Origin of the sequence: Nocardia sp. NBC_01327, from assembly GCF_035958815.1 — a bacterium.
Classification (GTDB): domain Bacteria; phylum Actinomycetota; class Actinomycetes; order Mycobacteriales; family Mycobacteriaceae; genus Nocardia.
Genome location: NZ_CP108383.1, coordinates 2,189,503 through 2,304,845 on the forward strand (window position 1 = coordinate 2,189,503; position 115,343 = coordinate 2,304,845).

The following is a 115,343-nucleotide window of genomic DNA, read 5'->3' on the forward strand; positions in this document are numbered from 1 at the left end:
GCAGCACCGGCAACCAAGTCATTCGGAAAGTCTTCGGTTGCCGTACGCTCCATCGCGTTGTTCATGTTGAACACTTTACGTCAAAGTGTTCAAAGAGGTCAATGCCCAATCCTCGAACGGATTCGTATTCTCGGCTACGGCAACATATTTCGAACAGCGCCCAGTTCTCGGCCGAATCCGGGTGGAACGACCAGGTCGTCCGGAGTCAGCTCGTGCACACTGCTCCGGCCCAGACCGCGCAACGCGGAATCGATTCCGCTGCTGAGAATGTCGAGCACATTCTCGACACCCGGCTGACCCGCGCTCGCCAGACCCCAGAGATACGCCCGCCCGATCATGACCGCGCGGGCGCCGAGCGCGAGCGCCTTCACCACATCGCCGCCGCGCCGGATACCGCCGTCGAGTACCACTTCGATCTGGTCGCCGACTGCCGCCGCGACGGCGGGGAGCGCTCGAATCGAGGCGGGCGTGGTGTCGAGGTTATTGCCGCCATGATTGGACACCGAGATCGCGGCGGCACCCGTATCGACCGCGCGTTGGGCGTCGTCGACTCGCATGACGCCCTTGAGAAGTACCGGGCCCGACCACTGTTCGACCAGCCAGCGAATATCCTCCCAGGTGGGCGGGGTGGTCTGCATCCATTCCCCGTAGGCCTCGAAGAAGGTCGGCGAGGGTTGGCCGGGGATGCCCATATTGGGGACCGTGAGGTCGGGGATGCGACCGGACTTCACGAAGGTCGACAGCCAGCGGGGATGGGTGAGCGCCTGCGGACCGTAGTGGATGAGCGCCTTGAGATCGACTCGTTCCGGGATCGCCGGGCTACCCCAATCGCGGCCGTGACTGAACGACCAGTCCAGTGTGACAATCAGGCCGACAACCCCGGCGGCCTTCGCGCGTTCCATGCGCTGCAGCAGCTGATCCTTGTCGCCGGACCAGTAGATCTGCAGCAGTGTGCGCGGATTCGCGGCGGTGACCTCCTCCACGGACTTGCCCGCGAAGGAACTCAGTCCCACCAGGGTGCCGCGGGCGGCCGCCGCGCGTGCGACGGCCACCTCGCCGTCGGGGTGAATCGCCTGCGCTCCGACCGGAGAGATGATGACCGGCAACGAGATCTGCTGTCCGAGCACGGTGGTGGACAGATCGCGATGTTCGGTCTGCCCGACCAGATGCGGTGCGAAACCCAGCTCGCCGAACGCCGCGATATTGTCCCGCAGGGTGATTCCGGATTCCGAGCCGGCTATCAGTGCGCCGTACACCGATTTCGGCAGGCGGCGTTCGGCGCGGCGTTGCGCCTCGGCCACTGTCTCGAACCAGAGGTTGGCCATTACTTGGATCCCTTCATTGTCGATTGTGCGGCCGATCGTGCTGTCGCAGCGCCGATTCGGCGGGGCGGTCGAGCGAGGATCGGCCGGATCGGCACGGTGGTGCGGTATCGGAGGCAACCCGCCCAGACGCCCGCGCCGTAGGCGGCGTGGTCGGCGAGCTGCCCGAGTGTGAAGCGAATCGGGTCCAGTCTCGGTCGACGCTGGAAATACGTGGTCAAGGGGGTGCCCAGCAGCAGCGAGGCGATGGCCGCACGGGCCAGTCGGCGTGGTGCCGGTCTGCCCGGACTGCGGAGCAGCAGTGCGCCGAGAACCGGTCCGCTGAACTGAATCATGAAGCGCCCCAGGCCTAGCCAAGTCTGTTGCAGGCCGGTGCCGGTGGTCGCGAGCGTGCCTGTGGTGGGCAGTCCGGCTCGGCGCAGTGCGCTTCGGGTGGCCCACAGCGACAGTCCGAAAGCCGCGGCGGTCGGCGCCGGTCGCCCGGTGACTGCGGCGAGCACGGTGGCGGTATGCCACGGGTGCACGACGAGTGGAGCCATGGCGTTCGGATGTCGTTGCGCCAGTGGCGCTGCCGAGGTTCCGTAGCGGAATCGCCTGGCCAGCAATTCCGGCCAGTGCTGCGGCTCCCGGTGGTGCACCTGGACGGCCGGGACGTAGCGGATGCGCAACCCCGCCTCGTGCAGCCGCCAGATCAGGTCGACGTCTTCGCCGTAGCGCAGGCGCTCGTCGAATAGGCCGATGTCGCGCAATGCTTCTCGGCGCACAATTAGCGCGGCACTGGGTACGTAGGAGATTCGGGAACCCGGTAGCACGCGGCCCTCGGCCGCACCCATATCCAAGCTGCCCGAGACCTCGCCGTAGCGCCCGGCCGACGTTGTCGCGTCCAGGGCGAGGACGCGCGGAGCGACGGCCGCTACCAGCGGGTCGGCGAAATGCGGGGCGAGTTTCTCGATCCAGCCTGTGGTGGCGATGCAGTCACTGTCGAGAAAGGCGACCAACTCTGTGCTGATCGAGTGCAGGCCGGTGTTGCGGGCTGCGGCGGGGCCGCCGCAGCGCGGGCGGTGCACCACCGTGGACGAACGTGCGGTGGCGATGTCCGCCAGTGCATTTCGGTCCTGCGAGCCGTCGTCCACCACCACGGTGGGATACGCCCCGTCGAGTGACGCCAGGCATTGCCGGAGCATCTCAGCCCGATCCTTGACCGGGATGACAACGGTCACGGAGTAGGCGGTGTCCGGTACCGGAGGTCGTGGATGTGCCAGGCCTACATCGGTGAGACGGCGTGCCAGGGCCGCTCCGGCGGCGGAACGCACAGGGCCGCTGCACAATTCGGACCACGCAGTGCGTCCGCGCGGTGACAGCCGCAGCACCTTTACCGGCGATCCGCCACGCAGGGTATCGGTGTCGACCTGCACGGTGTCGGCATCGATCGCAAGGTGAAAGCCCTGCGGCAGTCCGGTATTCACAGCGCCAGCCCGCCGTCGACGGGCAATACCGCGCCCGTGATGCCACTGGCGGCAGGGGAGGCGAGGAAGGCCAGCGCGGCCGCGATCTCCCGCGGATCGAGCAGTCGCCCGATCGGCTGCTGTGCGGCGAAGGCGGCAGGGCCGGACAGGTCGTAGAGCCGTGCGCTCTCGGCCAGAATCGGAGTATCGGTCGATCCCGGACTGACGGCATTGGCGGTGATGCCGGTGCCGCCCAGCTCGACGGCCAGCGCCCGAATCAGCCCGGCCACACCCGCTTTGGCGGCGCAGTAGGCCGCCAGCATCGGCAGCCCGCTGGTCGCGGCCGCGGAGGCGACGGCCAGAAAACGCCCCGAGCGCGGTTCCGGCTGCCGCAGCAGCGCCGGAATCACAGCCCGCGCAAGAGATATCACCCCACCGAGATTGACATCGAGCACAGCCTTCTCCTGCGCCTCCGGCATCTCCCACAGCGGAACACCACCGGCGATCACACCGGCGCAGGCAACCCCGGCGTCCATCCGCCCCCAACGCCGCTGCGCCTCGTCCACGGCCGCCTGCAGGGCATCACAATCCCGAACATCCGCGCGGTAGTGGTGAATCCGCCCCGAATCCCCGGCGAGCACACGCCCCTGCGCGACCACGTCATCGAGATCGGCCTCCGTAGCCATCGGATACGGCAGCGCCGAATCGTCCGCCACGCAGTCAACCGCCAGCACCGACCACCCAGCCGTGATCAGCGCCATTGTCGTAGCCGCCCCGATCCCGCGCGCCGCACCGGTCACCACCGCCACCCGCCCGCTCACGGCCACGCCGATTCACTGGACGCCGCAGCCACGCCCGCAACAGCCACGCTCGCAACAGCCGCGCTCGCAACAGTCACGTTCGCGGGAGCCACGCCCGCAACAGTCACGCTCGTGGGAGCCATACCCGCAACAGCCACGTTCGCGGGAGCCACGCCCGCAACAGTCACGTTCGCGGGAGCCATACCCGCAACAGTCACGTTCGCGGGAGCCATACCCGCAACAGCCACGCTCACGGCGGCCATACCCGCCGTAGCTCCCCGTCGAGTTATGGACCCTCTGACTCGAGCGTGGTGGTGGGTCGTCGGGCGCTGCGCCAGAGCGGGCTTCGGAAGGCCCGCAGCGGTCGGGGCGCAGCGTGTGCCGGGCTCGGTACGGCTGCTCGCGAGGTAGTCGGCCATACCGCGCGCGCTGGCCGTGACTGTTCGCGTCATCACGGCATTGCCGGTTCGAGCCAGGCGCTGACGCTGTCGAGCAGTGCGGCGGTGAGGGTTTCGAGTAGGCGGCGGCCGGCCTCGGCTTCGGCGGCGGTCGGGTCGCCGAGAATGCCGGTCTCGGTGACGGCGCGCACGCCACCGGAACGCAGCAGAGGCATGATCTCGGGGAGCGGGCGTGGATCGCCGAGTACGGCGCGATCCATGTGCACGAGTTCGGGTTTCAGCGTCAGCATCAACGATGTCTCCTGGTGCCCGGCGTGCGGATCGCCTGCCCACCGCGGGCAGAACAGCTGGACGTCTCGCGATTCGGAGCGCAGCAGCCGGACCGCACGAGTGAGCGGTTCGTTGTTACCGCCGTGCGCGGAGACCAGCAGGACCCGGTCGAACGTGTCGCAGGCCGAGCGGCACAACTCCACGATGAGCAGTTCCAGGGCGGTCTGCCCGATCGAGAGGGTGCCGGGGAATCCGGCGTGCTCGCCCGCGGAGCCGTAGGGGAGTGCCGGTGCCGCCAGGACGTCGTCGCGGGCGGCGCCGAGCCGTTCGCACAGGGCCGAGGCGATATCGGTGTCGGTGGACATCGGCAGGTGCGGGCCGTGCTGTTCCGTCGATCCGATCGGAATCGCCAGCACCGAAGTGGTTGCGCGCACGCCGATTTCGGGTGAGGTCAGCTCGGCGAGCCGAGTCATCAGCGGCCGATCGGGGCGGCGGGAGTGAAGCCTGCCAGTGGGTTCTCATCGCAGGCGCGATCGGGGACGACGCGGTCCGGCGGCCCCCAGCCGAGCTGCACCGGAACGCTTTTGCGGGTGCGATGCGAGTGATCCAGCGACGGCTTCGGCCGATCGGGGATGGTCGGCATGGACAGTGCGGTGGCGCCGAAACCCTTGACGCACTCCGGATCCGGTCCGTCGAGGGGCAGTCCGGTGAAGAACTTCGCGGCCATGCAGCCGCCCCGGCACGCATCGAAAGCCGAGCACGAGGTGCAGGCCCCGCCCGTCTGCGGCCCGCGCAGTTCGGTGAACAGATCCGAACTCTGCCAGACCTTTTCGAAGCCGCCGGCATCGAGAACATTGCCCGCCAGGAAGTTCTCGTGGATGGCGAACGGGCAGGCGTAGACATCGCCGACCGGATCGATCAGGCAGACCACCCGGCCCGCGCCGCACAGGTTCAGACCCGGCAGCGCCTCGCCGTACCCGGCCAGGTGGAAGAACGAATCGCCGGTCAGCACCTGTTCCCCGTGTGCGAGCAGCCAATCGTAGAGTTCGCGCTGCTGTCCGGCAGTCGGATGCAGCTCATCCCACACATCGGCGCCACGACCGGAGGGGCGCAGCCGGGTAATGCGCAATTGGGCGTGGAATCGATCGGCGATGGCCTTGAACGCATCGAGTTGACCGATGTTCTGCCTGGTCATCACGACCGAGATCTTGAAGTCGCGGAATCCGGCATCGGCCAGATTCCGCATGGCGCGCAGGGCGGTGGCATACGAACCCGGCCCGCGCACCGCGTCATTGATCTCGGCGGTCGCACCGTCGAGGGAGATCTGCACATCGACGTAATCGCTGCCCGCGAGGCGCTGCGCCACCTCCGGCGTGATCTTGATGCCATTGGTGGAGAACTTGACTCCGACATGGTGTTCCGTGGCGTAGTCCACCAGTTCCCAGAAGTCGGGCCGCACCGTGGGTTCGCCGCCGCCGATATTGACGTAGAAGACCTGCATTCGTTCCAGCTCGTCGATGACGGCCTTGCACTGCGCGGTGCTCAGCTCGCGCGGATCGCGCCGCCCCGAACTCGACAGGCAGTGCACGCAGGACAGATTGCAGGCGTAGGTCAGCTCCCAGGTCAGGCAGATGGGAGCCGTGAGGCCGAATTGGAATTGATCGACGAGCGATCCGGCGGGGTCCGCAGCCAAGGTCATCGCGGTCGGCCTTTCATCATCGTGGGCAGATCATCGTCGAATCGGCCAGCGTGGCAAGCGCAGTGGCGTAGCTGCGCAACTGCTGCTCGGAAACCCCGGCGGCCAGGCAGGCCGCGCGGGCGCTGGGCTCGGTATCGAGGCGGTCGACGACGCGCAGCAGGGTGGGGCTCTTCAGGAACGACAGTCGCCGGGTGCCGAAGTGATAGAGCAGCGCCCCGAACTGCTCCGGCCGGATCGACACTTTGGGGTGCAGTCCCCAGGGGGTGTCCAGGTCGAAGCCCGGGGCCTCAGTAGACACCGCACATGCCATCGATCGAAACCTCTTCCACCAGAACCTCTTCGGCGATGACGTCGGTGGCCGACTGTTCGAGGGAAGCGTGGGTGGATTCGTCGTTCATGCGAACTCCTTCGAGTGCGATGCCAATTTCGTCACTGTGTGACAGATATGGTTTCGGACATTAACGGCACCGTGTGACAGAATCAAGACCCCGGCCGAAAATGAGGACATTGGTGACTCCCGACGAGCAAGACCGCGCACCCGCGCGCCGCGGCCGACCGCTGGGAACGAGTCCGCGCGCGGTGGAGCTGATCGCGATCCGCCTGTTCACCGAACAGGGCTTCGAGGAGACGACGGTCGAGCAGATCGCCGCCGAGGCGGGAATCAGTCGCCGGACGTTCTTCCGCTACTTCGAGTCCAAATCGGCCGTGCTCTGGTACCAGTTCGACGGCGAGGTCGAGCGCCTGCGGCTGGCCTTCAGTCAGGTGCCCGATGAGGTCGAACTCATGGACGCCATTCGCCAGGTGGTGGTGGCCGCCAATGTGTATCTCGCTCAGGACGCGCCCGAATTGCGCGCCCGCATGAATCTGCTCGGCACCGCGCCCGGCGCGCAGGCCAGCGCCGGGCCCCACTACGACGCGTGGGAGCGGGCCGTCAGCGAATTCGCCGGCCGCCGCATGGGGCAACCCGCGGACGGGCTGTACCCGCTCGCGATCGGGCGGGCCACCCTCGCCGTCTGCCGCGCGGCCTTCGATCGCTGGGTGATCAGTGCGGACAGCGATCTCACCGTGTACCTGGATCTCGCACTGCGAGCCTTGAGCGCCGGGTTCGCTCCGGCGGCCGCCGAGGCCGGGGCCCGGCGGTAATCGCTGAGTGCGCTGACCCCGCGCGCGGCCGGTATCTTCATCCGAAGCGCGGTCACGCCCGTCATTCCGGACGGCGAGCGCACCACGGAGGGGCAGCTGTTCATGAAGTTCGGAAAACTACCGGCGCGGCCCGATGCCGTGCAGCTGAAGCTGTCGACGTATCTCGATTCCAGTGTGCTGCCGGATATTCCGGCCGAGTTCGGCCATGAGCAGGTCATCCCCGCCTACGGGATGCTCGGCAACGACACCGTCGGCGACTGCGTGCTGGCGGGTGCGGCCCACGAGACCATGGTCTGGGCGGGGGAGGCGGGTCATACCGTCCAATTCGATACCGCCGCAGTGGAATCCGACTACTCGGCAATCACCGGTTACGATCCGAAGCGGCCGGAGACCGATGTCGGCACCGATGTGCAGGCCGCCGCGTCCTACCGCCGTCGCATCGGCATCATCGACTCCGCCGGTCAGCGCCATCGGGTGGGTGCGTATGTGGCTCTCACCCCCGGCGACCCCGCTCAACTCGCCGCTGCCGCATATATTTTCGGCGCCGCGGGCATGGGTTTCCAATTCCCCGCGTATGCCATGCAGGAATTCAGCGATCAGAAACCCTGGGATGTTCAGCCGGGCACGCCCGAAATCTCCGGCGGACACTACGTCCCGGTTGTCGCGCGCCGCAGCGGCCTCTTTTCCGTCATCACCTGGGGGCGGGTCCAGGAAATGACGCCCGAGTTCTACACCCGCTACTGCGATGAAGCGCTCGTCTACCTCTCCACCGAACTTCTCACCGCGGGCCGCAGCCCTGAGGGTTTCGACCTCGCCGCGCTCCAGGCCGATCTGAAGGCTCTCACCAGCAATTGATATTCCGGCGCGCCTCCCCGGGCTCGGCTCGACGCCGACCTGGGAGACGCGTGGCGGTGCGTCACAATCGTTGACTGCCAGCCGAGTTGGCGTGTGCACACGCTCGGCGGGGTCACCGCTGGTGTGCAGGAACTGTGCAACACTCAGCCATGTGCTTCTCGATGACAGCTGACCTGGTCGCCGGTACCGCGTTGCTGCCGGTCGCCGCACTGTCGCTGCGAGAGGTGAAACACTGGCGCGAGTTGCCGTTCGCATTGCTGCCGGCGATATTCGCGCTGCACCAGTACATCGAATCCATTGTCTGGGCGGGACTGAACGGCAATGTTTCGGCCGGGCTCGCGCACGTAGCGGTATTCGCCTATCTCTTGATTGCGCTACCGCTGCTACCGACGCTCTTTCCGCTCTCGATATTGCTGCTCGAACCGCGCGGCGCGCGCCTTCGAGTGGCGCCCTTTGTGGTGCTCGGTGCGGTTGTCTCGACCTATTTCGCGATAGTCCTCGTCACCGATCCGGTGGGCGTGACTTCACATCCGTATTGCCTGGCCTATCAAACCGGTGCGCAGAATATGCCTGTATGGGCCGTCCTCTATGTCGTGGCCGTCATCGGACCGGCACTCATGTCGGGATACCCGTCGATCGTCGCGTTCGGGGTTCTCAACCTGATCGGCCTGGTGGTGGCGGCCGCGCTGTATGTCCAGGCGTTCGCATCACTGTGGTGCGTCTACGCGGCCGTCATGTCGGTACTGGTGCTTGTGCACATGGTGCGCCGTCGCCGACTTCCCGATCCGCATCGCTACCACGGTCAGCCGCTGGTTCCCTTGCCGAACCCCTGAGGCCGACCAGCTCCCAGGCCGTCACGCAGGAGATCGAACGCATGGTTGGCGGCTCGGACCGCTTCGGGGTAGCGGTCTGCGGCGGATTCGCCCTTGACGAGGCATCGGTGATTCAGCAAGGCGAGTTCGCGCTGCACCACGATCACCTGGGCGGCGATGAGGCGTGCGGTGAGCGGATCGAAATCCTTCTCGCGCAATGCATCGGCCAGCGCATCCACCCCGCGTGAGGTGTAGCGCTGCAGCCTTGCCGCGAGAGTTTCGGTGCCGCTGATCAATTGGAGGAAGGCCATGATCTCGGGGTCGTCGTTCAGGCCGGAGTTCGGATCGCGCCGCCGCAGTGCGTCCAGTTGCGCTTCCCGCAGTGCGTCGAGGGGCTGATCGGCCGGCCGTGCGCGGACCGTCCTGGCCGCCTCCTGCTCGTGGTCGGCGAACCGTTGCAGGACAAGGTCTTCCTTGGTGGGGAAGTACGCGAAGAGGGTGCGCCGGGAGACTTCCGCCTCGCGCGCGATATCGGTGATGGAGACCTGGTCGAACCCTGATTCGAGGAACATGCGGATCGCCGTGGCCGCGATCGTCTCGCGCAGGCGCGCCTTCTTGCGTTCCCGCAATCCCATCGGTTCGGTCATGCGAGGACTCTAGCGCATTAGTAGATCGAGTGTATTCTTGCATCGAGTCTACTTTGGAGGATGACGTGCAGACCGAAGTGATTGTGGTGGGAGCCGGTCCGACTGGGCTGATGCTGGCCAATGAACTCACCCTGGCCGGAGTGCCGGTCGTGGTGCTCGAGAAGCAGCTCACGCGCAGCGCGCAGTCCCGGGCGGGCGGGCTGCAACCGCGCACCGCCGAGGTTCTCGACCTGCGCGGATTCTTGGATCCGCTCCTCGACCGCGCACTGCACCGGGGTGAGTTCGGTGGCCATTTCGCAGGTCTCCCAGTCGAATTGGACTGCCGGTCGTGGCAGACCCGGCATCCGTATCCGGTGTCCCTTCCGCAGGCCCGGCTGGAGGCGTTTCTCGAACAGCGCCTCCTCGACCTAGGTGTGCCGGTGCTGCGCGGATATGAGGTGTCGGCAATCGAACAGGACGCCGAGGGTGTCACCGTCGGAGATGTGCGCGGCAGCTATCTCGTCGCCTGCGACGGCGGGCACAGCGCGGTTCGCAAACTGCTGGGCGTCCCGTTCCCCGGTACCGCGGGCACGATGTCCTCGGTGGTCGCCGATCTCACCCTCGCGTCCCGATCCGATGCGGTCAGCGATTCGTCCGAACACTTCAGCCGGTACATCAAGCGCGCTGCCGGATTCCTCGGTGTCCTGCATCCCATCGAGGGTGATCAGTACCGGTTGATATTCGGCAAGCTCGGCAGCGCGGCGCCCGATCGCGAAACACCTGTCACCGCAGCGGAAGTCGACGAAGCGCTGCGGGCGGTATACGGGCCCGAGACGCGGTTGGGTGAGTTGCGCGAGGCATCCCGGTTCAGCGACGCCACCCGGCAGGTCGAGCGCTATCGGGAGGGGAGGGTGCTCTTCGCCGGGGACGCGGCGCATATCCACCTGCCGATCGGCGGCCAGGGTGTGAACCTCGGCATTCAGGACGCCGTCAATCTGGGCTGGAAACTCGCTGCGACAGTGCGGGGTTGGGCGCCCGGCGGATTGCTCGACAGCTATCACACCGAGCGCCACCCCGTCGCCGCACGGGTGCTGCGCACCACCCGCGCACAGGGCGTGATCATGAACCCGGGCCAGGACGAGAACCTCGCCGCGGTCCGTGACCTGTTCACCGATCTGCTCCGGCAGCCCGAATCCAATCACTACATCTCAGGCCTGATGTCGGGCCTCGACACCCAGTACCCCGGAATCGGCCCGCGCATGATCGACCTGGATCTGACCACTCCGGACGGCCCGACGCGAGTGAGCCGCCTGCTGAACTCCGGTCGCGGCCTGCTGCTTTCGCTCGACGACACCCCGAGGTCGATCGACCGCTGGGCCGACCGGGTCGATCACGTCACCGCCAAGGCCGATACGGAATTCGATACCGTCCTGATCCGGCCCGACGGCTACATTGCCTGGTCTGCCGCCGACGATCAACCACTCGAAACCGCTCTCACCCGCTGGTTCGGCTGAGGCTCGGCTACTGGCCGGCGGGGTGCGGGCCGGGGTTCTCGGGGTGGATCTGCTCGATCCGGTCGCGGGCGACGTACATTAACCAGTAGTGCTCGGCGAGGTCGTCGGGATCGACGACGGGGAACCCCGATTCCGTTGTGATCGAGTTCGATTCGGCGATCTCGCTGCGAGCGATGTAGGCGGCGATGGCCAGGGTGCCCGCATAGATGCCGGCCTCGGCCAGCTCGCCGTGCAGCGAGAACACGTAGTTGCGTGCGGCCGCCATGACCGGGCCGAGTCCGCTGAGATTCGGCAGCGGCTGCACGGCCGTGTGACCGTTGGTCAGCAGGAAGGCCCCGTCCCCGCGTTCGATCCATTCGGGCAGCACCGCGCGGACCACTTCGATCGGGGTGAGCAAGAGCAGCGGAACGAGGCCCGCGATGATCGTGGCGTCGAGTTCGGCTGCGGGAGTGAAGGTCTGGTCGAGGCCGATGGGGCCGTACTCGACGACGTCGATCCGGCCGAAGTGCCGGCGGATGTCCGTGATCAGGGCGGGCGCCTGTGCGGGGTCGGACAGGTCGGCGGCGAAGGCGACCGCCTCGATGCCGTCCTCGGCCAGTTCTCCGGCGAGGGCTTCGAGGCGGTCTTTGCGCCGCGCTACCAGGGCGACTCGGAAACCTTCTTTTCCGAAGCGCCGGGCGACCGATGCGCCGAGTCCGGTGCCTGCTCCGAAGACCGCGATCACTTTCGACATGAGATACCCCATTTCCTACTTTTTGTGCGGGGCATCAGAATGGGCCAGGATGGAGGTCCGTACAAAAGGCACATTGATGTCTGTGCCGGAGGGGAATGTGCGTAATGAAGGTCAAGCCCGTATCGGAGTCGGCAGCCGTCATCGGACCGTGTGCCGGTCTCTCCGCCGAACGGCTGGTTTCCATCCGCCAGGTTCTCGACCGCGTCGGCGACAAGTGGAGCCTGCTGGTGATCGCCGTGCTGGAGGAAGGCCCGCTGCGCTACACCGATCTGCACCGCGCGGTAACCGGTATCTCCCAGCGCATGCTGACTCTCACTCTGCGCCAGCTCACCCATGACGGGTTGATGACCAGGGTCTCCTACCCGGAGGTGCCGCCGCGTGTGGAGTACGAACTCACTCCACTGGGTCGGGGACTGCTCGACATCGTCACCGCGCTGATCGAATGGACCTCCGACCACCACGACGAAATCCATCGCAACCGCACTCGCGTCACCGAAAGATCCACGACGTCAACCGGATCGGACTGATCCCCGCACTTGCGCGAGCAGCCGGCCTGCTCTGGAATATGCACAACGCCGAGCGGGAGCGGAAGTCGAATGCGCCGGGGATTCGATGCCCTAGGAATTGGGGGCGCGAATCCCCACAATTCTGAAATGATATCCTTTATCTTGCGAGGGCTGTCGGGTGAAGGCTCGATCGCGGGTCCTCGAAAGGGTTTTATCTGATGCGCTCTCTCCACTTCGCTGCCGCAATGGTCTTCGGGTCGGTGGTGATGCTGGGCGGCCTCACGGCGCCGGTCGCTGGTGCGGAAAACGCACCGGGGCAATCGGATTCCGGTAAGTCATTGGTCGTCATGGGGGATTCGAACACCGCCAATGCCACCTTGGCCACCATGCAGGCCCAGCCGGCCGGTGTGGCCTGCCCCCACCTGGCCACCTCCTGGCCGACTCAGCTTGCGCAGCGAATGGGACTGTCGCAGAACAACGATGTCGAGGATGTGTCCTGTGTCGGCGCGTACCTGTACCGCCACGGCGACGATCCCTACTGGACGGCCCTGACCGAAGCGCGGCAGGCTGCCGCGGATGGGGCATTCGGAACCCGGACCCGAACCGTGCTGCTCCAATTCGGTTTGAACGACGTCTGGGGCGCAGGCCACGCGGCACAGTCGGCCCTGGTCCCGTGCCTGCTGAACGTCCTGCACGGCTGCAGCACCGCCGACGCCGCCTCCGACGACTTCCCCCCAACCCTGCTGACCGGCCAGGACTACGCCGACCACCTCCGCGACATCATCACCTACATCCGCTACTACGCCCCGAACGCCCGAATCGTCCTCGTCGGATACCAGGAACTGCACACCCCCGGCGACCAGTCGATCTGCATGGGCGTCCTGGGCGTCCCCTTCGGCATCCCCCACGCCGGCGCCGTCACCGACGTCTTCGACAGCGTCCAGCAGGCCCCCCGCACAGCCGCCGCCCTACTCGGCGTCGACTACTTCGACGCCGCCGCAGTCACCGCCGGCCACGGCCTCTGCTCCCCCGACCCCTGGCTGAACGGAATCCTCACCCCCGGCTCGGACTTCTTTGGCCAACCCGGCCACCCAACCCTGCAGGGCGACACCGCCGTTTCCCAAGCCCTGCAACAGTTCCTGACCGGCCACGCCAACGGCTGACTACCGTCTTCGGCCTAATCGGCTGTACTGCAAGGAAATCGACTGCGGGGGGCATCGCGCGATGTGATGCTCCCCGCCGCGTGATCAGCTGGGCGAGACTGCTGTCAGCTGGTGATGCGGGAGATGGCTTCCGCTGGTACGCCCCAGGTGGACAATAGGTTTCGGGTTTGTTCGGGGTCTTTCGATAGGCCGGTGGGGGTGGTGGTTGGGGAGCGGGTGAAGCGGGGGGCGGGGGCGGGCTGGCGGAGGCCGTCTATTTCTATGAAGGCGTTGCGGGCCTGGTTGTGGGGGTGTTCGTGGGCTTCCCAGGGGCTCAGGACGGGGCTTACGCAGGCGTCGGAGTCGGCGAAGAGCAGGGACCATTCGTCGCGGGGGCGTTCTTTGAATTTCGCGCCGAGGATCTCTTTGAGGCGGGGCCAGCCGGTGGGGTCGAGCTGGGACGGGAGTTCCGGATCGTCGATGTCGAGAATCGTGAGAAGTTGTGCGTAGAACTGTGGTTCGACGCAGCCGACGGCTACATGCTTGCCGTCGGCGCATTCGTACGTGTCGTAGAAGGCCGCGCCGCTGTCGAGCGGATTCTCACCGCGCGGCGCGTTCCAGAGGCCCACATTGTGCATACCGTGCATGAAGGCGGTGAGCAGTGCGGAGCCGTCGACCATTGCCGCGTCCACCACCTCGCCCTTGCCGGACTGGGCCCGCTCGTACAGTGCGGAGATCACTCCGAGCGCCAAAAGCATTCCGCCACCGGCGAAGTCGCCGAGAATATTGCCCGGGGGCACGGGCCGTTCCCCGGCGCGGCCGACCAGATCGAGCGCTCCGGAGATGGCGATGTAGTTGATGTCGTGCCCGGCGCGCGGCGCCAGTGGGCCGTCCTGTCCCCAGCCGGTCATGCGGCCGTAGATCAGCCGGGGGTTGCGCGCGGCCAGATCCTCCGGCCCGATACCGAGGCGTTCGGCAACGCCGGGCCGGTAACCCTCGACGAACACATCGGCCTGTTCGATTAGGGCATACAGGGTTTCGCGATCCACCGGGTCTTTGACGTTCAAGGCGATGGTGTGCTTACCGCGGTCCAGCGGACCGTCCGGCGGGGTGAGGCCGGGGGCGGGCGCTCCGCCGCGATCGACGCGCAGTACCTCCGCGCCCAGATCAGCGAGGATCATGCAGCCGAACGGCGCGGGCGCGAGCCCGGCCATCTCGACGACCTTGACTCCCCGAAGTGGTCCCGTCACGAGTGAACTCCTCTGTTCTTGTCGGCTCTGCTGTGACGGTAGGTCGGCCGTGCGTCCGCGCCAATGACCCGGCTGCTCGCGGAATTGACCGATCCGCTCAGTCGGCCGCCGCCCGGCCCGGCTGATAGGACCCGGGCGGGCTGCCGGTCCAGCGCCGGAAGGCCCGGGAGAAGGCGCTGGGCTCGGAGAATCCGAGCCGGCGGGAGAGGGCGGCCACGGTTTCGTCACCACGCACCAGCCCGGCGATGGCCGCATCGCGCAGGATTTCTTCGCGGATCTCGCGCGGGGTGGTGTGCTCCTCCTGCAGCCTGCGGCGCAGCGTCTGCGGGCTCATGAGCAGCTCCCGGGCGATATCGTCCACGCCGGGCCACTCACCGGTGAGACCGCGTTCGAGAATCCGCCGCACCTGCGCGGCGAGCGAGACCGAATAGCTGCGGGTGCCCAGCACACCCGCGGGGGCATCGCGCAGGAAGTCGATCAGATCGTCCTCGGTGCGCACGATCGGAGCGTCCAGCTGGGCGAGGTCGAAGATCAGCGTCGGCCTGGCAGCCGAAAAGGTCACGGGCACACCGAATACCACGTCGTAGTCATCGATCTCCGGATTGCGCGGATACGACAGCTCCACCCGCCGCAGTCGGATCCGGCCGCCGATCATCCAGCCGAGGAACCGCTGGGTGATGGCCAGCATGGTGTCGATGAGTATGCCGATCGGATGTGCGATGCCGGAGATGTCGAAGGCCAGTCGCGCTTCGTCCGCGTCCGTGGTGAGGACGATCCCCGGGAACCCCGGCAGCGACCGCTCGAAGCTCTCGAACCGGCGGATGCTCGCACCGAGGGTCGGTGCGCTGATCAATCCGAAGCACACCAGCCGGAAGGTGCCGCGCGGCACCGGTTGCAGCCCGAGACCGAGCAGTTCGTCATCGGTGGCCACCCACAGTCGCCGCACCAGTTCGGCGCCCTGATTCCAGGTGACGCGGGAGCGTTCCTCCGTCAGCAGTATCGGCGGAATGCCCGCCTCGGCGAGAAAGGCGTTCACATCCCACCCGCGGCGCACCGCGAGATCGACCATGGCGCGTACCCGGGCGATCGGCAGGGTGTTGTCGGCATCGGGGGGCACGGGCCGACCGTACCAACCGAATCGGAAGCCGAAGGCGAACGGTGAGCGGTTCGGTCAAGCCGCAGAGAGGTTCGGTCACTGCGAGAGCCGGTGCGCGCTCCTTACCGTCGAATCAGTCAATGCCGACAATGCGCACAGGAGACACAGCCGTGGCCGACAACGAGGGTTTCCACCTCGACCACCTCGACATCTGGGGCGAGGAACAGCAGTTCAAGGTTGATGCCGAGCGGACCATCGCGTACGCGGAGGCGACCAACGACCCCATCCGGCAGCATCTGGACGGCACCTATGCGCCGCCGGTGTTCGCGGTGGTGCCCGCGATGGTCATGATGGCAGACGCCACCATGTCGGTGGTTCCGGATGAGCTGATGATGCGAATTCTGCACGGAGAGCACGACTTCCGGCTGCATCGGCCGATCGAACCGGGAGAGACGCTGTCGGTGCGCGCCAAGCCGATCGGGATCGAGGGCAAGTCCTCCGGGGTCGTGGTGACCACGCTCATGCAGACCCGCGGCGATCGCGGGGATCTGGTCAACGAGCAGTACTTCGTCGGGTTCTTCCGGGGCGGGCAGTTCGAGGGGTCTGCCGGCGCCACCAGTCCCGAGCACGCCTTCGACGAGTCGCTGCGCGCCCGCGAACCCGACTTCACCGCGGTGCAGCGCTTCGACGCGGATCAGACATTCCGCTACTCCGAGCCTGCCGGTGATCCGATGCCGATCCATCTCGATGACGAGTTCGCGCGGGCAATGGGCTTGCCGGGCATCATTATTCACGGTCTGTGCACCATCGCGTTCACCTCGCACGCGCTGCTGACCGAGATCAGCCCGGAGGATCCGGCGCGGCTCAAGCGGCTGGCGGTCCGGCTCACCAAGCCGGGCCTGCCGCAGGAAACCATCACCAGCAGTGTCTGGAACAGAGGCGTGATCGGCGACCGCGAGGTCTACGCCTATGAGACCGCCGGCGATGAGAAGCCCGGCAAATTCCTCATCACCGACGGCCTGGCCGAGTTCGCCACCGCCTGAGCCGCAATAACTTTCAGGAGCACTCTCATGTCGAACAGGGTTTTCGTCGTCGGCGTCGGTATGACGAAATTCGAGAAGCCGGGCCGCCGGGAAGGCTGGGACTACCCGGCCATGGCCGAGGAGTCCGGCAGCAAGGCGCTTGCGGACGCCGGTATCGAATACGGCGCGGTCCAGGAGGCGGTGGCCGCCTACTGCTACGGCGACTCGACCAGTGGCCAGCGCGCGATCTACGAGCTCGGCATCACCGGCATTCCGATCGTGAATGTCAATAACAACTGCTCCACCGGCTCGACCGCGCTGTATCTCGCGGCCCGCGCCATTGCGGGCGGCTTCGCGGACTGCTCGCTGGCCGTCGGTTTCGAGAAGATGCAGACCGGGTCGCTGGAGTCGCAGTGGACCGATCGGGAACAGCCGCTCATGAACCACATTCAGGCGCTGGCCGAGTTGCAGGAATTCGCAATGCCGGTGGCGCCGTGGATGTTCGGTGCGGCGGGCGTCGAGCATATGGAGAACTACGGCTCCACCCCCGAGCACTACGCCAGGATCGCCGAGAAGAACCACCGGCATTCGGCGAACAATCCGTACGCGCAGTTCCAGAACATCTACAGCCTGGACGAGATCCAGCAGGCGAAAATGGTGTACGAGCCCCTGGGGCTGACCCGGCTCATGTGCTCGCCCACCTCCGACGGTTCCGCCGCGGCCGTGCTGGCCAGTGAGCGCTTCGTGCAGGAGCACGGGCTCGGCGACCGCGCCGTGGAGATCGTCGGCCAGGCCGTGGTGACCGATCTGCCCTCGACCTTCGCCGCCAAGACCGCGCGCGCTCTGGTCGGCGTCGATATGACGGCGGCCGCCGCGCGAAAGGTGTACGAGCAGGCCGGAATCGGGCCCGAGGACATCGACGTCATCGAACTGCACGACTGCTTCGCGCCGAACGAGCTGCTCACCTACGAGGCGCTGGGGCTCGCGGCCGAAGGCGAGGGTCACAAGCTCATCGACAACGGCGACACCACCTACGGCGGCCGCTGGGTAGTCAACCCCTCCGGCGGTCTCATCTCCAAGGGCCATCCGCTCGGCGCGACCGGCCTCGCACAGTGCGCCGAGATGACCTGGCAGCTACGCGGTGAAGCCGATCAGCGCCAGGTGGCCTCGGCCGCCGCGAAATCCGGTGTGGCGCTGGCGCACAACATCGGCCTGGGCGGCGCGTCGTTCGTGACCGCGTACCGCTCCGCGAACCGCTGACACCACCTCCACCACAACCCCACCCGCACAGAAGGATCGGCGATCATGGCAAAGGCCAACGTATCCAAGGAATTTCCCGTCTCGCAGGACAAGCTGTGGGCGGTGCTCTCCGACCCGCGCCGCTTCGAGGAGTGGATGACCGTCCACACCAAGTGGAAGTCCGAGCCGCCGGCGCAGCTCTCGCAGGGCGCCACCATGGCCGAGGTGCTGACCATCATGGGCATGGCGAACACCATCGATTTCACTGTCGAGACCTACGAAGCGCCGAACACCACCAAGTTCTCCGGCACCGGCATGGCAGGGGCGAAGATCAGCTTCACGCTGTCGGTCGAGGCGAACGGCGATGACGCGTCCGTGGCCACCATCGACGCCGAGTTCATCAGCCAGATGATGGTGGGCGCCATTGGCGGCGCCATCGAGCGCGCCTCCACGAAGGAGCTCAACGCCTCGCTGGACAAGCTCGCCGCACTCGTCGGCTGAGCTCACTCTTCCCGGACACGAAGGAACATCATGGGTTCAATGGAGAACCGCGTCGCCGTGGTCACCGGCGCCGGACGCGGCATCGGCCGTGAGCACGCACTGCTGCTGGCTCGCGAAGGCGCGAGCGTTGTCGTCAATGATCTCGGCGGCAGTAATGAGGGCAACGGCGCGGATGCCGGCCCGGCCCAGGAGGTGGCGAACGAAATCGTCGCCGCCGGTGGCAGGGCGGTCACCAACACCGACAATATCGCCACCTGGGCGGGCGCGAAGGGCCTTGTCGACCAGGCGATCTCGGAGTTCGGCGGGCTCGACATCGTGGTGAACAACGCGGGCATCCTGCGCGACGGGTTCATTGCGAGTATGGATGAGGCGCAATGGGATTCGGTTATCGCCGTACATCTCAAGGGTCATTTCTCGGTACTGCACCACGCTGCCGCCTACTGGAAGGATCAGACCAAGGCGGGCAAGCCGGTCAATGCCGCTGTGGTCAATACCGCCTCCGCATCGGGCACCTTCATGCCGAATCCGGGTCAGGCCAACTATGGTTCGGCCAAAGCGGGCATCGCCGCGCTCACCGAGGTCGCGGCGCTCGAGCTGGAACGCTACGGCGTTCGAGTGAATGCCATTGCGCCCGTAGCACGTACCCGCCTGACCCTGGCGACCCCGGGCATGGGGGCGATCTTCGCCGAAGAGGTTCCCGAGGGTGAGTTCGACGCCTTCAGCCCGGCCAATATCGCTCCGGTCGTGGTCTACCTGGCGAGCCCGGACTGCCCGCTCACCGGCAAGGTGCTGGCGGTGCAGGGCGGTGCGGTATCGCTGTTGCAGGGCTGGAACACCAGGGAGACGGTCGAGACCGACGGCCCCTGGCTGCTGGACAAGCTGCCCGGACAGCTGGACCACTGGGCCAAGGCGTAGCAATGGTCGGCGAACGGCGTGCGGAATACGCGGGATACCGCACGCGAGAGCTGTACGTCGAGGGCGCGGGCCCGAAACTGGTGCTGGTGCACGGTTTCGGTCATCCCGCACCCTGCTGGGGGCCGGTCCTGAAGCGATGCGAGGAGGCAGGTCAACCGGCCCTCGCGGTCGATCTGCCGGGCCTCGGTGCCGCGGACCCGCTCACCGGCGGGCCGCAACTGCCGCAGTTGGTGCGCTTCCTGGAATCGGTGGTTCGTATCCACGGTGCGGTCGAACCTGTGGTGCTGGTGGGCAATTCGCTCGGCGCGGCGACCTGTGTGCGGCTGCTCGACACCACCGCCGGACTGCCGGTCGGCGGACTGCTGGCGCTCGACACGGCCACCGATCAGTGGACACCACTGGTGAAGGCGGTGCTCGCCGGTCAGGGCAGGCCATTCGTCGCGCTGGCCGGTCTACCGGGACTCCTGCGTGGTCGCACTGCGGCCCGAATGGCGGCCAAACTCCTCTACGGTCGCGCTCAGGCGGCCGATCCGGAGATCGTGAGTGCGCTGCTCGAACAGTTCGATGCTCCGGGCCGCCGTCGCGAATTGGCTTCGGCGGGAATGCGTTACGCCTCCGAGGTGGCGTCGGTGGCCGGGGTGCGCAATATCCGGTGCCCCACGATCGTGGTGCACGGCCGTCGCGATCGCCTGGTCACCGTCGACGGAAGTCGCAACCTGGCAGCGGCGGTGCCGGGCAGTCAGCTGGTGGTGCTCGAGGGCATCGGTCACTGCCCACATCTCGACGCACCCGATCGAGTGACCGAGCTGGCACTGCGGCTGGCCCACGGAATAGCCGGCGGCCGAACTGAAACAGGCTGAACAACAGCACAATCGAGTGGCATCGGTCTCGGCGTCACCGCTAGCGAGAGTTGGGCAAATGACGGACAATGCGGCCGCGGTGCGCGGCAAGATCATCGTGATCACCGGTGCGGCGCGGGGCATCGGACTGGCGACCGCGACCGCACTGCACGGTCTCGGCGCGCGCGTCGCCATCGGCGATATCGACGAGCCCGCGGTCCAGGCGGCGGGAAAGTCGCTCGGTCTCGAGGTGGCCGTGAAACTCGATGTGACCGAACCGAATTCCTTCGCGGCCTTCCTGGATGAGGTGGAGGCGCGGCTCGGGCCGATCGACGTCCTGGTGAACAATGCCGGGATCATGCCGGTCGGCCGGATCTCCGACGAGCCGGACGCGGTGACGCGGCGCATTCTCGACATCAATGCCTACGGGGTCATTCTCGGTACGAAACTCGCTGTGCAGCACATGCTTCCGCGAGGTCGCGGTCACATCATCAATGTCTCGTCGCTGGCGGGGGAGACCTACACGCCGGGCCTGGCCACCTACTGCGCCAGTAAGTACGCGGTGGTGGGCTTCACCGAAGCCGTGCGGGTCGAACATCGCACCAGCGGCCTCGACTTCTCGCTCATGATGCCGTCGTTCGTGAATACCGAGCTGACGGCGGGCACCAAGGGCATCAAGGGATTTCACAATGTCGAGCCGGAGGATATCGCCGCGGGCATCCTCTCCCTGATCGCCCGTCCGCGGCCCAAACTGCGGGTCGGCCGGGTCGTCGGGACCCTCGTCGCGGCGCAGAAGTTCATGCCGCGGCAGGTCAGCGAAACCCTGACGCGGATGCTGGGCGGTGAGCACGTTTTCACCGACGACGTCGACCCCGCCGAGCGCCGCGCCTACGAGGACCGTGCGCGCGGGCTCGCGGAGTGAATCACCGTATACAAGAACACCATTCGAGGACGAGGACGCTCGGAATGACGAATCGCTCCACAGTCGGCCGGCCCGCCACCATGTGCGCCGCATTCCAGGAGACGGTGCGCCGCTATCCGGATGAGATCGCGTTGCGCACCAGTGGTGACGCGGTCACCCTCACCTGGCGGCAGTACGCCGATCGGGTGCGGGCCATTGCCGCGGGCCTGGCCGGACTGGGTGTGGGCTCCGGCGACACGGTGGCGATCATGCTCACCAATCGGCCCGAATTCCACCTGTGCGACACCGCGATTCTGCATATCGGGGCGACGCCGTTCTCGACGTACAACACCAATCCGGCCGAAGCCATCGCCTACCAGTTCGAGAACGCGGGCAACCGGGTGATCATCTGCGAACGCCAGTTCCTGCCCACGGTGCTGGCGGCCCGGAAGCTGGGCGGCAGGGTCGAGCACGTGGTGTGTGTCGACGATCCGGGGGAACAGGAATCGGGGGGCGCCGCGGTGGGCGTCCTCGGGTTGGATCAGGTGGTGGCGGCCCCGGCCGGGGACTTCGACTTCGATGCGGCCTGGCGCACGGTCGGCGCGGACGATCTGCTCACCATCGTCTATACCTCCGGCACCACCGGCCCGCCTAAGGGCGTCGAGCTGACCCATCGCAACTTCATCGAAAATGCGCGTGTGGCAGCTGAATTCGATGGTCTGAGCCCGACCGACCGGATCATCTCGTATCTGCCCGACGCGCACGCGGCCAATCGCTGGCTCGCCCACTACAGCAGCATGCTGTTCGGTGTACAGATCACCACGGTCTCCGATATGAAGGTGATCCTGACCGCGCTGACCGAGGTCCGGCCCACCGTGTTCCTGGGCGTGCCCCGGGTGTGGGTGAAGCTGAAGGCCGCGCTCGAATCGGCCATCGAGGACGATCCCAGTCCGGTGCGAAAGCACCTGGCGCGCTGGGCGATCGGCGTCGGCCGCGCGCGGGCGCGCGCGGCATCGGCCGGTCGGCCGCTCGGCGCATTGGACGCGGTGCGGTACGCGCTGGCGGACCGGCTGGTGCTCTCGCGGGTGCGCACCAGGCTGGGCCTGGATCGTCTGCGGATGGGCGTCACCGGCGCCGCCCCGATCCCCGCCGAGGTGCACGAGTTCGTGCTGGGACTCGGCCTGCTGCTCTGCGAGGGGTGGGGCATGAGCGAATGCACTGCCGCGATATCGCTCAACCGGCCGGAGCGAATCAAACTGGGCACGGTCGGCACTCCCGTGCCCGGTGCCGAAGTGCGTATTGCCGCCGATGGCGAACTGCTGGTACGCGGACCCATGGTCATGCGCGGGTATCGCAACGATCCTGAGAAGACCGCGGAGACAGTCGATTCCGATGGCTGGCTGCACACCGGAGATATTGGTGAGATCGACGACGAGGGATATATCAAGATCGTCGACCGCAAGAAGGAACTCATTATCAACGCGGCCGGAAAGAACATGTCACCGGCCAATATCGAGAACGCCCTGACCGCCCACGGTCCACTGATCGGCACCGCCGTCGCAATCGGCGAACAACGCCCCTACAACGTCGCACTGATCTGTCTCGACCCCGAAGCCGCCGCCGCCTTCGCCGCCAAACACAGCCTCCCCGACACCTCGCTCGCCACGCTGTCCACCCACCCCCGTGTGCGCGAGGCCCTGCAGTCGGGCATCGACGCCGCCAACGCGAAACTTTCCAGGGTCGAACAAATTAAGAAATTCGCTGTCCTGCAAGAGATCTGGGAACCAGGAAGCCAACACCTCACCCCGACGAACAAACTCAAACGCAAACCCATCGCCACCGACTATGCGTCGCTCATCGACGACCTGTACCGATAGCGGATTTTCCGTGGTGGCGATGGGGTCTGTGTGCGGGTCTGGGACACTGGTCGAGCGACTGCACCGCTGACTGCTCCACTTCTCGTAGGCAATCGACCGCCGATCGTTGACCACGGAGGGAAGCCGCGATGTCCTTGTCAACCAGCCCGAACCCCGCTGTTCGCATGCCCCGTGCCATCGCCGACGACTACATTCGCGCGTTGGCCACGATGGACGCCTACCTTGCGGTGCGCACGGGGCTCGACACCGCTGACGGCAAGCTTCCGGACCTGTCGCCGGACGGCCTGGCCGCTGTCGCGGACCTGGCGCGGCGAACACTCGCCGATCTGGATGCCGCCGAGAAATCCGGGCAGGTCACCGACGCGGGGGAGCAGCGCTGCGGGAAGCTGCTCCGGGAGCGTCTGACCATCGAGGTGACATTGCGCGACGCCGGTGAGGACCGGCGATCGGTACTGCCGTTCAATGTCCTCACTTTGACCGCGCCCTCGGCATCACCGCTGATGGGTTTGCGCGATATTTTCACGTTGATGCCGACCGGTACCCCCGAGCAATGGGAGGTCATCGGGCGGCGGATGGCGAACATCCCGACCGCGCTGCAGCAGTACCGATCGACATTGGCCGACGCGATGGACCGCGACCTACTGTGCGGCCCGAGGCAGGTGGCCGAGGTGCTCGATGCGCTGGGGCAGATGGTCGCCGGTGGCGGAGGCTGGTTCGGCGAATTCGCCTCCGGCGCACCGGAATCGGTGCGATCGGAAGTCGGTGCGGCAGCGAAGGCTGCGAGTGCCGCGATGGCCGAGATGAAGGACTGGCTGGACCGGAGCTATGTGCCCGCCGCAGCTGGGCAGCCGGACACGGTGGGGCCGGAGAGGTACGCGCACTGGGTCCGGTACTGGTGCGGCACCGACCTGGACCTCGCCGAAGCCTACGGTTGGGCGTGGGAGCAGTTCACCGCGGTCGAGGCCCAGATGCGGCAGGTCGCCGACACGGTGCGACCAGGTTCGACACCCTTGCAGGCCATGGCATGGCTGGACGAGCACGGTGAGGCCTACGACGGCACCGCCGCGATTCGCGGCTACCTGCAGCAGCAGATCGATCGGGCGATCACCGACATGCAGGGCAAGTACTTCGACCTCGCCGCACCGCTGTTGAAGGTCGAGGCGATGATCGCCCCCGCCGGCGCCTCGGCCGCCGCCCCCTACTACAGCCCACCCGCTGTCGACTTCTCCCGCCCGGGCCGGACCTGGCTGCCGACCGGCGGCAAGACCCGGTTCCCGATCTGGCGTCTGGTCGACCTGTGGTACCACGAAAGCGTCCCGGGTCATCACATTCAGCTGGGCCAGTGGACCTACCTGGCAAAGGAATTGACGATCTATCAGAGCACCATGGGTTTCGTTGCCGCCAATGCCGAGGGCTGGGCGATGTACGCGGAGCAGTTCATGGACGAACTGGGCTACTACGACAAGGATCCGGCCGTGCGCCTGGGCTATCTCAACGCACAGATGCAGCGCATTCAGCGCGTCATCATCGACATCGGCATGCACGCGGGTATGAGTTTCCCCGCCTCGGCTCCGATGCTCGCCGGCCGGCCGGTGAACCCGAAGAACGCCCGGGAATTCTTCGGGGCCTACTGCGGGCTTCCCGGCGACCAGCTCGACGCCGAGATCATCCGCTACCTGAGCCTGCCCGGACAGGCCATCACCTACAAACTCGGCCAGCGGGTCTGGCTCGCAGGCCGAGACGCGGCACGCAAAGCCCACGGCGCAGCCTTCGACCTGAAAGCCTGGCACATGGCGGCGGTCTCCCAGGGCTCCCTGGGACTGGACGAACTCGCAACCGAACTGGCCGCGCTCTGATACGAAGGAAGCCCTGACCAGTTTTACCTGGTCAGGGCTTCCTTGTTGTGCGCCATCAGGGACTTGAACCCCGAACCCGCTGATTAAGAGTCAGCTGCTCTGCCAATTGAGCTAATGGCGCATGCTTGTGCATTGGGGTCTCTGCCTTGCGGCTTCGGCCTCTCTGCGGTGCGGAAGAAACATTAACAGGCTCTGCGTGGAAAAGTGAAATCGTATCCCTGAGCTGCGGTTTTGTTGGGTGGGAAGATCTCTCGGGGGAGTGTTAACGAATCGGGGGGTGGTGGGGATGAAACGGTCGAGCCCTGCGAGGGTGGGGCGGTGCTGGTGCGTGGTCGCTCCCGGCGGGCATGGTGGTCCAGCAGACGTGGTCGGGGCCGAATGCGCTCGGTGACGACTACGTACCGAGACGTGAAGTGGGGTTGTAATGAGAGTTGGGCAGGGCCGGAACCGCTCCAGGCAGTGGCGGGGATCGGCCGCACTCTTGTCGGTGCTCGCGCTTGCGCTGGTGGCGTGCACTTCCGGGAACTCGGCGAAGGATTCCGGGTCGGTGGCCATCGATTCGAATCCGGTCAGTGAGCTGGTGAAGCCGAAGCTGATATCGCCGGTGAAGGATGGTGATCGCGGGGTTTCGCCGGGTGATCCGCTGGTGCTGCGGGTCGAGGACGGCAAGCTCACGAATGTGGCGCTGACCAATCCGGACGGTAAGACGGTGGCGGGGGAGTTGGCTCCGGACGGGCTGACCTGGAAGTCCACCGAGCAGTTGGGCTTTGCGCGCACCTACAGGCTCGCGGTGGAAGCCATCGGCCTCGGCGGTGCGACCACCTCGACTATGAGTTTCAGCACGATTTCGCCGAACAATCGCACGCACCCGTACCTGCTGCCCGCCGAGAACGAGGTGGTGGGCATCGGCCAGCCGGTGGCCGTGCAGTTCGACGAGAACATTCCGGACCGCAGGGCCGCGCAGAACGCGATCAAAATCACCACCACACCGGCAGTGGAGGGCGCCTTCTACTGGGTGAACAATCGCGAAGTGCGTTGGCGCCCAGAGCATTTCTGGGCTCCGGGCACCCGGGTCGATATCAATGTGCACGTGTACGGCAAAGATCTGGGCAACGGTCTGGTCGGCGATTCCGACATCACCTCGAACTTCACCGTCGGCGATGCGACGGTCTTCACCGCGGACGACAACACCAAGATGGTGACGGTGGAGATGAACGGCGAAGTGGTCAAGACCATGCCGACCTCCATGGGTAAGAACAGCGCGCCCACCGACAACGGCATCTATATCGTCGGCGACAAGTTCGACAAGATCATCATGGATTCCTCCACCTACGGCGTCCCGGTGAGCTCGCCCAATGGCTACAAGACGCCGGTCGACTGGGCGACCCGGATCTCCTACTCCGGCATCTTCTTCCATTCGGCGCCCTGGTCGGTGGGGCAGCAGGGCTACAGCAATACCAGCCACGGCTGCCTGAATCTGAGCCCGGAGAACGCGCACTGGGTATACAACAATGCCAAGCGCGGCGACATCACCATCGTCAAGAACACCGTCGGCGGCACCCTGTCGGGCGTGGACGGACTCGGCGACTGGAATGTGTCGTGGCCGCAGTGGAAGGCCGGCAACGCCGACGACAATCGCTGAGGCGGGCAAAAGATAAGGGGCGCCGGTGAAAACCGGCGCCCCTTCTTCGTGCTCGATGATGCTCTGCGAACCGCGGTACTACAGGCTGGGCAATCCCAGATTGCCGCCACCGGTCAGGCTGCCGCAGCCGAGGCCGGCCGTGCCGACAATGGTGGATGCGCTGCCGGTGACCGCGCACAATGTCTTGAAATTGCCGAGCAGCAGCTTGTCGAGATTGGGGATTCCGAAGGATCCCGTGCCGGTCGACCCCGTGGTCGCCAGCCCTCCCGCGCTGCCGGTCTTGGCGGACCCGGACGCCGAACCGGTGACCGAGGCCTCCAGCGGATCGCCCGTGGTCGTGGTGGTGGATGCGTCCGTGAGGGTGATTTCCGCGGAGGCGACAGCGGGAGCTGCGGTCATGATGGCTGCGGTGGCTAGCAGAGTCGTTACGGCCGAACGCTTCACGTGAGGGTCTTCCTTGATCGAGCGCGGGTCGGGGGCCCCGACTCCCCCTTTGTTGCCATGCAGTCTACGAAGATCACGTGGCCTGCGCCACAGTATCCAATACAGAGCTGTACAGGTCACAAGCGGATACGCCGCCGGTGATCACCCGACACGGGCGATGGCCCGCACGGGCGCTCCGTCGGCGCCGGGCAGATTGAGGGGGAACAGGGATACTTCTATGCCGAGGCCTTGCTGCTGTGCGTGGAGCACTTCGGCCAGGCCGGTGAGATTCTCGGCGATCACGGCATGAGCGCCGCACAGTATCCTATGGGACGGAATGTCTTGTGCCGGAGTCGGATCCACGCTCAGCGCATCGATGCCCACGGTCCGTATCCCGGAGTCGACCAGGTAGCTCGCCGCCTCGGGCGTCAGATACGGATGTGCCAGGTAGGAGGGTGTTCCCCAGTGCTCCGACCAGCCGGTGGCGATCAGCACGATCTGCCCGGCGGCGATTCTGCCCTCGAAATACTCGCGCCCGATCGCAGCGCGCTCGGCCGACCCGCGGGCGTCCACGACCACCGCGGGCCCGATGAACCGCTCCAGCGGCAGCGCGTCCAGTGTCGGCAGCGAGTCGTCTATATGGGCGGGCGCGTCCACATGCGTCCCGCTCTGCGACCCCATCCCCAGGTGCAGCACGTTCACACCATCCAGCGGGACCGTGAGGGCCGGGCGAATCCTCACCTCGGGATCGCCCGGATATACGGGCATCCCGCTCCGCAGCGGAACCGACAGATCGATGATGCGCATGGTCAGCCTCCGGGATGTCGATCGTGAATCGTAGGTAACTACGAAATTTCCGGTTTCGGAAGGGGTGAACATGGTTTGCGAAAACCATGACCACCAAGACTGGAATGAGTCATACTTCGGAACGTGTCCACCGCAGCCGAATTCGGGCGTATGTTGCGCGGGGTCGACCTGCGTGTCACCGCGCCGCGGGTAGCGGTGCTGAGTGCGGTTCATGCCCATCCGCACTCCGATACGGACTCCATTCTGCGACGTGTCCGCGAAGCGCTCGGCACCGTCTCCCACCAGGCTGTTTACGATGTGCTGCGGGCATTGACCGAAGCCGGTCTGCTGCGGCGCATTCAGCCCATGGGTTCGGTGGCGCGTTACGAGACGCGGGTCGGGGACAACCACCATCATGTCGTGTGCCGGTCGTGCGGCGCTATTGCCGATGTCGACTGTGCGGTCGGCGACGCGCCCTGCCTGACCGCCTCCGACGACAACGGCTTCGTCCTGGACGAGGCCGAGGTCATCTACTGGGGCGTGTGCCCCGACTGCTCGACACTCCACTCCCGAAAGGAAATGCCCCGTGACCGTTGAACATCCGCCCATCGGTGAGGCCCAAACCGAACCTGCCCTGGAGGGCGGTTGCCCTGTCGCGCACGGTCGTCTCAAGCCTCCGGTCGAAGGCGGCAGCAACCGTGACTGGTGGCCGAACCAGATCAATCTGAAGATCCTGCAGAAGAATCCGGACGTGCTGAACCCCTTCGGCGCGGACTTCGACTACGCCGCCGAGTTCAAGACGCTCGATCTGGCCGCGGTCAAGGCGGACATCGTCGGGGTCATGACGACCTCGCAGGAGTGGTGGCCCGCCGACTTCGGCCACTACGGCCCGTTCTTCATCCGGATGGCCTGGCACGCCGCGGGCACCTACCGCATCAATGACGGCCGCGGAGGAGCGGGCGCGGGCATGCAGCGGTTCGCGCCGCTGAACAGCTGGCCCGACAATGCGAGCCTGGACAAGGCTCGCCGCCTGCTCTGGCCGGTCAAGCAGAAGTACGGCCGCAAGCTGTCCTGGGCCGACCTCATCGTCTACGCCGGCAATGTCGCGCTGGAGGACATGGGCTTCGAGACCTTCGGTTTCGGTGGCGGCCGTGTCGATCAGTGGGAGCCCGAGGAGGACGTCTACTGGGGTCCCGAGCAGGTCTGGCTCGAGGGCGACAAGCGCTACACCGGTAAGCGCGACCTCGAGAACCCGCTCGCCGCAGTGCAGATGGGCCTCATCTACGTGAATCCGGAAGGCCCCAACGGCAATCCGGATCCGCTGGCGGCCGCGACCGATATTCGCGAGACGTTCCTGCGCATGGCCATGAACGATGTCGAGACCGCAGCGCTCATCGTCGGTGGTCACACCTTCGGCAAGACGCACGGCGCGGGCCCGGCCGATCACGTCGGCCCGGAGCCCGAAGCCGCTCCGCTGCAGGAGCAGGGCCTGGGCTGGAAGAGCTCGTTCGGCACCGGCGTCGGAAAGGACGCCATCACCAGTGGCCTCGAGGTCACCTGGACCCCGACTCCGACCAAGTGGGACAACACCTTCCTCGAGACCCTGTACGGCTACGAGTGGGAGCTGACCTCCTCGCCCGCCGGCGCCAACCAGTGGGTCGCCAAGGACGCGGAAGCGATCATTCCCAACGCGTTCGACTCGTCGAAGCAGCTGCCGACCATGCTGACCACCGACCTGTCGATGCGCATCGATCCGGTCTACGAGCAGATCACCCGGCGCTGGCTGGCCAACCCGCAGGAGCTGGCCGATGAGTTCGCCAAGGCCTGGTACAAGCTGACCCACCGCGATATGGGCCCGATCGTCCGCTACCTCGGCCCGCTGGTGCCGCAGGAGACGCTGCTGTGGCAGGACCCGATCCCCGCGGTGACCGGTGAGGTCATCGGCGCGGCCGATATCGCCTCGCTCAAGAGCACCCTCCTGGGCTCGGGTCTGACTGTCTCGCAGCTTGTTTCGACCGCATGGGCGGCGGCTTCGTCGTTCCGCGGCAGCGACAAGCGCGGTGGCGCCAATGGCGGACGTGTCCGTCTCGCGCCGCAGAGTGGCTGGGAGGCAAACAATCCCGACGAGCTCGCCCAGGTGATCCGCGCGCTGGAGGGCATTCAGGAGTCCTTCAACGCCGCCGGCGGCGCGCAGGTGTCCTTCGCCGATCTTGTTGTGCTCGGCGGTGTTGCGGCGGTCGAAAAGGCTGCCAAGGACGCGGGATTCGATATCGCGGTGCCCTTCACCCCGGGTCGCACCGATGCCACCCAGGAGCAGACCGATGTGGAGTCCTTCTCCGCACTCGAGCCCGCTGCCGACGGCTTCCGGAACTTCCTGGCGAAGGGCAACCGGCTTCCGGCCGAATACCTGCTCATCGACAAGGCGAACCTGCTGACCCTGAGCGCTCCGGAGTTGACGGTGCTCATCGGCGGCCTGCGGGTGCTGGGCGCGAACTACAACCAGTCGCCGCTGGGCGTGTTCACCTCGACCCCGGGTGTGCTGACGAACGACTTCTTCGTGAACCTGCTCGATATGGCCACCACGTGGGAGCCGACCTCGTCCGATGAGGAGACCTTCGAGGGCAAGGATCGCGCCTCCGGCGCGGTCAAGTGGACCGGCAGCCGTGTCGATCTGCTCTTCGGGTCGAACTCGCAGCTGCGCGCGCTCGCGGAGGTCTACGCGACCGACGATGCCAAGCAGAAGTTCGCCGAGGACTTCGTCGCGGCATGGACCAAGGTCGCGAACCTCGACCGGTTCGATCTGGCCTGATCGACTCTCGATAGGGTTCTGAACAAGGCAGCAGCCCCGGTCCGCAAGGGCCGGGGCTGCTGTGTGCCGCGAGATCGCCCACCGATCGCACAGGAAGTGTCCAGCTGGTCGCCAGGGTGGCTGTTTACCCTGATTACGCGAGCTATTCGTGTCCGACGAGCCGAACGGAGCCGCACAATGGCAGTCAGTAGGCGGTCGGTGATGCGGGCGGGGGATTTGCTGTGGGGGCGTGTGCACCGCATAGGTGAAGGCCGGGTGCCGCAGATCGAGTCGGCGCGGTCGCCGGGCGGTGCGCCCGTGGTGCTGTTGCACGGGCAGCCCGGTGATCGATCCGATTGGGACGCGGTCATCGCATGCCTGCCCGGTTCGATCGACGCCATGGCGCTGGACCGCCCGGGATACGGCGAGAACCCCTGTCCGGCAACAACTGTCGAGGACAATGCGCGCTGGCTGGTGGAGCGCCTGGAACGCGAGCAGATCACCGATGCCGTTCTGGTCGGTCATTCCTACGGCGGCGGGGTCGCACTCGCGGCCGCCGCCATGGCCCCGGAGCGGGTGCGCGGCCTGGTGCTGCTCGCCAGTGTGGGGCCGGGCTGTCTGACACCCTGGGACACCATGCTGGCCGCACCCGTCGCCGGTCCGATGATCTCGGTGACCGCGTGGTCGCTGCTGCCCTGGCTGGCGCGCAGGTATCCGGATCACACCGCGAATCCCTCATGGCAGGCGCTGGCCGAGATCCACCATGCGCACGGTGCGGTGTGGCGCAGCTTCCTGTTCGAGCAGCGTGAACTCCGGCACGGTTTCGAGCGCTGGATCGCCGCGCTGCAGCAGGCCTCGGTGCCGACGCTGGTGGTCGCCGATTCGACCGACAAGGTGGTCCCCGTTGCCACCGCCCGGGCCCTGCACGAGCAGCTCCCGTGCTCGCGCCTGGAGCTGGTGCACGGCGGCGGTCATCAGCTGCCGCGCCGGATTCCGCAGGTCATCGCGGCGGCGATCGCCGACTTCGTCGAGTCGCTGGACTGAAACGCTCGCAGCAACCTCACGGGTTGCTCCCAGGGCCCTCGCCGCTGGGGTTGCGTAAATAGTGAGGTGACTACGACACTCGACGCGGCGCCCGGGGCGAACCCGGAGTCCTCCGCGGCACCGCGCCGGCGGATCTCCTGGGATCGCACGGTCTGGGAACGAATCGCACTAGGGGTCCTGCTCATAGGGACGGCGGTGATGTATCTCTGGAACATCACCATCAACGGAATGGGCAATCAGTTCTATGCCGGTGCCGCACAGGCCGGTTCGAAGAACTGGGAGGCCCTGCTCTTCGGTTCGCTGGACACCGGGAACTTCATCACGGTGGACAAGCCGCCGGTGTCGCAGTGGGTGATGGGGCTGTCCGGGCAGATCTTCGGATTCAGCAGCGCCAGCATGCTCATCCCGCAGGCGCTGATGGCGGTCGCCGCGGTCGCCCTGCTCTACGGGGCGGTGACCAGGATCAGCGGCCGCACGGCCGGTCTGGTCGCGGGCGCGGTGCTCGCGCTGACACCGGTCGCGGCCCTGATGTTCCGCTTCAACAACCCCGATGCCGTCATGGTGCTGCTGATGATGGCGGGCGCCTACTGCACGGTGCGAGCCCTGCAGCGCGGCGCCACCCTGTGGATCATGCTGGCCGGTGTGGCGCTCGGCTTCGCCTTCCTGGCGAAGATGCTCGAGGGTTTGATGGTGCTCCCGGCGCTCGGGCTCGCCTATTTGATCGCGGCGCCGAATCCGCTGCGTACCCGCCTGCTGCAGTTGTTCGGCGCGACGGTCGCGCTGCTCGCCTCGTCCGGCTGGTACGTCTTCGTGACCCTGCTCTGGCCGGCCTCCTCGCGGCCCTACATCGCCGGTTCGACCGACAACAACTTCATGAATCTGGTGTTGGGCTACAACGGATTCGCGCGAGTCCTCGGCCGTAATCACGGTGGCGGCGGGCGCGGCGGTCAGGGACCGACCACACCCGCGGTTCCCCCGACCGGTCAGAATCTTCCGGGACAGACTCCCGGTGCCCCCGGTACGACGCACGGCGCGGCGCAGGGCGCGGATGCCGCGGCGCAGCGCGGTGGCGGCGGCTTCGGTGGCTTCGGCGGCCAGAGCCACGGCTTGAGCCGGTTGTTCGGCGGTGAATTCGGCTTCGAGATCGCCTGGTTGCTGCCCGCGGCACTGCTGGCCTTCGTCCTGGTCCTGATCTCCCGGGGCCGCGCACCGCGCACCGATATGGTGCGGGCCGGTGCGATCATCTTCGGTGGCTGGATGGTCATCGACGGTCTGGTCCTGAGCTATATGCAGGGCACCATCCACCCGTACTACAGCCTCTCGATCGCACCCGCGATCGGCGGCATGTTCGCCATCGGCATCTTCGAGATGTGGCGGGCACGCGAAAGCTGGTTCGGCCGTGCAGGTTTGGCGGCACTGATCGCCACCGGCGGCATCTGGAGCTACATCCTGCTCGACCGCAACTCCTCCTGGATGCCCGCGCTGCGGATCGCGATTCTGGTGGTCACCCTGCTGGCGACGGTGGCCCTGGTGATTCCGTGGAACGGACAGGTCCGCAAGCGGGTCGCGGTGGTGGCCCTGATCGCCGGACTGCTCGGCGCGATGGGCGGCTCGGCGGCCTATGCGGTCGCCACCATCGGCACCGCGCATCAGGGCGGCGGCCCGACGGTGGGCCCGGTGATGCACACCGCGAACGGAAACCGTGGCGGCATGGGCGGTTTCGGTGGCGGCGGGCAGAGCAATCCGCAATTGGACGGTCTGCTCGAGAACACCACGACCAAGTGGTCGGCAGCGACGAACGGTTCGTCCACTGCCGCCGGTCTCGAATTGTCCAGCAATACAGCGGTCATGGCGATCGGTGGCTTCAGCGGCAGTGATCCGACGCCGACGCTGAGCCAGTTCATCGACTACGTGAAGAACCACCAGGTCACCTACTACCTGGTGCAGCAGGGTGGCGGCCGTGGCGGTGACGGCGGCGGCGCCGCGGCCGGCGCCGCGCCCGGAACGACCGGCGGCGCTCGCGATACCACCGGCGGTACCCGTGACACCACCGGCGGTACCCGTGACAACGGCGGCGCCGGACGGCCCGCCGAGGCGACGACCCCCGGCGATCCTGCTGCCGGAAATGCCGGTGGCGGTGGCGGTTTCGGCCGCAATGGCCACGCTGACATCACCACTTGGGTGGCGGCGAACTTCAAGCCGGTGACCGTCGGGTCGACCACTGTGTATGACCTTTCGGGCTACACAGGCTGATCTACGGAACCGCGGCGAACCCGTCCACAATGGTGTGGGCGGGTTCGTTGTCGTCGGGCCCGCTACGGCACCGGCGCGACGACGGGGTCCTCGGTCGCAGGCCGGCGTCGTAGCGCCGAATGCCTTCGGCCGTAAGCGAAATAGACGACCATGCCCAGTGCCATCCAGAGGACGAAACGCAGCCAGGTCTCGATCGACAGATTGAGCATGAGCCACAGACACGACAGCGCCGCCAGGATCGGGACCAGCGGCACCCAGGGCACCCGGAAGCCGCGGGGCAGATCCGGGCGGGTGCGGCGCAGGATCGGGACGCCGATGGACACCAGCGCGAAGGCCACCAGTGTGCCGATATTGACCATCTCCTCCAGCGTGCCGAAGTCGACGAATCCCGCCAGCAGCGCACAGACGATGCCCACCATGACGGTCAGCCGCACCGGGGTGCCGTGCGGACCGGTGCGAGCCAGGCTGCGGGGCAGCAGGCCGTCGCGGGCCATGGCGAACAGCACCCGGGTCTGACCCAGGAACATGACCATGACCACGGTCGACAGTCCGGCCAGCGCGCCGACGGAGATGATGTTCTTCACCCAGGTCGCGCCGTTCAGTGCGAAAGCCGTTGCCAGCGTGGCGTTCCCGTCGGCGAGCGCGGTGTAGGGCACCATGCCGGTGAGGATCAGCGATACCGCGACGTAGAGCACGGTGACAATGGCCAGCGAGGCGAAGATGCCGCGCGGGACACTGCGCTGCGGATCGCGGGTCTCCTCGGCGGTGGTGGCGACCACGTCGAATCCGATGAAGGCGAAGAACACCAGGCTCGCCGCGGCCAGCAGCCCGTACCAGCCGAAGCTGGTGCCGCCGGAACCGGTGAGGTAGGCGAACAGCGACTGCCGCAGCCCGTCCGCCTTCGCCGACGGCTGGGACGGCGGAATGTAGGGCGTCAGATTCGAGGCCTTGAAGTAGGTGGCCCCGACCACCAGCACCAGGGCGACCACCGCGAGCTTGATGGCCACCGCGATCGCCGACACCCGGGAGGACAGTTTGGTGCCGGTGGCAAGCAGGACGCCGACGACCGCGATGATAAGTACTGCGCCCCAGTCGAAATGGATCGAACCCAGGGTGATGACCGGCGCGTGGGAACCGAGCGCCTCGCCCAGGTACTGCGACCAGCCCTTGGCTACCACGGACACCGCGAGGGCGAATTCCAGGATCAGATCCCAGCCGATGATCCACGCGATGATCTCGCCGAAGGTGGCGTAGGCGAAGGTGTACGCGCTGCCCGCCACCGGCACGGTCGAGGCGAATTCGGCGTAGCAGAGCGCCGTCAGCCCGCAGGCGATCGCCGCGAAGACGAAGGCCAGCGATACCGACGGCCCCGCGACCGTGCCCGCGGTGCGGGCGGTGAGGGTGAAGATGCCCGCGCCGATGACGACCGCGACACCGAAGACGGTGAGATCCTTCGCCGTCAGATCCTTGCGTAGCTTGGAATCCGGGTCGTCGGTGTCCCGGATCGACTGTTCGACTGATTTGGTGCGGAACAAACCGCTTCTGATCGCCACTCTGGGGTCTCCTCTTTGAAACTGGGGCGTTGCTGTCAGATCGACCGCGGGATGGCGTCGAGGCGGCGTTCGGCGAACCTGTTTGCCGCAGCACCGGTTCCGATGCCCTCGGCCTTCGCGGCGCCGATGATGTCGCGGCAGCGGTCGAAGATCCGTGTCACATCGGCTTCGATCTCGGCCGGATCAGCGGTGCGCAGCTCCCCGGCGACCTGCATGAGCCCGCCCGCATTGGCGACGAAGTCGGGCACCCAGGTGATGCCGCGTTCGTTCAGCGCCCGCTCTACTTCCGGTTGTGCCAGTTGATTATTGGCCGCGCCGCAGACGAGTTTGGCTTCGATGTCCTCGGCGCTGGAGGCGGTGAGTGTGCCACCGAGGGCGCAGGGTGCGTACACGTCCACGGGCGCGGTGGCGACCGCGCTGAGCAGTCGCACGCCGGGGTGCTCCTGCGAAATCCTCTGCATGGCCGCGTCGTTCACATCGGTGACGCAGACCTCCGCGCCGTCGGCGAGCAGTAGTGCGATGAGTTCGCGGCCGACCTTGCCGACGCCCTCGACGCCCACCGTGCGGTTGGCCAGCGATGCTGTGCCCCAGACGGATTCAGCGCCCGCGCGCATGGAGTGGAAGACGCCGAGCGCGGTCAGCCGGGCGCTGTCACCGGAGCCGCCTGCCGCAATGCTGCGACCGGTGACATAGCGGGTGTGCTTGCCGATCACGTCGAGGTCATCGGTATCGGTGCCGACATCGCCGGCGGTGATGTATCGCCCGCCCAGGGTTTCGACGAAGCGCGCGTAGGCGGCGAGCAGCGCCCCGGTCTTGGCAACGGCCGGATCGCCGATGATGACGGCCTTGCCGCCACCCAGATCGACCCCGGAAGCCGCTGCCTTGTAGGTCATTCCCCAGGACAGTCGCAGTACGTCTTCCAGCGCCGCGGACTCGTTCGCATACGGATAGAAGCGGGTGCCGCCGAGGGCAGGGCCGAGCGTGGTCGAATGGATCGCGATTATGGCCTTCAGCCCGGTCTTCTCGTCCTCGCAGAACACGACCTGCTCATGGCGTCGCGCGCTCAACTCGTGCGAGCGTCCGAAAACGCCTGCCTCGGTGTGCATTACGGGCATGGATGAATTCCTTTCGTGGGGGTGGCGATGGGCATGACGGATCTTCCGGTCGCCCCTCATGTGCGGCCGGATGATTTCCTACTTCGGGATGCGCGGGCGGAGCCCGTGCTGGATCAGTGCTCGAGGCCGAGCTTGCGCAGTCCTGACCAGTACAGCTCTACGTTGGCGAGCTTGATGTCCTCGTAACCGCGGACCAGGCCGGGAAGTTCGGCGGCCTGCGTTGCCGTGTCATAGTTTTCGGCATTCAGATCCGCTGCCAGCCGTCGCATCAGATCGGTGTAGTGGGCGAGCAACTCCCGCTCCACCTTTCGGACGTGGGCGTAGCCGAAGGGATCCAGGCGGGTGCCGCGCAGCGCTTTGCCTTTGGCGAGGACCTTCAGGGCCACATGTGATGTCGGCGCGAGGCCGATCTTCTTCTTGCGTCCGAGGGCGCGGAGCATGGGCGGGTGCAGTTTGTAGGTGAGTCGTTCGCCGCCGGGCACCTGCGACTGCACCTCGGCGAGGAAGGACGGATCGACCAGCAGGCGGGCGACCTCGTATTCATCCTTGTAGGCGGTGAACTTATGCAGTCCGCGCGCTACGGCCTCGCTGAATTCGGTGCGGCCGGTGACCGTTCGCTCCGCCGACCACACGGCCTGGACCGTATCGAGGTATCCGCGGGCGACCCTTGCGTTCTGGTACTCGATCAGTTCGGCGGCGCGCAGTTCCACCAATCGCCGAACCTCACCGTCGAAGGTGGTGCCCGCCAGCAGATCTGCGGGAACCGGGCGAGCACGCTGCGGGGTAGTCGCAGCGGTGGCCGCGGCGAAGGCGGCGGGATCGGCGACGGCAACGCGACCCCAGCGGAATGCCGCGATATTGGCGGCGACCGCAACGCCATTGATGCCGATGGCCTCTTCGATGGCCGCGGCGGGCAGGCGTAGTCCACCGGTTTGGAAGGCCGCGCCGACCATCAGGAAATTCGCCGCGGCGGTATTGCCGAACAACTTCTCCGCCGCTGCCAGTGCGTCGAAGTGGCTCAGCGAATCCGATACCGACACAAGGCGATCCAGCAGTGACTCGGTCTCCGGGTACGGGACCGACCTGTCGTACACCATGTCTCCGGTCGGCGTCCGGCTGGTCGAGGCGATAACCACGGTCCCGGCGGGGTTGCCGTACTGGAGGTTCTTGGCATCGGTCGCGGTGAGCAGATCGATCGCGATGACGCAGTCCGCGCTGCCCGGGGTGAGCCGGTTGGACGGCTCCAATTCGTTTGCTGAGAAACGCAGATGGGAGATGACGGGTCCGGCCTTCTGGCTCAGCCCGATCTGATCCAGGCTTTCCACGTCGTATCCGGCGCGCAGGGCGGCGGTGGCCAGCACCTGATTGACCGTCACGATGCCGGTGCCGCCGATCCCGGCGAGCAACACGTTCTGCGTGCCCTCCGGTGCCCCGAGGCCCGGATCGATCACCACGGGCGGCTCGACGGTCTTCCGAGTCTTCTTGCGGCCCTTCTTATCCGGTGTCAGCTCTACGGTCACGAACGACGGGCAGTCACCGTCCAGGCAGCTGTAATCGGTATTGCACGAGGTCTGATCGATCCGAGTTTTACGCCCGAATTCGGTCTCCACCGGTTGCACGGACAGGCAATTGGATTTGGCGCCGCAGTCGCCGCAGCCCTCGCAGACGGCCTCGTTGATCACGACCCGGGTAGTGCGGACGGGCAGGGTGCCGCGCTTGCGCTGCCGGCGCGCATCGGCCGCGCAGTGCTGGTCGTAGATCAAAACGGTGACGCCCTCGATGTCCCGCAATGTCTTCTGCGCTTCGTCCAGCCGGTCGCGATGCCACAGCACCGTGCCCTTGGCCAGCGCCCGCCTGTTGTGCCGCTTCGGTTCGTCGGCGCAGATGATGATCTGCCTGACGCCCTCGACGGTGAGCTTGTGCGTCAGCTGCGCGACGGTGAGCCCGCCCTCCACATCCTGTGCGCCGGTCATGGCGACCACTTCGTTCCACAGCAACTTGTAGGTGATGTTCACCCCGGCCGCGACACAGGCCTGCACGGCGAGCTGTCCGGAGTGGAAGAAGGTCCCGTCGCCGATGTTCTGGAACAGGTGCGGCACATCGGTGAACGGCGCCTGGCCGATCCACTGACTGCCTTCCCCGCCCATCTGGGTGAGTCCGGTGACGGCGCTGTCGGCACGGCCGGACATGGTCACCAGGGTGTGGCAACCGATACCGCCGCCGCCGATCGAGCCCTCGGGCAGTGCGGTGGAGCGATTGTGCGGGCATCCGCTGCAGAAGTACGGTGTCCGCTTGGCGGACAGCACCTCCAGTGAAAGCGGGGGCGGCGCAGCCTTTTTCAGTTCGACATGATCGCGCAGCACCCGTCGCAGCGGTCCGAGCAGCCGGCCGGGGGTCAGCTCGCCGTCGGCCGGCATGAGCAGCGCTCCGCGTCCGTCCTGCTTGCCCAGGATGCGGGGTGCGCAGACCGTGCCGTAGAGAATCTCGCGGATCTGGGTTTCGATGAAGGCGGTCTTGTCCTCCACCACGATGATCTGTTCGAGACCCCGGGCGAATTCGGTGACCTTCTGCGCACCAACGGGATACGGCATACCGATGCGCAGCAGGCGAATGCCGGCGCGGTGCATGACCTGCTCGTCGACGCCGAGGTCGAGCAGGGTTTGGCGGACCGCGTCGAAAGTCGTTCCGGTGGCGGCGATACCGATCTTTGCCTCGGCCGGGTTCACCTCGATGACGTCGAGATCGTTTGCGGCGCCGAAGGTGCGGACCATGGCCCAGCGTGGACCGTACAGATCGGCTTCGGCCACCACCGCATCGGTGGGCGCCGCCATCGGCCGCTGCCGGTAGGCGAAAGGCTTTCCCTCCCAGAGCACCTCGGGTACGACGAGCGGGAGATCGGCCACCGAGGCGTCGACCGTCCACGCCCCGTCCGCGACATCGGCGACGATCTTCATGGCGACTACGCAACCCGAAGCGCGGGAGAGCGCGATCCCGGCCATGCCCAGGGTGATGATCTCCTCGGCATTGCGCGGGAACAGGACCGGCACGCCCATGGCGGCCAGCGACCGCTCGCTGACCGCGGGCACGGTCGACGACTTCGACGCCGGATCATCCCCGACCAGCAGCAATACCCCGCCGCGTGCATTGACCCCGTACATATTGGCGTGCCGAATGGCATCGGTCGCCCGATCGACGCCGGGGCCCTTGCCGTACCAGACGCCGACCACCCCGTCGTGGGTCGGCCGCCCGGCGGGCAGATCGGCCTGGCTGCCCCACACGGAAGTGGCGGCGAGCTCCTCATTGAAGCCGGGCATGAATGTGATGTCATGTTCGGCAAGCACATTCGGCATGCCGAGCAGCATCTTGTCCACACCGCCGAGCGGGCTGCCCTGATAGCCGGAGACGAAGGTGGCGACCCGCCGCCCGGCCCGCATATCGCGGACGTGCTGTTCGACAAACAGCCGGGCAATGGCCTGAACGCCGGTGAGCAGGACCGGGCCCGCCCCGGAGCGATAGCGGTCGGCGAGGTCGTACGGGGCGGCCGGCTCGGCCTGCTGAGCTGAGGGGCAGGCAACGCTGGTCATGAACAGTCACCACACTTTCCACAACTCAGATCGTGAGCTGCATACGAAAGGAATAGCTATCGGTGCTGCGCAATTTGCCGTGAATGTGTGATCTGTGTCAACAGACCGCGAAAATATTGATCAGACTGCTCAAAAGTGACCTGGGACACTCTGGCGAGCGCGTCAGTCTGCTCGAGCTCGGCCGGATCCGGTCACCTCACGGTGTGTCCGGGTTGTCCGTCAGATGTTCGACCAGCGGGAGCGAGCGGTACTGGATCGGAGTGGCCAGTGCCAGCATGGTTTCCGTGTGTTTCACGCCGTGGATGGCATGCACCCGCTGAATGATTCCGAGCAGATCCTGCTGCGATTGCGCCGCGATCCGCACGAGCAGATCCGCCCGCCCCGTGGTCGCATGCACCTCGAGCACATTCGGGAATTCCCGCAGCGCCTCGACAATGCTGTCCATCTTGTTCTGATCGAGTTCGATGCCCAGAAACGCGTGTACCGCGAACCCGATCGCCTGCAGATCCACGTCCGGCGGATACCCGCGCACCGCCCCGGAGGCTTCGAGCCGCTTCATCCTGGCCTGCACCGTATTGCGCGCAATCCGCAACCGCGCCGCCAGCTCCAGAATCGGCGCCCGCGGATCGGCTGCCAACACCTTCAGTAGCGCAGCATCGAGAGCGTCGATCTTGATGGTCATGCCGCATTATATTCGGCGGGGTCAGCGGGGCCCGGTGGTCTCGCGCGGAGGCAGTGTGGTCGCACGCGGATGCAGCGTCGCGACGATTTCCGGCGGAGGTCCGGGGAGCGGGCGGCCGTCGGCCGCATGCAGGGCCAGGTGCGCCAGATAGGCGGCGAGCCCGGCGATATCCAGATCGACACTCGTGATGGCGGGGCGGAACAGTGCCGCCATTGGCGAGTTGTCGTGACCGACAACCGAAAGGGACTCGGGCACAGCTAGTTTCACGTCCAGCGCGGCGCCGATCACGGTGGCGGCAATATCGTCGTTGAAGCAGACCACCCCCGTGATGCCCGCATCCCGCCACTGCCGAACGGCGGCGGCCGCGGAGTCGTCGAGATGGTTCACGGCGCGAATATCGGGTGGCTCCAGCCCGAGTTCCGCCGCGCCGTGGCATGCGGCCCGGGCCCGGTTCGTCCCGAGCGCCGCGACTCGCGGATTGGTCGGAGTCGCCACTGCCAACCGGCGATGGCCCAGATCGTAGAGATGCTGAACCTGAACCCGCGTGGTATCTCCGACCGAGGGCACGTCCGCCGTCAGCCGCTGGTGCTGCGGGGACGGGACGATCGGGCCGATTCCCCACTCCTGCATGGCTGCGAGTTCGGCGGGCTGGAACAGTCCGAGGCAGACGATGGCGGCGGGATCCAGGGCTTCCCAGGCGCGGCGGGTGCGCTCGTCGGGGTGGAAGGTATAGACGATCGGGCAGTATCCGGCCTGGTCGATGACCTGGCTCGCGGCATTCAGGCCGCTGGTCATGCTGAACGAGGTCAGCGGCCAATCGGGGACGGCCAGCAGGATGAATCGGCTGCGGCCGCGCGCCAGCGCCTGGGCGGCGATATTGGGCCGGTAGCCCTGCCGGGCGGCCTCGCCGAGCACCCGTTCCCGGGTGGGCTGCGAAATCGTCTGTCCCGGAGTGTTGTTCAGGACATAGCCGACGGTCGCCCGGGAGATGCCGAGGGATCGGGCGATATCGGCGGCGGTGACGCGTTTGGTCCCCAATTTATCAATCTCCTCCGGGGTGATTCGACGCTAGGATCGATCCTACTTGCGCGCGCAAGTGCCTGTCCGCCGCTTCATCCGATCGACCGTGAGTAGGTTGTGCATGCCCGTCAACAGAAGACGATTCCTGTCCGCCGGTGCGGCCGTTGCCGCAGGTGCGGCGGTCGGCGCCCGTCCGGCCGCTGCCCGTGCAGGCAGTGCCGACCGGCCGAACATTCTGGTTGTCATCGTCGACGAAATGCGTGCACCGCAATGGTTTCCGGACACCCAGGAGCTGGATCGGCTGCTGCCGAATATCGCCAGGATCCGGCAGCGCGCGGTGTCCTTCGACCGGTACTACACCGCGTCCAATGCCTGCACTCCCGCGCGCGGCACCATGCTGACCGGCCTGTACTCCCATCAGACCGGCGTCATGCTGACGGCCGGGAATTCCGTGTCGACGCTGTCCCCGGGCTTTCCGACCTGGGGAACCATGCTGCGCGACCAGGGCTACGCCACCCACTGGTACGGCAAATGGCATCTGTCCGATCATGCCGACACCGTGCCCGGCGGTATGGAGACCTATGGATTCGACGGCGGCACCTACCCGTCGCCGAACGGCGGTGCGGGTGTCGGGTTGAAGGCGGATCCGGGCACGGCGACGCAGTTCGTGGAATGGCTGGACGGCAATGCCGGGGGCAGCCCGTGGTGCACGACCGTATCCTTCCTGAACCCGCACGACATTCTGTACTGGAACTCGGTTGTGCATGCGGGCGTGGACCTTCCGGCGGTCTTCACCGGACTGCCGCCGAATTTCCAGACGGCGGAAGACATTCGGCGCACTCGCCCGGGACACCAGACGGCGTTCATCGAACTGAGCAAGTTCGCCTTCGGGACACCGCAGTGGGATGCCGCCGCGACGCCGGAGTGGATTCGCCTGCAGAACACCTACCTCTGGTATCAGCAGCAGGTCGACATCCAGATCGGCCGGGTCCTCGATGCGCTGCAGGCCCGCCCCGAGGTGGCCGCCAATACCGTGGTGATCTTCACCGCCGATCACGGCGACTACGCGGGATCGCATGGGCTGCACGGCAAAGGCGGCGCGGCCTACGAGGAGGGCATCAGGGTCCCACTGCTGGTGCACGATCCGCGCGGGCTGCTCGGCGGTGGCGGCGCATCGTCCCGGTCCCAGCTGGTCTCGAGCGTCGATCTGGCCCCACTGCTTCTCACCGTGGCATCCGGCGGCAACCAGTGGCGATCCGACGCCCGCTACGCCCACCTGGCCGGACGCGCCGATATCGCGTCGATCTGCTCCGACCCCTCGGCGCCCGGCAGACCGTGGGTCCTGCACGCCACCGACGAATTCTCCATCGAGGAGAGCACCCGTCCCTTCGACCTGGCCCCACCGGCCCACATCCTGGCCCTGATCACTCCCGCCGCGAAGCTCGTCACCTACTCCCACTTCACTGACGGCACAGTCGATTTCGATCCCACCCGCCCCCAGGAATTCGAACTTTACGACTACTCCACCGACCGCGGCCGCCTCGAACTCGACAACCTCGCAGGGGACAACCCCCTACAGCGCCAGCTACAAGACCTCCTGACCAACGTGGCCCTGCCGACCGAGGCCCGAGCCCCGCTACCCGGCAACCTGCAACCCGCACAGGAACAGGGCCTCGCCGACTTCCGCGCCCACTCCAACATCCTCGCAACGCTCGCCGGCGGCGGGATGCGCTAGCCTGCTCGGGCCGTACCGGGTCCGTCAACGTACCAGACGAGTGCCGAGCCTGGCTGCCAGTTCGGCGGACTTGTCGTTCGCTGCTCTTCTGAGTTTTGTTTTTGCCCTCATCGCGATGGCGCGCAGCTGCTCTAGCGCGGTCTCGCTGCCGATCGCCACCAGAGTGTCGAGCCCGTACACGGCTCGCTGATAGGCGGATTGGCGGGGCCAGCCAAGGATCAACGGGGTCAGCTGGCGTGCGGTGTTGTCATCGCCGAGTACGCCCAGTGCGTGCAGGACCCAGCGGTTGCCAGCCGGATAGCCCGCCTGCTGCCAAGCTTCCATTGTCGCCCACGCGAATTCGGCCAGCGATGCGCGATCGGCCGTGTCGGTCACTGCTGTCACGGCCTCGTCGAGGTCGGGACCGTTTGTTCTGAGTGCCGTGATGAGACGGATGACAGCCGCCTCCGATACCACCGATCGGCCATCGCGCAGCAGGATCTGTGGCAGTAGTGCGGGAGCGAACCAAGTTGGCAACCGTGTTGTGCGTGTTAATAATTCGCCGGGAGAGTCGTGAGCGACCGCATGTAGCCGCAGCGCGTGCCGCACCGCTGGTGAGCTGGTCCGTGCCGCTCGGTCGGACAGCAGCCTCATGGCTCGCTGCGGGAACCGCACACCGGCTTTGGCCAGGGCGGCGGCCGCATACCTGTCGTCGATGCGCTCCAGCAGAATCTGGTACGCGGCATCGGTGGGAAACTGGGCCAGCATTCCGGCCAGTAACTGCTTGTCCTTGCCGAACGGAGTTTGGTCGAGCATGACCGCGAGCACCGGCGCACACGCGGGACCGAACCGGGTTGCCATGCCGTACAACGGCCGCTGGCTGGTGTACGTATAGCGGAATGAGCGCCGGTTGATCGCCTCGGCCATCCGGCGGGCCACCGCGGCGATTCGTTCGAGTTGTGCCTCGGTGGTGGCCGACGCGACAAGCAGGTGAACCGGCTCGAGGGTCATCAGCTTGGTGTGTTCCAGCGCGGGGTCTGTCAGGTCGGTTCGTTCCAGCGACGACAGGTCGGCCTCGAGCCAATCCTGCCGTGTGGGTGCGAGATACGAAGTGGAGAGGCGGATCATCGGACTGGGGTCGGTGCGTACGGACGAAAGCCGGTCGACCACGGCCTGATACTCGGTTTCCATTGCGGCGCAAAGGTATGCGCGCACCCTCGCGGCGATACTGTCCAGCCACCACCGCTGGTACATCGACGCACTGTCGGGCGATTGCGGCACCGCTCCCTCGTACACAGCGTGGCCTTCCGGCACCGGGCGATACCACTGCCGGAATGAGATCCTTCTCAGCTGAATCGTGGCTTCGACGGCGAACAACAGGCCGTGCTCGCACACCCATCCGTCCACGAAAAGCGGTGCGATTTCGCGGTGCCAGTGATCGGCGTGCCGCCGATTCCCTTTGGCGGGGCAGCAAACAGTGTGATCCTCCGCCATCATGATGGCCACCGCGGCGGCTCCGGCGGCCGAGGGGCGGTCATTCGGCGAATCGAGATATGCCTCGGCGGCATCCGCGAGCCCGTCTCGGCCCGCATTCCGGGTACCGGCAAGGAAGCGTTCGAAGACGGTGTCGTGGGTGTCGTGCCGGACGTAGAAGTCGGGGTGCCGTCGATGCTCGTCCAGCAGCTTCTCCAACCTCGTCGGGGAACTCGGATCAGCAGCGACCGATTGCTGAATACCATTGTCGCGCACCGACTCAGACTTCATCTGCCAACTCGCGGGCACTTTCCACGAATCCTCATCCTTCATGGCGTTCACGGTAACGATGGTCTCCGACAGGTAGGCGGAAACAGGCCGCCGGCGCTGGAGCCGGACGCCGTCTTCGGACCGCTACCGGTACGCTCGGTCCGGGGAACGCCAGGGAGAGTGATCCGGCGGATAGCCCGATACTGTTGAAATTATGTGGGGGAGTGACTGCTCGGATGTGTTCGCCTCGGATTGTTCGGGTTGCTCATGAGGCGGCTGCGGTGGGAGTGAGTCGGCGGGGATGGTTGGGGGCGGCGGGGCTGGGCGTGCTGGGTGTGATGGCGGGACCTGGTGTGGCCCGGGGGGTTCCGAATGCGGGTGGGACTGTGGTGGATTTGACGCATACGCTGAGTTCGGGGTTGCCGGTGTGGCCGGGGAATTTGCCGTTTGCGTCGGTGCCGGTGGCCTGGCATGAGAACGGCGGGTTCGAGCAGCATGCGCTGGCGTTCTGGGAGCATACGGGGACGCATATCGATGCGCCGCTGCATCGGGTGGCGGGTGGCGCCTCCGTTGATCGGATCGCGGCCGAGGATCTGGTGGCGCCGCTGGTGGTGATCGATATCTCGGGTCGGGCGGCGGCCGATGCCGATGCGGCGGTGACTGTTTCGGATATCGAGCAGTGGGAGGCGGCGCACGGGCGGATTCCGGACCGGGCCTTTGTCGCCATGTATTCGGGGTGGGAGGGGCGGTTGGCGGATGCGGGGGCGTTTCTCAATCTGGATGGTGAAGGGCGGCCGCACGCACCGGGATTCGGGGCGGCTGCCGCGGAATTCCTGGTGTCGCAGCGCAGTATTGTCGGCGCGGGGGTCGATACGCTGAGTTTGGACCTGGCGGTGGGTAAGGACTACGGCGCGCATACGGCGTTTCTCGGCGCGGGACGGTACGGGGTGGAGATGCTCGCGAATTTGGCGCAGGTGCCGCCGACGGGTGCGCGGCTTGTGGTGGGCGCACCCAAGCATGCGGGCGGCACCGGCGGTCCGTGCCGGGCGCTGGCCCTGATCTGAGGGTTACCAGTCCGGCCGATCCAGCGAAAGACTGTGCTGGAACAGGGTATCGGGGTCCCACTGCGTCTTGGCGGCGAGCAGCCGTGCGTGATTGGCGCCGTAGTAGAAGGTGTGCCACGGTACGCCCGACGTATTCCATTGCGCGTCGGCCAGATCCGGATCCGGGTAGTTGATATAGCTGCCGCCGTTGGACTCGTCCGGCACCGGCGCCCCACCGGTCTCGGCGTAGACGTCGCGGTACATTTCCCGCGCCCAGGCAACGTACCGGTCATCGTCCCAGGGTAGGCGCCAGGCGGCGTGGATGAGCATCTTCATGAACGAGTCGCGCGCCGGTACGGCGGTGGCGTCGGCGGCCACCGCATTGGTGGCGCCGCCGAAAGGCAGGAATTCCACCTGTGATTCGCCGACGAAGCGGATATCGGTGAGGTAGCGGTAGAGGATTCGCAGCTGATCGGTCGAATACGCCTTGCGCATATAGGCGGATTTGACCTTCACCCGGAACCCGGGCATCCCCTTCGCGTAGTAGACGCGAGCCACGGTGTCGGCGTAGGAAGCCTGTTCGAGCGGCAGCTGAATCGGTGCGGGCGTCACGCCCTCCCACACGGCGGCGACGAACTCGTCGAACATCGATCGGGCGTCGGGCACATCGGCGTTCAGCAGCACCTGCACCTCGGATCCGGTGATGCCCGGCCGCAGCAGCAGCGGTGCGTAGAGTGCGTTGAACGGATCGCCTGGCGCACTGTGCTTTTCGAAGAAGCCGAGGAAATTGCTGACGAGCCGAAGGAACGAAGTCTCGTCCGCGAACGGCAGGACCAATCGGGTATTGAACATACTGCCCGGCGCCTTCGGCAGTGCCCGCGCCGGATCAGTACCATCGGAATCCTTGGAGCGCAGCAGAAATCGAGTCACCACGCCGAAATTTCCGCCCCCGCCGCCGGTATGGGCCCAGAACAGATCGGCGTTCGGGCCGTCCGCGGTCGCCAGCACGGTGCTCGCCGCGCCGCCCTTGTCGACGGTGACAACCTCCACGCCGTGCAGATGGTCGGCGACCAGTCCGAGCTGTCGCGACAGCGGCCCGTATCCACCACCGCTGGCATGGCCGCCGATGCCGACACCCTTGCAGATCCCCGCCGGAATCGTCACGCCCCAGGTGAGCAGTCGTTCGTACACGGTGCCCAGATCGGTTCCGGCGTCGATCGAGAACGCGCGCTGGGTGTCATCCCACCCCACCGTCCCCAGTCTGCCGATATCGATAATCGACTGCGTCCGATCATTGTCGACGAAATTGTCGAACCCGTGCCCACCCGCCCGCACCGCGATCCGCAATCCGTCGCTCACCGATCGCTCGACCGCCGTGCGCACCTCTTCGGCATTGGCGGGCAAGTAGATCCGCTGCGGCCGTGCGGTGAAACGCCGGTTGTAGCCCCGCTGGGTAAGCGTGTCGTATTGCGGGTCGCCGATGCCGATCACCGCCGGTTCGGCGGCGCCGGCCACCGGCAGTCGCAGGGTTGTCGCCGCCGCACCCATGGTGGACGCGGCAAGAAAACGGCGACGAGACAGCAGCATGGAAACTTCCCCCAGTAGAGCACCGCCGGTTCCGGATTTCCCGGTGGCATAGTGATCGATTATGGGGGATGCGCGCTATTCGCTCTGCGCGGGGATCAATTCCTTTTCGGTGAGACCGATGCGCACGTGCACCGCGCGCAATGGTCGTGGCGCCCACCAGTTCCAGCGACCCATCAGGCGCATGAGAGCCGGGACCAGCAGGCATCGGACGAGCGTGGCGTCGGCCAGCACGGTAATGGCCAGCCCCAGACCCATGAGCTGGATGAAGGACAACCGCGAGAAGACCAGTGCGCCAAGGACGATGGCCATGAGCACGGCGGCGGCGGTGAAGATGCGCCCGGTGCGGGCCAAGCCCATGGCGACCGCATGGGTGTTGTCCTCGGTGGTGCCCCCGGAGGCCAGCCACTCCTCGCGAATGCGGGAGAGCAGGAAGACCTCGTAGTCCATGGACATGCCGAAAGCCAAGCAGAACATCATGATCGGGACATTGGCGACCAGATAGCCGGTGGGTGTGAATCCGAGCAGTCCGGCCAGATGTCCGTCCTGGAACACCCACACCATGGCGCCGAAGGCGGCGGTGAGGGAGAGCATGTTCATCAGCAGCGCCTTGAGCGGGAGCACCACACTGCCGGTGAACAGGAACAGCACGGTGAACATGGCGAGCACGATCCAGATCGCGGCAATGGGGAGCTTCGCGCCGATGGCGTGCAGAGCGTCGAGGTTCTCCGCCGCCGCGCCGGCGAACATGGACGGCACCGGCGGGGGGACCGCGCGCAGGCGATCCAATTGTTGTTCTCCGGCAGTCGAATACGGATCCAGGGCGGTGCCTACGGCGAGAACCGCACCGGCATCGCCGAGCATCCCCGGTGGTGCGGATGCCAGCCGCTGTCCGCCGGCATAGGTTCCCGCCGCGGACAGCACCGCGGAAGCGTGTGGGACCTTGGACAATTCGGCAGCGTAGGCGCCGAGGGCCTCGGTGGTGCCGTGAAAGCCGGGCAGCACCACGGTGACGGCATCGGCGGGATTCTGCGTGAACTCGGTGCGCAGAATATCGCCGACCTCGCGGCTGGAGGTCGCGCCCGCGCGAATGGCCCGATCATCCGGTGCGCCGAATCTGATTCCGAGGAAGGGGGATCCGAGCAGCAGCAGAATCGCCAGCACCGCGAGCGAGATCGGCACCGCGCGCCGGGTGACGGCGGTGACCATGCGATACCAGACGCTCTCCTGCGGCGGCACCGTGCGCACCGGCCCGAGCCGCAGCCAGCGGCGCACGGGCTTGCGCAGATCCAGGGCATTGACCCGGTTCCCGAGCAGCGCCAGGATGGCGGGCAGCACCACGATCGAGGCGACCGCGGCCGCACCCACCACGGCGAGCCCGCTGTAGGCGAACGAGCGCAGGAAGAACATGGGGAACACGATCAGCGCCGCCAGCGAAAGCACCACCACCAGTGCGGAATACAGCACGGTGCGGCCCGCGGTGCAGACCGCGCGCACCGCCGCCTCCTCCAGGCTGTTTCCGGCGTCGATCTCCTCGCGATATCGGGACACGATGAACAGGCTGTAGTCGATCGCGAGCGCCAGCCCCAGGGCGGTGGTGGTGTTCAGGGCGAAGACCGAGACATCGGTCAGTTCGGTGAGAATGCGCAGCAGGGCCATCGTGGTCAGGATGGACACCAGCCCGATAGCCACCGGCAGCAGCGCGGCCACCAGGGAACCGAAGACCAGTACCAGCACGATCGCCGACAGCGGAACGGCGATGGCCTCGGCCAGCGCCAGATCCTGGATGCTGACATTGTTGAGATCACGCAGGGTTGTCGCGTAACCGCCCGCCTTGACCGTCACACCGGGGAATTGCGGTAGCGCACGGACGATTTCGTCGGCCGAGCGCTGCTGGGCGGTGTCGTCTCCGACGATGCGGGCGAGCACCAGCGCGATATGACCGTTCGAACTGCGCAGTGCGGTCCGCAGATCCGGCGCTGTGGTCCAATACGACTGCACCACAGCGATATCCGATCGTGCGTGCAATCGGTCGGACAGTGCGGCCCCGGCCGCCTTCGCCTGGTCGCTGTCCGCACCGCCGGCCGCATCGACCGTGAGAACGAAATTGGGTGCCGCGCCGCCGAATTCGGATCCGAGCAGTGCCGTCGCCCGCGTGGACTCGGCATCGGGGGGTGCGAAGCCGCCCGCCTTCACATGGCTCGCGACGGTGCTGCCGAGAATTCCGCACACGATGAGCGCCAGGAATGTCGCGGCGAGCACCGCCCGCGGCCGAGTGACCGCGAAGCGCGCGATCCGTTCCAACAGCGAACTCCCCATGGTCGCTACCTTTCTCGTCGTCGAGGCGGCGAGCCCCTAGCGCACCCGGGTGATCAGGTCGATGCCGTCGTCGATCGGCAGGGCCGTGCGTACGTACCGCTCCGGCCGTGCCGCCAGATACCGGTGGAAGTCGCCGATCTTGTCCGCATGCTTGGAGACATTGTCCGAGACAATCACCGCCCCCGGGGCCAATATGGGTTCGACGATTCGAAAAATGGGCAGGTGCAAGGGAATCCAGCCGTCCAGCAGTAGCAGTCCGACGGGCTCGGTGAGTTCGCGTAGGGTCTCCCGGGCATCGCCTACCAGAATGCGGGCCCGGTCCGCCAGGCCCGCGGCCGCCAGATTGGCGGTGGCGGTGGCGGCCTTGTGCGGGCTGAGCTCGGTGCCGATCACCTGTGCGCCGGTCTGCTGCGCCGCCGCGGCCAGGTACACCGTCGACATACCGTACGAGGTGCCGTACTCGACAATGGTCTTGGCTCCGGTCGCCAGGGCGAGTTGATAGAGCAGCCGCCCGACCGGGCGCGCGACCGGCAGCAGCGCCTCTTCGGCAACGGTCGTAATCGTCTGCAGCGCAGTGCTGTCCGGCGTCGCGCCGAGGTGCCCGAGCTCGGCGCCCACCGCGCCGAGCAGCGCCCCGTCGGTACGCGCGTCCCGCTCCAGCCGCTCGAGCACGTCGACAACGCGCGCATCGAGGAAGTCCAGCCGGGTGTCGTCGGCGGTATCGATCATGAATGTCCTCCTGGTGATCCATTGCCGGAGCCGATGAGCGTGGTCGCGGCCTCCGCCGCGATCCATTCCGCGGCGACGGCGGGTGTCACACCCGCATTGCGCAGCCGCTCGATCAGGGCCGCGGGCGGTGCGCCGCGACCCAGTGCCTCGCGAATCATCGGTGCGAAGCGGGCGCGCTCGACGGCCTCCCGGCGTTCGTCGAGCAGGGTGGTGGCCGCGGCCGCGGTGCCGGCCCGCAGCAGCGCGCCGAACTGTTCCAGTGCGACGGTGACCAGCGCCCGGACCGCCGCATCGGTGATCTCGGTGCTCCCGTCACCGCTGCGCAGCAGGCTCGGCGCCGAGGCCAGCACGACCTCCGGCTGGTACAGCACGGAATTGCCCAGATATGACAGCACCCGATTGAGATCGGCCAGTCCGCGCGACCCATTGCCGCGCGAGAGCGTGACCACCACCGGCAGTACCGCTTTCCCGCGCAGCGCGCCGCCGCCGTGCGGCCTCGACAGCCAGTCGAGCGCGTTCTTCAGCACTCCGGGTATCGACTGGTTGTACTCCGGCGAGGCGATGATCACCCCGTCCGCGGCGTCGACCGCCGCGCGCAGGGCGGCCACCCCGGGGTGATCCGGGTAGATGTCGATGTCCTCGTTGAACATCGGCACCTCGGCGAGATCCTCGAATACCCGATAGCGGCACGGGAACGGCAGCAGCGCGGGCACGGCGTCGAGGAACGCGCGATTGAAGGACCGGCTCCGGAGCGAGCCGGGTAGCGCGAGCACGCTGGGTATCGGCACGTCTCACCCGCCCGGCGGTTCGTAGCGCAGCTGGGTGAACTGCTCGATGTCGTACTTCTCCCGCAGTGCGACCACCGCCGCCGGATCGACCTTGTCGCCGGTCCGGAAGATCTCGATCAGTCCGTCGAAGTAGTGCTCGTGATCCGGTGGCGGGGAGGCCTGGAAGAACATCTTCGCGGGCTTGTCGGACACATTGCGGAAGGCGTGCGGGCAGCCGGGCGGGACGAAGAGCACGCTGCCGGCCTTCGCGGTGATGACGTGGTGGTCCTCCTCCGAGGTCCATTCGGACCAGTGGCCCTCCTTGGACACCGGATCGAAGGCGAGGAATTCCAGCTCGCCCTCCACGATGTAGAACAGCTCCTCGGAGTGCGCGTGCCGGTGCGCTCCGACATCGAATCCGGGCGGTACCAGCACCTCGAAACTCGATGCGGCGGTGGAGTGTTCGCCGGTGACCTTGAAGACCACCTCGTGCGCCGCGCTGATGAGTCGCTTACCCTCGCCCGGGGCGACATACAGACCCTGAACCGACATTAGACGTACCACTCTCCCAGCGAGATCTCGGCGGTGATGCCCGGACCGAATCCGGCGATGATGCCGCGCCCGATCTTCGGATTGTCGGTGTCCTCGAACAGCCGCCGCATGGCGTCCAGCACCACGGCGCTGGCGATATTGCCGTGCCTGGTGAGGGTTTCGCGGCTGTAGCGGAACTGGTTCGGCGCCACATCGAGGAACTTCGACAGGTCGTCGAGGATGCGCGGCCCCCCGGCGTGCACGATGTAGAAGTCGAGCATGCCCGCGTCCCAGCCCTCCGCCTCGGAGACCTGGCGCAGCACCGGAGCCAAGGGCTCCATGGTGCCCGGTACCCGCTTGTCCAGCTGGAAGTGGAAGCCGGTGGCGCGCACGGCGTAGGAGATCCATTCGGCGGTGCCGGGAATCAGATAGGAGGCATTGCGCCGCAACTCGATTCCCACATCGCCGGTGTTCGCGGTATCGGAGACCACCACCGCCGCCACGGCATCGCCGAAGAGCCCGTTGGACAGCAGGGTGCCCACGGCGATATCCGTCGGCTGGTAGCACAGCGAGCAGAACTCACACGCCACGATGAGCGCATTGGACCCCGGATGCGCCCGGCAGAAGTCGAGCGCCCGCGCGATCGCGGCACCGCCTGCGGCACAACCCAGTTGGGCGATGGGCAACTGCGAGGTGGAGGGCCGGAAGCCGAGTTCGTTGATCATCCAGGCGGTCAGCGAGGGCATCGAGAACCCGGTGCAGGACACATAGATGATGACGTCGATATCGCTCGCGGTCTTGCCGGCATTGGCCAGCGCCTCGGCGACGACGATCGGGACGTAGTGCTTGGCCTCACGGTTGTGCACCAGATTGCGCTCCTCGAAGCCCGGATGCCGCAGCGTGAGTTCCAAGGGCTGCACGATATTCCGGGTCTCGACCCCGGTATTGCGGATCAGGCGCAGCGCCAGTTCCAGATCCGGGTTATCGGCGTGCATGCGCTCGGCGATGGTGAGCGTCTGCTCGAGGGTGACAACTTCCTCCGGGAAGATCACGGCGGGTTTGTGCAGGATCGCCATCCGACGATCTCCTTACTCGTTGTGCGATGGGCGGACGGCTAGCGGGTCGCGAAGACCAGGGCGGCGAGCAGGACGGTCGTCCACCCCACCAGAACCGTGTGCGGGGGAGCGAGTTTCGACCGGAGGCGCAGCGCGACGATGCCGTCCTCGAGTGATTTGCCGCGGACCGCGAGTGCGGTCTTGCCGACAAATCGCACGCCCAGCAGACAGGCGATCAGATAGGGCACCAGACCCCAGTTGGGCCCGGCCATGACCAGAATCGAGGTGGTCACGAGACCCGCACCGACACAGAGCATTACGACGCCGAGGGTGAGCGCGCGGGTCAGCCCGAGCGCCCGCACGTAGGTGCGGATCGAGTACAGCACGTCCTCGGGGAAGTCCTCGGCGTGGTTGATGACGATGATGCCGATATTGGTGCAGGCGAAACCGCAGATCACCCCGACCGCCGCCCAGGAGACGGGTTCCTCGAAGGCGCGCAGGACGAACAGCCCCGGCAGGATGAAGTAGACCGCCAGCAGGACCGGCAGCTGCCAGATGCCGCGCCCGTTGAGATGCAGCGGCGGCAGCGAGTAACCCATGCCCAGCAGCGCCCAGAGTCCGCCGATGAGCAGCAGATCCAGATGCCCGGTGCGGAAGGTCAGATAGCCCTCGATCAGGGCCGCCGCCAGGCTGGTGACCGCGATCTGCCGGACCACCGACCCGACGCCGAGGCCGTAGACCGCCTGCGACAGCCGGGTCTTGTAGATGGCGTCCATCTCGCGATCGGCCAGGCAGTTCGCCATATTCCCGACCTGAATCGAAAGAATCACCACCACTGTCGCCAGCAACATGTTGAGCGACAGCAGTTCCCGCGCCGAATGGGAGACCAGCAGTGCCGGCACCAAGGGCACGGTCAGCGTCAACGGCAGGAATTCGACGCGGCGGATGCGCAGCCCGTAGATCAGCCACGTTCGGGCAGTCGGTTTTTCGGGCGCTTCGGCACCGTCGTCGGTCAATATCTTGACCCATTGTGCCGAAAGCGTTTGTGTTGCGGGATTAATATCCGTCATTTCGACTTTTCTCCGTATAGCAAGATTCTGTCATGCCGGGCGCCGGCCTCCGGAAACTGCCACGTAGCGGGCGGAAACCTGATATGGGCACGAAAAGGCAAGTACCAGAGGGTGTTTCAGAGAATCGGCCGGGAGCTGCGTGAGCGCTGAACCGGCTCGGATGAGCACAGGAGTGCCGCGAAATCAGCGTGACACACGATCTGCGTTTCCGTCAATAGAAACGGATTCTGTTGACGACGTCCGCCGAGTGTGTCACGCTGAATTTGCGCCATTCGTGCGTACATTCGCCGATTCGCATCAAATCCTGGAACAGGCAACCGATTTCACCGGGCCGTTCCATTTCCTCGATTCAGCTCTCGCCCACCGGCCACAGTTCGGCTGCGGGATTCCCGCACGACCGCGCGGTTCCGCGACAGCGACGGAATGGAGACCAATGACCGTCGAAACAACGCTCCCGGCACCCGGCGACCTGGGTTCCCTCGTCCAGAAGGCGGTGGACTCGGTCGAGGTCGATCCGGGCCGAACCAGATTCCCGCGCCCAGTGCTGGAGCATCTGGGCGAGGCAGGCGTGCTGCGCCGGCGCTGGACGCCCATCGGCAACGGCGCGGGTGATGTGCTGTTCGGCGTCCGCATGGGTGAGGAACTGGCGGGGCGGGCGCCGGCCGGCATCGCCATCGGCGTCTCACTGCACACCGAGACCGTACTGTCGCTGCTGCACCGCTTCGGCGCCTCGGATTACCTTGTGGGACTGCGGGAGCGGGCCCTCGACGGGCAGGCGGTGGGCTGCATCGCGGCCAGCGAGCCCCGGGGCGGCAGTGATCTCTCGGCGGTGTCCTGCCTGGCAACACCGACCGGCTCGGGCTGGTCCATCTCCGGTCGCAAGAAGTACGTATCCCTCGGCGCCGTAGCGGATTTCGCGATTGTGCTGTGCCGGATCGCGACCGCCGCGGGCGTCCCGACCGAGCGGCACGCGACCATCGCGGTGCCGCTGAAGGATGTCGAGATCGTGCGCGAGCACGAGAAATTGGGCACTCACGCGCTCGATACCGTGGTGGTGGACTTCGATCACGTGGAGGTGGACCGCGAGGCCACCGTCGGCCGCGCCGGGCTCGGGGTGCTCAATCTGAACTACGGCCTGTCCTTCGAGCGGCTGGCGATCTCCGCCCAGGTGGCCGGGGGCTGTGCCACCGCCATCAGCCTCGCCGTCGAACATGCCGAGCGGCGTGAGCAATTCGGCAAGCGGCTGCGCGAACACCAGTACATCGCCTTCCGGCTCGCGGAGCTGAAGGCCGAGACCGAAGTGCTCTCCGGCGCGGTGCAGACGCTGGCCCGCGATGTGATGTCCGGACCGCTCGATCGCCAGCTCATGAGCCGCATCGCCGCGGTGAAACTGTGTGCGGCCCGAGCGGGCGAACGGCTGATCAGCGAGGCCATGCAGGTCTTCGGCGGCCCCGGGTATCTGCCCCGGGAGACGCCGTTCGGGCAGTTCTGGAACGACATTCGGGTGTCCCGCATCGGCGCGGGCACCGACGAGATGATGCTGGCCATCATCACCGATTCGCTGCGCGGCAATCCCGACCTCTACGACCGGCTGGTGAGTATCTCGCAATGACTGTCATGATTTCCGAAAGTATTCCGCGCCAAGGTATTTCCGCGCCCAGACTGCTGGCGGCCGGGCTGAGCGGTCAGGTCGGCCGGGGGTTGTCCGAGGCCGTCGCCCAGGCGGTCGCTCCCATGCGCACCACCGCGCTGGTGCGCCGCCGCGTGCGCGCCGATCTGGCGCGCCCCGGTGGCGTGGACGCCCAGGTGGTCGGTGACATCACCGAAAAGCACTGGGCGCTAGGCGATTCCGACCTCGAGGCGCTCGGCGACGTGGACGCGGTGGTGAATCTGGCCGGCATCGTCGACTGGACCGCCTCCCAGGCCGCGATGGATCGGGTCAACTATCTCGGTGCGATGAACGGTCTGGCCCTGGCGCGCAAGCTCTCCGAACGACTCGGGCGCCCGGTGCCGTATGTCTATGTCAGCACGGCGTATGTGGCGGGCACCATGGCCGGCTATATCGCCGAGGATCTGCATCCCCCGCACGAGGACCGCACGCCCTACGAACTGAGCAAGTGGTTCGCGGAGAACCATCTGATGCGCGAGGCCGCCGCGGACGACCACCCCGTACTGATCGTCCGGATCGGCGGTGTCATCGGTGGTTCCCGATCGCATTCGACCACGCGGTGGAGTTCGCTGTATCAGCTGGTGGCGCCCATGTCCTCGGGTCAGCTGCCGGTACTGCCGGTGCGGCCGGGCGCACGGGTCGACATTCTGCCGCGCGATGTCATCGGCGAGGGCATGATCCGGCTGCTGAGTCACGGCGCCGCAACCGGATTCCAGGCCTGGCGGGGCGGCGCGATCGTCCAGCTGTGCGCCGGTGAGTACGCGCCCACCATGGCCGCGCTGCTGGCGCTGCTGCAGTCCAAGGATGTCGAGGGCCGCTACGACCCGCCCCGGCTGATCACCGCACCCGACCGCGCACTGCGCATGGCCGAGAACATGGGCCTCAAATACGCCAGGTGGAACCGGGAGATGGGCAATCGCCTGTTCGGCCTGCGCTACGTGTCGATCGACCGCATTTTCGAGAGGACCCGATTGATGGAACTGACCGACGGCTGGTGCCCGGCCACTTCGGTGGAGGACATCATCGATATCGCCTTCGGCCTCGGGGCCGCGGCCGAACCCGAGGTGCTGCCGTATCTGCCCCTGGGGAGGTTCGCATGAAGGTCCTGGTTATCGGCGCCTCGGGATATCTCGGCCGCGCGGTCGGGCGGGTGCTGGCCGCCGACGGGCATCGGATCATCGAGCTCAGTCGCGGCGGAAAGGCCTGCCACGGTGCGGCTGTCATGGGCGATGTGAACTCGCCCGGTCTCGGCCTGAGCGCCGAGACGCTCGGCGAGCTCGGTGATATCGAGGTCGTGGTGTGCTGCTTCGGCTCGGTGAATATGGGAGCCGATCCGGCCGGCGTGGTGAACGTCCACGTCAACGGCACCCGCAATGTCATGGACTTCGCCGCATCCGTCGATTCGGTGCGGCGGGTGGTGTACGTGTCCTCGGTGCTGGCGCTGGGCCGGGCGAGCGGATCGATCACCAATCGCGATCTCAGCCGCGGGCAGACCTTCCGGAACTGGTACGAGTACGCCAAGTATCGCGGCGAGCTCATCGCCCGCCGGGAGCGCCGGGTGCCGGTGAGCATTCTGCGGCTGGGCACACTGCTCGGTTCCGCGCCGTCCGAGGTGATTCCGCGGCACGGCGGACCGGTCTCGGTGCTGCCGCACGTGCTCAGCGGCCTTCCGGTGCCGCTCGAGAACTGCGGCCGCTTCCCGGTCTATGCCGCCGATGTCGATATCGCGGCGGCGGTGATCCGCGATCTCGTGGTGAGCGCCGAACATCGCAGTGCCTGTACCTATTTCGATCCGGAACGGCCGACCCTGGCCGCGGTGCTGGAGCGGCTGTGCCGTCCCTGGGGCGTACTGCCCAGGGTTGTCGACTCGTTCGGTCCCACCTGGATGCAGCGCGCGCTGACCCGGCGCTTCGGGGTGGAGGAGGAAGTCATGGACTATGCCCGCCCGCTGTTCGAATTCGATCCGTCGATCTTCGATTCGCTGCCGAATCCGGATATCACGTCGAAGTCCGACTACATCATGGAAACAGGTGTGGCCCTGCGTGATTCGGGTGTACTGCGTTCACCGTCCGCACTGGGTGAACTGCGACCCGCCGTGCTCGCCGCGCTGCCGTCAGCAGGGATGGGAGTACTGCGATGACCTTCCAGCACTGCCGGGTCGACACCTATGCGCATCCGAGTCTGCGGGTGTACTCGGCCGGCAACTTCGGTGAGATCGCGCCCAAGCGGCTCTCGCCCATGTCGTGGTCGCTGGTCGGCCGGCCGATGGAACTCGGCACCCGCCAGTTCATCCGGGACATCCTCGGCGCCCAGCGCTGGGCCACCGGCTCGAACTACGTCTTCACCGGCTACTTCAACTGCCGCCCGTACCACAATCTCACGGCCTACTGTCATATCGCCGAACACGTGAATCTCCTGACGCCCGAGGACGTTACGGCCGCCTACTTCGAGGGCATCGCGCCACCGGTGTCCGCGCTGGCGCATCGGCCCGGCGCGCTGCGGCGCAATGGCGCGACCGCTCGCATGCTGCGTGAACTGGTCGAGCTGCGGCCGCGCGTGATCGAGCTGGAACAGCAGGTGTTCGACTACGAGCAGGAGGTCGACGCCGTTCTGGACGCCGACGCCGCCTGGCGCATAGGCGAATTGGCGGCGCACGGCAACACCCTGCTCGAGCGGGCCTGGCATCTGCACATCATCGGCACCTCCGGATCGATCGCCGCGGAAGTATTGCAGCGCAATGTCGTCGGGCGACTGGTGCGCGGCGGCAATCGAATCACCAACTGGCTCAAGGAACCCGCGGAACTGCCCTGGGGGCGCATAACCGAACTGGCCCCGATTCCGGACGGCCCGTCGCGCTTCGTCGAGCGGCCCTTCTACGAGATCGCCGATGACGCGCTGCCCTGGGCGGATTTCGTGATTCCGCCCATGGGGCACAGCGCTTCGGCCGTGCGCGACGAACCGGATCTCTCACCGCGCGAGGCGCTCATCGGCATGAGCGGGCGCTGGCGCGGCGCCGGAATCGACGCCACCGTACTGTTTCTCGGCGATGTGATGGCGCTGCGCGAGCACAGTAAGTCGCTGGCCATGCGACTGCTGCACGCTCATCGCCGCTTCGTCCCCGCGCTCGCGGCACTGCGCGGCGTCGGTGCGGCCGATTGGCCGTACCTCACCATGAGCGAGCTGCGCGGTACTCCGCCGGACCGGGCCGAGATCGAGGCTCGCCGCGAAGCCTGTGAGGACGCGCTGGCCGTCGACATGCCCGACTACCTGGATCTTTCGCCTGGCGCGCCCGCGGAATTCCAGCCCGCTCGCGAGCCGCGCGGCGTCTCGGCCGGGGTGTGCGACGGCATTGCCATCGGGCTCGGCGAGATGCCGACCATGAAGGGCGCGGTACTGGCGTGCGAGAGCGCCGACGCCAATGTCATCCCCATCCTGCCGTTCGTCGGCGCGGTCGTGACGGCCCGCGGCAGTCAGTACTCACATATCGCCATCATCTGCCGCGAGCTCGGCATACCGGCGGTCGTATCCCATCCGCTGGCCGGAGATATCAAGCCGGGACAACGGGTGTACGTGAACGGAGACACAGGAGAGGTGCGAATTGTCCACTGAGAATGAAACTTTCGTCCTGATCGCCGATCCCGAGCAGGTGCTCGCGATCATCGAGGACAAGCTGGCCATCGGCCGGCCGCGCCTGGATCTGCGACTGACCGATTCCATCCGCGACGATATCGACATCGACTCGCTCTCGCTCATGGAGGCCATGACCCGGGTCGAGGAGGAGTACGGGATCGAGCTCATCGACAACGAGGAGATCCAGAATGTGGTCACCGTAGGCGATCTGGTGGCGCTCATCCAGCGGGTCTATCGGGCGCAACACAATCCGGATCCGGTCGGGGAGGCGCTGTGAGATCGATAGTCGACTGGATCGGCGAGCGCGAGAACGAGGGCATCCTGCGCTTCTACACCGGGCGCGAATGGGAGGGCCAAACCTACGACGACATGGCGGGCGCCGCCCTGGGCGTCGCGGACTACCTGCGGGATCTGGGCGTCGTGCGCGGTGACCGGATCGCGCTGGTACTGCCGACCTGCCGGGAATTCCCGAAGTTCTTCTTCGGGGCGCTGATCGTCGGCGCCATCCCCACGGTGGTCGCACCGGCCGGGCTGCCCGACAGCGGTGTGACCGGGCAGCTGTCCCGGCTGCGGGTGCTGGACCCGGTCGCGGTGGTGGCCGAATCGACCACCCTTGCCGCGCTGCGGGAATCGGGATTTCCACTGCCGCGCATGCTGATCGACTCGACCGCCGAGATGCCGATCGGCGGCAGTGCGACACTGGATCCGCCGATCGACGACGAGACGGCGATCATCCAGTTCACCTCCGGATCCAGCAGTCTGCCGCGCGCGGTCCGGATCAGTTCGCGCGCGGTGATCGCGCACGCGCAGATGCTCCGGACCGTGTTCCACGACCGCACCGCGCACAAGACCGCGAGCTTCGGCTCCTGGCTACCGCTGCACCACGATATGGGTCTGATCGGCACCTTCCTCTCACCGCTGCTCTGGGAGCAGGACACCTGGCTCATGCGGCCCGAGCATTTCGTGCGGCGGCCGCTGCTCTATCTGGAACTGTTCGGCAAGCACGGCGTCAACAACTCCGCCATGCCGAACTTCGCGCTCGAGCGCATTACGCGACTGGTCGGCCGGGACAGCCTGCAGGGCATGGACTTCTCGAACTGGCGCACGCTGATCGTCGGCTCGGACCGGATCAATTTCAGCGCGGTGCGCGCGTTCCACGAACTGCTGGCCCCGCACGGACTGTCCGCGCTGACCGTGAAGCCGGGCTACGGCATGGCCGAAACCACCTTGGCCATCACGGTTTCCGATCTCGTCGATATGCCGACCGCATTGGCCGTCGACCACCGGACGCTCACCGATCACGCCGAGGTCGACGTGCTCGCACGGCGCACGCTCACCGACGGTGAACCGCTGCCGGAGGGGGCGCACCTGGTGGTGTCCTGCGGGCGGGAACTGCCCGGCGCCCGCGTCACCGTCGTCGACTCCGATCGGCTGGCGCTGCCCGACGGGCAGGTGGGCGAGCTGGCGGTGCAGTCGCCCGGACTGTTCAGCGGCTACCTCGACGAGCAGCAACCCGGTGAGGCCGACGAGGCGCCCGATATCCACTACACCGGCGATCTCGGCTTCCGCAGCGGTGACGAGATCTACGTGCTGGGCCGAATGGGCAATGCGGTCAAGGTGAACGGCACGTTCATCACCGCGGAGGACATCGAACTGCTGATCGCCGAGCGGCTCAGAATCCACCACGACAAGATCAGCGTGGTGCTGCGCGATATGGAGATGACGGGCAAGGTCTCCAGTCTGGTCGTCTTCCAGCAGCGGGTGCCCGAGGACGGTGTGGAGGCGGCCCTGGGCGTGCTGCGCCGGATGGGCCTGGAGTCGAACGGCGCGGCGCTGATCACCATGAAGCCCTTGGCGATTCCGCGCACCACCAGTGGCAAACCGCGCCGCGTCGAGCTCTGGAACGACCTCGTCACCGGCGTGAGTACCGGTAAGGAACTGTTCGTCGGCGTGGGTTCCCCACTGTTCGGCCTGAACCCCGTGGATGGTCATGCGCCAAGTCGTTGAGCGATTCGAGACACCGGAGAGTTCCCGGGCCCGCTTCGGCGGCAAGGGCTTCTTCCTGACCAAGCTGCGCGATATGCATTACGCCGTACCGCCTTTCCGGATTCTGGAGAGCGCGGTACTGGATCGGCACGATATTCCGGAACGGGAGGTCGAGGAGCTGCTCGCAGCGCTGCGGGCCGAGGCCGCCGAGGTCATGGGCGTCGACCCGGCCTCGGTGGCCTTCGCGGTGCGCTCCAGCGCACCGGTGAGCATGCCCGGAATGATGGATACGCTATTGGGCGTGGGTATTTCGCCCGCCGACGTACCCGCCCTGGCGGAACGGCTGGGCGGCGCGGGTACGGCGTGGGACATGGTGATCACCGGAGCTCGCGGGCTCTGCCGCCATATCGCGGGCATCGAGACCGATGAGGCGGAGCAGGCGACCTTCGATACGTACGCCCGGTTGGTCGCCGCCTTCGAGGGGGCCACCGGCCGGGAGTTTCCTGGCACCCCGGTCGCGCAGGTGAAGCTCGCGGTGGATGCCGTCGCGGCCTCGTGGAACAATCAGCGGGCCCGGGAATACCGTGCCGTGCACGGGATTTCGGAGCAGGACCGGCCCTCCGTGGTGATCCAGGCGATGGCCTACGGAACGGCGGGCAGCAGCAGCGGCAGCGGTGTGGTGTTCAGTCACGATCCGCTGACGGGGGTGCGCGGGCTGCACGGTGAGTTCCTCGGTGAGCGGACCGGTGAATCGCTGGTCGCCGGCACCGCCACACCCGCCGCCGTCCAGCAGCTCGCCGCCGCCGTCCCCACCGCGCACGCCGAACTCACCGCCTACACCGATGAGCTGTTCAGCTGGCTCAGCGTCATGGTCGAGGTGGAATTCGTCGTCGAGCACGGCACGCTGTGGCTGGTCCAGGTGCGTCCGGCGATCGCCGCGGATCAGGTGCACAACACCGTCGCGGTCGACGCGTGGCGGGCCGGAATCCTCGATCGTGCGGAGGCCCTGCGGCGACTGCGGCTGGACGCGCTGTTCGCCGAGGCGCCGCCGTGCGCCGTCGCGGGCCACGCCCCGCTGCTCGCCACCGGTATCGCCGCCTCGACCGGTGTCGCCACCGGCCGGCTGGTGCGGGACTCCGCCGCCGCGCTCGACGGCGGTCCGGAGGCGACCGTACTGCTTCGTCCCCGGACCGAACCGGAGGACTTCATGGGCATGGTGCACGCGGTGGCGGTGGTGACCCTGGAGGGCGGCTCGGGTTCGCATGCCGCCGTGGTGGCCCGGGAATTGGGGCGGCCCGCCGTGGTCGGTGCGGTCTTCACCGATCCGGACTGGCTCGCGCGGGCGGGTGCGGCGACGGTCACCGTCTGCGGCACCACCGGCCGGGTCTGGCTCGGCGCGGTGCCGCTCGCCGAGGGCGGCATGGCGGGCTGGCCCGGTGACCTCATCGGCGCACCGGAGGATACCGAGGTCCTCGGGTCGGCCGAGGACCTGTTCGGGGCGGAACCTGAAGCGGTACAGCTGGATCCGGCGACGGACCCGGCCCGGATACCCGCATCGGCGATCGTGGTCACCGATGACCCGCAGCTGGCCGCGGCAGCGGCTCGCTATGCCGGAGTCGCCTTCGTCTGTCCACCCGGCGACGCCGAAACACCGTGGCGGACAGATCTTCCGGAGATCCCGCTGCGCTATGTCATCGCCGCGCCGGCACAGCAGCGGTACGTGCGGGCCGTACTGGCGCTGCGCGAAACCATCACATCCCGATCGGAGGCATCCCGATGACCATCGTGAACAACAGCGACGTCCTGATACCCGACCGCACGCGCGCACTGCACGCTCTGCGCGTCGCCGGATGGATCGGCCTGGACCGCTTCTCGTACGAGGTCACCCCGGCGGGGGCGGCCCTGTTCAAGATCGTCGACACGCCCCGCGGCGAGCTGGCAGGACTCACCCCGGCGGGGGAGCAGGCCGCCCAGGTCGAACTGGCGGCGGTCTGCCGTCAGGTGGATACCGCCGGGCGGGCCCGCATTCTCGAATTGCTCGGCCTGTTCGAGCAGGCCGACGGCCGGATGAAGGATGTGGTCACCGGATTCCAGCGGGATCGGTCGGCCGCGAAGGCCGCGCCGCTGGTGACCCTGTTCGGTGAGGTCGCGGATGTGATCGACGCGCTCGCCGCCGCCTTTCCGCTGTGGGACGGCTATCCGGCGCGGCTGCGCACCGCGGTGCAGCGGATCGACGGCGGTGAACTCGACTACGTCGCCTCACCGCTGCTGGACAGTTTCCACACCGTCTGGCATCTGCTGCACCGCGATATGCGGCTGGTCATCGAATCCTGGTGACCGCTAACCGTTTGTGTCGCTAACCGGTTTGTGTGCGGGGATCGGCCGCCAGCAGTGCGGCCAATTCCGTAATATCGAATTCCGCGCGATGCGCGGGGCCGTATCGGGTCAGTTTGCCGCGGCGCACCCATTGCCTGATGGTGGCTTCGGATACCTTCAGCGCAATGGCCGCGGCTTTTGTCGGCACCATTCTGCGCTGTCCGTCGCACAGTTGTGCCAGTGCCGGTTCCGTGGTCATGGCGAGCCATTGTCCGGCCTCCCAGGAATGTCCGAACTCGCAATCGAGTAAAGGGTTTTCACCGTCACCGGACACGGTCAGGCTGCCGGCGCAGCCGGGCATCGCGCACGCCCGCGGCGTCACCGCGTAGCGGTCGGTGTCCACGGCATCGACCGCGCGTGCGGTGAGTTCCGCTATCTCCGCGGCGAAGTCGTCGGCGGCCGGATGCGCGATCAGCCAGTCCAGGTGCACGGCAAGGAATCTGGTGAGCTCGACGACATCGCGGGTGGCGGGCGGGCGGACCGCGCGCTCGTGTGTCACCAGGGCCGCCCAGGAATCCAGTATCTGGGTGATATCGGTCCGGGCCTCGAGGACCTCGAAATCGACACTGGCATCCCGGGCGCGGGTCCGTGTCACGCGTTCGCCCGCCCGGCGTCGCCTGGCCGCCGCCAGTGACATGGTGCTCTCGTCGAACAATCCGGCAATCCGGTCCAGCTGTGCTCGCGCGGCGGAGAAATCGGCAACGATCATCATCGGGTTTCCTAAACTTCGAAATCCATGGATCACGAAAACGAGCGGCGGCGTTGCCGGGGCGCAGTCATGTCCGTTCCGCTGAATAGTTGCTTCGCGCAAGGTATTACAACTATCTTCGGATATTAAGATCGCATCGGTTCGGGTCCCTGTCAAAACGGTGATCAGCGATTTCGTAAGATGACAAGTTCTTGTCAGCGTTCGGTGAATTGCCGCGAGGGCGGCGCGAAATCCGGTTTGGGCCCGGCGGACTCGGGCGGCTCGATGCCGCTGTCGGATCCGGCGTCCCGCTCCACCACGAGGGCGATGTGCAGACGGGACGGGCACTCCAGCTTGATCATGATGTGGCGCACGTGGTTCACCACGGTCCACTCCGAGATGCGCAGATGCGTCGCGATCATCCGGTTGGTCATGCCGGTCGCGACCAGCAGGGCGATTTCGCGCTGCCGTGCGGTGAGCGCGGTCAGCGGTGAGCTGTCGGGCGGGACCGGCGTCGGCGCCGATCGGATATAGGCCGCCGCCTCCGTCAACCCCAGATGGGCCGCGACCACCGTGGCGGCGTGGAAAGCGTGTTCCCCGAGTGCAATTCGGTAGCTGTCGACGGGAAGTTCCGGATCCTCGGCGTCGAGCGGTGGAATCTGGTGTGCCACACGGAGATTTCGGGCGGCCAGGGCGAGTGTGGCGGCATATTCGACATATTCGGGCCCGGCGGCGTCGTACACGACAGCGCAACCCTCGACCGCGACGACGGCGGCGAGCAGATGGTCGGCGAGATCCTCGTAACCGAGCACCTCGCGGAAGAGCTCCAGCGCCCGATCGGTGGTCTCGGTGCTGATCTGACTGCGGGCCAGGGTGTTCAGCGCCGCCGGCCGGATCGAGGTATCGCTCTGCCGGACCCGGTCGCGCACCGCGGTCCAGGTGGTGTCCGCCCGGCGTGGGGGCTGCGGAAGTTCCATGATCGCCTTCGCGATCGGCAGCCAGGCCACCGATCGCTCGGGTAGTCGGCTCGAAAGCGGTAGAGCGGCGCGCAGGTGCCGTTTCGCGGCACGGGAATTGCCCAGCGCGCTCAGTGCCGATGCCAGCGGCATGCCGACCCGGAGCGCCCGGACCTCCTCGCCGGCGGTCCGGTATGCGGTCGCGGCCTCGGCCAGAATGCGCGCCGCACGGCGCGGCCGCTCGGTCCGCAGCGCCCACAACCCCAGCAGCTCCAGGCACAGCGGTCCGGACAGTCCGCTCAGGGTGTCGCGGCGGTCGGTGAGCACCTCGATCAGCACCGACTCCAATTCCCGCACGTGCCCGTGCTGGAACCAGACCGAATCCAGCATGGCCACGGTTTCGATGGCCTGTTCGGGCTGGCCGAGATCGATCAGGTGGTGGACCGCGGTGAGCAGGCCGACCACCGGCCCAGAGGTCTCACCGGCCCGATCTCGCCGGTTCAATCGGGGGCCGATCTGCTCGGCCGCGAGCAGTAGACGGTCGGTGTGCTCCTGGCGCAATTGATCCGCGCGGGCCGGTTCGGCCTCGCACACCCGGCGGCAGTAGCCGCGCACGGTGCCGCTGACCCGGTAGGCCCCGGCATCGGCGCCCGATTCGATGCGATCGAGCAGTCCGCGCTCCGACAGCGTGGTCAGGGCGGCGGTGGTCGAATCCCGCGGCAGGTCGCTGACCTGGTGTGCGAGTTCGATATCGAAGGGCGACTCGAACAGGGAGAGCCGCAGCAGCAGATCGACGACGGGTGCGTCGAGGTCGGCCACGGTCCAATCCACCGCATCGTGCATGGTGCGGTGCCGGGCGGGTCCGGGGCGATAGAACGGTGACGGCAGGTCCACACCCGCCTTGATGCGGCGCAGCGTGCGTATCGGCCCGATCCGGGCGATTTCGGTGGCCGCCAATTCCAGGGCCAGCGGCACTCCGTCCAGTTCCCGGACGATTTCATCCAGGACCAGCCGGTCGGCCAGGGAATGCTGGCCGCGGTAGTAGCTGTCGATACTGTCGAGCAGGAGTTGCGAGGCGGGCGATGACGCGGGGTAGTAGGAGATATCCGCACCGCCGTCCACGGCCAGCGGGCGCACCAGCATTCCGTGCTCGCCGGGTAATCGCAGCGGCACCCGGCTGGTCACCACGACCATGGTGTCCGGACACCGCTCGAGTAGTCGTCCCACGTCCGGGGCGATATCGGCGGCGACTCGATCGCAGTTGTCCAGCAGGAGAACTCGGTCGCGGTCCGCGGTGACGTTCACGAAGAGCGGCGCCGCCGCGTCGAACGGCGTGCCGGGCTGTGCGGCTGGCGTGCCGGGCTGTGCGGCCGGCGTGCTGGGCAGCGCGGCCTCGACCGCTTGCGCGGCGCCCGCCCTGTCCATTGCCTCCGCCAGTTCGACGACGATTGTCGTATCGCGGAATTCTCTGCCGGACAATACTTCTCGGATCAAACGACTCTTGCCGACACCGGCCGGTCCGGTGAGGGTGAGCAACCGCACGGATCGGCGGGTGAGCAACTCGCGCAATTCCGCCAGTTCGCCGTCGCGGCCGATGAGTGTCGGGTTCCGTGGTGTGGCGCCGCCCTCGATGGACAGCGGTTGTCGTGTCTCGTTTTCGCGGTCAACCATGGGGAATCCTCCTCGTACCGCATACCCGAGATGACTCGGGCCCTCGATCACGTTGTGCACCATTGCATCCGGTGACAGTGTCGCGGCATGATCGTAGCGACTCGAGACCGATCTCACATTGGTGATCTTGGTTCTTTGTAGGACACGACAGCCGTTAAACGAGAACACGCCCCGGTTAAGACCGGAGAAGGCGCGGGGAGCGGAGACGAAAGAGGCCCCGGTCCAATGGACCGGGGCCTCTTCCTCGGGGTGACCGACGGGACTCGAACCCGCGACATCCAGGATCACAACCTGGTGCTCTACCAACTGAACTACGGTCACCATTGCCGGTGTGTTTCCGGCGCGGTAGATCGTATCGCGATCCTCCCCGGAGTACCTAATCGGCTGGTTACGCGGTATTTCCGGTCGGTTTCGGGGCACTGAGCTCGGCCGCCACCGCGGCGATTTCCGCCGTTGACGGGCCGGGTGCGGGCACGAAGGCGGTGCGGCGGTAGTACTGCAGTTCGCGGATCGACTCCTTGATGTCCGCGAGGGCGCGGTGCGAGAGGCCCTTCTCCGGCTGGCCGAAGTAGATGCGCGGGTACCAGCGGCGGGCCAATTCCTTGATGGAACTCACATCGATCATGCGGTAGTGCAGGTGTGCGTCGAGGGCGGGCATATCGCGGGCGAGGAAACCGCGATCGGTGGCGATCGAATTGCCGGCCAGCGGCGCGGTGCGCGGGGCCGGGACGTACTTCTTGATGTATTCGAGGACCTGCTGCTCGGCCTCGGCCATGGTGACGGTCGAGGCGCGAACCTCTTCGGTGAGCCCCGACCGGGCATGCATCTCGGTGACCACCGGCGGCATGGCCGCGAGAGCGGCGTCATCGGCGTGGATGACGATGTCCACGCCCTCGCCGAGGATATTGAGCTCACTGTCGGTCACGAGCACGGCCACCTCGATCAGCTTGTCGCTGTCCAGGCGTAGGCCGGTCATCTCGCAATCCATCCACACCACGTATTTGTCTGACACTCGCCAAAGGTTAGTCGTTTCGCTCTCGCCGACCCCCGCACCCGGCCGCGTCGGGCAGCCGTAGCGATCCGACCGGGCAGTATCGTTCTCTGCAGATCCGTGCTCCATGCGGTCGGCGTTGTTGGCAGGACAGTTCACAGAGCAGTCGTAGTTGGCAGAGCAGACGGAGGAATCGCGATGACCACCCCGCAGGACAAAGTAGCGGCGGCACGTAAGGCGGCGGAGGACGCGGCGCGGATCGCTGCGGAAGCGACCGCCGCGGTCGAAGCCGCGGAGAAGGAAGCGGCCGAGCAGGAGGCCGCGGCGCAGGCTGCCGATACGAAGGCCGGTGCGTCGGCGAGCGCGAAACCCGCTGCTGCGAAAGAGGACTCGACGGCCGACGCCGCGACGTCACCGGATGAGCTGGCCGCGCGTGAGATCGCCGCGGGGTACGCGTTCGAGGGGCTGGCGCTGGAGCTGGGCACTGTGATCGTGGACGGCAAGGTGCATCCCGATGCGCGCGTGCGGATTCCGATGAAGACCATGAACCGGCACGGCCTCGTGGCGGGCGCGACCGGTACCGGTAAGACCAAAACGGTGCAGGGCATTGCCGAGCAGTTGTCGGCCGCCGGTGTTCCGGTGGTGGTCGCCGATATCAAGGGCGACCTCTCGGGGCTGCTGCGGCCGGGCGAGTCGAACGACAAGCTGATCGCGCGAGCCCAGGAGACCGGTGCGGTCGATTGGAAGCCCTCCGGCTTCCCGTGCGAGTTCGTCTCACTGGGCACCGAGGGGATCGGGGTGCCGATTCGCGCCACCATCACCGCATTCGGCCCGATCCTGCTTTCGAAGGTGCTGGGGCTCAACGAGACTCAGGAGTCCACGCTCGGGCTCATCTTCCACTGGGCGGACAAGAACGGGCTGGCGCTGCTGGATCTGAAGGATCTGCGCTCGGTGATCCAGTTCCTCACCAGCCCGGAGGGCAAGGAGGATCTGAAGGGCATCGGCGGCGTCTCCGCGACCACCGCCGGTGTGATCCTGCGGGCCCTGGTCAATCTGGAGGCCGATGGCGGCGACACCTTCTTCGGTGAGCCGGAGATGGATCCGGCCGACCTCATGCGCATCGCCGGCGGGCAGGGTGTGATCACCCTGTTCGAACTGGGCGCGCAGGCCTCGCGGCCGCAGATGTTCTCCACGTTCCTCATGTGGGTGCTGGCCGACCTGTTCCAGACGCTGCCGGAGATCGGCGATATGGACAAGCCGAAGCTGGTCTTCATCTTCGACGAGGCGCATCTGCTCTTCAGCGGGGCGTCGAAGGCGTTCCTGCAGCAGGTGGAGCAGACGGTGAAGCTCATCCGCTCCAAGGGGGTCGGCGTGTTCTTCTGCACCCAGCTGCCCACGGATATCCCGAATTCCGTGCTCTCCCAACTGGGTGCGCGCATTCAGCACGCGCTGCGCGCGTTCACGCCGGAGGATCAGGCGGCGCTGTCGAAGACGGTGCGCACCTACCCCAAGACCGCCACGTACGACCTCGAAAAGGCGCTGACCTCACTGGGCATCGGTGAGGCGGTGGTGACGGTGCTGTCGGAGAAGGGCGCCCCGACCCCGGTGGCCTGGGCGCGCATGCAGCCGCCGCGCTCGCTCATGGACACCATCGGCGACGACGGAATCCGCGCCAGCGCACAGCAATCCACGCTGTACAGCAAATACGGCCAGACCATCGACCGGGAATCGGCCTACGAGATCCTGACGGCGAAGGTCGCCGCCTCGGCGGACGAGGCGGCCGCCCAGGCCCCGGCGAAGTCCGGACGCGCGCCGAAGCCTGCCCCGGAGGACGAGTCGATGGCCGAGAAGGTCGTCAACAACCCCGCTTTCAAGAACTTCCTCCGCTCAGCGGCCACCGTCGCCGGCCGCGAAATCAGCCGCAGCATCTTCGGCACCCGCAAGCGGTAGTCACGGAGATCAGTGGCCGATGTCGCGGCGCATGAGGTCTTCGATGGTTTCGCGGCGGACCAGTTCGCGGCTGCTGCCATCGCGGACGGCGACGATCGGGGGGCGGCCCACACCGTTGTAGGAGGAGGCCAGGCTGTGGTGGTAGGCCCCGGTGCAGGGCATGGCCAGGACTTCGCCGGGGCGCAGGTCGGCGGGGAGGCGGACGTCGGTGGCGAGGATGTCACCGGCTTCGCAGTAGCGCCCGGCGATGCTGGCCGTCATATGCGGGCCGGTGGGGTGGCGGTTGGCGACCACGGCCTCGTAGTGCGCGCCGTACAGGGCCACGCGCGGATTGTCGCTCATACCGCCGTCCACGGTGACGAAGGTGCGCCCGCCCTCGACGTGTTTGATGGACAGCACCCGGTAGAGGGTCACGCCCGCGCGCGCGACAATGGCGCGGCCGGGCTCGAGCGCGATGCGGGGGCGCGGGAACCCGTAGCGCGCACAGGCCGCGTCGAGGGAGTCCTCGATGATGTCGGCGAGTTCGGCCAGATTCATCTCGGCGTCACCGGGGCGGTAGGCGACGGCATGCCCGCCACCGAGATCGAGATCGGTGAGGGTGACGCCGTAATCGTCGCGAATGCGCGCCATTTCGGAGATCATCCGCCGCACGGCCTCACCGTAGGGGAAGGTGTCGTAGATCTGTGAGCCGATATGGCAGTGCAGCCCGGCGAACTCCAGATTCGGTTGCCGCACAATCCGTTCCACGGCCTCGGACAGGGCGTGGCTGCCGATGGCGAAGCCGAATTTCTGATCGGTGACACCGGTGCGCACCGCCGGATGGCCGTGCACGTCGATATCGGGGCAGATGCGCAGCAGCACCCGCTGCGGCTTGGTGGCCAGCGCGGACAGCAGCGTGATCTCGGTCAGCGAATCGATGACGACCCGGCCGATACCGCAATTGATCGCGGTCTCCAGTTCGGCGAACGGTTTACCGTTGCCGTGCAGCACGATTCGCTCCGGATCGGTCCAGGAGGACAGTGCCACAGCCAGTTCCCCGGCCGAGCACACATCGATGGACAGGCCCTCGTCGGTGACCCATTCGGCCACCGCCCGGGTCAGCAGCGCCTTGCCGGCGTAGATGATCTCGGCGTCCGGAAAGCGCCGCCGGTAGGCCTGGCAGCGGTCGCGCACCTCGCCCTCGTCCAGGACATAGGTAGGAGTGCCGTATTGATCCGCGATATCGGCCAGCGCCACGCCGCCGACGGTAATGCGCCCGTCATTGTCGTAGTGGGTCTCACGCGGCCAGACCGCCGGATCGAGGCGGGGGAGCATGCCTCCCGACCGCAGCGACGGGAAGATCTCGAGCAGCGTCACGGTGTCTCCTGTGTGCGTCCCCGCTATTCCGTATGCGGGGCCGATCTCAGGACTACGCCGGTTCGGGTAGCCGGAGACTTCCGGCTACACGGCCTTTACACCCGGGCGGCTGATCTTGACGGGATTCGGTCAGTTACCCATCTTCTTGTACGCCGCCCCGACGACCACCGAGGTGAGCGAGCGCGGGCCGAACTGCCCGGCCAGGCTCATACCCTTGCTGATCAGGCCCGGGACCACGCGCATCTTATTGCGGGCGAGCGCGTCGATGGTGATCTTGGCGGTGTGCGCGGCGGTGACCCAGATGAACTCCGGAATCTTGGTGCCGACCTCTTCCTGATCCGGATTGTCGGTGCGCACCGGACCGGGCGCCAGCAGCGTGACGTGCACGCCGTACTCCTTGAGCTCACCGCGCAGCGATTCGGAGAAGCTGTTGGTGAAGGCCTTGCTGGCCGCGTAGGTGGCATTGTTCGGGATCGGCATATTGCCGGCCGCGGAACCGGTGATGAGAATGCCGCCCGCGCGGCGCTCGATCATGCCCGGCATGACGGCCAGCGAAAGGTCGTGCACCGCGACGGCATTGAGCTCCATGATGTCGCGCTCGAATGCCAGGTCCAGCTTGGCCAGCGGTCCGAAGGTGGCGACACCGGCGTTATTGCACAGAATCGCGATATTCCGCGATGCCAGCTCCTGTGCCAGCGGCGCCCGCTGCTCCCGATTCGACAGATCCACCGCGCGCACCTCGGCGGTGATGCCGTAGCGCTCGGTCAGCCGCTGCGCCAGCTCGGCCAGCAGCTCACCGCGGCGGGCGACGAGAATCAGCGAATAGCCCCGCGAGGCGAGTTCCTCGGCCAGGGCGGTTCCGATCCCCGAGGAAGCTCCGGTCACGACGGCACGATTATCAGCGGTAGGCGCAGGCAAGCTCACGACTAGGCAGCCTACCCATGAATCCCGGCGGCGAGCCGGGCGCGGCTCAGTTGCGCGGCTTGGGCTCCATGAAGGCGATGCCCCAGTTGACATGCCCGCGCCAGACACTGGCGATACGACCGCCCTGCACCGCCGGTTTGGGGTCGCCGATGGGTCCGCCCGCCGCGCGGACGGCGGCGACGGCGGCGTCCAGATCGGGAGTCAGGAAGGCGACGCCGAGCAGCGCGGGCGGACCGCCGTAACTCACCGCTTCGATGAAGGGCTCACCGACGCGATAGAAGGCCATCTCGGGTCCGTCCGGGCCGCGCGGGAAGAAGCGGCGGCGCGGCGGAATGCCCAGCACCGCAGTGAGATCGGTGGCGGCCCGGTCCAGGTCCGGCACCCAGTACACGACGTGGTCGACGATCGTGACCCCATTGGCGTGCGGGCTCGGCTGTTCGGCCAGAGTCGCCGCGCGATTATTGCCCGCCGCATGCATACCGCCCGGATTGCCCGGCGCGCGCCCGGTATCGGACGTCAGATACGGCACGCCGAGTTGCGCTGGGTCGGAATGGGTTTCGTCGAAGCCCCAGCCGGGCTCACCCAGGGTGCAGGTGACATGGCCGATGCGGATCTCACCGCGGGTGCTGGTGAAACCCAGAGCCGCCCAGGCCTGCTCGTTTCCGGGCAGGCCCAGGCGGGTGAGAGTGGGCATCAGAGTGCTGCCGCCAGCCGGGTGCCCTGGTTGATGGCGCGCTTGGCATCGAGTTCGGAGGCGAAGTCGGCGCCGCCGATGAGATGCGTCTTGACGCCCGCGGCCTGCAGCGGCGCTTCCAGATCCCGGACCGATTCCTGTCCGGCGCACAGGATTACGTTGTCGCACTCGATGACGGTGGGGCGCTGCCGCTTCTCGCCGAAGCTGATGTGCAGGCCGCGATCGTCGATGCGCTCGTAGTTCACGCCGCCGATCTGCTCGACGCCCTTGGCCTTGACGGCGGCGCGGTGCACCCAGCCGCTGGTCTTGCCGAGGTCCTTGCCGAAGGAGGAGGACTTGCGCTGCAGCAGGACCACCTCGCGGGCGGCGGGGGAGGGCTTGGGGGTGGTGAGGAAGCCGCGCATATTCGGATCGTCGGACACGCCCCACTCCTCTTCCCACTCGTCGAGCTTGAGGCTGGGATGGCCTTCGACAGTGAGGAACTCGCTGACATCGAAGCCGATACCGCCGGCGCCGATGACCGCGACCTTCTTGCCGACGGGCTTGCCCTCACGCACCAGTTCAGCGTAGGTGAGTACCTTCGGGTGGTCTACGCCGGGGATGTTCGGAATGCGCGGTTTCACGCCGGTGGCCAGGATGATCTCGTCGTAGCCGCCGTCGATGAGCTGCTGCGCGGTGGCCTTGGTGTTGAGATGCACTCGCACGCCGGTGATTTCGATCTGGCGCGTGTAGTAGCGGAGGGTCTCGCTGAACTCCTCCTTGCCCGGGATGCGGCGGGCGATATCGAACTGGCCGCCGATCTTGTCATCGGCCTCGAACAGGTCCACGACGTGCCCGCGCTGCGCCAGGCTCACCGCTGCCGACAGTCCGGCCGGGCCCGCGCCGACAACGGCGAATTTCCGGGTGCGCCGGGTCGGCAGCAGCTGCAGTTCGGTCTCGTGGCCGGCGCGCGGATTCAGCAGGCAGGACACGGTTTTCATCTGGAATGCGTGGTCCAGGCAGGCCTGGTTGCAGGCGATGCAGGTATTGATCTCGTCATCGCGCTCCTCCTGGGCCTTGCGCGCCCAGTCCGGATCGGCGAGCAGGGGGCGGGCCAGCGACACCAGATGCGAATCGCCGCGGGTGAGGATTTCCTCCGCGGTCTCCGGCATATTGATGCGGTTGGAGGCGCACACCGGAATGCTCACCTCGTCCTTGACCTTCGCGGTCCACTTGACGAAGGCGCCACGCGGCACCGAGGTGACGATGGTGGGCACCCGCGCCTCGTGCCAGCCGATATCGGTATTGATAATGGTGGCCCCGGCGGCCTCCACATCCTTTGCGACAGCGGCGATCTCGTCCCAGGTCTGCCCGTTCTCCACGAAATCGGCCATGGAGAGCCGGAAGACGATGATGAAGTCCGGGCCGACGGCCTTGCGCACCCGGCGCACGATCTCACTGGCGATGCGGCGGCGGTTCTCCGACGAACCGCCCCACTTGTCCTTGCGCTTATTGGTGCGCGGCGCCAGGAACTGGTTGATGAAATACCCTTCACCACCCATGATTTCGACACCGTCGTAGCCGGCGAACTTGGCCAGCGACGCGCAGCGCGCGTAATCGTCGATGGTCTGCTCGACGCCCTTGGACGACAGCGCGCGCGGGCGCAGCGGATTGATCGGCGCCTTGATGGAGGAGGCCGAAACACTGCCGGGCATATAGGAGTAGCGGCCCGCGTGCAGGATCTGCAGCGCGATCTTGCCGCCCTCGGCGTGCACCGCCTTGGTGATGACACGGTGGCGGTAGGCCTCGGTCTTATTGGTCATCTTCGCGCCGAACGGCATCAGCCAGCCGGTGCGGTTGGGCGCGTAACCGCCGGTGATGATGAGACCGACTCCGCCATGGGCGCGTTCGGCGAAGTAGGCCGCCAGCCGGTTGGTATGCCAGGCCCGGTCTTCGAGGCCGGTGTGCATGGAACCCATGACCACGCGATTGCGCAGTGTGGTGAATCCCAGGTCCAGGGGTTCGAACAGATGCGGGTAAGCGCTCATCGCGCAGTGCCTTTCGGGTCGGACGCCTGCGACCGGGCTGGGTCGCGGAGGCCATCAGGATTGTCTTTGTGCAGGCCGGCAAGTACTTCGTCGCACCAGTCGACAAAACCCTCTTCGACGCGGATGCCACCGCGCAGTACGAGGTACTGGTGCAGGGTGCGGCCGGAGAGCTGATCCGGCGCGGGGTAGTCCTTCTTCTCGAAGGTCCGGTAGAGATCGAGGCGGTGGGCGTGCTCGTCGCGGTGCCGCTGGAATTCGGCGGCCAGCGCGGGGACGTCGCCGAGCGAGGCGGCACGCAGCTTCACGCCGAGTTCATTGCGCATGGGCCCGGCATCGCCGGGTGCGGCGATCCAGCGGGTGAGTTCACCGCGGCCCGCGTCGCTGACGGTGTAGACCCGCTTATCGGGGCGGCCCTCCTGCGCGACGGCTTCGGCGGTCACCCAGCCCTGCTCTTCCATGCGCTTGAGCACGCGATAGATCTGCTGGTGGGTGGCGTTCCAGAAGAAGCCGATGGATTTGTCGAACCGGCGGGCCAGGTCGTAGCCCGAGCTCGCGCGTTCGGTCAGCGATACCAATAGCGCGTGTTCGAGGGCCATGCGGCCAGGGTAACTGAGACTCGACGTACTATGCAATTCAGTGCATAGGGAATGTCGAAAAAGGGGCGCCCCGGCGGGGGCGCCCCTCAGACTTCCAGAGTCCTGGTGGTTTTGTGCGGTCAGGTCATCGCGCCGCACGAGCGGCGAAACCGGCTGCGACCAGCACGGTAATGCCTTCGGCGATGGCGGTGACGCCGACCGCGTGCGAGGCCGACAGCACTGTCTTTCCGGCCAGACTCAGGAAGACCGAACCGAAGCTCGCAATGCCGATCACAACGCCCAATTGCACATTGGTGACCAGGATGCCGCTGGCGTCGGACGCCAGCGCGACCGGGATCTTGGCGGTGGTGCGGCTCATGAGCGGACTGAACGAGAGCCCGAATCCGACACCCATGAAACCGAAGACGGTCAGCTCCAGCGGGCCCATCGCCGCGCCGTCGCGGAGCAGCAGGCCCATGATCACCATGGTGCTCGCGGCCAGCACCAGCCCGGCCGGAATCATGATCGCGTGCAAGCGCGCCGGAATGCGCTGCCAGTACATGCTGGCGATCGCGAAGGCCACACCCATCGGGATGAACAGCAGGCCGGCGTGCAGTGCGCTGTAGCCGAGGGTGCTCTGCAGGTGGATTGCCATGACAAACAGCCATCCGCCGAATGTGCACATGACCAGCAGCAGGGTGACGGCGGTGAGCATGAGGCCCGGTGCGCGCAGGACCCGGTCGGCGAAGAGCGGTTCCCCGCCGCGCCGGTGCACCCAGCGCTCGACCATGGCGAAGCCCGCGAATCCTGCTGCGGCGCCGCCGAATGCGAGCCAGGTCCACACCGGCCAGTGCTGTTCGTGTCCGAGGACCAGCGGCAGTACCAGCAGCAGCACCGCCGGTGTCAGCACCGCCAGACCCGCCAGATCCAGCTTGCGTTCCAGTCGCGCCGTTGCGGCGGGCAGGGTCTGCGGTGCGATGGCCAGCAGTGCCAGCCCGATCGGCACGTTCACCAGAAACACGCCACGCCAACTGGTTCCGGCCAGATCGGCGCTGACAATGAGCCCGCCGACGATCTGCCCGATCACCATGGCCCCGGAAATAATGGCTCCGTATGCCGAAAGTGCCCGCGCCCGAGTGGTTCCGGTGAAGGTCTTCTGGATCAGTGTCATGACCTGCGGCACCATGGCCGCCGAGCCGATGCCCTGCAGGAAGCGGAACACGATGAGCGCATCGGTATTCCACGCGAGCCCGCAAATCAGCGATGCGAGGGTGAAGATGGCGAGTCCGGACAGGAACATATTCCGCTGTCCGAACCGATCACCCAGCCGGGCGCCGGTCACCAGCAGCACCGCATAGGCGATCACATAGCCGGACACGATGAGCTGCAGCCCGGATCCCGTGGCGTGCAGTGAAGTTCGAATCGCCGGGATGGCGACATTGACAATGGAGGCATCCAGCACCGCCATGAACTGCCCGAGCAGGATCACGGCCAGCACGGCGAGCGGTCGGCGAGTAGCGGAAGCGGATGCCGGAGCCGCCACCGCCGGTGGAGATTGGGTCAGGCTCTGTGTCATACGAACGAGCCTGCGCCGCACCCGGCCCCGCAAACAGGAGCCTGCTTATGCTGGTACCCACACCACCTGGATACCGGTGCCGGATGCGCCCACTATGGATATGTGAACCCAGCAGGCATCAGTGGAGCGCTCCCGGCCGGAGAAAGTATTCCCCCGTCCGGTCCGGACTTCGCGAGCGTCCCGCAGCGCCGCGCCACCCGGGTGAGCGCCGCGCAGCCGAGCGCCGCGCAGCCGAGTGCCGCGAAGGCGAACACTCCGCGAACCAGCGCACCGGCGAATGCCGCGTGGCTGAGTGTGGCGCGAACGGATGCGGCACAGCCGGGCACCGCGCAGAGGGATGCGGGGCAGACGGATACGGCGAAGTCCGTTGGGGTGCAGGGTGATCGGGCGCGGTCGGTGCGGAAGACGCGGCGGGAGGAGTTGGCGGCGTTCTTGAAGTCGCGGCGGGCGCGGATCGGGCCGGAGGAGGTGGGGTTGCCGGTGGGGTCGCGGCGGCGGACGCCTGGGTTGCGGCGGGAAGAGGTGGCGCAGCTCGCGGGGGTCGGGGTGACCTGGTATACGTGGCTGGAGCAGGGGCGCGATATCAATGCGAGTGTGCAGGTGCTGGATGCCATTTCGCGCACGCTGTGCTTGGACGGTGCCGAGCGGGCGCATCTGTATCGGCTGGCGGATGTGCAGACCATTCCGTCGCCGCATGTGGATGGACCGGTGCCTGATGAGCTGCAGGTGATTCTGGATCATGTGGATCCGCTGCCCGCCGTGCTGCTGTCCGCGCGCTACGACGTGATCGCACACAATGCGGCGTACGCGGCGCTGTGCCCGCTCTTCACCACCAGCAGTAAGAACGTCGTTCGCATGGTGTTCCTCGCGCCGGAGTGCTGCAATCCCTACCCCGGCGATATGGAGCACAAGGCGCGCATGGTGGGTTTCCTGCGCGGCGCCTATGCCAAGAACCTGAACGATCCGCTGTGGACGGAGTTCATCGACGAATTGGTCGCTGCCAGTCCACTGTTCGCGGAGATGTGGGCGCGCAATGACGTGGCGGTCCCGCGCGGCCGCAGCAAGGTGATCCGCAATATCGTGACCGGTGATGTGGACATGGTGGTGACGAGCCTGTCACTGCCGACCATCGCGGGCGCCTGGCTGCAGATCCTGACACCTTCGGACGAGGCCGGCTGGACGCAGCTGCGCGCGCTGGTGGCCATGACTCCGGAGGAGCGGCGGCAACCCTGGCTGGCGCATTTCGCGCAGGCCCATCCTGATGTTCCCCTCTAGTCGAGGTACCGCGGGGCGATGGGCCAATGAACGTCATAGGCCCAGTCCAGGCGCTCGAATACTCGAATGAGAGTCGCTGTCGGGTCGTGTTGTCCGGGCAGCCCGCCGTGGCGGGCGCTGTTCGGATTGGCATGGTGCAGGTTGTGCCATCCTTCGCCGAAGGTCAGCAGAGCCACCCACCGCACATCCCTGGACTGGTCCGCGCCCCTGGTGGGATAGTGCTGGTCACCGAACGCATGGCAGATCGAGTTGACCGACCAGGTGATGTGATGCACCAGCGCATAGCGAACCAGCCCGGCCCAGAGGAACGCGGTGATGGCGCCGTGCCAGGTCGAGGTCGCCAGGCCACCGATCACCGCGGGCAGGAGTAGTGAACCCGCGGCAATCACCGGGTAGTAGCGGTCGATCCGCCGCAGGATCGGGTCGGCCAGCAGATCGGGAACGTAGCGTTCGCGGTCGGACCTGCTCGGCGCGGTGACGAACCAGCCGACCTGAGCGTGTATCAGGCCGCGCAGCAACGCGGTTCGACCGGTGCCGAACCGCCAGGGCGAGTGCGGGTCGCCGGGCGCGTCGGAATACCGATGGTGGCGGCGATGCTCGGCTGCCCACAGCGCGACAGGTCCCTCGAGTGCGATACCGCCCGCCACCGCGAGCGCCACCTTCAGTGGTTCGCGCGCGGTGAACGAGCGATGGGTGAAGCAGCGGTGATATCCGGCGGTGATGCCGAAGATGGCCACGGCGTACAGGCTCACACCGAGCGCGACGTCCAACCACGATGGCCCCCACCCGTATCGGAGGGCCGAAGGAACCGCGGCGACCAATACCAGCAGCGGCAGGATCACCAGGCTGATCAGGGCCACCATGCGGTGGCCCGCACCGATCGGCACGGTGTCCGCCTGCCGGGCCTCGCGCACCGATGCGCGCCGGAACCGCCGGCGGGTGCTCATCGGGGGGCGCTCCTGCCGAGCGTGACCAGATGAGTTTCCGTGTCCTCGGGTGTGTTTCGGTTGAGGATCTGCGAAAACGAGTGTGTCGACTCGATAATGCGCATGCCCTCCGGCGAGAAAGTGTCCGGGGTGAACAGCCTGGGCGACAGCAGTGGGTGGTTCAGCAACTCGGAGAAGGCCGCAACGACGAACATCCGCCCCATGAGGCGGCCCCACAATGCGCCGGTAGCGGGTTCCTCGGCAGCCTGACCCACGTAATAGTCGATATCATCGATCCCGCGATAGCGTTCCCGCAGACCGGAGATGACCGCCTGGTTGCTGGATATCTGCCTCCAGTCCGTCACCCGCTGCAATCCGGCGAACTCGCGATAGTCGTTGTAGGAAGCCATTTTCAGGGCTCGCCCCATCACGATGGTCGACTCCTCGATCGGCAGCAGCGACTCGTCCGTATTGAGCAATCCCAGCCGGCCTGCCGCTTGCGTGGACAGGTCCTGGAAGAGTGGGCCGAGACCGCGGGCCTCGACGAGTTTCCCGTTGGCCAGCGTATCGGCCAAGGGCACGGTGGCGCCGTCTATGACGTATTCGGACGGGATCATGCTGTGCCAGCGATAGGACATGCTGTATTCGATGGTTACCCAGTTCGGTTGAATCCAGGGTCCGCGGTAGGTGCGCTTGGGATCGAGCGAGAACCGGAAGTGAAACGGCGTGAGATGGTTGACGTAGTCTTCCAGCGCCACTCGGGTCAGCAGCACGATCATCACGTTGCGAGTGGTCTGGAAAATGCGCTCGTCATCCCAGCCCTGGTGTGCGGCGGCGATGATTCCGGCGATGCGGTTGTGTTCGCGCACGAAGAGGGTGGAAAACATTTGAGTGCCGATGGTGGAGTTGGAGCCGTCGCCGCCCAGCGCGTACAGGGAATCGCGTTTCTCGAGCGGAATACGCTCGAATCTAACGGGTTCCACGCACGCGAACTCAGCTTTGATCTGTCCGGCCTCGCACAGTAGCGGCGGGAATTCGGCGGCGCCGACCCATCGACTTTTCAGCCGTCCGCCCTCGAAGGCGCGCAGGGCATTACTGATCTCCTCGGTGTGCCCATAGAGCGGTCTAGCGTCCACTATGTGTGTCGAATCGATGCGAGCGGGATCGGGATCGTTTCCGCGGTGCAGGAATCCGTCGGTGAACCACTGCGACCACGCGGGGAGTAAAGCGCTCGATCGTTCGGCAGCCACGGTCGCACCCGTTCGCCGGAACAGTTCGGCAGCCTCGGCGGGCGTCGGTAAGCCCGGGCGTAATTCGTCGACCGGTGGCAATTGCCGTCCGATGTAGGTCCGATCGGTCAGAGACGGCCAGCTGGTGTAAGAGTCTCGGGCACTCAATGGTTCGGGACGCGTCGGCAAGTTCCGCATCGCAATGTGCGTCAGCTGACTGTTCAGCTGACACTGAACCGGGGTAATGCGATTCACCGCGGCCCAGAACGGACCATAATGCGACAATACGTGCGCGGCGAGCCGCGCGGGCCGGCCGTCGCGAGACACGTCACGCCCGGACGTGGTAGCACTGCACATGGGACACCCCTCGAAACGTAACTGGTGTGGTTTTATCGCTGCTGTGCGGTTTCGAGGAATGCCACCTCGCGCCGTATGTCCGTCAGGAGCATTTCGGCGACGGCTTTGCTGAAACCATTGCGAATGACGAATCTGGCCACCGAGATATGTTCCAGATTGGGTGGCAATGTGTAGGTGGGCGCCTGCCAGCCACGCAGTCTCAACCGATCGGACAGGTCTTGGACGGTGAATATCTGCTCGCGGCCGGGGTCCACCCGCACGGTGAGGATGGGCAGGTGCTCACCACCCGAGATCACCTGTAGGCCATCGATCTCCGCCACCTGTTCGGCGAGGTAGCGCGTGACATCGACGGACGCCTGCTGGACCGCTCGGTACCCGCCGAAACCCAGGCGCAGGAAGTTGTAGTACTGAGCGATGACCGGCGCCCCGGACCGGGAGAAGCTCAGTGTGAACGTTTCTATGTCACCGCCGAGCAGGTCGCAATTCATCACGAGATCCTTGGGCAGCGCGGAGGGTTCCTGCCATACGACCCAGCCGACTCCGGGGAAGACCAGGCCGAACTTGTGCCCGGAGGTATTGATCGACTGGACTCGGGGTAAACGGAAGTCCCACACCAGATCCGGCTCCAAGAAGGGCGTGATGAATCCGCCGATCGCGGCATCCACATGCAAGGGGATGTCGATTCCCGTTCGCTCCTGCAGTGCATCCAGCTCCGCCGACATCTGCGCGATCGGATCGAGCTTGCCGACCTGTGTCGACCCGAGCACGCCGATCACACCGATGGTGTTCTCGTCGCAGAACTCTCGTAACCGTGCAGCGTCGAGCGTGTAATTCTCCTCTTCGATCGGCATCCAACGAGGTTCGACATCCCAGTAGCGGCAGAATTTCGGCCAGCAGGTGTGAACCGCCGTGGGCAGCACCAGGTTCGGCCGATCGACCGAACGGCCCAGCGCGCGCCGGCGTTCGCGCCACTGGAATTTCATGGCCAGCCCACCCAGCATCGCGGCCTCACTGGAACCGCTGGTCGAACATCCCACGCTGATGCCATCGGGGTCACGCCACAGGTTGTCGAGGATATTGACGCAACGCGCCTCCATTTCGGCGGTCTGCGGGTACTGGTCGTGGTCGACAATATTTCGATCCAGGGTCTCCGCAATGAGTTCGCGGGCTTGCGGTTCCATCCACGTCGTGCAGAAAGTCGCCATATTGAGACGGGCGTTGCCATCCAATATGAGTTCGTCACGGATCAGTGCCGCGGCGGCTTCGGGCGACATCGGGTTATCGGGGATTGTGAATTTCGGTACCCCGCCGTCCGGAACCAGGCCGCTATACAGGGGGTTGATTTCGACCGATTCGCTCCACCGGTCCGACTGCACATGGGTAAGCATCGTTCACGCACCTTCTCAGCGCGCTCAGGGCAGAAGAAACAGCGCACTGATTTTGGGGGATAAGAGCCTTCGAGATGGCAAGGCGCTGCCGGCTACCCGTTCCATTGCTAGGGAGTATTCGCTTTCACCGACCTCTGCACATTGTGGATGCACGGCGCGGCAAGCTCTCAGGGTCCTGGAAACATCAGGGACATAAGAATATTGGGTTTGATGGCTATATCGGGGCAATCGCTCCTGTAGCAAGGTTAGCAGTCGGTGTGTTAGTGCTGCAATAGAACGGCCGAGACGGAGTGCATCGCCGAATTGGTCGCTGCCAGTCCACTGTTCGCCGTGGCCGGAGATCGTGTTCGGCCCGCCGAGTGATCGTGTTCGGCCCGCCGGCCGCCCGCAGGTCGCCTAGGCTGCGGGCATGGCTGAGGTTTCCGGGCGGGAGACGATCGGATCGGCGGCCGCCCGCGGGCCGGTGGTGGCCTGGGGCCTGTGGGATTGGGCGGGGTCCGCCTTCAATGCCGTGATCCTCACCTTCGTATTCTCGGTGTATCTCACCGACAAGGTGGGAAAGGATCTGCCCGGCGGTATTTCGTCGAGCGCGTGGCTGGGCTGGGCGCTGGGCCTGGCCGGGCTGGTGGTGGCCGTGACGGCCCCGGTGAGCGGCCAGTGGTTCGATGCGACCGCCAAACGCAAACTGTCCCTGGGTGTCCTGACCGCGATCACGGTCGTGCTCATGGCCGCGATGTTCTTCGTGCACGAGAACTACCGCTATCTGTGGCTGGGCCTGGTGCTGCTGGGCATCGGATCGGCGATCTTCGAACTGGCGCATGTGCCCTACAACGCCATGCTGCGGCAGGTGTCCACCCCCGCGAATGTCGGCCGCATCTCCGGATTCGGCTGGGCCATGGGCTATTTCGGCGGCATCGTGCTGCTGCTGATCGTCTACTTCGGCTTCATCTCCGGGAAGGGCGACTATCGCGGACTGCTCGGCGTACCCGTCGACGACGGGCTGAACATCCGCCTGGTGGCACTGGTGGCCGCCGTCTGGTTCGCGGCGTTCGCCATTCCGCTGTTCCTCTTCGTTCCCGAATTACCGCGCACCGCCGCCGATCCCGGTGCGGCGACACACCGGATCACCGATGCCTACCGGGTGCTGTGGCGCGATGTGCGCGAACTCTGGCACGTCGATCGCCGCGCCGTCGGATTCCTGTTCGCCAGCGCCATCTTCCGGGACGGCCTGGCGGGCGTGTTCACCTTCGGCGCGGTACTGGCGGTCCGGGTCTACGGCATTGCCGACTCCGATGTGCTGCTGTTCGGCGTCGCCGCGAATGTTGTTGCGGCACTGGGCGCTATCACCGCCGGCCGCTTCGATGACCGCATCGGCCCGAAACCGGTGATCGTGCTGTCCCTGGCCGCCATGATCGTCTGCGGCCTGATCCTGCTGGTGGTCTCCGGCCCGGTGATGTTCTGGATCTTCGGCCTGCTGCTCACCGTCTTCGTCGGCCCGGCGCAATCCTCCGCCCGCACCTTCCTGGTGCGGCTCGCTCCGCCCGGTCGCGAGGGCCAGATGTTCGGCCTCTACGCCACCACGGGCCGCGCCGTATCTTTCCTGGCGCCGATACTTTTCGGGTTCTTCGTCTGGTCGTTCGATTCCGAGCGCGCGGGCATCATCGGCATCGTGCTGGTGCTGGCGCTCGGACTTGCCGCCCTGGTCCCGGTGCGCGCGGACGATCTGGGTGGCCGCTGATTCTCAGCGCGGCGCCATCGCATCCGGATCCCAGGCGCCCATGCCGAGTGAGATGAGCCGCACGTGCAGGACCACGCGGTCGACAATGCGCGGGCGATCGCGGGGTTCGGCCACGACATAGTCCGCGATGCGATCGGCGACCGTGGCCACAATGAGGTCGGCGGCGAACTCGAGATCGTCGGGCGACCAGTGGTCGAGGGTGCGTATGCGGGACAGATCCACGACGAGTTCCCGGACGATGAGTTGCATTTCCACGGCGATCGCGCCACGGAGTGCCGCGGATCCACCGTGCCGTTCCCGAATGAGGAAGCCCCATAGATCGCGTTTGCCGTCGACCTGTTCGAAAACGAACCGGACGCTGTCGGCCAGGCGGGCGTCGGGGGTCCGGCGCACTTCGCGCAGGGCCAGTCGCAATTGCCGCACGCCCTCCTCGACCAGCGAGGTGCCGAGTTCGTCGAGGGAGGTGAAGTGCCGGTAGAAGGCGGTCGGCACAATGCCGGCCGAGCGTGCGATCTCGCGCAGGCTCAGGGCGGCGAAGCCGCGGTCGGCGGCCAGGGCGAGGGTGCCGTCCAGTAGTGCTGCGCGGGTGCGCTCCTTGCGTTCACCCCTGGTTGCTGCCTGCTCGCTCACGTCGATGAGCATACATTCGTTCACATTCGTTCCATTCGCGAGATGTCGTGTGGGTCACACGAACTGCCGGTTGAACTGGATGGCCTCCACCCGGCACACTAGTTGAGTGTACAGATGTGCACCGAAATTAGTGCCCATCGGAGAGCACGGTGCTCATCGCAAGCGACAGTCGCCCACAGCCCGGGCGACGTAACAGGAGGCCCGCATGGTTGGACTCATCGACCTCGTGGAAAGGCTGACCACTCCGCACCCGCTGGACCGCTACCTGGAACTGGTCCGGCCCACGCTCACCCTGCGCCAGATGCGCGCCGAGATCACCCACGTGCGACGCAGCGCCGTGGGCTCGGTGACGCTCACGCTGCGGCCGACCCGGCAGTGGACCGGGCATCTGGCCGGGCAGTACGTGCAGATCGGCGTCGTCATCGACGGTGTGCGCCATACCCGCTGCTATTCGCCGGTGAATACGCAGACCCGCCGCGATCGGCACATCGAACTCACCATCAAGGCGCATCCGCACGGCCTGGTGTCGAACTATCTGCACGAGAACGCGATTCCCGGCATGGTGGTGGACCTGGCGCCGGCCGCCGGCGTCTTTCATCTGCCCGAGCAGCGGCCCGACCGGATCGTGCTGATCACCGGTGGCAGCGGTATCACCCCGGCGCTGTCCATGCTGCGCACCCTCGCCACCGAGGGGTACCAGGGCCGGGTGCTGTTCCTGCACTACAACCGTTCACCGGAATGGGTGCCGCACCGCGCCGAACTGCAGGCGCTGGCGCTGGCGCACACCAACTTCCGTGTGGAGATGCTCTACCCGGAGCTGGGACAGGATCCGAACTTCAGCTACGACGAGCTGGAGCGGCTCGCCCCGTGGTTCGCCGCGGCGCAGACCTACCTGTGCGGTCCGCCCGGACTCATGAAGGCGGTGCGCACCGTCTACGAGGCCGAGCAGCTCAGCGATCGGCTGCACCTGGAGGAGTTCGTCCTCACCGTCGCACCGGCCGATCCGGCCACGGCGGAAGGCTCGGTGACCTTCTCCGGCAGTGACATCACTACCGAGAACACCGGCGCCAGCCTGCTCGAGCAGGCCGAATCCGCCGGTCTCACACCGGCATACGGCTGCCGGATGGGGATCTGCTTCACCTGCACCGCGGTCAAGCGCAGCGGCTGCACCCGCAATCTGCGCACCGGAGAGGTCGACGCCGACCCCGATCAGCCCATTCAACTCTGCATCAACGCCCCCGTCGGGGACGTCGACATCGCTATCTGAAGGAGGGATCGTCATGGCGATTCTCACCGAAACACCCGCGGGCCCCGTGGTTCTCAGTGCCGAGCAGGTCGAGGAGATCGGCCGCGAGCTCGACGCGCTGCGTGCCCGCGTCGTCGAAGATCTGGGCGAGCGCGACCGCGAATACATCTACTCGATCATCAAGGCGCAGCGTGGTTTCGAGGTCGCGGGCCGCGGCCTGATGTACCTCGGCTTCCTGCCGCCGTTCTGGCTGGCGGGCGTGGCCTCGCTGACCGTGTCGAAGATTCTCGACAATATGGAGATCGGCCACAATGTCATGCACGGCCAGTACGACTGGATGCGTGAGCCCGGCCTGAACTCCCGCGAGTTCGAGTGGGACACGGTCTGCCCGGCCGATCAGTGGCGGCACTCGCACAACTACATGCACCACACCTTCACCAATATCCATGGCAAAGACCGTGATATCGGCTACGGCATCCTGCGCGTGGACGAGGCCCAGGCCTGGAATCCGCTGCGGCTGGGCAATCCGCTCTACGCGTTCTTCCTGATGGTGGCCTTCGAGTGGGGTGTGATGGGCCACGACCTCGAGGTGGAGAACATCGTCCGCGGCAAGCGCTCGTGGTCGGATATCAAGTCGCTGGTCAAGGGGCAGGTCCGCAAGGCCGGCAAGCAGGTGCTCAAGGACTATGTGATCTTCCCCGCGCTGACCGGTCCGCTGTTCCTGTCCACGCTGGCGGGGAACTTCACCGCCAATATCGCGCGCAATCTGTGGACCTTCTCCATCATCTTCTGCGGTCACTTCCCCTCGGGCGTACAGACGTTCACCGAGGAGGAGACGGCGGAGGAGACCCAGGGCGAGTGGTACGTGCGCCAGATGCTGGGCTCGGCCAATATCGAGGGCGGCCGGACCTTCCACATCATGTCGGGCAATCTCTCGCATCAGATCGAGCACCACCTGTTCCCGGATCTGCCGGCCAACCGGTATCCGGAGATCGCCCCCGAGGTGAAGGCGCTGGCCGAGAAGCACGGCCTGCCGTACAACACGGGCAGCTTCAGCCAGCAGATCGGTTCGGTCTGGGCGAAGCTGTTCAAGCTGGCACTGCCTCCGGCGCTCGTGAAATCGCAGCCGACCGGTGTTATTGTGATGCGCCGGGGGACGGCTAGCGAAGTGGGCGTGTGAATGATCGGGAAATTCGAAAGCAATAAGGATCTGATCCAGGAATTGACGGCGACCGGGGCACGGCACGTCGGCAATATCGCAACGATCATTACCGGAACCGTCGCGGAAGTGACCCGGGAGATCGGCGAATGGGTCACCGACGCCATCGAGATGCGGGAGGCTGCGGTCGCCGCCCAGCGCGATGCCGCCGCCCAGCGCGCCGCTGCCGCCGACTCCGACTACGACCAGGACTTCGACGACGAAGACCTCGAACCCGTTGTCGCACACGATGATTCCTCGAAGCCGACGGTAACTGCCGCCGAGCCCGAGTTCATCGACGCCGAGGTCGTAGACCCCCGCTGATTACCAGACGGGCAACCGTCTGCGGTGCTGTGCCACGTCCGTGATCAGATCCTTGTAGCCGTCGGCGAGTTCAGCGAGGCGATACCACTGCAGGTGCGCCTCGCTGTCCGCGCGTCGCGGCGTCTCACGCAGTCCATTGCGCCGTCGTCGTCCGTCGGCGCTTTTGGCGCGCGGCGCCTCCGGTGCCGCTGTTCCCAATGCCTGTTGTGCCGCAACCCATTTCGCGGCCATGCGGTCGATCACCGCGCCGAGCGTCTCGGTGTGCAGCGAGGCTCCGGCCCGATGCGGAATATTGACTGCCACCCAGTCGTCGATGCGCGCCACCAATTCTGTTCGCCGCTCGTCGATTTCCTCCACCAGCCGGCTGCACTCGGCCACCCGTCGTGGGGTGGCTTCGGCGGTGTGCGCCTCCGTATGCGCGCGGTGCCGTCGCTCATGGCATTGCACCAGGTCATGGGCCGCTTCGAGGATTTCGCGGTCGCGGCGGAGGGGGTCGGCGGGGTCGGTGAGGAGGTCGGTGACGGGTTCCCGGAAGGCGCGCAGCAGCAGTGTCGGCGATGGTAGCTCGGCTCCGAATCCCGTTCCGGTGTAATCGGTTGCCATGTTTCCGCCCTTAGCCATTGCAGTTCTGGATGCGCCAGGGCCGAGGGGGTTTCGGGGGAGGGGCTCCCCTCGGCTCCGGCGCAGACCCACACTCCTGGACGCACAGCCCACCACGAACGGCACGGTGAAGAAACCGGGAAATTCGCGACGATGCGATGGGGAGACTGTCCGCACAATGTGGGACATATTCAGGAAAGCGCGATAGTCGAAGGGGCGCAACCATTCGGCGCGTTCTCAGGGAAGCTGCCGGAGAATCGTTATACAGCATTACGGCACGGTCACACGGGTGCTGCGTTTGGTGGCAGATCGACACCTCCCGGCCGGCTCGCGGGGGACAGGCTGGTCGGTCGCTTCCAGTCGGCCGGCGCGCAGCGGCGCGCTGAGCCCTTTACTGAGGCTTATGAATAGCTATCGGCGCGGCGTGCCGGGAGCCCTGCGCGTCGCGGTCGATTAGCCTGGGTATTTGTGCCCGCCTACGCATCGTCTCCCGAGCTGCGCTTCGGTTTCATGTTCGCGCTGGAAGACCCGGAGCGAATCGCCGAAGTCGTGCGGACCCTCATTGTTCGCCGGCGGGTGTCGGTGTTCCGGCTGGCGCACCTTTCCGGCGATGACGGTCCCCCGCAGCGCTATGTCGTCAACTGGGCTGCGGTACCGCAGATTTCGGTCACAACCGCCGCTCCGGCTCCCGAAGAGCTTCGTGCGAGTGGAACGATGCTGGTCAACGCGTTCCTGGCAGAAGACGGTGAAGTGAGCCTGTACGCCGCGGACGGCCACGAGCCTCTTTAGTGTGACGGTGGTTACACACTAACTTAGCAACCTCTCAGCTACCGACCAGGTCGCTGTAAGGCTGGCCCTGCACTGTAGGTCACGTCGCCGACCGGAAATCCCGATCGACGACATACCTACAGAGAGGTTGAAAAATGATTCCGGTCATCATCGATACTGGTAGTGCGGCTCTCAACGGTCTGTTCAGCACCGGCAGCGCGGCGCTCGGCGGTATTCTCAACACCCTCTTCACCGGCTCCTTCGGCCGCTAAATCTCATCGCGCGAACGGATTTCGCGTGAGAAACCCCGGGTGCTTCGGCACCCGGGGTTGCTTGTGTCAGCGGCTCAGGGTGTCAGCGGCTGAGGGCTGGGGCGCGCCGGGCCCGCAGGATCTGTTCCAGCAGTGCTACCAGTAGATTCTTGACCGAGTCCCGGTCCCGCGCATCACAATCGAGCAGGATGACGGCCGGATCGATATCCAGGGCCTCGCGCACCTCGTCGAGGTCGAAGTTCGGCGCGGCGTCGAAACGGTTCACCCCCACCACGAATGGGGTGCGGCGCCGTTCGAAGTATTCGAGGACGGGGTAGCAGTCCTCGACCCGATCGGTATCGACCAGGATGATGCCGCCCAGCGCACCGTCCAGCAGGTCGTCCCAGAGGAATTCGAAGCGCTCCTGGCCGGGTGTGCCGAACAGATAGAGCACCAGGTTCGAGTCCAGGGTGATGCGGCCGAAGTCCAGCGCCACCGTGGTGGTGGTCTTCCCGGTATTGCGCCCCGGGGTGTCCACACCCCGCGAGACCTCGGTCATGGCCGCTTCGGTTGCCAGCGGCTCGATTTCGGAGATGGCGCCGATGAGGGTGGTCTTGCCGACGCCGAAACCGCCGCTGATCACGATCTTCACCGAGGACGCGAGCGGCGCGGCCGGAACTTCAGAGTGCCCGAACAAGGTCCCGGATCCTTTCGATCGCGGAGATGGACAATTCATCGGACTGGTTCACCGCGACATGGCCGGCGGCGATCAGATCGCTGACCAGCACCCGGGCCACGCCGATCGGGATGCGCAGTGCCGCACCGATTTCGGCAATGGAGTGCGGGCGCTGACACAGTCGCACCACCCGCTCCAGTTCGAAGTGCAGCGGTGCGGAGAGGGCGGCGGGGGAGGCGCGGACGAGGGTCTCGATCCGGAGTCCGTCGACCAGTGGCGTGGTGCGCCCGGCAGTCATCATGAAGGGACGCACCACCTGTGAGTCGGCTTCGTCCTCGGCCGTGACCGTGGTGGGTGGCGTGGCTCCGGACCAGCCTTCCGGCTGGTTGACGGCGATCATTCGCGGATCCGGTAGCCGGTGCGAATCATTCATCGGCCCAACGACTCCCGCAGTTCGGTGATGAGCGCGGGGGTGAGCAGCGCGCCGGCGCGCTCGGCCAGCACGGCCATCTGATAGCCGACCAGGCCCACATCGGCATTGTTATCGGCGATCACGCCGACACAGCTGCCATTGGTCATGGCCGAGACGAGCAGGAAGCCGCGTCCCATCTCGATCATGATGAGCCGGAGTCCGTCGAAAGCATAACTGCGGGAGGCGCTTCGGCCGAGACTGGTCAGCCCGGACACGATTGCCGCGAGCCGGTCGCCGCCGGCCCGGTCCAGTCCCGCGGACATGGCCATCAGCAACCCGTCGGAGGAGACCGCGACGGCATCGCGCACGCCGTCGGTGGTGCGCACGAAATCGGCGAGCAGCCAATTGAACGTGTGCGGATCGGTGTCGGTGTAGTGAGTCGTCACCTGTGGTTCTCCTAGGGATTAGAGCCGGGCCGGGGTGGGGCGCCGATTTCACCACGCTGGTGCCCGGCCCGGAAGCCGGACAACATGCTGCGCACCTGTTCCGGTGAGCGGTCGGCGTGCGGAGCGGTCACCGGGGCGGTCGGGGCGGGCTGGGCGCCACCCGGCGTGGCGCCCGAATTCTCGCGAGTTTTCCTGCTGCGCTTGACGAGACCGTTTCGTGTGCGTTGCACCTCTGGGACAGATCCTGTAACAGCCGCCTCCGGTTCCGGCGTGAACGGCTCCTGCGGTTGCTGTCGCACCGGGGCGTCGGCGGACTCGCGCAGCGGTACGAGCCGGACGGTATTGCTTTCCACGGGAGCTCCGTTGGGGTATCCGCGTCCCGGACCGGTCGCCGAGAACGCGATGTGCGAGGCAATCCCGGAATCCGTTACCGGGCCGAATTCCCCTGTACCGAAAGCGAGTTCATGATCGGGCACGGGGCCCTGCGGCGCCGCGGGCAGTGGCCGATGCCGGCCGGCGCCCGGTTCGGCGATCGCGCCGGACACCGGAAGCTGTACCGTCGCCGCGTGTTTGGGCTCGGCGGCAGGCAGCTCCGGGAGTACGGGCTGCGGCTGGTCGCCGAGCAGCGCTTCGGGCAGGAACAGCCGGGCCACCACACCGCTGACCGGGGAGACGGTGAGTTCCACCTCGATGCCCAGCCGCTGCGCCAGCCGGCCCACCACGAAGTGCCCGAGGAATCGGGTGGGGGCGACCAGGAAGTCGGCCTCACCGCGCAGGCGGGCATTGGCGATCGCCAGCTGGTCCGGCGGCATGCCCACGCCGTGGTCGACAATGGCGATGAGGTAGCGCGACCCGAGCCGGCGGCCGTAGATCTCGATCTCGAGATCCGGTGGGGAGAAGGCCAATCCGTTCTCGATGAGTTCGGCGAGCATATGCGCGAGCTCGCTCACCGCCGCGCCCGCGATGGCGGCATCGTCCACCCGGCGCAGTACCACCCGCCGGTAGTCGTCCACCTCGGACAGGCCGGCGCGGATCACATCGCTGAGCGGAATGGACTGCGCCCAGCGCCGCGGGCTCGACTCGCCGACCAGCACCAGCAGGCTTTCGGCATTGCGTCGCATACGGGTGGCCAGGTGATCGAGCTCGAAAAGATTGGACAGGGCGTTGGGGTCCAGCTCCTCCCGCTCGAACTCGCTGATCAGCCCGAGCTGACGGCGCACCAGGTTCTGATTGCGCCGGGCCAGGTTGGCCAGCGATTCGGTGGTGTTGCGCCGCAATCGCGCCTGGGCCGAGGCGAGTTCGAAGGCGGTGGCCTGCACGCGGTCCAGTGCCGTTGCCACCGAGACGATTTCGGTGCCCGCGCGCTCGTCGGCGCGCACCGGCTCGGGCGGATCCGGGTCCGTGGTCGAACTATCGCTCCAGGCGGCGATGAGCTGCGGCAGGCGCTGGGTGGCGACCGCATCGGCCTCCTCGGCCAGCTGCGCGAGCGGTCGCACAATGGCGCGCACGGTGGCCACCACCAGGGAGACCATCGCGGCGATCGCCAGCAGTGCGGCGACCGCGTAGGCGGCGAGGACCAGCGTGGCCTCGCGCCGCAGTTCCGCTGCGCGAGCATGGATATCGCTGCCGACGGAGCGCTGCACCACGCGCTGGGCATCGATGACGGAGGTCATCTGCCGCCACCAATCCGGCGCACTGACCGGTTCCTGCAGCAGCCCGCGCTCGGAGCCGATGGCCACCGATTCGGCCCCGGCAGCCTGCACCGCATCGTCGGAACGCATGACGGCGTCCAGCTGTGCCTGCTGTCCCGAGGTGGCATCGCGCTGGAAAGCCGATATGGCGGCAAGCTTCCCGGCGCGAATATTCAGGAACTGAACGTACTCACCGGCCCCGAACTCACCTGCGGTGAAGACGCCATTGAGGAATCCGCGCTCCTGAGCGGTGAACTCCTTGACGTCGCCGAGTGCGTACAGCGTCTGCAGGCCGCGCCACAGGGCGGAGTCCTGCGCGTTCGCGAGTCCGGGTCGTGCCTGGTTCAGCGCGAGAATCGCATTGGTATAGAAGTTGAACGAGGTCGGCCGGTCGATATGCCGGGCATCCACACCGGCCCGATTGGCGCTCACGCCCGAGAATTGCGCGAGGGCGGAATGCACCTGATCGGAGCCGGGCGCGCCCTTGTCCAGCACGTTATTGAGCGCCTGGAGTGCCGCGTCCACGGCGGTGCGCTCGGCATTGACCGCATTGCGGGCCGACGCGTCGCCGCCGAGCAGACCATTGGTGAGGCCGCGTTCGCGCTGCACCTCGTGCACCAGATCCTGCACTCCCAGTGCGAGATCCACGGCATTGGTGGTGGCGCCGGTATCGCGATAGCGCCCGATCTCACCGGCGATGATCACCGTCAGCAGTGCCAGCACCAGCGCCACCGAGACGATCAGGATCCGGCGCAGTCGCGCTCGAATGGTGCGCGGCCGGGCGAATTCGAGTGCCGGCGCGAGACTTACGCTACCGCGCGACAGCAGACGTGCGGGACGCAAATTCACACTCACTCCTGAGATTCGGCCACCGTGCCGACCCATACGGAGCACACGGACAATAAAGAGCAACGTGGCACAGACCGGCAGTCGCCGCAATTCGAGAACGAGGCGATGTGGTGCGTGGAACTCCACCGGGTTTGCGCTATTGCAAATGTCCTCACAATCGGTGAGAAGCAGATGTGATCTTGACGTCCAGCGGACGACAATGGGATGAACAACGGTGGTGCGTACCGATTATGGGAACGGGTGCGCCGCGGCTTCGTAGATTCGGCGGACGACATCCTCGATATCGGGTTCCTCGATGGAGAGGTCGCGGACCTCGGCGCGCGCCGACACCGCTGCCAGCAATTGGGCGGCCGTGGTGAGTTCGGTGTCGAAGGCGAGGCGCTGGCGGACGCCGCCGCCCTCGCTGTCCAGGAGTTTGGCGCCCGGCAGGTCGGTGAGGTCCGGTGCGGGCTCGGCGAGATCGACCGTCAGCACCCGGTGTGCGCCGACGGTGGCGGCCAGTCCGGTCAGGGAGCCGTCGTACACCAGCTTGCCGGTGTCGACCACCAGGACGCGTTCGCAGAGGCGCTCGATATCGCCCATATCGTGGGTGGTGAGCAGCAGGGTGGTGCCGCGGGTGGTGCGCTCCAGCCGCAGGAATTCGCGTAATCGCTGCTTGGACAACACGTCCAGGCCGATGGTCGGTTCGTCCAGGATTACCAGCTCGGGCGAGTGCAGCAGTGCCGCAGCAACTTCCGCGCGCATGCGCTGACCCAGCGACAGCTGTCGCACCGGGGTGTCGAGGGTGCTGTCCATCTCCAATTGCTCGACCAGCTCCCGGGTGCGCCCGCGTGCCGCCGCCGGCTCCAGGCGGTGGATGGCGGCCAGGATCGAAAACGATTCGCGCAGTGGCAGATCCCACCACAGTTGCGATCGCTGTCCGAAGACCACCCCGATGCGCCCGGCGAGTTCGCGCCGCTGCCGCACCGGATCGAGTCCGCAGGTGCGCAGGCGCCCGGCGGTCGGCACCAGAATGCCGGTGATCATTTTGATGGTGGTGGATTTACCGGCGCCGTTCGCGCCGATGTACCCGACCGCCGTACCGGGTTCGATCTGAAAACTCATATCGTCCACGGCGGTCACCACCTCGCGCCGCCGGCGCCAGCGTCCTTCCTTGCGGCTCAGCACGAAAGTGCGTGTCAGCCCGGCAATATCGATGATCGGATCGCTCACCCGCCGCCTCCTTGATAGTGCCTGGTGCCCAGTCGCCACGAATACAGTGCCGCCAGCCACACCCACAGTGCCGCCAGCGGTGATGCCCAGGCCAGCCAGGCGGGCAGCAGGGCGGGCCCCGGCAGTCTCAGCAGGGCGATGGCGGGCAGATACGAGGTGAAGGCGACCGGAACGAGAAATCCGAAGATCAGCTTCATCGGTGTCGGGAACACCGAGGCGGGTTGCATCGAGGCGTAGGAGCCGCCGTAGGTGAAGGCATTGGTGAGCTCCGATCCGTCGATGAGGAAGAACTGCACCCCGGCCGCCGCGACGAAGAGTCCGGCGAAGATGGCGATGCCGGAGAGCAGGGTGAGTGCGAAGAGCGCCAGATGGGTTGCGGTCCAATCGATGTCATTGCGGGCCAGGCCGAACCCCAGCACGGTCGCGGCCACGCCGATGCGCGCCACCCGGCGCAGTGCGATATCGCTCGTCATGAGTTGCAGGAGCAGCGGTTGCGGTCGCAGGTAGAAGGCGTCCAGCTTGCCCATCCGGATATACGTGGGCAGCGTATCGGCGTGCCCGACGAGCATGTCGGCAATGGCGAAGGAGGTATTGCTCATTCCGAACACCAGCAGCATGGCGTTCAGATCCAGCCCGCCCAGCTGCGGCACATTGCGGAAGATCACCCACATTTCGGCGAACTCCACCAGCCCGATGAGGAAGGCGCTGAACACATCCGTGGCGAAGGACAGCGGATATGCCCGCTGCGCGCGCAATCGGGAGGCCAGGACCGCGCGATAGGGCGCCATCCGGGAGGGCCGGGTCTCAACCACCCTGCACCTCCAGCTTGCGGCGTCCCGCCCGCAGCAGCAGCTGGCCCAGCGCTGTCAGGACGGCCAGCCAGAAACATTGCACCGCCACCAGTCCCGCCGCCGCAAGCCCGGCGGTGCGCCCGGAGATCACATCGACCGGCCACTGCAGCATGGCCGGGAACGGGGTGGCGTACGCGATGGTCTGCAACCAGCCCGGGAACAGGTGCACCGGTGCGAACAGGCCGGCCAGGAAGGTTCCGCAGATCATGTGCAGCGCGCGCAGTCCGCGCGTCTCCACCAGCCAGAATCCGGACAGGCACACCGCGAACATGGACAGGAACGAGAGCGCGATGGCCAGCGCCAGGCTGATCACCCCCAGCACGTAGGGTCCCGCCGAACTCGGCAGCGCCAGGCCGAAGGTGAGCGCGCCGATCGCCACGCTGGGCACACTGCGCGGCAGCAGGGTGCAGGTCGCCCGGCCCAGATATTCGGCGAGATGGGCGAATTGGACATCGATGGGCCGCAGGAAGTCGATGGCCACATCGCCGGTGCGTATGCGCTCCACGATGTCGGGCAGGGTCCAGAAGGCGATGGCGCCCAGCAGGCCCTGTGACAGCCAGGTGTACGCGCCGATGGTCCCGCGGTCGTATCCGCCGAAGCCGCTGTTGGCGTGCACCGCGGCCATCAGCACCGAGGAGCGCACGAATCCGAAAACGACATTGGTGATCAGGCCCGCGACCATGGCGAGCCGATAGTGGGACTGTCTGCGAAATCCGGCTCTGACGAGTTGCCAGTAGATCCCCGCGTCGGCACGCACAAGAGATTGACCCTACGTGCGAACGGGGGCCGGTGGCAATGGAATAGGTTGCGCTGTCATTCGTTTTCGCTATTTCTGTGCTGGGTTTGCGTGTGCGGCTGGGTCATGTGAGCACTGTGGTTCCACGGCATGCGTCCTGGAAGGTATGGTCCGGTCGGTTCGTAACGGGTTATGCTTCCCGCGTTTGGGCCGAGACGGGCATCACTGTCGTCTCATCTGGCGGGAGTCTTCGGTCGGATTCGCCGAAAACCTTCCGCTACCGCATCGGTGAATGGTAGAAACATCTTCGTTTCACTTTGCTCCGACGCTAGGACCCACCGATGACCATGGCCGAGACGACCGTTTTCGAGGCGCTCGAATCCAATGTGCGCGGTTACTGTCGGTCCTGGCCGACGGTGTTCGATACCGCGCGCGGGGCCTGGCTCACCGATGAGAACGGCAAGGACTATCTCGACTTCTTCGCCGGTGCGGGCTCGCTGAACTACGGGCACAACAATCCCGTCCTCAAGCAGGCGCTCATCGACTACCTGGTCGGCGACGGCATCACGCACGGGCTGGATATGTCCACGGTCGCCAAACGCCGTCTGCTGGAGACCATCCGGGATGTGCTGCTGATCCCGCGCGGCCTGGACTACAAGGTGCAGTTCCCCGGGCCCACCGGAGCGAACGCCGTCGAGGCCGCACTCAAGCTGGCGCGCAAGGTGACCGGCCGCACCACCATCCTGAACTTCACCAATGCCTTCCACGGTATGACGCTGGGCGCGCTGTCGGTCACCGGCAATGCCGCCAAGCGGGCCGGTGCGGGTGTCCCGCTGGTGCATGCGACCCCGATGCCGTACGACGGCTATCTCGCAGGCATGGACGAGCTTTCGTGGATGCGCCGGGTGCTCGACGACAGCTCCTCGGGCGTGGACAAGCCCGCGGCGGTGATCGTGGAAACGGTGCAGGGTGAGGGCGGTGTGAACGTGGCGCGCGCGGAATGGTTGCGCGCGCTCGCCGAAATGTGTTCCGCGCGTGGCATTCTGCTCATCGTCGACGATGTGCAGATGGGCTGCGGCCGCACCGGCCCGTTCTTCTCCTTCGAGTCCGCCGGCATCACCCCCGATATCGTGACACTGTCGAAATCCATTGGCGGCTATGGTCTTCCCATGGCTCTGGTGCTCATGAAGCCGGAGCTGGACCAGTGGGCTCCGGGTGAGCACAACGGCACCTTCCGCGGCAATAACGCCGCCTTTATCACCGCCGAACTCGCCCTGCGCCACTACTGGTCCGACGATCGCATGGAACTCGCCACCCTCGCCAAGGGTGAGCGCATCCGCCAGCACCTGACCCTGCTCACCGAGGATTTCCACGGCCTGACAACCCGCGGCCGCGGCCTCGTTCAGGGCCTGGTCTTCGACGACGCCTCCCAGGCCGCCAAGGTCTGCCGCACCGCCTTCGAACTGGGTCTGCTCGTCGAAACCTCCGGCTCCACAGACGAAGTCGTCAAACTCCTCCCCCCACTGACCGTCACCGATTCCGAAATCTCCCACGGCCTGAGCATCCTCACCCGCTCCGTCGAAATCGTCCGCGGCGGTCACTGACCCCCAAATTTGTGCTCCTCCGGAGCACACAAGCTGTCGACACCGCCCACACCGGTGCCGACACAGTGCCGGGCTCCCAGCTGCGGAGGGAGCCCGGCACAACCTTTTCCGCGCTCTGTTCCGGAATTTGCTAGCGGGTGGGGTCGAGGGGGACGCTGTTCCCACGCCACCGAGATCTGCGAATGACGGGTACCGCTTTGCACACCGCAGAAGCCTGCATCGAAGACGCGAGCGTCGACGAACCGTCGAGCCGCATCGACCTCGGACGGGTTCCCGTCCGCGTGCACGGCGTCGGCGTGTTCTACCGCCGCTTCTTCGACCTCGACGCCGATCACTTCGGGCGGATCCGCGCGGAGCACGAGTTCCAGTCCCTGACCGAGTCCACCAAGCCGGGGACGGCCCATCGCAGCGGAATCTACTTGACGCCTGTCACGCGCAGCGGTGAGGAACTGCATTTCCGCCTGCTCCGGTGCTCCACGAACCTCTCGGGGCCGACCGAGAACTTCGGCCCGACCGATACGAGCATCGTCGAGGCGCTGAATCGCGAGGCCGCCACCATCTTTCGTGGCCAAGCGCCGCTGAATCACGTCCTCGCCCAGATCTACCACAACACCCATGCCACAGCCGAGCGGAAGCAGTCCAAGGCCAAGATCTCGGCCCACGCCGACAAGACCAAGGACATGCCGGTCAACGGCATCATGGCCTTTTGCACCTTCTATGACGGGCTCGACAAGCTGCGGCCGCTGGCCGGCGACGCCTTCGACTACGGCGTGAAGAATGCGAGCGGGTTGACCAGACTTCGCTTCCGCCTGAAGGATTCGGTCGAAGAGCGTGGCGGGGTCGCGCTCCCCGCACAGTTCGGCCTGACCCTCTATCCCGGCTCCGTCTTCTTCATGCCGCTGTCCACCAACCGCCTGTACACCCACGAAATCCAGCCCTCGATGCTGGACGCCGAGCGGCTGCCGACCCGCCTGGGATACGTGGTGCGCTGCTCGAGCACCGAAGCAGTGCACAAGAACGGCCAGACGTTTCTGTCGCGGGCCGGGGGCTTGGTGAAGCTGGAGCCGCCCACTCCGGAGGGCATGGACGAGCTGCGCAGGCTGTACGCCGAGGAGAACAGAACCTCATCGTTCATCGACTACGGCGACCGATTTCCCTTCAGTATGAACACGGGAGACTATGTTGCCCCCCGAGCCTAGGATCTCGGACGAGATCGTCTCGTACCGCCTGCCTTTCGAGCAGGACCTCTTCGCGGAGCTCTCCTCGTCGGCCGTCTTGGAAGACGTGGGAAAAGGCCGGCGAGGAGCCACGCTCACCAAGACCGATGCGGCAGGCCGCGTGCCTCTCGTCCGCACCACCACTCGATACAGCAGCCCGGCACAGCATTTCCGGGCAGTGCACGATCGCCTGGCACAGCAGATTCAGGAGGTCGCGGGGCTCTCGGTTGCCTTCAACAACGCTCTCATCGAGATCTACACGAATGCCTACGCCACCATGGGCAGCCACTCGGACCAAGCCCTCGATCTAGCCGACGAGTCATTCATCGCCGTCTTCTCCTGCTACCGGTACCCCGAACTGATCCCGCCGAGGAAGCTGATCTTCACCCCAAAGGATTCCAGCGAGAATTTCGAAATCCCCCTCGCCCACAACAGCATCGTCGCATTCTCCGTCGCCTCGAATCGCCGCCTCCAGCACAAAATCGTGCTGGACACCCCCGCACCAGAGAACCACTGGCTAGGCGTGACCTTCCGAACGTCAAAAACCTTCCTCCACTTCCGAGAAGGCCACGCCCACCTCCCCCAAGGCGCACCCCTCACCCCAGCCGACGAACCCCAACAGCGCGAGTTCTACCAACTACGCCGCCGCGAAAACAACGAAACAACCTTCACCTACCCCCCTCTGACATACACAGTCAGCAAAAGCGACCTGCTACCACCCATCTGACCCCGAGCGCCAACAAAGGCCGTCTCCGTTTGGGAGGCAATCGATTCGGGCCTTGTGGAAGTACCGTGAATGGGTGGAGGACGACGAATCACTCACCGCCGAATGGGAATCGCGTGTCGACGTGTCGTGGGAGACCTTCTGGGACCTTCTGAGCCCGGTATGGCGACAGGTTCTCTCGGGCTCGGAGTCGAGCGTCGCACCCGCCGCGGCACCGATCCTTCGTCGTCGGCGGCTCACTACCGATTTAGCATGGACCTCGGGCTACTCACACTGGCCCTGGAAGGTCACACTCGCTCTTGGGATCGGCTCCCGCTGGGCGGACCTGCTCGTGTAGATCTCAGGCAGCTACGCGGTACGCCGATCCGGCACCTCATTCTGTCCGTGGTGGATATCGAGCATATCGACGCCCTCTGCGAGGTTCCCGGCCTCAAATCCCTCACTCTCGATCTACACGGCGATTCGATAACGCTGCCAACACTTTCCACCCTGACCGAGCTGACGCTGTACTCGGGTACAGGAATCGACAACGCGGCTACCCAAACAAACCCATCCCTGCGAATCACCCGGATCGCCAATACATACTCGCCGCCGCAATTCGGACCAGACGACGTTTATTGATGGTGAGGGGCTGGAATGTTCTCGGACAGTGAGGGTTTGATCTCTCAGGCCGTTCTGCTCCGTTCGAACCAGGCGGACTCTACTTCGTTCGGTGTGTGGTAGTCAATCGCGGAGTGGAGTCGAATCTGGTTGTACCGCAATTCGATATAGGCGGTGATATCGCGGCGAGCATGTTCGCGGGTCCGGTATCGGGTGCGGTGGACACGTTCGTTCTTCAAAGTGGCGTTGAACGATTCCGCCCAGGCGTTGTCGAAGCAGGTTCCGGTGCGCCCCACGGAGTGCCGGATGCCGAGTTTACGGACGGCCCTGAGGAATTCGGCAGACAGATACTGGGTACCGCGGTCGCTGTGAAATATTGTTTCTCCGGCGCGGATCGGGAGATTGCGTGCCGCCATGGTCAACGCCTCCACGACCAGTTCGGTCTGCATGTGTTCGGCCATGGCATATCCGACGACTTTCTTGGAGAAACAATCGAGCACGGTCGCCAAATACAGCCAGCCCTGGCGGGTGCGGATGTAGGTGATGTCGCCGACGAGTTTGACTGCCGGCGCGGTAGCGGTGAAATCGCGCCGAACCAGGTCCGGCCGGTCGGCACAGTCGGCCGCAAATGGTGGTGGAGGCCGGAACGGGCGCGGCTGGCAGGCCACCAACCCCAGCTCACGCATAACTTTTCGGACCGTGCCCGGATCGGCCAGCACTTTGCGGCGGGCCAGCGCCGCATGGATACGCCGGTACCCATAGGTGCCGTCGGAATGGCTGAAACAAGACCGGACCTCGGTCTTCAACCTATCTCGACAGCGGTCGGTGGCCGAGGGTTCCCGACCACGCCACGCGTAATAGCCCGACCGTGATACCCCGGCCCAACGGCACATGTCGACGATCGTGTGGCGGCCTTCTTCGGAGGCAACGAACGCATATTTCGCCGCTACAGGTACTTCTTCGCGAAGAAGGCCACCGATTTTCCCAGGAACTCGTTCTCCTCCCGGAGTTTCCGGTTCTCCTCCTCCAAGGCCCGCAACCGCCCACGTTCATCGGTCGACAGGTCCGACTCGGCCTCGCCGCTCTCGGTCCGGCACGCATGAACCCAATTTCGGATCGTCTGCTCGGTGACCCCGCAATCACGCGCTACATCGGTGAACGACCGCCCCCCGACCAACACTTCCCGAGCCGCCGCCTCTCGAAACTCCGGGCTGAATTTCCGCGATTTCCTCTGCGCCACAAGCCACTCCGTTCAGTCACCCAATTCTAGATTGGGCCACTGTCCGAAGAACTTCAGGCACCTCAATGGTGTGACCCCTAACAAGAGGATCGCTCGCGCGCCACCTTGCGCGTGCATCGCCCGGTCTCGGATCGCCGCAGCCAGTTGACTTTCCGCCGCCCCGTGTTGGTATGCGCATCGCCAGGTCCGCGCACGATTCGCCTGCGTAAGGAGACCAGAGTCCGACAATGACCTGAGCCCATCGATCTTTCGAGCGTGCCGTACGGCCGGTTCAGCCAGCGCGGTACGCGGCATTTTCGAAGTCTGAAGTTATCGCTCACTCCTCCACGTTGCGGTCAGCACGTATGGAGGCAAGGTTCTCCTGGATTGCGCGGGTAATCGGATGGTCCGGCCCCAAGATCCGTTCGCAATCGCTGTGGGTGGCTTCGAAGAGGGTGATGCCTTCGTCTATTCGGCCCGCCGATCCGTAGGCGCCAGCGAGGTTGTTGCGTGAGGTGAGGGTGTGCGGGTGGCTGGGTCCGAGGAGTCGCTCACGGTCGGCGAGGGTGGCTTCGAAGAGGGTGATGGCTTCGTCTGTTCGGCCCACCGAATTGTAGAGACTGGCAAGGTTGTTGCGTGAGCTGAGGGTGTGCGGGTGGTCGGGACCCAGGATCCGCTCGGAGTCGCTGATGGTGGTCCGGTAAAGGGTGATGGCTTCGTCTATTCGACCCACCGATCGGTAGGCGCCAGCGAGGTTGTTGCCTGTACTGAGGGTGTCGGGGTGGTCGGGACCCACGAGCCGCTGGCGGTCGGTGAGGGTGGCTTCGAAGAGGGTGATGGCTTCGTCGAGGCGCCCCGCCGATTGGTAGGTACTGGCGAGGTTGTGCTGGGAGGTGAGGGTGTCGGGGTTGTCGGGTCCGAGAAATCGCTTGTAGTCGCTGAGGGTGGCTTCGAAGAGGGCGATGGCTTCCTCGAGGCGCCCCGCCGATTCGTAGGCGAAGGCGAGGTTGTTGCACGAGCTGAGGGTGTGGGGATTGTCGGGTCCGAAGAGCCGCTTGTAGTCGCTGAGGTTAGCTTGGTGGAGGGTGATGGCCTCGTCGAAGCGCCCCGCCGATTCGTAGGCGTTGGCGAGGTCGTTGCGTGAGCGGAGGGTGTCGAGATGGTCGAGGCCCAGGAGCCGCTCAGAGTCGGTGAGGGTGGCTTCGAAGAGGGTGATGGCTTCGTCGAGGCGCCCCGCCGATTGGTAGGTACTGGCGAGGTTGAGCTGGGAGCTGAGGGTGTCGGCGTGGTCGGGTCCGAGGATCCGATGGCGGTCGGTGAGGGTGGCTTCGAAGAGGGTGATGGCTTCCTCGAGGCGCCCCGCCGATTCGTAGGCGAAGGCGAGGTTGCTGCGCGAGCTGAGAGTGTCGAGATGGTCGGGCCCCAGCAGCCGCTCACGGTCGACGTGGGTGGCTTCGAAGAGGGTGATGGCTTCCTCGAGGCGCCCGGCCCACCTGTAGGCGAAGGCGAGGTTGTTGCGTGAGCTGAGAGTGTCGGGGTGGTCGGGACCCAGGATGCGCTCGAAGTCCGTGAGGGCGCCCCGCCCGACGGACAGTGATCGGGTGATATCAGCGGATTCGACCAGTTGGCACACGGCCCAGCCCCGCGCCTGCAATGCGCGCTGAGTGAGCGCCGGATCAGTGAGCTCGATGAGTCCGGTGTCCCATATCGCGGCGATATGGTCAACCAGTTGAGCACCTTCTTCTCGGCGTGCCCATGCTTGATCGGGTTCGAACGAGCGCGTATCGATGACGTCGAGTGCATTGGCGATGAGTTCGTTTGTCGTGCCGGCGGATTGGGCGCGTTCACGGAGGACCCTGGCAGTGAGTCGGTGCATGGCAATGGTGTCACCGGTCGTCGACCACGACAGGAGCGAACCTCGCTCGCACCGCTCCAAAGCTTGATCGAGTCGTTCGGCTCGGTCGGGCAGTACGTCGCGGCGTACGCCTGCCGGCGAAAGCATTGCCATCACACCCAGCAGCCACGCGACTGTAGCGTCCAGTTGGGGTTCGCCGGTGGGGGTTTCGATGGTGTCGATGGATAACAGGATCGCCTGATCCACCGACCGTGGGTAATCCTGGCCGGCTTTGCGGTTGAGCACTTCCGGTAGTGATCGTGCATTGAGCAGTTGCTGATAGTGCGCGTAGGTGAGGTGACGGCCGGTAATCGTCGCCGCGGCCGTCGACAGCGCGAGAGGGAGATCGCCCAGCAGCTCCGCGAGGGTGTACGCACCTTGTTGATCAGCCAGGTCGGTCGATTCCTGCAGGTAGTGGGTTGCTTCGGGGCGTGTGAAACCGACGAGGTCGATCGTCTTGCTCAACTGGTTGAAGGCTCGGTCGGTGCTGGTGATCAGGACCATTGTGCGGCCGGCGACAGGTAGCAGTGGTCGGATCTGTTCCGGGTCGCCCGCGTTGTCGAAGATCAGCAATCCGGGTTCTCGCGAACCTGACAGGTGGTTTCGGAGCTGTCGTGCCGATACTGCCGAATCGCCTTCGGGGTCGGCGACTCCCAACAGGTCGGCGATCTCGGCCAGTCCGGTCACTGCGGTTTCCATGGTATCGGCGTTGACCCACCCCACCAGCCCGTGTGTGGTGTCGATATTCTCGCGTGCCAGGGCTGCCGCGAGGTGACTCTTTCCGGTCCCGCGCATCCCGATGACCGCCGCCACGCGCGACTCATCGAGCGCTGCGCGAACACGGGCGACTTCGGTGCGGTATACGAAATGTGGTGGCTGTTGCGGGATCTCGCCGTGAATCACTCTCCCGGCAGGCCGGGAGGGTAGCGCATGGCCGGGGTTTGTCGTGTCGGTGAGGACTTGGATGATGAAGTCTCGGCCGACGGAGACGTTCGAGGCGACGATGAGCCGCGCGTGTTGGGCAGGGGCGGCGGCGGGGGTCTCGGTTATCGCCGCGGGCTGTGAGGGTGGGGCGGCTCCGTGTTGCCTGCATGGATTCCGATGATCTTGAGTGTGCCTTGGACTTTGGTGTCCTCGGCGACGACGGCGCTGCCGGTGGAGGTGATGTCGCTGATCTCGAGTTCGCCGGTTTCGACGCGCCGCAATTGCACCCCGATAGCCTCAGCGGCTTGCGGTGCTTGTTCTTGAATGAGGGTCAGTAAATGCCAGGCCGCAGTGAGCATTTCCTGGTCATTGGCGGCGCCGGTGTCGGTGAGTTCCCCGGCGAGGACTGCGCGCCAGCCGGGTACGAGTGGGTCTGCTTCGACCACGGTCACGTCGACAGTCTGGTAGCGATGGCTGATCAGCGCCTTGACTGCCTGGTAGGCATCGGTGACCGCCTTTTTGGTTGTGTCGGTCAGTCCTGCTGCTGCGCCAGCCGCGATCGCCGCAGCAATCATCGTTACTGGATCCACTCGCCTGAACCTCCCCTTCGGTTTGTCGCCTGGTTCGTTCACTGAACCGGGCCTGGGAACCCCGCCGCCTGCGGGATACTGGCCGTGTTCGGCTGTGTCGCTGGTTGTTTGGGCTCCTGATGATCAAGCTTGCCAGAGGTTAGACGGCTGTGGGACGCGAAGGCTTCACGAACCTGGGCAACGTGTCATCGCCGCAGTTGGCTCGGCTTGATCCTGGAGTTGGACCGTTGCTCTCGGCACTTGGGTGTGAGCTCGTGTGGGCTACAACCTGGGCGCATGAGGTCAACTATGGAAGCCGGGCTCTGCTTTACCGCGTTGAATCGTGGAAAGGGCTGCGGTGCAGTGACTTTCCTGTGCTGATCCAGTGGCTGGAAGGGCGTTGATGGTTGGGGCGCGGTGGTGTGGTTACGAGGCGAATTCCTGTTGGAACCAGGTCAGGAGGGTGGGGTCGGATTTGGGGCCGTTTTCTGGGCTGTCGGTGGGGAGGGCGCAGATGTCGACCAGGAGGTGGAGGTCGTCGTGGACGGCTAGGAGGCAGGGCATGGGGGGAGTGGAGGTGGTGTCGGTGAAGCAGAAGTAGCGGCCTACTACTGTGCCGTTGGCTTTGCGCCAGACGTCGTCGGATCCGGTAGTGCCGCTGCAGGATCGGCCGGGGAATTGGCCCAGGTCGGCTTGGTAGAGGACGTCTGCGGTGTGGTGGTCGGGGAGGCCGATGAAGCTGACGGAGGGGGCGCCGAGTTTGGTGGAGCAGTCGACTATGGAGGTTGCCAGGCTGCCGGGGGGATCGCTGTGGCGGCAGTTGACGGCTCGGTAGCCGTCGCCGGTGTGTGCGAGCAGGTCGCGGTCGGCGGGGGTGAATTGGTCGGGGTCTTGGGCGTTGTCGGGGGTGCGGAACTGGCCGCCGTTCACTTTCGCGCGGTAGTCCCGGAAGGGGGTGTCGGCGGGGGTGTCCCAGATGTAGACGGCCATGGCCGCGGCGGCGTCATTGGTCAGGATCAGGGTGGGTTTCGGCGCGTTCGGGGTTTCGGCCTTGTTCGTGAGGCAGGTTTTGCGGCCCGCTTCCTTGCCGTCGATCATGCTGGGTGCGTCGACTCCGGGCGGATCACCGGGGCAGGAGGCGCCGTGCAGGCTGCCCAGCGCGATGGTCTTGTAGTAGTCGTGCAGCGCATCAGTGCTGCGGAAGCGCCAGAAGCGTGCTGCGGGAGCGGCGGCCGAGGGATTCGCATCGCAGTAGAAGACGGCGGTCGAGTTGGAGTCCGCGGCCTCGTGCCGGCAATTGTGGCGCTTGTACGCTGCCCCGGGGAGCAGGGAGAGCAACGCTATATCGGGCGCCTGCAGGGCGGTGTCGTTCGCGACCGCCACACCCTTCTTCTCGCCCGAAAGCGCTGCCCAGCCCGCGAAACCCAGTGCGGCAGCGACCAATACGAGTACACCGGCCAATGCTGCGAAACGGCGCGCCCGCCCGCGGCGTTTCGCCGAGCCCGGCGTACCACTCCCACCGGTCCGGTTCGTCGGCTCGTCCGACCCCGTCGGCGCGACCGGCCCGGTCGGTGCGCTCGAACCCACCGGTTCGGACATCTGCGTAACCTGCTGCGGCCCAGTACTTGTCGGCACAGTCGCCGCCGAGCCGGTTGCCTCGAGCGCGCTGCGGGCCGCGGTGGCCAACTCACCCGCGGTGCGATAGCGCTCCCCGGGATTCTTCGCCAAACCACGCGCGATCACCGGATTGAACGCGGCCGGAACCGTGGCGCGCACCCGGCTCGGCTGCGGAATCGGATCGAACAGGTGCGCGCGCATGATCTGCGCATCCGTATCCCCGGTGAACGGCCTACTGCCGGTGAGACATTCGAAGAGCACACAGGCCAGCGCGTACACATCGGTGGCGGGCGTCAGGTCCCGGGAGCCGAAGCGCTCGGGCGCCATGTAGTAGAACGAGCCGACCGCGGAGCCGTCCCTGGTGAGGGAGGGGTCGGTGACGGATTGAGCGATGCCGAAGTCCACCAGATAGGCGAAGCCGTCATGGGTGAGCAGAATATTGTCCGGTTTGATATCGCGGTGCAGCAGACCGTCGGCGTGCGCCGCGTCCAGCGCGGCGGCGATCTGCTCGACGAGCGCCACCGAGCGCTCCGGTGAACTCGGCCCGGCATTGCGCAGCAGCGCGCGCAGACTGTCGCCGTCGACCAGGCGCATATCGATGTAGAGATGGCCGCCGATCTCGCCGTAGTCGTGGATCGGAATGACATGCGCCTCGCGCAGCCGGGCCGCCGCATGCGATTCCCGCTGAAAACGCTGCCGATACACCGGATCCTGAGCCAGTCGTTCGGGCAGCACCTTGATGGCGACCGTCCGGTCCTTGACGGTGTCATAGGCCTGATAGACCTCGCCCATCCCACCGCGCCCGATCAACCTGTCCAGCCGATACGGCCCGAACCGGGATCCGACGCCGATCGGCTGATGCGGACTGCTCATAGCGCCCCCGGCTGTTTCATAGCGCCCCCGGCTGGTCGTCGCGGCTCCATTGTGGCAGTCGCGGGTTGGAGTAGATCAAGAATCACACGGATTTCAAGGGGTGACGACCGGTGCGGATCCCGGCAGGCTCGAACGAGGCGGTCGAGGGCTCGGCCGCCGTCGGTCCCCGTCCCCAACGCCCGAGGTGTCTGCCGTGTCTTCAGTTGCCGTGCAGGCCAGGCCTATCCCGGCCCGCCTGCGCTTTGCACGCTTACCGCGTGTGCCCATAGCCTGGGCGCGGCTCATCAGTCCACTGGTGTTGATCGCGCTCTGGCAGCTCGCCAGCGCTACCGGCGTGCTGTCCGAACGCAAACTGGCCTCACCGGCGACGGTGGTCCGCACGACCCGCGATCTCATTTCCGACGGCACGCTCACCACCGCACTCTCGGTATCGCTGCAGCGAGCGGCGATCGGTTTTGTCATCGGCGCCGTCATCGGCTTGGCGCTGGCGCTGGCCGCCGGACTGAGCCGGGTGGGTGAGTACCTGGTCGACCCGCCCATGCAGATGCTGCGGACGCTGCCGTTCTACGGCCTCATCCCGCTGTTCATCCTGTGGTTCGGCATCGGGGAGCTGCCCAAGATCGTGCTGGTCGCCTTCGGTGTGGCGATTCCGCTGTACCTCAATACCTTCGCCGGCATTCGCAGCGTCGACGGCAAACTCGCCGAGCTGGCACAGGTCCAGCAGCTCGGCCGCTTCGGCCTGGTCCGGCACATCGTGCTGCCGGGTGCGCTGCCGCAGGCGCTGGTCGGATTGCGCCAGTCCCTGGGCATCGCATGGCTGGCGCTGATCGTCGCCGAACAGGTGAATGCCGATGCGGGACTTGGCTTCATGATCAACAACGCCCGCGAATTCCTGCGCACCGATGTGATCGTGGTCGGCCTGCTGGTCTACAGCCTGCTGGGCCTGGTCACCGATTCGGCGGTCCGGTTGATCGAACGGAGGGCACTGTCATGGCGACGCAGCTTCCTGGGAACGTAATCGGCGCGGCCCGGGTTCGCGGACTGGTCAGGAAGTTCGGCGACCGCCGGGTACTGCACGGTCTCGATCTCGATATCCAGCGCGGCGAATTCGTAGCGCTGCTCGGGCGCAGCGGATCCGGAAAGTCCACGCTGCTACGGGCATTGGCGGGTCTGGACCGGGAGACCGAGGGTGATCTCTCGGTGCCCGGCGAGGTCGCCGTCGCCTTCCAGGAGCCGCGGCTGGTGCCGTGGAAACGGGTGGCCGCCAATATCACTCTCGGTCTGCGACACCAGGATCCGAAGGCCGCCGGACAGGCCGCGCTCGCCGAGGTCGGTCTCACCGGCCGCGCCGACGCCTGGCCGCTGACCCTCTCCGGCGGTGAGGCACAGCGGGCTTCGCTGGCGCGGGCGCTGGTGCGCGACCCGGATCTGCTGCTGCTGGACGAACCCTTCAGTGCACTGGATGCCCTGACCCGCATCACTATTCACAATCTCGTGCTGGAGCTGTGGGCTCGGCATCGGCCGGGTGTCCTGCTGGTCACCCACGATGTCGACGAGGCGCTGCTGCTCGCGGACCGGGCCCTGGTGCTGGCAGACGGGCGCATTGCCCGCGAACTGCGCATCGATCTGCCGCGACCGCGCCGCCGCGACCATCCCGACTTCCTCGCACTGCGCACAAGCTTGCTCGCCGAACTCGGCGTGACTCCGGAAGGAACTGATCACTGACATGAACACCGTCACCAGACGCCTGTTCGCCGCCGTTGCGGTCACCGCTGCCCTCGTCACCGCGGCCTGCGGGTCGAGCGACAGCGATAACAACAAGGGTGTGAATGCGGACGGCTCGGTTGATCTGTCACAGGTCACGCTGCGAGTCGCCGATCAGAAGGGCATCGGCCTGCAGGCCCTGCTCGAGGTCTCGGGCCAGACGAAGGACCTGCCGTACAAGCTCAACTGGTCCACCTTCACCGCGGGGCCGCCGATTCTGGAGGCCATCAATGCCGGGTCCGTGGACATCGGCGGCGTCGGCAATGCCCCGCCGGTGTTCGCGGCGGCCGCGAAATCGCAGATCAAGATCATCGCCTCGTACTCGTCCGGTGTGAAGGGCCAGGCCATCCTGGTGCCCAAGGGCTCGGCGCTGCAGGATCCGAAGGATCTGCGCGGCAAGAAGATCGCGGTGACGCAGGGCAGTTCGGCGCACTACCAGCTGCTCTCGGTGCTCTCCAAGAACGGTCTGAGCTTCTCCGATATCCAGCCGCAGTATCTGCAGCCCGCCGATGCGCTGGCCGCGCTGTCCACCGGTGCGGTGGATGCCTGGGCGGTCTGGGATCCGTATGTGGCGCAGGCCCAGGCCGCGGGCAGCCGGGTGCTGGTGGACGGTGAAGGTTATGTGCGCGGCGACAGCTTCTTCGTCGCCGGAACCAAGGCGCTGGACAACAAGGCCAGTTCGGCGGCGCTGCGGGATCTGCTGGTCCGTATCCAGAAGGCGCACGCGTGGATCAAGGCCAATCCCGAGCAGTGGGCCAAGCAGTCGTCGACTCTCACCGGCCTCACCTACGACGTCAGTCTGGTGGCCGTGCAGCGCGGGGTCTACGAGCATCATCCGCTGGACGCCCCGACGATTTCCGAGGAGCAGTCCGTAGCCGATGCCTTCAGCGCCGCGAAACTCATTCCCGGCAAGGTGAATATCAACGACTACGTGGACACCCGCTTCAACGACCGCTTCAACTCGTGAGGATTCTTCGATGAGCCTGACCTTCCACTGGTTCCTGCCCACCTCCGGTGACTCCCGCGGCCTCGTGGTCGGCGGGCACGGAACGCCCATGTCCGGTGATCGCCCGGCCTCCCTGCACTACCTCAATCAGGTTGCGGCAGCGGCCGAAACGAACGGTTTCGAGGGTGTGCTCACCCCGACCGGCTCGTGGTGCGAGGACGCCTGGCTGACCACCGCCATGCTGGCGGGCACCACCGACACGCTGAAGTTCCTGGTCGCCCTGCGCCCCGGGCTCATGAGCCCCACCCTCGCGGCGCAGATGGCGGGCACCTTCCAGCGGCATTCGGACGGGCGGCTGCTCATCAATGTGGTGACCGGTGGCGAACCGGCCGACCAGCGCGCCTACGGCGACTTCGCCGACAAGGAGACGCGCTACGCCCGCACCGGGGAATTCCTGCACGTGGTCAAGTCGCTGTGGGAATCGCAGGAGCCGTTCTCGTTCACCGGCGAGCACTATCGGGTCGAGAACGCGCTGCTGAGCAATCGGCCGAATCCGGTGCCGCCGGTGTTCTTCGGCGGCTCCTCCGCGCCCGCCGGTCCGGTCGCGGCCCGCTACGCCGACACCTATCTCACGTGGGGTGAGCCGGTGCTCGCCGTGAGCCGCAAGCTGGAGTGGATTCGCGGCCTGGCCGTGGATCACGGCCGCAAGCTGGACTACGGCCTGCGGATTCACGTGATCTCCCGCGATACCTCCGAGGAGGCCTGGGGCGTCGCCGACAAACTGCTCGCCGGCATCGATCCCGCCGATATCGCGCGCGTGCAGGCCAGCCTCGCCGGCAGTGAGTCCGAGGGCCAGCGGCGCATGGTGGAGCTGCACGGCGGCAGCCTGGACCGGCTGGAGATCGCGCCCAATCTGTGGGCGGGCGTCGGCCTGGTCCGCGGCGGCGCGGGCACCGCACTGGTCGGCTCGCACGAAGAGGTCGCCGAGCGGCTGGTGGAGTACTCGAAGGTCGGCATCAACCACTTCGTGCTCTCCGGTTACCCGCATCTGGAGGAGGCGTACTGGTTCGGCGAGGGTGTGCTGCCGATCCTGGAGCGAAAGGGTCTGTGGCAGCACCCGAATCGCCGCCCGTACATCCCCGCAGTGACCCCGTTCGCCGGAGCCTCGAGCAGCTAGCGCCGCGCACCGGCTGTCGGCTCGCGCCGCAATTGCTTGCGCGGCGCGTCCGCGGGGTGCTGAGGAATTCACCGGGTCGTCGCGCGGAAGCCAACAGGGTCTGTCAGAGTCGAGCTCTATGACCGGTCGACGGATCCTGGGGATGTGCGCGGCACTGCTGAGTGTGGCGCTGGTGGCCGGTTGCGGCTCCGGTGACAATGCCGCACCGGGCGGTAAGCCCGGTGCGGTACCGCTGATTTCGACGAATGACCTGCCGGCGGCCCAGCCGGGTGAGGTGCATCTGTTCGCCATCAACGATCTGCACGGGAATCTGCAGCCGCCGAGCGGAAGCAATGGCAAGATCGGCGACTACCAGGCCGGTGGCGCCGCGTATCTCGCGGCGCACCTGGCCGAGCTGAAGGCCGCGTATCCGGCCGACGCGATCGTGTCCGCCGGTGACAATGTCGGCGCCAGCCCGCTCATCTCGGCGCTGTTCCACGATGAGCCGACCATCGACTTCATGAATACCGTCGGCGTGGCCGCCTCCTCGGTGGGCAATCACGAATTCGACCACGGTGTGCAGGAATTGCGGCGGTTGCAGCAGGGCGGGTGCGCCGCCGACGGCTGCTCGCCGGGAGATCCCTTCTCCGGAGCCAAGTTTCCGTATCTGGCCGCCAATGTCACCGACGGCAACGGTCAGCTGCCGCCGGGGCTGAAGGCGTGGACCATGCTCGACATCGGCGGGCACAAGATCGGTGTGGTCGGTACGGTCACGCCCGATACCGCGCACATCGTGATGCCGGAGGGGATTCGGGGCTACACCTTCGGCGACGAGCCCGATGCCATCAATAAATACGTCCCGGAAATGAAGGCGGCGGGTGCGGAGACCATTGTCGCGCTGCTGCACGACGGCGGCGCGCAACACAGCGAGGACGGCGCGCAGATCGACTACAACGGTTGTGCCGGAATCGATCCCGGCGTCACGGATCTGGCGAAGCGCACCGATGCGGCGGTCAAGGTCATGCTCACCGCGCACAGTCATCAGGCCTACAACTGCACCATCAACGGCAAGGTGGTCACCCAGGCCTCGTCCTTCGGCCGTCTCATCACCGATATCACCCTGCGCTTCCACGACGGGACGGTCGATGCGAAAGCGGTGAACCGGGTTGTCACCCGCGATATCGCGCCCGATCCGGCAGCGACCAAGCTGGTCGATTTCTTTGCCGCACAGGTGAAATCGCGTGCCGATCGAGTCATCGGCAGTGCCACCGCACCGCTGCCCAGCGCGCCGGATCCGGCCGGGGATTCCCCGCTCGGCGATGTCATCGCCGATTCCATGCTGGCGGCCATGGCGCCGCAGCAGGTGGTGGCCGCCTTCATGAATCCCGGTGGGGTGCGGGCGGGTTTGACCGGCGGCGCCATCACCTACGAGCAGGCGTACACCGTGCAGCCCTTCGGAAACCAGGTCGTCGCCGTCGCGCTCACCGGCCAGCAGATCCTGAGTCTGCTGGAACAGCAGTGGGACAATGTCAGCAAGCCCGGCGTGCTGTCGGTGGCGGGCATTACCTATGCCTATTCCGATACCGCGCCCAAGGGCCGCAAGGTGATCGCCGACAGCGTCCACATCGGCGGCCAGTCCCTGAATCCCGTTGCGCTCTACCGGGTATCGACCAATAACTTCCTGGCGTCCGGTGGTGACGGCTTCTCGGTCTTCACCCAGAGTCGCGATACCCTGGTCGGCCCCATCGATCTGGATGCGATGGAGTCGTATCTGCGGAGCCGTGGAACCGTCGAGCCCCCACCGGCCCGCATCGAGAAGCGCTGACCCCGCTAGCGGCGGAACTTTTCCACCGGGGTGAATTCGGCATCCCGGTCGCCGACTTCATTGCGGTACCACTGTTCTCGGCGGTGGCGCTGCACCCGGTCGGCGACCGCATCGAGTCCGGGAACGGTGCGGCGCAGTGTTTCCGCGCCGAAGACCAGGGGCGCCTGCACGATCGGATGCAGCACCCAGGGAAAGCGGCGCGGCATCCGGTGACGCGCGTAGGTAGCCGGGGGCAGCCAGAACGCGGTGTAGCCGATCTGGACCCGGTAGTTGAACTCGTCACGAATCCGTCTGGGCCACGGTGTATTCGGCTTCGGTGCGAAGGCCGGAAGATAGGACTCGACCAGCTCCTCGCCATCCGCGCCCGCGGTATGGGCGCGCTTGACGAAGGCCGCGAACATGAGCTGCACCGACTCCCGGAAGTTCTGCGGATACCACGCGGGCTGCACACCGAGCAGATGACCCACATAGCGCCAGAAGTGCAGTGTCGCTTCGATTTCCCGGATCGTGGTCTGATGTCCGATGCTCCACAGCGCCAGACCCGGCACCACGCTGCCGCCCATGAGGGTGAGGGTGGCATCGCCGATACTGATCGGCACACCCCAGGCGGCGGAATCCCATTCGGGGCGCTGCATGAGCTTGCGGCGGATGAACACGTGCATGATCCGGACCCGCATGGCGGTCTGCCGCCCGCGTGCACCCGGGGCGAGGCCGCCGGGTTCGGAGACGTCGATCCAGAAGCGGACGGTCTCCAATTGACGTTTGTGCGCCTTGTCCCCGGCGTAGCCGCCCGCGTACGAGAGCGGTTTGGTGATGGAGCTCTCCGAGTACATCTCCAGGGTGCTGGTGGTCGCGAAGCTGAAAACCGAGGTGCCCCAGCGGCGGAACACCGTGGCGCCCTGGGCGACCAGATCGGGGTCGAGCCAGTCCGGGGCGGATTCGAACTCCTCGAACAGGCGGATGAGCGTCGGCGGCGGGTCCGGGACCGAGTCGATGCCGTGCGCCAGGGCCCGATCCAGCAGGGCGCGGCCCGCTTTCGGCCCGATGTCTCCGAGGTAGACCTCGTCGACAAACGCCTCCGCCACCGGATCGGCCTGATAGTAGGCCTCGCCGAAGGTGCGTACCAGCTCGTCGGACGGCTGTGGATCGAAGCGGAACACGGTGCGCCAGGCGCGGCGGGCGCGCTGGACCCGTGGATCGCCGCGCCGCTCCCAGTATCGGAATTCGGTCGGAATCGCGCCTGCCGCAGCGACTTCCATGGTCGCCGGAACCTTACCGCTGGTCATATCCGAAGCGTAAGGTGAGTAGATGCTCACTTCCTACTCACTTTTGCGGCGGCGGGCCGCTCATGGCTGAAACACCCGCTGTCCGGCGCAAGAAGCCGAGTCAGGAGCGCGCACGGGAGACCCGGGAGCGGATTCTCGACTCGGCCGCTCAGCTTTTCGCCGAATTCGGAATCGCCGAAACCTCCACCAATCTCATCGCCGCGCACGCGCATATGAGCATCGGATCGCTCTACCGCTACTTCGACGACAAGGCCGCCATTGTCGAGATTCTGCGCGGACGGCTGCTCACCGAACTCGAGGAATGCTTCACCGAAGCGGTGCTCGGCAGTCTGGGCCTGCCGCTGCGTGAATCGGTTGCCGGCAGCCTGCGCGTGATCATGCGCGCACTCACAGAACGTCAGCGTTTGGTGCGCGCCCTCGCCGCCGAGGCCACCGTCGCGGGCATCGGCTTCGGCGGACTCGAACGCCGGCTCCTGCTGCTCACCCGCGCGTATCTGCTGCAGCAACTCGGTCCGCGCCCCGACGACGAACTCGACACCCGCGCCTTCGTCATGGTGAATGCGGGCCTGGCCGCGAGCCTTCGGATCGCGCTGCAACCACCGCCGGGCCTCGACCCGGACCGCCTCATCGACGAAACCGCGAATATGTTCGCCGACTGGCTCAGCGCCGGCGCCTGAGCGGGCCGTCCGCAGGGCGGGCGGGCGCCTGACCCGCGGCTGTCATGCGCTGTTCACGATCGTCCCCGACAGTGGATCGGGTGACGACTATGACAACGGTCGAGGACCTCATGACCCTGCTGGCCGAGTGCGAGGACGCCTGGGACATGCCCGACCGCAGTGGCGACCCGGTCGACATTCTCGACCATGACCGTCAGTGCGCCGAACTGCTGCGCCGGCAGTTCCCGGACGATGAGGAACTCCAGGTCGCCGGGCTCGTGCACGATATCGGCCACGTGCTGTTCCCCGGTGACGATGCCGGGCACGGCCGTCACGGCGCCGACGCCGTGCGCGGCTTCCTCGGCCCCCGGGTGGCTCGGCTGGTCGAACT

General features: G+C 66.3%; 101 protein-coding genes and 2 tRNA genes (2 of these 103 only partly in view). 47 read left to right on the forward strand and 56 right to left on the reverse strand.

What is annotated here, in order from left to right; genetic code table 11:
- The 8 genes from OG326_RS09510 to mftA all read right to left on the reverse strand — a co-directional run.
- Positions 1-65 carry the beginning of a TetR/AcrR family transcriptional regulator gene (locus tag OG326_RS09510; RefSeq protein ID WP_327144242.1) on the reverse strand. It extends 535 nt beyond the left edge of the window, so 65 of the gene's 600 nt are visible here — the first part of the coding sequence; the start codon lies at positions 63-65; its stop codon lies off the left edge, out of view.
- Positions 66-134: 69 nt separating this feature from the next.
- Positions 135-1,325, reverse strand: a complete 1,191-nt coding sequence (mftD, locus tag OG326_RS09515; protein WP_327144243.1) for a pre-mycofactocin synthase MftD — start codon at positions 1,323-1,325, stop codon at positions 135-137.
- Positions 1,325-2,788, reverse strand: a complete 1,464-nt coding sequence (gene mftF, locus OG326_RS09520) for a mycofactocin biosynthesis glycosyltransferase MftF (protein WP_327144244.1) — start codon at positions 2,786-2,788, stop codon at positions 1,325-1,327. The genes mftD and mftF overlap by 1 nt, the downstream gene beginning before the upstream one ends.
- Positions 2,785-3,594, reverse strand: coding sequence for a mycofactocin-coupled SDR family oxidoreductase (locus OG326_RS09525; RefSeq protein ID WP_327144245.1), 810 nt, complete (start codon positions 3,592-3,594; stop codon positions 2,785-2,787). Before OG326_RS09525 ends, mftF begins: the two co-directional genes overlap by 4 nt.
- A gap of 424 nt (positions 3,595-4,018) precedes the next feature.
- Positions 4,019-4,708: a mycofactocin biosynthesis peptidyl-dipeptidase MftE gene (gene mftE, locus OG326_RS09530; RefSeq protein WP_327144246.1), complete on the reverse strand. Its 690-nt coding sequence runs from the start codon at positions 4,706-4,708 to the stop codon at positions 4,019-4,021.
- On the reverse strand, positions 4,708-5,934 hold the full coding sequence (gene mftC / locus OG326_RS09535) for a mycofactocin radical SAM maturase (protein WP_327144247.1): 1,227 nt from the start codon (positions 5,932-5,934) through the stop codon (positions 4,708-4,710). The genes mftE and mftC overlap by 1 nt, the downstream gene beginning before the upstream one ends.
- A 16-nt stretch (positions 5,935-5,950) precedes the next feature.
- Positions 5,951-6,244, reverse strand: a complete 294-nt coding sequence (gene mftB / locus OG326_RS09540; protein WP_327144249.1) for a mycofactocin biosynthesis chaperone MftB — start codon at positions 6,242-6,244, stop codon at positions 5,951-5,953.
- Positions 6,222-6,332, reverse strand: a complete 111-nt coding sequence (mftA, locus tag OG326_RS09545; RefSeq protein WP_327144250.1) for a mycofactocin precursor MftA — start codon at positions 6,330-6,332, stop codon at positions 6,222-6,224. Before mftA ends, mftB begins: the two co-directional genes overlap by 23 nt.
- A gap of 112 nt (positions 6,333-6,444) precedes the next feature.
- On the opposite strand from mftA, the gene mftR reads away from it, so the two are divergent.
- From mftR to OG326_RS09560, 3 genes are all read left to right on the forward strand, one after another.
- Positions 6,445-7,077, forward strand: coding sequence for a mycofactocin system transcriptional regulator (gene mftR / locus OG326_RS09550; RefSeq protein ID WP_327144251.1), 633 nt, complete (start codon positions 6,445-6,447; stop codon positions 7,075-7,077).
- A gap of 102 nt (positions 7,078-7,179) precedes the next feature.
- On the forward strand, positions 7,180-7,932 hold the full coding sequence (locus OG326_RS09555; protein WP_327144252.1) for a hypothetical protein: 753 nt from the start codon (positions 7,180-7,182) through the stop codon (positions 7,930-7,932).
- 161 nt (positions 7,933-8,093) lie between these two features.
- Positions 8,094-8,765 carry a DUF6629 family protein gene (locus OG326_RS09560; protein ID WP_327144253.1) on the forward strand — a complete coding sequence of 224 codons (672 nt, stop codon included), beginning with the start codon at positions 8,094-8,096 and terminating at the stop codon, positions 8,763-8,765.
- Here the strand turns inward: OG326_RS09560 and OG326_RS09565 are convergent.
- The gene (locus OG326_RS09565) at positions 8,735-9,391 is read right to left on the reverse strand and encodes a TetR family transcriptional regulator (RefSeq protein WP_327144254.1); all 657 of its coding nucleotides are present in this window, start codon (positions 9,389-9,391) and stop codon (positions 8,735-8,737) included. The genes OG326_RS09560 and OG326_RS09565 overlap by 31 nt on opposite strands.
- 65 nt (positions 9,392-9,456) lie before the next feature.
- On the opposite strand from OG326_RS09565, the gene OG326_RS09570 reads away from it, so the two are divergent.
- Positions 9,457-10,884 (forward strand): FAD-dependent monooxygenase, encoded by a 1,428-nt coding sequence (locus OG326_RS09570; protein ID WP_327144255.1) that lies wholly within the window; start codon positions 9,457-9,459, stop codon positions 10,882-10,884.
- 7 nt (positions 10,885-10,891) lie between these two features.
- Here OG326_RS09570 and OG326_RS09575 read toward each other — a convergent pair whose 3' ends face one another.
- Complete coding sequence (locus OG326_RS09575; protein WP_327144256.1) at positions 10,892-11,617, reverse strand: SDR family NAD(P)-dependent oxidoreductase; 726 nt, start codon at positions 11,615-11,617, stop codon at positions 10,892-10,894.
- A 104-nt stretch (positions 11,618-11,721) separates the two neighbouring features.
- Here OG326_RS09575 and OG326_RS09580 point away from each other — a divergent pair, with 104 nt between their 5' ends.
- Both OG326_RS09580 and OG326_RS09585 read left to right on the forward strand, forming a co-directional pair.
- A complete protein-coding gene (locus OG326_RS09580) occupies positions 11,722-12,144 on the forward strand; it encodes a winged helix-turn-helix transcriptional regulator (protein ID WP_327144257.1) in 423 nt (140 codons plus the stop codon).
- 197 nt (positions 12,145-12,341) lie between these two features.
- Complete coding sequence (locus OG326_RS09585; RefSeq protein WP_327144258.1) at positions 12,342-13,286, forward strand: SGNH/GDSL hydrolase family protein; 945 nt, start codon at positions 12,342-12,344, stop codon at positions 13,284-13,286.
- A 104-nt stretch (positions 13,287-13,390) separates the two neighbouring features.
- Here the strand turns inward: OG326_RS09585 and OG326_RS09590 are convergent, their stop codons facing one another.
- The gene (locus tag OG326_RS09590; RefSeq protein ID WP_327144259.1) at positions 13,391-14,515 is read right to left on the reverse strand and encodes a CaiB/BaiF CoA transferase family protein; all 1,125 of its coding nucleotides are present in this window, start codon (positions 14,513-14,515) and stop codon (positions 13,391-13,393) included.
- 97 nt (positions 14,516-14,612) lie between these two features.
- Complete coding sequence (locus tag OG326_RS09595) at positions 14,613-15,632, reverse strand: AraC family transcriptional regulator (RefSeq protein WP_327144260.1); 1,020 nt, start codon at positions 15,630-15,632, stop codon at positions 14,613-14,615.
- Positions 15,633-15,751: 119 nt separating this feature from the next.
- On the opposite strand from OG326_RS09595, the gene OG326_RS09600 reads away from it, so the two are divergent.
- The 8 genes from OG326_RS09600 (at position 15,752) to OG326_RS09635 (ending at position 24,761) form a co-directional block, all read left to right on the forward strand.
- Positions 15,752-16,654 (forward strand): MaoC/PaaZ C-terminal domain-containing protein, encoded by a 903-nt coding sequence (locus tag OG326_RS09600; protein WP_442790932.1) that lies wholly within the window; start codon positions 15,752-15,754, stop codon positions 16,652-16,654.
- 27 nt (positions 16,655-16,681) lie between these two features.
- Positions 16,682-17,893, forward strand: coding sequence for a lipid-transfer protein (locus OG326_RS09605; protein WP_327144262.1), 1,212 nt, complete (start codon positions 16,682-16,684; stop codon positions 17,891-17,893).
- A 45-nt stretch (positions 17,894-17,938) separates the two neighbouring features.
- The gene (locus tag OG326_RS09610; RefSeq protein WP_327144263.1) at positions 17,939-18,373 is read left to right on the forward strand and encodes a type II toxin-antitoxin system Rv0910 family toxin; all 435 of its coding nucleotides are present in this window, start codon (positions 17,939-17,941) and stop codon (positions 18,371-18,373) included.
- Between the two features lie 30 nt (positions 18,374-18,403).
- On the forward strand, positions 18,404-19,288 hold the full coding sequence (locus OG326_RS09615; RefSeq protein ID WP_327144264.1) for an SDR family oxidoreductase: 885 nt from the start codon (positions 18,404-18,406) through the stop codon (positions 19,286-19,288).
- 2 nt (positions 19,289-19,290) lie between these two features.
- The gene (locus OG326_RS09620; protein WP_327144265.1) at positions 19,291-20,148 is read left to right on the forward strand and encodes an alpha/beta fold hydrolase; all 858 of its coding nucleotides are present in this window, start codon (positions 19,291-19,293) and stop codon (positions 20,146-20,148) included.
- Positions 20,149-20,206: 58 nt separating this feature from the next.
- Complete coding sequence (locus OG326_RS09625) at positions 20,207-21,049, forward strand: SDR family oxidoreductase (protein WP_327144266.1); 843 nt, start codon at positions 20,207-20,209, stop codon at positions 21,047-21,049.
- A 44-nt stretch (positions 21,050-21,093) separates the two neighbouring features.
- Complete coding sequence (locus tag OG326_RS09630; RefSeq protein ID WP_327144267.1) at positions 21,094-22,905, forward strand: AMP-dependent synthetase/ligase; 1,812 nt, start codon at positions 21,094-21,096, stop codon at positions 22,903-22,905.
- 128 nt (positions 22,906-23,033) lie between these two features.
- Positions 23,034-24,761: a DUF885 domain-containing protein gene (locus OG326_RS09635; protein WP_327144268.1), complete on the forward strand. Its 1,728-nt coding sequence runs from the start codon at positions 23,034-23,036 to the stop codon at positions 24,759-24,761.
- 48 nt (positions 24,762-24,809) lie between these two features.
- Here OG326_RS09635 and OG326_RS09640 read toward each other — a convergent pair.
- Positions 24,810-24,882, reverse strand: a tRNA-Lys gene (locus tag OG326_RS09640).
- Between the two features lie 303 nt (positions 24,883-25,185).
- Between OG326_RS09640 and OG326_RS09645 the strand changes: the two genes are divergently transcribed.
- The gene (locus tag OG326_RS09645; protein ID WP_327144269.1) at positions 25,186-26,403 is read left to right on the forward strand and encodes a L,D-transpeptidase; all 1,218 of its coding nucleotides are present in this window, start codon (positions 25,186-25,188) and stop codon (positions 26,401-26,403) included.
- Between the two features lie 78 nt (positions 26,404-26,481).
- Here the strand turns inward: OG326_RS09645 and OG326_RS09650 are convergent, their stop codons facing one another.
- Entirely contained in the window at positions 26,482-26,802 is a 321-nt protein-coding gene (locus OG326_RS09650; protein WP_327144270.1) for a hypothetical protein, read from the reverse strand.
- 186 nt (positions 26,803-26,988) lie between these two features.
- The gene (locus OG326_RS09655; RefSeq protein ID WP_327144271.1) at positions 26,989-27,633 is read right to left on the reverse strand and encodes a cyclase family protein; all 645 of its coding nucleotides are present in this window, start codon (positions 27,631-27,633) and stop codon (positions 26,989-26,991) included.
- 150 nt (positions 27,634-27,783) lie between these two features.
- On the opposite strand from OG326_RS09655, the gene OG326_RS09660 reads away from it, so the two are divergent.
- The 4 genes from OG326_RS09660 to OG326_RS09675 all read left to right on the forward strand — a co-directional run bounded on the left by OG326_RS09660 (position 27,784) and on the right by OG326_RS09675 (position 33,697).
- A complete protein-coding gene (locus OG326_RS09660) occupies positions 27,784-28,209 on the forward strand; it encodes a Fur family transcriptional regulator (protein WP_442791015.1) in 426 nt (141 codons plus the stop codon).
- Positions 28,199-30,421, forward strand: a complete 2,223-nt coding sequence (gene katG, locus OG326_RS09665; RefSeq protein ID WP_327144273.1) for a catalase/peroxidase HPI — start codon at positions 28,199-28,201, stop codon at positions 30,419-30,421. The genes OG326_RS09660 and katG overlap by 11 nt, the downstream gene beginning before the upstream one ends.
- A gap of 255 nt (positions 30,422-30,676) precedes the next feature.
- Positions 30,677-31,444, forward strand: coding sequence for an alpha/beta fold hydrolase (locus OG326_RS09670; protein ID WP_327144274.1), 768 nt, complete (start codon positions 30,677-30,679; stop codon positions 31,442-31,444).
- Between the two features lie 66 nt (positions 31,445-31,510).
- Positions 31,511-33,697 (forward strand): ArnT family glycosyltransferase, encoded by a 2,187-nt coding sequence (locus tag OG326_RS09675; RefSeq protein WP_327144275.1) that lies wholly within the window; start codon positions 31,511-31,513, stop codon positions 33,695-33,697.
- A 62-nt stretch (positions 33,698-33,759) separates the two neighbouring features.
- On the opposite strand, the gene OG326_RS09680 is transcribed toward OG326_RS09675, so the two are convergent.
- The 5 genes from OG326_RS09680 to OG326_RS09700 form a co-directional block, all read right to left on the reverse strand.
- Entirely contained in the window at positions 33,760-35,250 is a 1,491-nt protein-coding gene (locus OG326_RS09680) for an amino acid permease (protein WP_327144276.1), read from the reverse strand.
- A gap of 35 nt (positions 35,251-35,285) precedes the next feature.
- The gene (locus OG326_RS09685; protein ID WP_442790933.1) at positions 35,286-36,365 is read right to left on the reverse strand and encodes a Glu/Leu/Phe/Val dehydrogenase dimerization domain-containing protein; all 1,080 of its coding nucleotides are present in this window, start codon (positions 36,363-36,365) and stop codon (positions 35,286-35,288) included.
- Positions 36,366-36,478: 113 nt separating this feature from the next.
- On the reverse strand, positions 36,479-39,949 hold the full coding sequence (locus OG326_RS09690; RefSeq protein ID WP_327144277.1) for an indolepyruvate ferredoxin oxidoreductase family protein: 3,471 nt from the start codon (positions 39,947-39,949) through the stop codon (positions 36,479-36,481).
- A gap of 196 nt (positions 39,950-40,145) precedes the next feature.
- Complete coding sequence (locus OG326_RS09695) at positions 40,146-40,631, reverse strand: Lrp/AsnC family transcriptional regulator (protein ID WP_327144278.1); 486 nt, start codon at positions 40,629-40,631, stop codon at positions 40,146-40,148.
- A 21-nt stretch (positions 40,632-40,652) separates the two neighbouring features.
- A complete protein-coding gene (locus OG326_RS09700; protein ID WP_327144279.1) occupies positions 40,653-41,669 on the reverse strand; it encodes a LacI family DNA-binding transcriptional regulator in 1,017 nt (338 codons plus the stop codon).
- Positions 41,670-41,772: 103 nt separating this feature from the next.
- On the opposite strand from OG326_RS09700, the gene OG326_RS09705 reads away from it, so the two are divergent.
- Positions 41,773-43,386 (forward strand): sulfatase-like hydrolase/transferase, encoded by a 1,614-nt coding sequence (locus OG326_RS09705; RefSeq protein WP_327144280.1) that lies wholly within the window; start codon positions 41,773-41,775, stop codon positions 43,384-43,386.
- Between the two features lie 24 nt (positions 43,387-43,410).
- On the opposite strand, the gene OG326_RS09710 is transcribed toward OG326_RS09705, so the two are convergent.
- Entirely contained in the window at positions 43,411-44,871 is a 1,461-nt protein-coding gene (locus tag OG326_RS09710; RefSeq protein ID WP_327144281.1) for a hypothetical protein, read from the reverse strand.
- 473 nt (positions 44,872-45,344) lie between these two features.
- On the opposite strand from OG326_RS09710, the gene OG326_RS09715 reads away from it, so the two are divergent.
- Complete coding sequence (locus OG326_RS09715) at positions 45,345-46,172, forward strand: cyclase family protein (RefSeq protein ID WP_442790934.1); 828 nt, start codon at positions 45,345-45,347, stop codon at positions 46,170-46,172.
- 3 nt (positions 46,173-46,175) lie between these two features.
- Here OG326_RS09715 and OG326_RS09720 read toward each other — a convergent pair whose 3' ends face one another.
- The 7 genes from OG326_RS09720 to OG326_RS09750 all read right to left on the reverse strand — a co-directional run bounded on the left by OG326_RS09720 (position 46,176) and on the right by OG326_RS09750 (position 54,152).
- Entirely contained in the window at positions 46,176-47,738 is a 1,563-nt protein-coding gene (locus OG326_RS09720; RefSeq protein ID WP_327144283.1) for an FAD-binding oxidoreductase, read from the reverse strand.
- A 75-nt stretch (positions 47,739-47,813) separates the two neighbouring features.
- The gene (locus OG326_RS09725) at positions 47,814-50,054 is read right to left on the reverse strand and encodes an MMPL family transporter (protein ID WP_327144284.1); all 2,241 of its coding nucleotides are present in this window, start codon (positions 50,052-50,054) and stop codon (positions 47,814-47,816) included.
- A 36-nt stretch (positions 50,055-50,090) separates the two neighbouring features.
- On the reverse strand, positions 50,091-50,783 hold the full coding sequence (locus tag OG326_RS09730) for an O-methyltransferase (protein ID WP_327144285.1): 693 nt from the start codon (positions 50,781-50,783) through the stop codon (positions 50,091-50,093).
- Entirely contained in the window at positions 50,780-51,571 is a 792-nt protein-coding gene (locus OG326_RS09735; RefSeq protein WP_327144286.1) for an NADPH-dependent FMN reductase, read from the reverse strand. The genes OG326_RS09730 and OG326_RS09735 overlap by 4 nt, the downstream gene beginning before the upstream one ends.
- 3 nt (positions 51,572-51,574) lie before the next feature.
- Positions 51,575-52,102 (reverse strand): cupin domain-containing protein, encoded by a 528-nt coding sequence (locus tag OG326_RS09740; RefSeq protein ID WP_327144287.1) that lies wholly within the window; start codon positions 52,100-52,102, stop codon positions 51,575-51,577.
- Positions 52,102-53,157 carry a type III polyketide synthase gene (locus OG326_RS09745; protein WP_327144288.1) on the reverse strand — a complete coding sequence of 352 codons (1,056 nt, stop codon included), beginning with the start codon at positions 53,155-53,157 and terminating at the stop codon, positions 52,102-52,104. Before OG326_RS09745 ends, OG326_RS09740 begins: the two co-directional genes overlap by 1 nt.
- A gap of 38 nt (positions 53,158-53,195) precedes the next feature.
- Positions 53,196-54,152 carry a UbiA family prenyltransferase gene (locus tag OG326_RS09750; protein ID WP_327144289.1) on the reverse strand — a complete coding sequence of 319 codons (957 nt, stop codon included), beginning with the start codon at positions 54,150-54,152 and terminating at the stop codon, positions 53,196-53,198.
- Between the two features lie 487 nt (positions 54,153-54,639).
- Between OG326_RS09750 and OG326_RS09755 the strand changes: the two genes are divergently transcribed.
- Genes OG326_RS09755 through OG326_RS09790 form a run of 8 tightly spaced genes read left to right on the forward strand, consistent with a single transcriptional unit; the run spans position 54,640 to position 63,828 of the window.
- Entirely contained in the window at positions 54,640-55,818 is a 1,179-nt protein-coding gene (locus OG326_RS09755; protein ID WP_327144290.1) for an acyl-CoA dehydrogenase family protein, read from the forward strand.
- On the forward strand, positions 55,815-56,975 hold the full coding sequence (locus tag OG326_RS09760) for an SDR family oxidoreductase (protein WP_327144291.1): 1,161 nt from the start codon (positions 55,815-55,817) through the stop codon (positions 56,973-56,975). Before OG326_RS09755 ends, OG326_RS09760 begins: the two co-directional genes overlap by 4 nt.
- Positions 56,972-58,015, forward strand: coding sequence for an SDR family oxidoreductase (locus tag OG326_RS09765; RefSeq protein WP_327144292.1), 1,044 nt, complete (start codon positions 56,972-56,974; stop codon positions 58,013-58,015). The genes OG326_RS09760 and OG326_RS09765 overlap by 4 nt, the downstream gene beginning before the upstream one ends.
- Positions 58,012-59,484: a PEP-utilizing enzyme gene (locus tag OG326_RS09770; protein WP_327144293.1), complete on the forward strand. Its 1,473-nt coding sequence runs from the start codon at positions 58,012-58,014 to the stop codon at positions 59,482-59,484. The genes OG326_RS09765 and OG326_RS09770 overlap by 4 nt, the downstream gene beginning before the upstream one ends.
- Positions 59,474-59,782 carry a phosphopantetheine-binding protein gene (locus OG326_RS09775; RefSeq protein WP_327144294.1) on the forward strand — a complete coding sequence of 103 codons (309 nt, stop codon included), beginning with the start codon at positions 59,474-59,476 and terminating at the stop codon, positions 59,780-59,782. Before OG326_RS09770 ends, OG326_RS09775 begins: the two co-directional genes overlap by 11 nt.
- Positions 59,779-61,512: an AMP-binding protein gene (locus tag OG326_RS09780; protein ID WP_327144295.1), complete on the forward strand. Its 1,734-nt coding sequence runs from the start codon at positions 59,779-59,781 to the stop codon at positions 61,510-61,512. Before OG326_RS09775 ends, OG326_RS09780 begins: the two co-directional genes overlap by 4 nt.
- The gene (locus OG326_RS09785) at positions 61,496-63,271 is read left to right on the forward strand and encodes a PEP/pyruvate-binding domain-containing protein (protein WP_327144296.1); all 1,776 of its coding nucleotides are present in this window, start codon (positions 61,496-61,498) and stop codon (positions 63,269-63,271) included. Before OG326_RS09780 ends, OG326_RS09785 begins: the two co-directional genes overlap by 17 nt.
- Entirely contained in the window at positions 63,268-63,828 is a 561-nt protein-coding gene (locus OG326_RS09790) for a hypothetical protein (protein ID WP_327144297.1), read from the forward strand. The genes OG326_RS09785 and OG326_RS09790 overlap by 4 nt, the downstream gene beginning before the upstream one ends.
- Positions 63,829-63,847: 19 nt before the next feature.
- On the opposite strand, the gene OG326_RS09795 is transcribed toward OG326_RS09790, so the two are convergent.
- The 4 genes from OG326_RS09795 to orn all read right to left on the reverse strand — a co-directional run bounded on the left by OG326_RS09795 (position 63,848) and on the right by orn (position 68,194).
- The gene (locus OG326_RS09795) at positions 63,848-64,579 is read right to left on the reverse strand and encodes a hypothetical protein (protein WP_327144298.1); all 732 of its coding nucleotides are present in this window, start codon (positions 64,577-64,579) and stop codon (positions 63,848-63,850) included.
- Between the two features lie 191 nt (positions 64,580-64,770).
- On the reverse strand, positions 64,771-67,182 hold the full coding sequence (locus OG326_RS09800; RefSeq protein WP_327144299.1) for an ATP-binding protein: 2,412 nt from the start codon (positions 67,180-67,182) through the stop codon (positions 64,771-64,773).
- Between the two features lie 248 nt (positions 67,183-67,430).
- Positions 67,431-67,503: transfer RNA gene (locus OG326_RS09805), tRNA-His, on the reverse strand.
- A 67-nt stretch (positions 67,504-67,570) separates the two neighbouring features.
- The gene (gene orn, locus OG326_RS09810; RefSeq protein ID WP_327144301.1) at positions 67,571-68,194 is read right to left on the reverse strand and encodes an oligoribonuclease; all 624 of its coding nucleotides are present in this window, start codon (positions 68,192-68,194) and stop codon (positions 67,571-67,573) included.
- A 177-nt stretch (positions 68,195-68,371) separates the two neighbouring features.
- On the opposite strand from orn, the gene OG326_RS09815 reads away from it, so the two are divergent.
- Positions 68,372-70,123 (forward strand): helicase HerA-like domain-containing protein, encoded by a 1,752-nt coding sequence (locus OG326_RS09815; protein WP_327144302.1) that lies wholly within the window; start codon positions 68,372-68,374, stop codon positions 70,121-70,123.
- A gap of 9 nt (positions 70,124-70,132) precedes the next feature.
- Here the strand turns inward: OG326_RS09815 and lysA are convergent, their stop codons facing one another.
- From lysA to OG326_RS09845, 6 genes are all read right to left on the reverse strand, one after another.
- A complete protein-coding gene (lysA, locus tag OG326_RS09820) occupies positions 70,133-71,479 on the reverse strand; it encodes a diaminopimelate decarboxylase (protein WP_327144303.1) in 1,347 nt (448 codons plus the stop codon).
- A 129-nt stretch (positions 71,480-71,608) separates the two neighbouring features.
- Entirely contained in the window at positions 71,609-72,403 is a 795-nt protein-coding gene (gene cmrA / locus OG326_RS09825) for a mycolate reductase (protein WP_327144304.1), read from the reverse strand.
- Positions 72,404-72,449: 46 nt separating this feature from the next.
- Positions 72,450-73,097: a VOC family protein gene (locus tag OG326_RS09830; RefSeq protein ID WP_327144305.1), complete on the reverse strand. Its 648-nt coding sequence runs from the start codon at positions 73,095-73,097 to the stop codon at positions 72,450-72,452.
- A complete protein-coding gene (locus OG326_RS09835; RefSeq protein ID WP_327144306.1) occupies positions 73,097-75,124 on the reverse strand; it encodes an NADPH-dependent 2,4-dienoyl-CoA reductase in 2,028 nt (675 codons plus the stop codon). Before OG326_RS09835 ends, OG326_RS09830 begins: the two co-directional genes overlap by 1 nt.
- On the reverse strand, positions 75,121-75,720 hold the full coding sequence (locus OG326_RS09840; RefSeq protein ID WP_327144307.1) for a PadR family transcriptional regulator: 600 nt from the start codon (positions 75,718-75,720) through the stop codon (positions 75,121-75,123). Before OG326_RS09840 ends, OG326_RS09835 begins: the two co-directional genes overlap by 4 nt.
- 124 nt (positions 75,721-75,844) lie before the next feature.
- Positions 75,845-77,275 (reverse strand): MFS transporter, encoded by a 1,431-nt coding sequence (locus OG326_RS09845; RefSeq protein ID WP_327144308.1) that lies wholly within the window; start codon positions 77,273-77,275, stop codon positions 75,845-75,847.
- Between the two features lie 102 nt (positions 77,276-77,377).
- Here OG326_RS09845 and OG326_RS09850 point away from each other — a divergent pair, with 102 nt between their 5' ends.
- Positions 77,378-78,550: a helix-turn-helix transcriptional regulator gene (locus tag OG326_RS09850; RefSeq protein ID WP_327144309.1), complete on the forward strand. Its 1,173-nt coding sequence runs from the start codon at positions 77,378-77,380 to the stop codon at positions 78,548-78,550.
- Here OG326_RS09850 and OG326_RS09855 read toward each other — a convergent pair.
- The 3 genes from OG326_RS09855 to OG326_RS09865 all read right to left on the reverse strand — a co-directional run bounded on the left by OG326_RS09855 (position 78,547) and on the right by OG326_RS09865 (position 82,450).
- Positions 78,547-79,497, reverse strand: coding sequence for an acyl-CoA desaturase (locus OG326_RS09855; protein ID WP_327144310.1), 951 nt, complete (start codon positions 79,495-79,497; stop codon positions 78,547-78,549). The genes OG326_RS09850 and OG326_RS09855 overlap by 4 nt on opposite strands.
- Positions 79,494-80,726 carry a peroxidase family protein gene (locus OG326_RS09860; RefSeq protein ID WP_327144311.1) on the reverse strand — a complete coding sequence of 411 codons (1,233 nt, stop codon included), beginning with the start codon at positions 80,724-80,726 and terminating at the stop codon, positions 79,494-79,496. Before OG326_RS09860 ends, OG326_RS09855 begins: the two co-directional genes overlap by 4 nt.
- Positions 80,727-81,094: 368 nt before the next feature.
- Complete coding sequence (locus OG326_RS09865) at positions 81,095-82,450, reverse strand: glutamate decarboxylase (protein ID WP_327144312.1); 1,356 nt, start codon at positions 82,448-82,450, stop codon at positions 81,095-81,097.
- Between the two features lie 409 nt (positions 82,451-82,859).
- Between OG326_RS09865 and OG326_RS09870 the strand changes: the two genes are divergently transcribed.
- A complete protein-coding gene (locus OG326_RS09870; RefSeq protein ID WP_327144313.1) occupies positions 82,860-84,188 on the forward strand; it encodes an MFS transporter in 1,329 nt (442 codons plus the stop codon).
- Between the two features lie 3 nt (positions 84,189-84,191).
- Here the strand turns inward: OG326_RS09870 and OG326_RS09875 are convergent, their stop codons facing one another.
- The gene (locus OG326_RS09875) at positions 84,192-84,830 is read right to left on the reverse strand and encodes a TetR family transcriptional regulator (RefSeq protein ID WP_327144315.1); all 639 of its coding nucleotides are present in this window, start codon (positions 84,828-84,830) and stop codon (positions 84,192-84,194) included.
- Positions 84,831-85,023: 193 nt separating this feature from the next.
- On the opposite strand from OG326_RS09875, the gene OG326_RS09880 reads away from it, so the two are divergent.
- From OG326_RS09880 to OG326_RS09890, 3 genes are read left to right on the forward strand one after another with little or no spacing between them, the layout of a single operon-like run.
- Complete coding sequence (locus OG326_RS09880; RefSeq protein WP_327144316.1) at positions 85,024-86,085, forward strand: ferredoxin reductase; 1,062 nt, start codon at positions 85,024-85,026, stop codon at positions 86,083-86,085.
- 13 nt (positions 86,086-86,098) lie between these two features.
- On the forward strand, positions 86,099-87,244 hold the full coding sequence (locus OG326_RS09885; protein WP_327144317.1) for a fatty acid desaturase family protein: 1,146 nt from the start codon (positions 86,099-86,101) through the stop codon (positions 87,242-87,244).
- Positions 87,245-87,586, forward strand: coding sequence for a hypothetical protein (locus OG326_RS09890; RefSeq protein ID WP_327144318.1), 342 nt, complete (start codon positions 87,245-87,247; stop codon positions 87,584-87,586).
- Here OG326_RS09890 and OG326_RS09895 read toward each other — a convergent pair whose 3' ends face one another.
- Positions 87,587-88,189, reverse strand: a complete 603-nt coding sequence (locus OG326_RS09895) for a DUF4254 domain-containing protein (protein ID WP_327144319.1) — start codon at positions 88,187-88,189, stop codon at positions 87,587-87,589.
- Positions 88,190-88,654: 465 nt separating this feature from the next.
- Here OG326_RS09895 and OG326_RS09900 point away from each other — a divergent pair, with 465 nt between their 5' ends.
- The gene (locus tag OG326_RS09900) at positions 88,655-88,975 is read left to right on the forward strand and encodes a hypothetical protein (protein WP_327144320.1); all 321 of its coding nucleotides are present in this window, start codon (positions 88,655-88,657) and stop codon (positions 88,973-88,975) included.
- Positions 88,976-89,308: 333 nt separating this feature from the next.
- Here OG326_RS09900 and OG326_RS09905 read toward each other — a convergent pair whose 3' ends face one another.
- The 7 genes from OG326_RS09905 to OG326_RS09935 form a co-directional block, all read right to left on the reverse strand.
- Positions 89,309-89,902 (reverse strand): GTP-binding protein, encoded by a 594-nt coding sequence (locus OG326_RS09905; protein ID WP_327144321.1) that lies wholly within the window; start codon positions 89,900-89,902, stop codon positions 89,309-89,311.
- Positions 89,886-90,314 (reverse strand): DUF742 domain-containing protein, encoded by a 429-nt coding sequence (locus OG326_RS09910; protein ID WP_327144322.1) that lies wholly within the window; start codon positions 90,312-90,314, stop codon positions 89,886-89,888. Before OG326_RS09910 ends, OG326_RS09905 begins: the two co-directional genes overlap by 17 nt.
- Entirely contained in the window at positions 90,311-90,739 is a 429-nt protein-coding gene (locus OG326_RS09915) for a roadblock/LC7 domain-containing protein (protein ID WP_297615152.1), read from the reverse strand. Before OG326_RS09915 ends, OG326_RS09910 begins: the two co-directional genes overlap by 4 nt.
- Positions 90,740-90,750: 11 nt before the next feature.
- Entirely contained in the window at positions 90,751-93,279 is a 2,529-nt protein-coding gene (locus OG326_RS09920) for a nitrate- and nitrite sensing domain-containing protein (protein ID WP_327144323.1), read from the reverse strand.
- Positions 93,280-93,507: 228 nt separating this feature from the next.
- Entirely contained in the window at positions 93,508-94,383 is an 876-nt protein-coding gene (locus tag OG326_RS09925; protein WP_442791016.1) for an ABC transporter ATP-binding protein, read from the reverse strand.
- 104 nt (positions 94,384-94,487) lie between these two features.
- Positions 94,488-95,303 carry an ABC transporter permease gene (locus tag OG326_RS09930; protein ID WP_327144325.1) on the reverse strand — a complete coding sequence of 272 codons (816 nt, stop codon included), beginning with the start codon at positions 95,301-95,303 and terminating at the stop codon, positions 94,488-94,490.
- Entirely contained in the window at positions 95,296-96,099 is an 804-nt protein-coding gene (locus OG326_RS09935; RefSeq protein ID WP_327144326.1) for an ABC transporter permease, read from the reverse strand. The genes OG326_RS09930 and OG326_RS09935 overlap by 8 nt, the downstream gene beginning before the upstream one ends.
- Positions 96,100-96,419: 320 nt before the next feature.
- Between OG326_RS09935 and ectB the strand changes: the two genes are divergently transcribed.
- The 4 genes from ectB to OG326_RS09955 all read left to right on the forward strand — a co-directional run bounded on the left by ectB (position 96,420) and on the right by OG326_RS09955 (position 100,244).
- Positions 96,420-97,682: a diaminobutyrate--2-oxoglutarate transaminase gene (gene ectB / locus OG326_RS09940; protein WP_327144327.1), complete on the forward strand. Its 1,263-nt coding sequence runs from the start codon at positions 96,420-96,422 to the stop codon at positions 97,680-97,682.
- A 182-nt stretch (positions 97,683-97,864) separates the two neighbouring features.
- A complete protein-coding gene (locus tag OG326_RS09945; RefSeq protein WP_327144328.1) occupies positions 97,865-98,881 on the forward strand; it encodes a hypothetical protein in 1,017 nt (338 codons plus the stop codon).
- Positions 98,862-99,626: a hypothetical protein gene (locus OG326_RS09950; RefSeq protein ID WP_327144329.1), complete on the forward strand. Its 765-nt coding sequence runs from the start codon at positions 98,862-98,864 to the stop codon at positions 99,624-99,626. Before OG326_RS09945 ends, OG326_RS09950 begins: the two co-directional genes overlap by 20 nt.
- 384 nt (positions 99,627-100,010) lie before the next feature.
- On the forward strand, positions 100,011-100,244 hold the full coding sequence (locus OG326_RS09955; protein ID WP_327144330.1) for a hypothetical protein: 234 nt from the start codon (positions 100,011-100,013) through the stop codon (positions 100,242-100,244).
- A gap of 44 nt (positions 100,245-100,288) precedes the next feature.
- On the opposite strand, the gene OG326_RS09960 is transcribed toward OG326_RS09955, so the two are convergent.
- The 5 genes from OG326_RS09960 to OG326_RS09975 all read right to left on the reverse strand — a co-directional run bounded on the left by OG326_RS09960 (position 100,289) and on the right by OG326_RS09975 (position 107,319).
- Positions 100,289-101,203 (reverse strand): IS3 family transposase, encoded by a 915-nt coding sequence (locus OG326_RS09960; RefSeq protein ID WP_442791017.1) that lies wholly within the window; start codon positions 101,201-101,203, stop codon positions 100,289-100,291.
- Complete coding sequence (locus OG326_RS42995; RefSeq protein ID WP_442790935.1) at positions 101,170-101,463, reverse strand: transposase; 294 nt, start codon at positions 101,461-101,463, stop codon at positions 101,170-101,172. The genes OG326_RS09960 and OG326_RS42995 overlap by 34 nt, the downstream gene beginning before the upstream one ends.
- 316 nt (positions 101,464-101,779) lie before the next feature.
- Entirely contained in the window at positions 101,780-104,023 is a 2,244-nt protein-coding gene (locus tag OG326_RS09965; RefSeq protein WP_327144332.1) for a tetratricopeptide repeat protein, read from the reverse strand.
- A gap of 359 nt (positions 104,024-104,382) precedes the next feature.
- The gene (locus OG326_RS09970) at positions 104,383-104,850 is read right to left on the reverse strand and encodes a hypothetical protein (RefSeq protein ID WP_327144333.1); all 468 of its coding nucleotides are present in this window, start codon (positions 104,848-104,850) and stop codon (positions 104,383-104,385) included.
- Positions 104,851-105,255: 405 nt separating this feature from the next.
- Positions 105,256-107,319: a serine/threonine-protein kinase gene (locus OG326_RS09975; protein ID WP_327144335.1), complete on the reverse strand. Its 2,064-nt coding sequence runs from the start codon at positions 107,317-107,319 to the stop codon at positions 105,256-105,258.
- Positions 107,320-107,578: 259 nt separating this feature from the next.
- On the opposite strand from OG326_RS09975, the gene OG326_RS09980 reads away from it, so the two are divergent.
- From OG326_RS09980 to OG326_RS10000, 5 genes are all read left to right on the forward strand, one after another.
- Positions 107,579-108,337 carry an ABC transporter permease gene (locus tag OG326_RS09980; RefSeq protein WP_327144336.1) on the forward strand — a complete coding sequence of 253 codons (759 nt, stop codon included), beginning with the start codon at positions 107,579-107,581 and terminating at the stop codon, positions 108,335-108,337.
- Positions 108,310-109,044, forward strand: coding sequence for an ABC transporter ATP-binding protein (locus tag OG326_RS09985; RefSeq protein WP_327144337.1), 735 nt, complete (start codon positions 108,310-108,312; stop codon positions 109,042-109,044). The genes OG326_RS09980 and OG326_RS09985 overlap by 28 nt, the downstream gene beginning before the upstream one ends.
- Before the next feature lies 1 nt (position 109,045).
- Complete coding sequence (locus tag OG326_RS09990; RefSeq protein ID WP_327144338.1) at positions 109,046-110,050, forward strand: ABC transporter substrate-binding protein; 1,005 nt, start codon at positions 109,046-109,048, stop codon at positions 110,048-110,050.
- Positions 110,051-110,060: 10 nt separating this feature from the next.
- A complete protein-coding gene (locus OG326_RS09995; RefSeq protein WP_327144339.1) occupies positions 110,061-111,206 on the forward strand; it encodes an LLM class flavin-dependent oxidoreductase in 1,146 nt (381 codons plus the stop codon).
- Between the two features lie 118 nt (positions 111,207-111,324).
- On the forward strand, positions 111,325-113,010 hold the full coding sequence (locus tag OG326_RS10000; protein WP_327144340.1) for a bifunctional metallophosphatase/5'-nucleotidase: 1,686 nt from the start codon (positions 111,325-111,327) through the stop codon (positions 113,008-113,010).
- Positions 113,011-113,015: 5 nt separating this feature from the next.
- Here OG326_RS10000 and OG326_RS10005 read toward each other — a convergent pair whose 3' ends face one another.
- Positions 113,016-114,296, reverse strand: a complete 1,281-nt coding sequence (locus OG326_RS10005; protein WP_327144341.1) for an oxygenase MpaB family protein — start codon at positions 114,294-114,296, stop codon at positions 113,016-113,018.
- A 62-nt stretch (positions 114,297-114,358) separates the two neighbouring features.
- On the opposite strand from OG326_RS10005, the gene OG326_RS10010 reads away from it, so the two are divergent.
- Both OG326_RS10010 and OG326_RS10015 read left to right on the forward strand, forming a co-directional pair.
- Complete coding sequence (locus OG326_RS10010) at positions 114,359-114,973, forward strand: TetR/AcrR family transcriptional regulator (protein WP_327144342.1); 615 nt, start codon at positions 114,359-114,361, stop codon at positions 114,971-114,973.
- 89 nt (positions 114,974-115,062) lie between these two features.
- A protein-coding gene (locus tag OG326_RS10015; RefSeq protein WP_327146428.1) for an HD domain-containing protein crosses the window boundary here: on the forward strand, positions 115,063-115,343 show its 5' portion. 262 nt of this gene lie beyond the right edge of the window; 281 of the gene's 543 nt are visible here — the first part of the coding sequence; it begins with the start codon at positions 115,063-115,065; the stop codon falls past the right edge of the window.

Bases quoted from the DNA above. Each gene is read 5' to 3' on its own strand.
- mftD (WP_327144243.1), bottom strand. From the start codon at position 1,325: ATGGCCAACCTCTGGTTCGAGACAGTGGCCGAGGCGCAACGCCGCGCC.
- mftE (WP_327144246.1), bottom strand. From the start codon at position 4,708: ATGACTCGGCTCGCCGAGCTGACCTCACCCGAAATCGGCGTGCGCGCA.
- mftC (WP_327144247.1), bottom strand. From the start codon at position 5,934: ATGACCTTGGCTGCGGACCCCGCCGGATCGCTCGTCGATCAATTCCAA.
- mftB (WP_327144249.1), bottom strand. From the start codon at position 6,244: ATGGCATGTGCGGTGTCTACTGAGGCCCCGGGCTTCGACCTGGACACC.
- mftA (WP_327144250.1), bottom strand. From the start codon at position 6,332: ATGAACGACGAATCCACCCACGCTTCCCTCGAACAGTCGGCCACCGAC.
- OG326_RS09555 (WP_327144252.1), top strand. From the start codon at position 7,180: ATGAAGTTCGGAAAACTACCGGCGCGGCCCGATGCCGTGCAGCTGAAG.
- OG326_RS09560 (WP_327144253.1), top strand. From the start codon at position 8,094: ATGACAGCTGACCTGGTCGCCGGTACCGCGTTGCTGCCGGTCGCCGCA.
- OG326_RS09565 (WP_327144254.1), bottom strand. From the start codon at position 9,391: ATGACCGAACCGATGGGATTGCGGGAACGCAAGAAGGCGCGCCTGCGC.
- OG326_RS09575 (WP_327144256.1), bottom strand. From the start codon at position 11,617: ATGTCGAAAGTGATCGCGGTCTTCGGAGCAGGCACCGGACTCGGCGCA.
- OG326_RS09580 (WP_327144257.1), top strand. From the start codon at position 11,722: ATGAAGGTCAAGCCCGTATCGGAGTCGGCAGCCGTCATCGGACCGTGT.
- OG326_RS09585 (WP_327144258.1), top strand. From the start codon at position 12,342: ATGCGCTCTCTCCACTTCGCTGCCGCAATGGTCTTCGGGTCGGTGGTG.
- OG326_RS09600 (WP_442790932.1), top strand. From the start codon at position 15,752: ATGCCGACAATGCGCACAGGAGACACAGCCGTGGCCGACAACGAGGGT.
- OG326_RS09605 (WP_327144262.1), top strand. From the start codon at position 16,682: ATGTCGAACAGGGTTTTCGTCGTCGGCGTCGGTATGACGAAATTCGAG.
- OG326_RS09610 (WP_327144263.1), top strand. From the start codon at position 17,939: ATGGCAAAGGCCAACGTATCCAAGGAATTTCCCGTCTCGCAGGACAAG.
- OG326_RS09615 (WP_327144264.1), top strand. From the start codon at position 18,404: ATGGGTTCAATGGAGAACCGCGTCGCCGTGGTCACCGGCGCCGGACGC.
- OG326_RS09620 (WP_327144265.1), top strand. From the start codon at position 19,291: ATGGTCGGCGAACGGCGTGCGGAATACGCGGGATACCGCACGCGAGAG.
- OG326_RS09625 (WP_327144266.1), top strand. From the start codon at position 20,207: ATGACGGACAATGCGGCCGCGGTGCGCGGCAAGATCATCGTGATCACC.
- OG326_RS09630 (WP_327144267.1), top strand. From the start codon at position 21,094: ATGACGAATCGCTCCACAGTCGGCCGGCCCGCCACCATGTGCGCCGCA.
- OG326_RS09635 (WP_327144268.1), top strand. From the start codon at position 23,034: ATGTCCTTGTCAACCAGCCCGAACCCCGCTGTTCGCATGCCCCGTGCC.
- OG326_RS09645 (WP_327144269.1), top strand. From the start codon at position 25,186: ATGAGAGTTGGGCAGGGCCGGAACCGCTCCAGGCAGTGGCGGGGATCG.
- OG326_RS09650 (WP_327144270.1), bottom strand. From the start codon at position 26,802: ATGACCGCAGCTCCCGCTGTCGCCTCCGCGGAAATCACCCTCACGGAC.
- OG326_RS09655 (WP_327144271.1), bottom strand. From the start codon at position 27,633: ATGCGCATCATCGATCTGTCGGTTCCGCTGCGGAGCGGGATGCCCGTA.
- OG326_RS09660 (WP_442791015.1), top strand. From the start codon at position 27,784: ATGTTGCGCGGGGTCGACCTGCGTGTCACCGCGCCGCGGGTAGCGGTG.
- OG326_RS09685 (WP_442790933.1), bottom strand. From the start codon at position 36,365: ATGCCCGTAATGCACACCGAGGCAGGCGTTTTCGGACGCTCGCACGAG.
- OG326_RS09690 (WP_327144277.1), bottom strand. From the start codon at position 39,949: ATGACCAGCGTTGCCTGCCCCTCAGCTCAGCAGGCCGAGCCGGCCGCC.
- OG326_RS09695 (WP_327144278.1), bottom strand. From the start codon at position 40,631: ATGACCATCAAGATCGACGCTCTCGATGCTGCGCTACTGAAGGTGTTG.
- OG326_RS09705 (WP_327144280.1), top strand. From the start codon at position 41,773: ATGCCCGTCAACAGAAGACGATTCCTGTCCGCCGGTGCGGCCGTTGCC.
- OG326_RS09715 (WP_442790934.1), top strand. From the start codon at position 45,345: ATGTGTTCGCCTCGGATTGTTCGGGTTGCTCATGAGGCGGCTGCGGTG.
- OG326_RS09720 (WP_327144283.1), bottom strand. From the start codon at position 47,738: ATGCTGCTGTCTCGTCGCCGTTTTCTTGCCGCGTCCACCATGGGTGCG.
- OG326_RS09725 (WP_327144284.1), bottom strand. From the start codon at position 50,054: ATGGGGAGTTCGCTGTTGGAACGGATCGCGCGCTTCGCGGTCACTCGG.
- OG326_RS09730 (WP_327144285.1), bottom strand. From the start codon at position 50,783: ATGATCGATACCGCCGACGACACCCGGCTGGACTTCCTCGATGCGCGC.
- OG326_RS09740 (WP_327144287.1), bottom strand. From the start codon at position 52,102: ATGTCGGTTCAGGGTCTGTATGTCGCCCCGGGCGAGGGTAAGCGACTC.
- OG326_RS09745 (WP_327144288.1), bottom strand. From the start codon at position 53,157: ATGGCGATCCTGCACAAACCCGCCGTGATCTTCCCGGAGGAAGTTGTC.
- OG326_RS09755 (WP_327144290.1), top strand. From the start codon at position 54,640: ATGACCGTCGAAACAACGCTCCCGGCACCCGGCGACCTGGGTTCCCTC.
- OG326_RS09760 (WP_327144291.1), top strand. From the start codon at position 55,815: ATGACTGTCATGATTTCCGAAAGTATTCCGCGCCAAGGTATTTCCGCG.
- OG326_RS09765 (WP_327144292.1), top strand. From the start codon at position 56,972: ATGAAGGTCCTGGTTATCGGCGCCTCGGGATATCTCGGCCGCGCGGTC.
- OG326_RS09770 (WP_327144293.1), top strand. From the start codon at position 58,012: ATGACCTTCCAGCACTGCCGGGTCGACACCTATGCGCATCCGAGTCTG.
- OG326_RS09785 (WP_327144296.1), top strand. From the start codon at position 61,496: ATGCGCCAAGTCGTTGAGCGATTCGAGACACCGGAGAGTTCCCGGGCC.
- OG326_RS09790 (WP_327144297.1), top strand. From the start codon at position 63,268: ATGACCATCGTGAACAACAGCGACGTCCTGATACCCGACCGCACGCGC.
- OG326_RS09795 (WP_327144298.1), bottom strand. From the start codon at position 64,579: ATGATGATCGTTGCCGATTTCTCCGCCGCGCGAGCACAGCTGGACCGG.
- OG326_RS09800 (WP_327144299.1), bottom strand. From the start codon at position 67,182: ATGGTTGACCGCGAAAACGAGACACGACAACCGCTGTCCATCGAGGGC.
- OG326_RS09815 (WP_327144302.1), top strand. From the start codon at position 68,372: ATGACCACCCCGCAGGACAAAGTAGCGGCGGCACGTAAGGCGGCGGAG.
- OG326_RS09830 (WP_327144305.1), bottom strand. From the start codon at position 73,097: ATGCCCACTCTCACCCGCCTGGGCCTGCCCGGAAACGAGCAGGCCTGG.
- OG326_RS09835 (WP_327144306.1), bottom strand. From the start codon at position 75,124: ATGAGCGCTTACCCGCATCTGTTCGAACCCCTGGACCTGGGATTCACC.
- OG326_RS09840 (WP_327144307.1), bottom strand. From the start codon at position 75,720: ATGGCCCTCGAACACGCGCTATTGGTATCGCTGACCGAACGCGCGAGC.
- OG326_RS09845 (WP_327144308.1), bottom strand. From the start codon at position 77,275: ATGACACAGAGCCTGACCCAATCTCCACCGGCGGTGGCGGCTCCGGCA.
- OG326_RS09855 (WP_327144310.1), bottom strand. From the start codon at position 79,497: ATGAGCACCCGCCGGCGGTTCCGGCGCGCATCGGTGCGCGAGGCCCGG.
- OG326_RS09865 (WP_327144312.1), bottom strand. From the start codon at position 82,450: ATGCTTACCCATGTGCAGTCGGACCGGTGGAGCGAATCGGTCGAAATC.
- OG326_RS09870 (WP_327144313.1), top strand. From the start codon at position 82,860: ATGGCTGAGGTTTCCGGGCGGGAGACGATCGGATCGGCGGCCGCCCGC.
- OG326_RS09875 (WP_327144315.1), bottom strand. From the start codon at position 84,830: ATGCTCATCGACGTGAGCGAGCAGGCAGCAACCAGGGGTGAACGCAAG.
- OG326_RS09880 (WP_327144316.1), top strand. From the start codon at position 85,024: ATGGTTGGACTCATCGACCTCGTGGAAAGGCTGACCACTCCGCACCCG.
- OG326_RS09885 (WP_327144317.1), top strand. From the start codon at position 86,099: ATGGCGATTCTCACCGAAACACCCGCGGGCCCCGTGGTTCTCAGTGCC.
- OG326_RS09890 (WP_327144318.1), top strand. From the start codon at position 87,245: ATGATCGGGAAATTCGAAAGCAATAAGGATCTGATCCAGGAATTGACG.
- OG326_RS09895 (WP_327144319.1), bottom strand. From the start codon at position 88,189: ATGGCAACCGATTACACCGGAACGGGATTCGGAGCCGAGCTACCATCG.
- OG326_RS09910 (WP_327144322.1), bottom strand. From the start codon at position 90,314: ATGAATGATTCGCACCGGCTACCGGATCCGCGAATGATCGCCGTCAAC.
- OG326_RS09925 (WP_442791016.1), bottom strand. From the start codon at position 94,383: ATGAGTTTTCAGATCGAACCCGGTACGGCGGTCGGGTACATCGGCGCG.
- ectB (WP_327144327.1), top strand. From the start codon at position 96,420: ATGACCATGGCCGAGACGACCGTTTTCGAGGCGCTCGAATCCAATGTG.
- OG326_RS09945 (WP_327144328.1), top strand. From the start codon at position 97,865: ATGACGGGTACCGCTTTGCACACCGCAGAAGCCTGCATCGAAGACGCG.
- OG326_RS09950 (WP_327144329.1), top strand. From the start codon at position 98,862: ATGTTGCCCCCCGAGCCTAGGATCTCGGACGAGATCGTCTCGTACCGC.
- OG326_RS09975 (WP_327144335.1), bottom strand. From the start codon at position 107,319: ATGAGCAGTCCGCATCAGCCGATCGGCGTCGGATCCCGGTTCGGGCCG.
- OG326_RS09985 (WP_327144337.1), top strand. From the start codon at position 108,310: ATGGCGACGCAGCTTCCTGGGAACGTAATCGGCGCGGCCCGGGTTCGC.
- OG326_RS09990 (WP_327144338.1), top strand. From the start codon at position 109,046: ATGAACACCGTCACCAGACGCCTGTTCGCCGCCGTTGCGGTCACCGCT.
- OG326_RS09995 (WP_327144339.1), top strand. From the start codon at position 110,061: ATGAGCCTGACCTTCCACTGGTTCCTGCCCACCTCCGGTGACTCCCGC.
- OG326_RS10000 (WP_327144340.1), top strand. From the start codon at position 111,325: ATGACCGGTCGACGGATCCTGGGGATGTGCGCGGCACTGCTGAGTGTG.
- OG326_RS10005 (WP_327144341.1), bottom strand. From the start codon at position 114,296: ATGACCAGCGGTAAGGTTCCGGCGACCATGGAAGTCGCTGCGGCAGGC.
- OG326_RS10010 (WP_327144342.1), top strand. From the start codon at position 114,359: ATGGCTGAAACACCCGCTGTCCGGCGCAAGAAGCCGAGTCAGGAGCGC.